102 protein-coding genes and 3 tRNA genes (1 of these 105 cut by a window edge) are annotated in these 105,221 nt (G+C 64.2%); 62 read left to right on the top strand and 43 right to left on the bottom strand.

All coding sequences use genetic code 11. The features are described 5' to 3' along the window. From J1M86_RS01715 to J1M86_RS01750, 8 genes are all read left to right on the top strand, one after another. Positions 1-1,299 carry the 3' portion of a VWA domain-containing protein gene (locus J1M86_RS01715; RefSeq protein ID WP_206508572.1) on the top strand. It extends 117 nt beyond the left edge of the window, so 1,299 of the gene's 1,416 nt are visible here — the last part of the coding sequence; its start codon lies off the left edge, out of view; it ends in the stop codon at positions 1,297-1,299. A gap of 22 nt (positions 1,300-1,321) precedes the next feature. Then, a complete protein-coding gene (nadD, locus tag J1M86_RS01720) occupies positions 1,322-2,101 on the top strand; it encodes a nicotinate-nucleotide adenylyltransferase (RefSeq protein ID WP_307786500.1) in 780 nt (259 codons plus the stop codon). Further along, positions 2,098-2,526: a ribosome silencing factor gene (gene rsfS, locus J1M86_RS01725; RefSeq protein WP_206508573.1), complete on the top strand. Its 429-nt coding sequence runs from the start codon at positions 2,098-2,100 to the stop codon at positions 2,524-2,526. The genes nadD and rsfS overlap by 4 nt, the downstream gene beginning before the upstream one ends. Next, positions 2,523-3,185, top strand: coding sequence for a histidine phosphatase family protein (locus J1M86_RS01730; RefSeq protein WP_206508574.1), 663 nt, complete (start codon positions 2,523-2,525; stop codon positions 3,183-3,185). Before rsfS ends, J1M86_RS01730 begins: the two co-directional genes overlap by 4 nt. Before the next feature lie 85 nt (positions 3,186-3,270). Next, positions 3,271-3,978 (top strand): diglucosylglycerate octanoyltransferase, encoded by a 708-nt coding sequence (octT, locus tag J1M86_RS01735; protein WP_241259497.1) that lies wholly within the window; start codon positions 3,271-3,273, stop codon positions 3,976-3,978. Beyond that, positions 3,975-4,808 (top strand): DegV family protein, encoded by an 834-nt coding sequence (locus J1M86_RS01740; protein WP_206508576.1) that lies wholly within the window; start codon positions 3,975-3,977, stop codon positions 4,806-4,808. The genes octT and J1M86_RS01740 overlap by 4 nt, the downstream gene beginning before the upstream one ends. Before the next feature lie 112 nt (positions 4,809-4,920). After that, the gene (locus J1M86_RS01745; protein ID WP_241259409.1) at positions 4,921-5,811 is read left to right on the top strand and encodes a ComEA family DNA-binding protein; all 891 of its coding nucleotides are present in this window, start codon (positions 4,921-4,923) and stop codon (positions 5,809-5,811) included. After that, positions 5,808-7,349 (top strand): ComEC/Rec2 family competence protein, encoded by a 1,542-nt coding sequence (locus J1M86_RS01750; protein ID WP_206508577.1) that lies wholly within the window; start codon positions 5,808-5,810, stop codon positions 7,347-7,349. Before J1M86_RS01745 ends, J1M86_RS01750 begins: the two co-directional genes overlap by 4 nt. 156 nt (positions 7,350-7,505) lie before the next feature. On the opposite strand, the gene J1M86_RS01755 is transcribed toward J1M86_RS01750, so the two are convergent. Then, on the bottom strand, positions 7,506-8,120 hold the full coding sequence (locus tag J1M86_RS01755; protein WP_206508578.1) for a hypothetical protein: 615 nt from the start codon (positions 8,118-8,120) through the stop codon (positions 7,506-7,508). 549 nt (positions 8,121-8,669) lie between these two features. Here J1M86_RS01755 and J1M86_RS01760 point away from each other — a divergent pair. Continuing rightward, a complete protein-coding gene (locus tag J1M86_RS01760; protein WP_206508579.1) occupies positions 8,670-9,176 on the top strand; it encodes a hypothetical protein in 507 nt (168 codons plus the stop codon). A gap of 196 nt (positions 9,177-9,372) precedes the next feature. Here the strand turns inward: J1M86_RS01760 and J1M86_RS01765 are convergent, their stop codons facing one another. Beyond that, positions 9,373-10,137, bottom strand: a complete 765-nt coding sequence (locus J1M86_RS01765) for a DUF2510 domain-containing protein (protein WP_206508580.1) — start codon at positions 10,135-10,137, stop codon at positions 9,373-9,375. Between the two features lie 26 nt (positions 10,138-10,163). On the opposite strand from J1M86_RS01765, the gene J1M86_RS01770 reads away from it, so the two are divergent. Both J1M86_RS01770 and holA read left to right on the top strand, forming a co-directional pair. Beyond that, the gene (locus J1M86_RS01770) at positions 10,164-10,976 is read left to right on the top strand and encodes a ComEC/Rec2 family competence protein (RefSeq protein WP_241259410.1); all 813 of its coding nucleotides are present in this window, start codon (positions 10,164-10,166) and stop codon (positions 10,974-10,976) included. Between the two features lie 45 nt (positions 10,977-11,021). Further along, entirely contained in the window at positions 11,022-11,996 is a 975-nt protein-coding gene (gene holA / locus J1M86_RS01775; RefSeq protein WP_307786501.1) for a DNA polymerase III subunit delta, read from the top strand. 66 nt (positions 11,997-12,062) lie between these two features. Here holA and rpsT read toward each other — a convergent pair whose 3' ends face one another. Continuing rightward, on the bottom strand, positions 12,063-12,323 hold the full coding sequence (gene rpsT, locus J1M86_RS01780; RefSeq protein ID WP_075840395.1) for a 30S ribosomal protein S20: 261 nt from the start codon (positions 12,321-12,323) through the stop codon (positions 12,063-12,065). A 400-nt stretch (positions 12,324-12,723) separates the two neighbouring features. On the opposite strand from rpsT, the gene J1M86_RS01785 reads away from it, so the two are divergent. From J1M86_RS01785 to J1M86_RS01800, 4 genes are read left to right on the top strand one after another with little or no spacing between them, the layout of a single operon-like run. Further along, positions 12,724-14,253 (top strand): circularly permuted type 2 ATP-grasp protein, encoded by a 1,530-nt coding sequence (locus J1M86_RS01785; protein WP_241259500.1) that lies wholly within the window; start codon positions 12,724-12,726, stop codon positions 14,251-14,253. Further along, on the top strand, positions 14,254-15,228 hold the full coding sequence (locus J1M86_RS01790) for an alpha-E domain-containing protein (RefSeq protein WP_075840396.1): 975 nt from the start codon (positions 14,254-14,256) through the stop codon (positions 15,226-15,228). It begins immediately after the preceding gene. An 8-nt stretch (positions 15,229-15,236) separates the two neighbouring features. Then, on the top strand, positions 15,237-16,067 hold the full coding sequence (locus tag J1M86_RS01795) for a transglutaminase family protein (protein WP_083668002.1): 831 nt from the start codon (positions 15,237-15,239) through the stop codon (positions 16,065-16,067). A 50-nt stretch (positions 16,068-16,117) separates the two neighbouring features. Further along, positions 16,118-16,888: an aquaporin gene (locus J1M86_RS01800; RefSeq protein WP_206508583.1), complete on the top strand. Its 771-nt coding sequence runs from the start codon at positions 16,118-16,120 to the stop codon at positions 16,886-16,888. Here J1M86_RS01800 and J1M86_RS01805 read toward each other — a convergent pair. Then, positions 16,885-17,448, bottom strand: coding sequence for a type II toxin-antitoxin system PemK/MazF family toxin (locus J1M86_RS01805; RefSeq protein WP_075840400.1), 564 nt, complete (start codon positions 17,446-17,448; stop codon positions 16,885-16,887). The two genes, J1M86_RS01800 and J1M86_RS01805, sit on opposite strands and share 4 nt — an antisense overlap. A gap of 160 nt (positions 17,449-17,608) precedes the next feature. Between J1M86_RS01805 and lepA the strand changes: the two genes are divergently transcribed. Continuing rightward, positions 17,609-19,450 (top strand): translation elongation factor 4, encoded by a 1,842-nt coding sequence (lepA, locus tag J1M86_RS01810; RefSeq protein WP_139318257.1) that lies wholly within the window; start codon positions 17,609-17,611, stop codon positions 19,448-19,450. Between the two features lie 17 nt (positions 19,451-19,467). Continuing rightward, entirely contained in the window at positions 19,468-20,475 is a 1,008-nt protein-coding gene (locus tag J1M86_RS01815) for a nitronate monooxygenase family protein (protein WP_206508584.1), read from the top strand. 12 nt (positions 20,476-20,487) lie between these two features. Here the strand turns inward: J1M86_RS01815 and J1M86_RS01820 are convergent, their stop codons facing one another. Further along, complete coding sequence (locus J1M86_RS01820; RefSeq protein WP_241259412.1) at positions 20,488-22,530, bottom strand: glycoside hydrolase family 15 protein; 2,043 nt, start codon at positions 22,528-22,530, stop codon at positions 20,488-20,490. Between the two features lie 92 nt (positions 22,531-22,622). Between J1M86_RS01820 and J1M86_RS01825 the strand changes: the two genes are divergently transcribed. The 9 genes from J1M86_RS01825 to J1M86_RS01860 all read left to right on the top strand — a co-directional run bounded on the left by J1M86_RS01825 (position 22,623) and on the right by J1M86_RS01860 (position 30,744). Then, positions 22,623-22,853 (top strand): hypothetical protein, encoded by a 231-nt coding sequence (locus J1M86_RS01825; protein ID WP_075840404.1) that lies wholly within the window; start codon positions 22,623-22,625, stop codon positions 22,851-22,853. A gap of 139 nt (positions 22,854-22,992) precedes the next feature. Continuing rightward, entirely contained in the window at positions 22,993-23,094 is a 102-nt protein-coding gene (locus J1M86_RS26960) for an Ms4533A family Cys-rich leader peptide (protein WP_331284340.1), read from the top strand. A 200-nt stretch (positions 23,095-23,294) separates the two neighbouring features. Further along, entirely contained in the window at positions 23,295-24,317 is a 1,023-nt protein-coding gene (locus J1M86_RS01830; protein ID WP_206508585.1) for an extracellular solute-binding protein, read from the top strand. Further along, the gene (gene cysT, locus J1M86_RS01835; RefSeq protein WP_206508586.1) at positions 24,317-25,168 is read left to right on the top strand and encodes a sulfate ABC transporter permease subunit CysT; all 852 of its coding nucleotides are present in this window, start codon (positions 24,317-24,319) and stop codon (positions 25,166-25,168) included. The genes J1M86_RS01830 and cysT overlap by 1 nt, the downstream gene beginning before the upstream one ends. Next, entirely contained in the window at positions 25,165-25,968 is an 804-nt protein-coding gene (gene cysW / locus J1M86_RS01840) for a sulfate ABC transporter permease subunit CysW (RefSeq protein ID WP_075840409.1), read from the top strand. Before cysT ends, cysW begins: the two co-directional genes overlap by 4 nt. Then, entirely contained in the window at positions 25,965-27,008 is a 1,044-nt protein-coding gene (locus J1M86_RS01845; protein ID WP_075840410.1) for a sulfate/molybdate ABC transporter ATP-binding protein, read from the top strand. Before cysW ends, J1M86_RS01845 begins: the two co-directional genes overlap by 4 nt. 83 nt (positions 27,009-27,091) lie before the next feature. Further along, the gene (locus J1M86_RS01850; RefSeq protein ID WP_206508587.1) at positions 27,092-28,126 is read left to right on the top strand and encodes an iron ABC transporter substrate-binding protein; all 1,035 of its coding nucleotides are present in this window, start codon (positions 27,092-27,094) and stop codon (positions 28,124-28,126) included. Next, positions 28,127-29,674: an iron ABC transporter permease gene (locus J1M86_RS01855; RefSeq protein ID WP_241259413.1), complete on the top strand. Its 1,548-nt coding sequence runs from the start codon at positions 28,127-28,129 to the stop codon at positions 29,672-29,674. Beyond that, complete coding sequence (locus J1M86_RS01860; protein WP_206508679.1) at positions 29,671-30,744, top strand: ABC transporter ATP-binding protein; 1,074 nt, start codon at positions 29,671-29,673, stop codon at positions 30,742-30,744. The genes J1M86_RS01855 and J1M86_RS01860 overlap by 4 nt, the downstream gene beginning before the upstream one ends. A gap of 24 nt (positions 30,745-30,768) precedes the next feature. Here J1M86_RS01860 and J1M86_RS01865 read toward each other — a convergent pair whose 3' ends face one another. Genes J1M86_RS01865 through J1M86_RS01885 form a run of 5 tightly spaced genes read right to left on the bottom strand, consistent with a single transcriptional unit; the run spans position 30,769 to position 36,341 of the window. Then, a complete protein-coding gene (locus tag J1M86_RS01865; protein WP_206508588.1) occupies positions 30,769-31,533 on the bottom strand; it encodes a sirohydrochlorin chelatase in 765 nt (254 codons plus the stop codon). Next, positions 31,530-32,891, bottom strand: coding sequence for a sulfate adenylyltransferase subunit 1 (locus J1M86_RS01870; protein ID WP_206508589.1), 1,362 nt, complete (start codon positions 32,889-32,891; stop codon positions 31,530-31,532). Before J1M86_RS01870 ends, J1M86_RS01865 begins: the two co-directional genes overlap by 4 nt. After that, positions 32,891-33,901, bottom strand: coding sequence for a sulfate adenylyltransferase subunit CysD (gene cysD, locus J1M86_RS01875; RefSeq protein WP_230555627.1), 1,011 nt, complete (start codon positions 33,899-33,901; stop codon positions 32,891-32,893). The genes J1M86_RS01870 and cysD overlap by 1 nt, the downstream gene beginning before the upstream one ends. Next, positions 33,898-34,620: a phosphoadenylyl-sulfate reductase gene (locus J1M86_RS01880; RefSeq protein WP_206508590.1), complete on the bottom strand. Its 723-nt coding sequence runs from the start codon at positions 34,618-34,620 to the stop codon at positions 33,898-33,900. Before J1M86_RS01880 ends, cysD begins: the two co-directional genes overlap by 4 nt. Then, complete coding sequence (locus J1M86_RS01885) at positions 34,617-36,341, bottom strand: nitrite/sulfite reductase (protein WP_206508591.1); 1,725 nt, start codon at positions 36,339-36,341, stop codon at positions 34,617-34,619. The genes J1M86_RS01880 and J1M86_RS01885 overlap by 4 nt, the downstream gene beginning before the upstream one ends. A 358-nt stretch (positions 36,342-36,699) precedes the next feature. On the opposite strand from J1M86_RS01885, the gene hemW reads away from it, so the two are divergent. Further along, positions 36,700-37,911 carry a radical SAM family heme chaperone HemW gene (gene hemW / locus J1M86_RS01890; protein WP_206508592.1) on the top strand — a complete coding sequence of 404 codons (1,212 nt, stop codon included), beginning with the start codon at positions 36,700-36,702 and terminating at the stop codon, positions 37,909-37,911. A gap of 75 nt (positions 37,912-37,986) precedes the next feature. Here hemW and J1M86_RS01895 read toward each other — a convergent pair whose 3' ends face one another. Then, the gene (locus J1M86_RS01895) at positions 37,987-38,292 is read right to left on the bottom strand and encodes a type II toxin-antitoxin system VapB family antitoxin (protein WP_075840416.1); all 306 of its coding nucleotides are present in this window, start codon (positions 38,290-38,292) and stop codon (positions 37,987-37,989) included. 147 nt (positions 38,293-38,439) lie between these two features. On the opposite strand from J1M86_RS01895, the gene hrcA reads away from it, so the two are divergent. From hrcA to J1M86_RS01940, 9 genes are all read left to right on the top strand, one after another. Then, positions 38,440-39,483, top strand: coding sequence for a heat-inducible transcriptional repressor HrcA (hrcA, locus tag J1M86_RS01900; RefSeq protein ID WP_206508593.1), 1,044 nt, complete (start codon positions 38,440-38,442; stop codon positions 39,481-39,483). Positions 39,484-39,581: 98 nt separating this feature from the next. Continuing rightward, a complete protein-coding gene (gene dnaJ, locus J1M86_RS01905; protein ID WP_075840417.1) occupies positions 39,582-40,736 on the top strand; it encodes a molecular chaperone DnaJ in 1,155 nt (384 codons plus the stop codon). 2 nt (positions 40,737-40,738) lie between these two features. Further along, positions 40,739-41,503, top strand: coding sequence for a 16S rRNA (uracil(1498)-N(3))-methyltransferase (locus J1M86_RS01910; protein ID WP_206508594.1), 765 nt, complete (start codon positions 40,739-40,741; stop codon positions 41,501-41,503). Between the two features lie 128 nt (positions 41,504-41,631). Then, positions 41,632-42,630, top strand: coding sequence for a PhoH family protein (locus J1M86_RS01915; protein ID WP_230555720.1), 999 nt, complete (start codon positions 41,632-41,634; stop codon positions 42,628-42,630). Positions 42,631-42,697: 67 nt separating this feature from the next. After that, on the top strand, positions 42,698-43,240 hold the full coding sequence (gene ybeY / locus J1M86_RS01920; protein ID WP_075840419.1) for an rRNA maturation RNase YbeY: 543 nt from the start codon (positions 42,698-42,700) through the stop codon (positions 43,238-43,240). 72 nt (positions 43,241-43,312) lie between these two features. After that, on the top strand, positions 43,313-44,227 hold the full coding sequence (gene era / locus J1M86_RS01925) for a GTPase Era (RefSeq protein ID WP_075840420.1): 915 nt from the start codon (positions 43,313-43,315) through the stop codon (positions 44,225-44,227). Between the two features lie 57 nt (positions 44,228-44,284). Continuing rightward, complete coding sequence (recO, locus tag J1M86_RS01930) at positions 44,285-45,109, top strand: DNA repair protein RecO (protein ID WP_206508596.1); 825 nt, start codon at positions 44,285-44,287, stop codon at positions 45,107-45,109. Next, positions 45,066-45,884: an isoprenyl transferase gene (locus J1M86_RS01935; protein ID WP_075840422.1), complete on the top strand. Its 819-nt coding sequence runs from the start codon at positions 45,066-45,068 to the stop codon at positions 45,882-45,884. Before recO ends, J1M86_RS01935 begins: the two co-directional genes overlap by 44 nt. Continuing rightward, the gene (locus J1M86_RS01940) at positions 45,877-46,272 is read left to right on the top strand and encodes a hypothetical protein (protein WP_075840423.1); all 396 of its coding nucleotides are present in this window, start codon (positions 45,877-45,879) and stop codon (positions 46,270-46,272) included. Before J1M86_RS01935 ends, J1M86_RS01940 begins: the two co-directional genes overlap by 8 nt. A 16-nt stretch (positions 46,273-46,288) precedes the next feature. Here the strand turns inward: J1M86_RS01940 and J1M86_RS01945 are convergent, their stop codons facing one another. Together J1M86_RS01945 and J1M86_RS01950 are read right to left on the bottom strand one after the other, a co-directional pair. Next, positions 46,289-46,726: a Fur family transcriptional regulator gene (locus tag J1M86_RS01945; protein ID WP_206508597.1), complete on the bottom strand. Its 438-nt coding sequence runs from the start codon at positions 46,724-46,726 to the stop codon at positions 46,289-46,291. 5 nt (positions 46,727-46,731) lie between these two features. Then, entirely contained in the window at positions 46,732-47,076 is a 345-nt protein-coding gene (locus tag J1M86_RS01950) for a metalloregulator ArsR/SmtB family transcription factor (protein WP_075840666.1), read from the bottom strand. A gap of 265 nt (positions 47,077-47,341) precedes the next feature. Between J1M86_RS01950 and J1M86_RS01955 the strand changes: the two genes are divergently transcribed. Continuing rightward, a complete protein-coding gene (locus tag J1M86_RS01955) occupies positions 47,342-48,727 on the top strand; it encodes a glycine--tRNA ligase (RefSeq protein ID WP_075840425.1) in 1,386 nt (461 codons plus the stop codon). A 66-nt stretch (positions 48,728-48,793) separates the two neighbouring features. Here the strand turns inward: J1M86_RS01955 and J1M86_RS26665 are convergent, their stop codons facing one another. Next, positions 48,794-50,830 carry a TPM domain-containing protein gene (locus tag J1M86_RS26665; protein WP_206508598.1) on the bottom strand — a complete coding sequence of 679 codons (2,037 nt, stop codon included), beginning with the start codon at positions 50,828-50,830 and terminating at the stop codon, positions 48,794-48,796. A 188-nt stretch (positions 50,831-51,018) separates the two neighbouring features. On the opposite strand from J1M86_RS26665, the gene J1M86_RS01965 reads away from it, so the two are divergent. Genes J1M86_RS01965 through dnaG form a run of 3 tightly spaced genes read left to right on the top strand, consistent with a single transcriptional unit; the run spans position 51,019 to position 55,004 of the window. Next, on the top strand, positions 51,019-51,738 hold the full coding sequence (locus tag J1M86_RS01965; RefSeq protein ID WP_230555635.1) for a YdcF family protein: 720 nt from the start codon (positions 51,019-51,021) through the stop codon (positions 51,736-51,738). A gap of 2 nt (positions 51,739-51,740) precedes the next feature. Continuing rightward, the gene (locus J1M86_RS01970; protein WP_206508599.1) at positions 51,741-53,027 is read left to right on the top strand and encodes a deoxyguanosinetriphosphate triphosphohydrolase; all 1,287 of its coding nucleotides are present in this window, start codon (positions 51,741-51,743) and stop codon (positions 53,025-53,027) included. Between the two features lie 45 nt (positions 53,028-53,072). Further along, on the top strand, positions 53,073-55,004 hold the full coding sequence (gene dnaG, locus J1M86_RS01975; protein WP_206508600.1) for a DNA primase: 1,932 nt from the start codon (positions 53,073-53,075) through the stop codon (positions 55,002-55,004). On the opposite strand, the gene J1M86_RS01980 is transcribed toward dnaG, so the two are convergent. Continuing rightward, positions 55,001-55,249: a hypothetical protein gene (locus J1M86_RS01980; RefSeq protein ID WP_075840426.1), complete on the bottom strand. Its 249-nt coding sequence runs from the start codon at positions 55,247-55,249 to the stop codon at positions 55,001-55,003. The two genes, dnaG and J1M86_RS01980, sit on opposite strands and share 4 nt — an antisense overlap. Before the next feature lie 137 nt (positions 55,250-55,386). On the opposite strand from J1M86_RS01980, the gene J1M86_RS01985 reads away from it, so the two are divergent. From J1M86_RS01985 to J1M86_RS02000, 5 genes are all read left to right on the top strand, one after another. Continuing rightward, positions 55,387-55,459, top strand: a tRNA-Asn gene (locus J1M86_RS01985). A 401-nt stretch (positions 55,460-55,860) separates the two neighbouring features. Beyond that, positions 55,861-56,163, top strand: coding sequence for a helix-turn-helix transcriptional regulator (locus tag J1M86_RS26965; protein WP_206508672.1), 303 nt, complete (start codon positions 55,861-55,863; stop codon positions 56,161-56,163). After that, on the top strand, positions 56,075-56,365 hold the full coding sequence (locus tag J1M86_RS01995) for a hypothetical protein (RefSeq protein ID WP_158050726.1): 291 nt from the start codon (positions 56,075-56,077) through the stop codon (positions 56,363-56,365). Before J1M86_RS26965 ends, J1M86_RS01995 begins: the two co-directional genes overlap by 89 nt. A gap of 112 nt (positions 56,366-56,477) precedes the next feature. Next, on the top strand, positions 56,478-56,606 hold the full coding sequence (locus J1M86_RS26670; RefSeq protein ID WP_274611647.1) for a hypothetical protein: 129 nt from the start codon (positions 56,478-56,480) through the stop codon (positions 56,604-56,606). A gap of 237 nt (positions 56,607-56,843) precedes the next feature. Beyond that, complete coding sequence (locus J1M86_RS02000) at positions 56,844-57,320, top strand: hypothetical protein (RefSeq protein WP_206508601.1); 477 nt, start codon at positions 56,844-56,846, stop codon at positions 57,318-57,320. 479 nt (positions 57,321-57,799) lie between these two features. On the opposite strand, the gene J1M86_RS02005 is transcribed toward J1M86_RS02000, so the two are convergent. Both J1M86_RS02005 and J1M86_RS02010 read right to left on the bottom strand, forming a co-directional pair. Then, positions 57,800-58,468 (bottom strand): response regulator transcription factor, encoded by a 669-nt coding sequence (locus tag J1M86_RS02005; protein ID WP_206508602.1) that lies wholly within the window; start codon positions 58,466-58,468, stop codon positions 57,800-57,802. Then, positions 58,465-59,685 (bottom strand): sensor histidine kinase, encoded by a 1,221-nt coding sequence (locus tag J1M86_RS02010; protein WP_206508603.1) that lies wholly within the window; start codon positions 59,683-59,685, stop codon positions 58,465-58,467. Before J1M86_RS02010 ends, J1M86_RS02005 begins: the two co-directional genes overlap by 4 nt. 166 nt (positions 59,686-59,851) lie before the next feature. Between J1M86_RS02010 and J1M86_RS02015 the strand changes: the two genes are divergently transcribed. Continuing rightward, entirely contained in the window at positions 59,852-60,403 is a 552-nt protein-coding gene (locus J1M86_RS02015; protein WP_075840428.1) for a hypothetical protein, read from the top strand. Between the two features lie 93 nt (positions 60,404-60,496). On the opposite strand, the gene J1M86_RS02020 is transcribed toward J1M86_RS02015, so the two are convergent. Further along, positions 60,497-61,720 carry a beta-lactamase family protein gene (locus tag J1M86_RS02020; protein WP_241259415.1) on the bottom strand — a complete coding sequence of 408 codons (1,224 nt, stop codon included), beginning with the start codon at positions 61,718-61,720 and terminating at the stop codon, positions 60,497-60,499. Positions 61,721-61,895: 175 nt separating this feature from the next. Between J1M86_RS02020 and J1M86_RS02025 the strand changes: the two genes are divergently transcribed. Both J1M86_RS02025 and J1M86_RS02030 read left to right on the top strand, forming a co-directional pair. Continuing rightward, positions 61,896-63,098: a sensor histidine kinase gene (locus J1M86_RS02025; RefSeq protein ID WP_206508604.1), complete on the top strand. Its 1,203-nt coding sequence runs from the start codon at positions 61,896-61,898 to the stop codon at positions 63,096-63,098. After that, the gene (locus J1M86_RS02030; protein ID WP_206508605.1) at positions 63,095-63,766 is read left to right on the top strand and encodes a response regulator transcription factor; all 672 of its coding nucleotides are present in this window, start codon (positions 63,095-63,097) and stop codon (positions 63,764-63,766) included. Before J1M86_RS02025 ends, J1M86_RS02030 begins: the two co-directional genes overlap by 4 nt. A 120-nt stretch (positions 63,767-63,886) precedes the next feature. Here the strand turns inward: J1M86_RS02030 and J1M86_RS02035 are convergent, their stop codons facing one another. The 3 genes from J1M86_RS02035 to J1M86_RS02045 all read right to left on the bottom strand — a co-directional run bounded on the left by J1M86_RS02035 (position 63,887) and on the right by J1M86_RS02045 (position 66,799). Next, the gene (locus J1M86_RS02035; RefSeq protein ID WP_206508606.1) at positions 63,887-65,191 is read right to left on the bottom strand and encodes a competence/damage-inducible protein A; all 1,305 of its coding nucleotides are present in this window, start codon (positions 65,189-65,191) and stop codon (positions 63,887-63,889) included. 208 nt (positions 65,192-65,399) lie between these two features. Continuing rightward, positions 65,400-66,029 carry a hypothetical protein gene (locus J1M86_RS02040; protein ID WP_206508607.1) on the bottom strand — a complete coding sequence of 210 codons (630 nt, stop codon included), beginning with the start codon at positions 66,027-66,029 and terminating at the stop codon, positions 65,400-65,402. A gap of 161 nt (positions 66,030-66,190) precedes the next feature. Then, the gene (locus J1M86_RS02045; RefSeq protein ID WP_075840432.1) at positions 66,191-66,799 is read right to left on the bottom strand and encodes a hypothetical protein; all 609 of its coding nucleotides are present in this window, start codon (positions 66,797-66,799) and stop codon (positions 66,191-66,193) included. Between the two features lie 234 nt (positions 66,800-67,033). Between J1M86_RS02045 and J1M86_RS02050 the strand changes: the two genes are divergently transcribed. Together J1M86_RS02050 and J1M86_RS02055 are read left to right on the top strand one after the other, a co-directional pair. Further along, positions 67,034-68,050, top strand: coding sequence for a hypothetical protein (locus J1M86_RS02050; RefSeq protein ID WP_206508608.1), 1,017 nt, complete (start codon positions 67,034-67,036; stop codon positions 68,048-68,050). Further along, entirely contained in the window at positions 68,047-68,592 is a 546-nt protein-coding gene (locus tag J1M86_RS02055; RefSeq protein WP_206508609.1) for a hypothetical protein, read from the top strand. The genes J1M86_RS02050 and J1M86_RS02055 overlap by 4 nt, the downstream gene beginning before the upstream one ends. Before the next feature lie 151 nt (positions 68,593-68,743). Here the strand turns inward: J1M86_RS02055 and J1M86_RS02060 are convergent, their stop codons facing one another. The 3 genes from J1M86_RS02060 to J1M86_RS02070 all read right to left on the bottom strand — a co-directional run bounded on the left by J1M86_RS02060 (position 68,744) and on the right by J1M86_RS02070 (position 72,354). Then, positions 68,744-69,937 carry an AI-2E family transporter gene (locus J1M86_RS02060; RefSeq protein ID WP_206508610.1) on the bottom strand — a complete coding sequence of 398 codons (1,194 nt, stop codon included), beginning with the start codon at positions 69,935-69,937 and terminating at the stop codon, positions 68,744-68,746. Positions 69,938-70,155: 218 nt separating this feature from the next. Then, entirely contained in the window at positions 70,156-70,737 is a 582-nt protein-coding gene (locus J1M86_RS02065) for an HdeD family acid-resistance protein (protein ID WP_206508611.1), read from the bottom strand. 498 nt (positions 70,738-71,235) lie between these two features. After that, entirely contained in the window at positions 71,236-72,354 is a 1,119-nt protein-coding gene (locus J1M86_RS02070) for a class I SAM-dependent methyltransferase (RefSeq protein ID WP_206508612.1), read from the bottom strand. Between the two features lie 235 nt (positions 72,355-72,589). Here J1M86_RS02070 and J1M86_RS02075 point away from each other — a divergent pair, with 235 nt between their 5' ends. Continuing rightward, positions 72,590-73,156: a hypothetical protein gene (locus J1M86_RS02075; RefSeq protein ID WP_075840668.1), complete on the top strand. Its 567-nt coding sequence runs from the start codon at positions 72,590-72,592 to the stop codon at positions 73,154-73,156. On the opposite strand, the gene J1M86_RS02080 is transcribed toward J1M86_RS02075, so the two are convergent. The 3 genes from J1M86_RS02080 to J1M86_RS02090 all read right to left on the bottom strand — a co-directional run bounded on the left by J1M86_RS02080 (position 73,130) and on the right by J1M86_RS02090 (position 76,052). Next, entirely contained in the window at positions 73,130-73,942 is an 813-nt protein-coding gene (locus tag J1M86_RS02080; RefSeq protein ID WP_206508613.1) for an ABC transporter ATP-binding protein, read from the bottom strand. The two genes, J1M86_RS02075 and J1M86_RS02080, sit on opposite strands and share 27 nt — an antisense overlap. Further along, complete coding sequence (locus J1M86_RS02085; RefSeq protein ID WP_307786502.1) at positions 73,939-74,925, bottom strand: iron chelate uptake ABC transporter family permease subunit; 987 nt, start codon at positions 74,923-74,925, stop codon at positions 73,939-73,941. The genes J1M86_RS02080 and J1M86_RS02085 overlap by 4 nt, the downstream gene beginning before the upstream one ends. An 80-nt stretch (positions 74,926-75,005) precedes the next feature. Further along, entirely contained in the window at positions 75,006-76,052 is a 1,047-nt protein-coding gene (locus J1M86_RS02090) for an ABC transporter substrate-binding protein (RefSeq protein ID WP_206508614.1), read from the bottom strand. A 152-nt stretch (positions 76,053-76,204) separates the two neighbouring features. Here J1M86_RS02090 and J1M86_RS02095 point away from each other — a divergent pair, with 152 nt between their 5' ends. Continuing rightward, a complete protein-coding gene (locus J1M86_RS02095) occupies positions 76,205-76,513 on the top strand; it encodes a helix-turn-helix transcriptional regulator (protein ID WP_075840669.1) in 309 nt (102 codons plus the stop codon). Then, entirely contained in the window at positions 76,510-76,899 is a 390-nt protein-coding gene (locus J1M86_RS02100; protein WP_075840670.1) for a VOC family protein, read from the top strand. Before J1M86_RS02095 ends, J1M86_RS02100 begins: the two co-directional genes overlap by 4 nt. A 16-nt stretch (positions 76,900-76,915) precedes the next feature. On the opposite strand, the gene ehuA is transcribed toward J1M86_RS02100, so the two are convergent. The 5 genes from ehuA to J1M86_RS02125 form a co-directional block, all read right to left on the bottom strand. After that, positions 76,916-77,677, bottom strand: coding sequence for an ectoine/hydroxyectoine ABC transporter ATP-binding protein EhuA (gene ehuA, locus J1M86_RS02105; protein WP_206508675.1), 762 nt, complete (start codon positions 77,675-77,677; stop codon positions 76,916-76,918). Positions 77,678-77,696: 19 nt separating this feature from the next. Then, a complete protein-coding gene (gene ehuD / locus J1M86_RS02110; protein WP_075840439.1) occupies positions 77,697-78,341 on the bottom strand; it encodes an ectoine/hydroxyectoine ABC transporter permease subunit EhuD in 645 nt (214 codons plus the stop codon). Continuing rightward, on the bottom strand, positions 78,338-79,069 hold the full coding sequence (ehuC, locus tag J1M86_RS02115; protein WP_075840440.1) for an ectoine/hydroxyectoine ABC transporter permease subunit EhuC: 732 nt from the start codon (positions 79,067-79,069) through the stop codon (positions 78,338-78,340). Before ehuC ends, ehuD begins: the two co-directional genes overlap by 4 nt. A 40-nt stretch (positions 79,070-79,109) precedes the next feature. Next, on the bottom strand, positions 79,110-80,009 hold the full coding sequence (locus J1M86_RS02120) for an ectoine/hydroxyectoine ABC transporter substrate-binding protein EhuB (protein WP_075840441.1): 900 nt from the start codon (positions 80,007-80,009) through the stop codon (positions 79,110-79,112). 284 nt (positions 80,010-80,293) lie between these two features. After that, entirely contained in the window at positions 80,294-84,430 is a 4,137-nt protein-coding gene (locus tag J1M86_RS02125; protein WP_307786503.1) for a bifunctional nitrate reductase/sulfite reductase flavoprotein subunit alpha, read from the bottom strand. A 208-nt stretch (positions 84,431-84,638) separates the two neighbouring features. Between J1M86_RS02125 and J1M86_RS02130 the strand changes: the two genes are divergently transcribed. Together J1M86_RS02130 and J1M86_RS02135 are read left to right on the top strand one after the other, a co-directional pair. Then, on the top strand, positions 84,639-85,247 hold the full coding sequence (locus J1M86_RS02130) for a PadR family transcriptional regulator (protein WP_307786504.1): 609 nt from the start codon (positions 84,639-84,641) through the stop codon (positions 85,245-85,247). Continuing rightward, a complete protein-coding gene (locus J1M86_RS02135) occupies positions 85,244-86,740 on the top strand; it encodes an MFS transporter (protein ID WP_206508616.1) in 1,497 nt (498 codons plus the stop codon). Before J1M86_RS02130 ends, J1M86_RS02135 begins: the two co-directional genes overlap by 4 nt. Here the strand turns inward: J1M86_RS02135 and J1M86_RS02140 are convergent. From J1M86_RS02140 to J1M86_RS02155, 4 genes are all read right to left on the bottom strand, one after another. Continuing rightward, positions 86,733-87,455 carry a GAF and ANTAR domain-containing protein gene (locus J1M86_RS02140; protein WP_206508617.1) on the bottom strand — a complete coding sequence of 241 codons (723 nt, stop codon included), beginning with the start codon at positions 87,453-87,455 and terminating at the stop codon, positions 86,733-86,735. The two genes, J1M86_RS02135 and J1M86_RS02140, sit on opposite strands and share 8 nt — an antisense overlap. Positions 87,456-87,563: 108 nt before the next feature. After that, positions 87,564-88,022, bottom strand: a complete 459-nt coding sequence (locus J1M86_RS02145) for a cupin domain-containing protein (RefSeq protein WP_206508618.1) — start codon at positions 88,020-88,022, stop codon at positions 87,564-87,566. 87 nt (positions 88,023-88,109) lie between these two features. Continuing rightward, positions 88,110-88,183 (bottom strand) — tRNA-Ile (locus tag J1M86_RS02150). Positions 88,184-88,211: 28 nt separating this feature from the next. Continuing rightward, positions 88,212-90,392: a molybdopterin-dependent oxidoreductase gene (locus tag J1M86_RS02155; RefSeq protein ID WP_206508619.1), complete on the bottom strand. Its 2,181-nt coding sequence runs from the start codon at positions 90,390-90,392 to the stop codon at positions 88,212-88,214. 205 nt (positions 90,393-90,597) lie between these two features. On the opposite strand from J1M86_RS02155, the gene J1M86_RS02160 reads away from it, so the two are divergent. From J1M86_RS02160 to J1M86_RS02175, 4 genes are all read left to right on the top strand, one after another. Next, positions 90,598-91,725 (top strand): NDMA-dependent alcohol dehydrogenase, encoded by a 1,128-nt coding sequence (locus J1M86_RS02160; RefSeq protein ID WP_075840444.1) that lies wholly within the window; start codon positions 90,598-90,600, stop codon positions 91,723-91,725. A 107-nt stretch (positions 91,726-91,832) separates the two neighbouring features. Further along, on the top strand, positions 91,833-92,645 hold the full coding sequence (locus J1M86_RS02165) for a serine hydrolase (RefSeq protein WP_206508620.1): 813 nt from the start codon (positions 91,833-91,835) through the stop codon (positions 92,643-92,645). Positions 92,646-92,792: 147 nt separating this feature from the next. Continuing rightward, on the top strand, positions 92,793-93,305 hold the full coding sequence (locus J1M86_RS02170; protein ID WP_075840445.1) for a DUF3145 domain-containing protein: 513 nt from the start codon (positions 92,793-92,795) through the stop codon (positions 93,303-93,305). 69 nt (positions 93,306-93,374) lie between these two features. Continuing rightward, a complete protein-coding gene (locus J1M86_RS02175; RefSeq protein ID WP_075840671.1) occupies positions 93,375-93,803 on the top strand; it encodes a cold-shock protein in 429 nt (142 codons plus the stop codon). Between the two features lie 65 nt (positions 93,804-93,868). Here J1M86_RS02175 and J1M86_RS02180 read toward each other — a convergent pair whose 3' ends face one another. The 6 genes from J1M86_RS02180 to aceE all read right to left on the bottom strand — a co-directional run bounded on the left by J1M86_RS02180 (position 93,869) and on the right by aceE (position 102,420). Next, a complete protein-coding gene (locus tag J1M86_RS02180; protein ID WP_206508621.1) occupies positions 93,869-95,302 on the bottom strand; it encodes an acyl-CoA carboxylase subunit beta in 1,434 nt (477 codons plus the stop codon). Positions 95,303-95,414: 112 nt separating this feature from the next. Continuing rightward, positions 95,415-96,665 (bottom strand): KasA/KasB family beta-ketoacyl-ACP synthase, encoded by a 1,251-nt coding sequence (locus J1M86_RS02185; RefSeq protein WP_075840446.1) that lies wholly within the window; start codon positions 96,663-96,665, stop codon positions 95,415-95,417. Positions 96,666-96,673: 8 nt separating this feature from the next. Next, complete coding sequence (gene acpM, locus J1M86_RS02190; protein ID WP_075840447.1) at positions 96,674-96,976, bottom strand: meromycolate extension acyl carrier protein AcpM; 303 nt, start codon at positions 96,974-96,976, stop codon at positions 96,674-96,676. A 174-nt stretch (positions 96,977-97,150) separates the two neighbouring features. Further along, positions 97,151-98,059 (bottom strand): ACP S-malonyltransferase, encoded by a 909-nt coding sequence (locus tag J1M86_RS02195; protein WP_206508622.1) that lies wholly within the window; start codon positions 98,057-98,059, stop codon positions 97,151-97,153. A 128-nt stretch (positions 98,060-98,187) separates the two neighbouring features. Beyond that, positions 98,188-99,522 (bottom strand): CdaR family transcriptional regulator, encoded by a 1,335-nt coding sequence (locus J1M86_RS02200; protein WP_241259417.1) that lies wholly within the window; start codon positions 99,520-99,522, stop codon positions 98,188-98,190. A 75-nt stretch (positions 99,523-99,597) separates the two neighbouring features. Next, on the bottom strand, positions 99,598-102,420 hold the full coding sequence (aceE, locus tag J1M86_RS02205) for a pyruvate dehydrogenase (acetyl-transferring), homodimeric type (protein ID WP_230555722.1): 2,823 nt from the start codon (positions 102,418-102,420) through the stop codon (positions 99,598-99,600). A gap of 267 nt (positions 102,421-102,687) precedes the next feature. On the opposite strand from aceE, the gene J1M86_RS02210 reads away from it, so the two are divergent. The 3 genes from J1M86_RS02210 (at position 102,688) to J1M86_RS02220 (ending at position 103,813) form a co-directional block, all read left to right on the top strand. Continuing rightward, positions 102,688-103,110 (top strand): DUF3052 domain-containing protein, encoded by a 423-nt coding sequence (locus J1M86_RS02210; protein ID WP_075840449.1) that lies wholly within the window; start codon positions 102,688-102,690, stop codon positions 103,108-103,110. 28 nt (positions 103,111-103,138) lie between these two features. Continuing rightward, the gene (locus J1M86_RS02215; protein ID WP_075840450.1) at positions 103,139-103,597 is read left to right on the top strand and encodes a peroxiredoxin; all 459 of its coding nucleotides are present in this window, start codon (positions 103,139-103,141) and stop codon (positions 103,595-103,597) included. Between the two features lie 144 nt (positions 103,598-103,741). Then, positions 103,742-103,813 (top strand) — tRNA-Val (locus tag J1M86_RS02220). Between the two features lie 36 nt (positions 103,814-103,849). Here J1M86_RS02220 and J1M86_RS02225 read toward each other — a convergent pair. Beyond that, positions 103,850-105,221, bottom strand: a 1,372-nt coding sequence (locus J1M86_RS02225) for an FAD-dependent oxidoreductase (protein ID WP_206508624.1), incomplete at its 5' end; no start/stop codon positions are given.

The raw sequence follows: 105,221 nt of genomic DNA on the forward strand, positions 1-105,221 counted from the left end.
CTCGACCTGCTCGACCGAGAGGCTGTCCGCGAGGGACTGGCCTGCTCGCTGCTACGCAGGCCGACTCACCGCGCCACCTTCGACGCGCTGTTCGACCTGTGGTTTCCAGTGGCAACCGGACAACGAGACTCGGGAAAAATCGACACTGCACTGCCCCGAACCGACGAAGGTGAGATCGACTACATCGCATTGCGGGAGCTGATCACCGAACTCCTCATCGACGGCGGCTCCGACGCCATCGAACTGACCGAGATGTTGGCCGCTCAGATGGTCGAGGAGCTGGGACAGTACAAATCCGCGAACGGACCGTCCTTCTCCTCTTACCAGGCACTGCGTGACGTCGCCCCCGACACCCTGCTGAGCAAGATCCTCGATGGTCTCCTCGGCAACGCCGACGCCGGACCGGATCGCGCGTCCGGTAGCTACGAGGACGAGGTCGCCAAGCGCACCGCCGCACAGCGCATCGCAGACCTACGCAAAATGGTCGAAAAAGAGACACGACGACGCGCAGCCGAACAGCTCGGCCACAACCGAGTCGCGAGCTACAGCGTCCCGAAACTTGCTGAGGACGTCGACTTCCTGCGCGCATCGGACACCGAAATGGTGGCCCTGCGTCGGAGTGTGACGCCCCTCGCGCGGCTACTTGCCAGCAGGCTCGCCGCGCGCAGAAAGCGCAGCCGAGCTGGATCGATCGACCTGCGGCGCACACTCCGCAAGTCCATGTCGACTGGTGGTGTACCCATCGACCTGGTGCAACGCAAACCCCGTCGTGCGCGACCGGAGCTCGTGGTGCTGTGCGACGTGTCTGGATCGGTGGCCGGCTTCAGCCACTTCACGTTGCTGCTCGTGCACGCCCTTCGTGAACAGTTCTCCCGCGTCCGTATCTTCGCGTTCATCGATTCCACCGACGAAGTCACGCGATTCTTCGACTCCGGTTCCGATCTCGGGGCCGCGATGGCAGCCATCATGGCCGAGTCGAACCTGATCACTTACGACGGTCACTCCGACTACGGGAACGCCTTCGAAACGTTCGACGACAAGTACGCGCAGTCAGTGACGTCACGGACATCGGTGCTCGTCCTCGGCGACGCTCGCACCAACTACCGCGACCCAAAAGTCGCCGCGTTGGCGCACACCGTTTCGGTGGCCAAACACGCCTACTGGCTCAATCCCGAGCCCAAAGGGCAATGGGGATCGGGCGACTCCGCGACCCGGGCATACGCCGAAGTCATCAGCATGTACGAGTGCCGCACCGCCCAGCAGCTCAGCGACATCGTCTCCCGGCTACTGCCGGTCTGAGCGCGAAGTAAGCTCGTCAACCGTGCAGCAACAACACCGGACGGTCCGCAGGCTGGGAGTGATGGGCGGGACATTCGACCCCATCCACCACGGCCACCTCGTCGCAGCCAGCGAGGTCGCCAACAGCTTCGGGCTCGACGAGGTCATCTTCGTGCCCACCGGAACGCCATGGCAGAAGCAGGGCAAGGTGGTCAGCCCCGCCGAGGACCGCTACCTGATGACCGTGATCGCGACCGCGTCCAACCCTCGATTCTCGGTCAGCCGGGTCGACGTGGACCGAGAGAAGCTGACCTACACCGTCGACACCCTCCGCGACCTCCGTGCACAGCACCCTGCCGCCGAGCTGTACTTCATCACCGGAGCCGACGCGCTCGAGAGTATCCTGACCTGGCAGAACTGGGAGGAGCTGTTCGAGCTGGCAAAATTCGTCGGAGTATCGAGGCCCGGCTTCGAACTCGGGGTCGAACATCTGGCCGACCATCTCCAAGATCTCCCGCAGGACGCACTGACCCTCATCGAGATCCCGGCCCTGGCCATCTCCTCGTCCGAGTGTCGGCTCAGAGCCAGCGAGAATCGGCCCGTCTGGTACCTCGTCCCGGACGGTGTGGTCCAGTACATCTCGAAGAGAAATCTCTACAGGCCGCGTGACGAACAGCGGATGGACGGCTCGGTCACCATGTCCGAGCCGGTCCCACGCAAGACCGAGAACGACCCGCCAGAACCGGCGCAGCCAGAACATGACGGCCCGACGCAGCCCGTTTCGGAGCAACATGGATCAACCTTGGGAGAGAAGAACACGTGACTGCAACAGACCAGGCCACCTCGATCGCGCGCATCGCCGCACTCGCCGCCGATGACAAACTCGCGACCGACGTAGTAGTTCTCGACGTCTCGGAGCAGTTGGTCATCACCGACTGCTTCGTCATCGCGTCGGCCCCCAACGAACGCCAGGTCAACGCCATCGTCGAGAACATCGAAGACAAACTCCGCGAAGAGGGATTCAAGCCGATTCGCAAAGAGGGAACACGCGAGGGACGCTGGGCCCTGCTCGACTACATCGACGTCGTCGTCCACGTGCAACACAACGACGAACGCAACTTCTACGCGCTCGAACGACTGTGGAAGGACTGCCCGACCGTGGCGGTGCCCGGGCTCGGCGAGCGAACGGACACCGAGGACAACGGTGCATCGAATGACGAGGCGTCGAACCCGGAACCGGAGCAATGACCCAAGAGGTGAAGCGTCAGCTCATCCTGTTGCGCCACGGCCAGACCGACTACAACGCGACCGACAGGATGCAGGGCCAACTCGACACCGATCTCACGGAACTGGGACAGACCCAGGCCAAGACCGCCGCCGCTGAACTCGCCACTCGCTCGCCGATGCGCATCGTCGCCTCCGATCTGCGGCGAGCCTTCGACACAGCCGTCGCGCTCGGCGACGCAAGCGATCTGTCGGTCACAGTCGATACCAGACTCCGTGAAACTCATCTGGGGGACTGGCAGGGGTTGACGCACCACGAGGTCGACGAGCGTTCACCAGGCGCTCGCGTCGCCTGGCGCGCCGACGCAACCATGGCCCCGCCGTCCGGCGAGAGCCGCGTCGACGTCGCGCGGCGCAGCGTCCCCGTCGTCACCGAACTGTGTGCTGAACTGCCGGACTGGGGCGGCGCCTCGACCGCTCCCGTGATCCTGGTCGCGCACGGTGGCCTCATCGCGGCCCTGACAGCGGCTCTGCTGGACCTACCGGTCGAAAGGTGGCCGGTGCTGGGCGGACTGTCCAACACGAGCTGGGTGCAACTGAGCAGTCACGGAAACGACGAGTCTCTCCGGTGGCGGCTCGACGTATGGAACGCGTCCGCGAGAGTGGCCAGTGACGTCCTCTGAAAATCCGCCTGACGAGCATTCGGGTCATTCCGCAGGCTCCACTCCTGCTTCTTCGGGTCATTCCGCAGGCTCCACTCCTGTCCTTTTGGTACTTGCTGATTCGTTGAGCTATTACGGCCCCGAGGGCGGGCTGCCGGTCGACGACCCGCGTCTGTGGCCCAACCTGGTCGCTGCAGAACTGGGCTGGAAGGTCGAACTGGTCGCGCGGATCGGATGGACCAGTCGTGACATCTGGTGGGCTCTGACACAGGACCCCCGGGTGTGGGCGGCCATCCCCAGAGCCGGCGCCGTCGTGTTCGGAGTCGGTGGAATGGACTCGCTCCCGTCGCCGCTGCCGACAGCGCTGCGCGAGCAGATTCGGTATGTGCGTCCTCCTCTGCTCAGACGGGCAGTACGCGCGGGGTACGGATGGTTACAACCCCGACTGTCGCATCTCGGCTGGCCGGTGGCATTGCCCCCGAAGCTCAGTGTCAGCTACCTCGAGCAAACGCGGGCCGCTCTGGCATACGTACGACCGGAGCTGCCAGTGATCGGCACACTGCCCTCGGTGCATCGGTGCGATGCGTACGGCAGGGTGCACTCGGGCCGCCCGGCCGCCGAGCGAGCGCTGCGTGCGTGGAGTGCCGACACCGGCGTGCCGCTGGTAGACCTCGCCGCAGCGGTCCGCAGCAACATCTTTTCCGAGGACGCCAACCCGGACGGAATCCACTGGGGTTGGGACGCGCACGTCGCTGTCGCCGAGGCCATGTTGGCTGAACTCGAGCCGGTACGCGTGAAAGGCGGACACCCGTGAGAGTTGCTGTGGTGACCGACTCGTCGGCGTGCCTCGACGGCCGGATCACACGGGATCTCGACATCGCCGTGGCGCCGCTTCATGTGTTGGTGGACGGTGTCGATCTGCGCGAAGGCGTCGACAACATCCCGGACGACTTCACCGCCGGTGGATCGGTGACGACGGCAGGAGCCTCACCGGGTGAGCTGATCGGTGTGTACCGCGAAGCACTCGAACGCAGTGGGGGAGCGGGAGTGGTAGCGGTGCACGTATCGCGCGGGCTTTCCAGCACCTGGGAAGCCGCGCGGAGAGCGGCACACGACATCGGCGACCGCGTCCGGATCGTCGACTCGGCCTCGGTGGGCATGGGCCTCGGGTACGCGGTACTGGCCGCGGCGCGAGCAGCCTCGCATGGAAAGAACGCGGACGAGGTCTACGACGAGGCCGTCGCCGTGGCAGCTCGGTGTCGGACGTTCGTCGTGGTGGACCGGCTCGATCATCTGCGGCGCGGTGGCCGAATCGGAACAGCCGCCGCACTGCTGGGCACGGCGTTGGCCATGAAACCAGTCCTGCATCTCAACGACGGCAAGCTCGTCCTGGCCGAGAAAACTCGCACAATGAGCAAGGCTCTGGGCAAGCTGGTCGATGCGGTCGCGGACGTCGCTGGAAAACGGGGGGTTGCGCTGACCGTGCACCATATGCAGTGCGAGGATCGCGCCGAGACCGTGGCCTCGATGCTGCGCACGCGGATTCCCGAGGTCAGCCAGCTGGACATCGTCCCTCTCGGGGCAGTTCTGGGCGCCCACGTAGGGCCCGGCGCGGTCGGAGTCGCGGTCTGCCCCGAGGGCTGATTCAGCCGCCCTTCACTGGGGTTTTCCACAGGCCGCAGCTTCATCCACAGCCCGATTCGCGTCCTCGCATTCCGCGCCCTCGCTGCCGCCGGCGAACGATACCGTCCCGGGCATGTCACGTGGTGTCGACGCCCGGCCTCTAGGCCGCGACCGGTCCCTTCTCGGCCCCGATCCGAACACTGTCGGCCCCGATCCGAACACTGTCGGCCCCGATCCGAACACTGTCGGCCCCGATCCGGACACCGCCGACGGCAGCACACTGCGCCAGGGGCGAGACATGCACGACGACCGGCACGAGTCGGCCCTGACGCCGTATCTCCCGGAGCGCTGGCGCGCGGCGCGGCTCGATCCCGGACACCGGGGCATGCTCGCGCTGTGCGGTGTAGGAGTAATCGTCCTCGCTGTCGCCGGCTTTGCAGTCATGCGTGACTCGCCGGCCGTTGCCCCCGTGCCGGCGCTGCCGGTGGTTGCACCGCTGGCCGTCGAGCCGTCAGACTCGGCCGAAACCCCCGAAGCGGTTCCAGAGAAGCCCGCGCTCATCGTCGTCAGCGTCGTCGGTCTCGTCTCGTCGTCCGGGCTCGTCCATCTCCCACCCGAATCCCGCATCGCGGACGCCTTGGCTGCAGCCGGTGGTCCGCTTGCGGGCGCAGATGTGTTGGCGCTCAATCTCGCTGCGAAACTCAGCGACGGTGACCAGATCGTCGTCGGCGCCGTCCCGGTCGAGGGACGCCCCACCGTCAGCGCGACGATGAAAGACGACGGAGCGGGCCCAGAGTCGAACGCATCTCAGGGAACGGCCGGCGGATCCGGTGGAGCCGTGAACCTCAACACCGCGACCGTCGCAGAGCTGGACACCCTCAGCGGAGTGGGACCGGTGACCGCCGCGAACATCATCGCCTGGCGCGATTCGAACGGGCCTTTCACCGACGTCGGCCAATTGGCGGAGGTGGACGGCATCGGGCCCGTGCGACTGGACAAGCTCAGACCCCAGGTGACCGTGTGACCGAGCCGCTTGTTCGACCGTACGACATTCGCTTGGTTCCAGCGGCGGTCGCCGGGTGGGGCGTCACCATCGTCGGTGTCCTGTTCGGATCCGGCACGGTCGCGGCTTTCGCCGCTGCCTGCGGTGTCACCGCGATATTGGCAGCACTCGGACACTCCCGGTTGGGTGGGTGGGCAACAGGTGTGGTCGCGTTGGCGCTGATTGCGGGGTGCTACTCGGGCGCGGCAGCACTGCGGTCTTCACAGTTCGAGTCCCATCCTGTCGGCGCCGCAGCGGCAGAGGGCGGGTGGGTGAGCGCCGTCGTCGAGGTCCGCGAGGATCCGCGCCGGGTGCGGTTTCCCGGGCCGGCAACAGTATCCATCCGGGCCGAACTGACGCGAGCGGACATCGCCGGCAGCCCTGTCGAACTCGGTGGCCGCGTCCTGGTGATGGCACCCGCCGAGGGCTGGGAGGATGTCCTGCCCGGGCAATCGGTCACGCTGCGCGGCAAACTGGCACCGCCCATCCGCGCAGATCTCACCGTCGCCGTGGTGCGCGTGAACGGTCCTCCGCTGCAAGTGGATCCACCGGGGGCGATCGCGCGGATGGCGTCGGTGGTGCGGGAGTCCCTGCTGGCCGCTGCCGCCGACGCCTTACCCCCGGATCAAGCCGGACTGCTTCCCGGCCTCGTGGTCGGTGACGTCTCCGCCCTGCCCGAGTCGGTCGAGGACGACTTTCGCGCTGCGGGATTGACTCACCTCACAGCGGTTTCCGGTGCGAACTTCGCGATCGTTCTCGGGGCGGTGTTGTTGGCGGGCCGCGGGATCGGTATCGGGCCCTATTGGACGGTGGCCGTGTGCGCTGTGGTGCTGGTTGCCTTCGTCGTGATCGCTCGACCGTCGCCGAGCGTGCTGCGGGCGGCAGTGATGGGCGGCATCGGACTGCTCGCCCTTGTTACCGGCCGACGTCGTCAGGCAGTGCCCGCGTTGTGTACCGCGGTGTTGGCTTTGCTCGCGTGGTGGCCGCAGTTGGCGGTGGATTTCGGATTCGCCCTGTCGGTGTTGGCCACCGCAGGTCTGGTTGTGGTGGCCCCGGTCTGGGTGGATTGGCTGCGAGGCCATGGGTGGCGACGCGGCCCCGCCGAGATCGTTGCTGTCGCTGCTGCGGCCCACGCGGTGACTGCGCCGATTGTGGCGGCGATGGCGGGAACGTTCTCGGTCGTCGGGGTGCTCGCCAATGTCGCAGTGGCACCGATGGTGGCGCCGATCACCGTCGTCGGTGCCCTCGCTGCCGTGGTTGCTCCGTGGGCCAGTGCACCCGCCTCGTGGATCCTCGAGTTGGCATCCGCACCGCTCTGGTGGCTGATCACCGTGGCGCACTGGAGCGCGTCGGTTCCGTCGGCAGGTCTGCAGACTCCGGACGGTCTAGCAGGGGCCGCGGTGGTCGTTGCTGCGACGATCGTGGTGCTCGTGTCGCTGCGCAGTCGCGTGCTGCGGTGGGCTGTCGGCGCGGCCGCCTCGACTGTGGTGCTGTGGTGGCTCGGTGCTTCGGTTCTGTAGCGAGCGATGTGTGATCGGTCAGGCCGGAATCGGCGCTGATTGCGCGTGCTACTGAGTGTGGCGGGTCGTTGGCCGTTCAACGGGCTAACGGCCAATCGCTTGGTGTCGGGCGGGTGCATACCGCGAGGAGTGTCCACTTTCGCAGCCGACTCTCTCTCATACATCGTTTTCGTCGCCCTGCGGATTGTCTGCCAGGTAAGCCCGCTCTCTTTCCGACTGTGCACGAATTTCCGCATCTCGATTGTGCTCTGCCAAGGTGCGGCCATTCTTGATGTATCGCTCGTGTGCAAATGGATCCGACTCAAGGTCGGCCTGATCTAGCGTCATCGCATTCTGACGCCGAAGACTCGCGGCCGCATCACTCTGATCTTGCCCGCCCAGCGTGGGCCGAAGCACGGTTCGAGAGGCACGCTGGTCGAGGCGCATCCACCGGACGGTGCCGTCAATCGCCCCGACTTGCTCCTGCAACCCTTGGATCATCTCAATTAATGCACTCTGATCCCCGCCAGCGGCGCGACTCGTCCTGTCAACAGTTTTCGCATACTCGGACACCGGGGTATGAAGCTGCTCGGGATGGGCGAGCGCGTACCGCGCCGACTCAAGTAGCCGCTCCTGCGAAAGGTAGATGGAGGCTGGACTACTGAGGTCATACGCGATGTATCGTTGGTCGGTGATGTCGAAAGGGGCTGGCGTCCCTTCCGTCGTGAGAATCACCACAGGCCTGCTGAAGCTGTGTGCAATCAGTATGTAGCAGACGGTGACATCAAGCATCCGGTCGAGCAGATCTTGAATCGGATGTCAGCCACATTCGATGACGATCCGATTGTCATCCTCGGGCCGGACAAGCCGCCGTTCGGCGAGTGGGAGGAGCTCGACGAGTGGACACCGCCTCTGGGGCGTGAGGGATAGTCACCCTCTCATGACGCCTCGGCCGTCGAACGCGCTGTCCTGGCACTGCGGCCCAAGTGGCGGCGTGAACGTCAGAACGTCACACTCACGACACCGATGTGTTCGGTGATGATGGATCTCGCATGAGCAGACATGCGATCCGACGAGGACTCGGCCACCGATGAGTGGGTGACCGTTCGGGCATTCGGCCGGCGCGCCTTCGGCCCATCCTTTGCCGTTCCAGATGAGCGTGTTGTGGTCAATGCCGCCTCCTGAATGCAGAAGCGGGACTCGGCTTCCCTCCGAGTCCTGCTCGTTCGGACTTTAACAAAATGTCGAACGCATGTGCGAAAAGCGTGGGCGTTTTCCATGCCCGGATATCGGGACCGAAACCCCAAGAGTGCTTCTCTACGGGACGTTACGATCCCGACCATGGCGATCTTGGCGTTGTTCGGTTTGGTCCTCGAAGCGGGCGGATTCGGATATGCAGCTTTCATCCTCTGGCGAGAGTGGCAAAAGGCGGCGCGTCCGCACGAGTTCTTCGAACCTCAGTGGCTTCGCCGCATCCTGCGTCGAACGGTAGGAGTAGAAGTGCGGGCTGTGGCAGCGCACGCGACTGCCAGCGCCAGCGCCAGCGCATATGTCGTGCCGCAACTTGGCGATGGCTCCGTCGAACAGCGGCTCGAACAGCTTGAACTCTGGGTTGTACAAATGCTGAAGACCAATGGAGAGGCACGAGCGCAGCTCGACGAAAAAGACCGCGCTTTGGAGCAGCAGATCAAATCCAACGATGAGGCAAGCGGTCAGCGGTTCGATCGCGTCGAGGAACAGCTTCGTGCCGAGTCGGTGATCGACCTCCGTCGAACCGGATGGGGTCTGATCGCCGCAGCGCTCGGACTTCTACTGCAGGTACCCCTCGCCGTCGCCGCACTGTTCTGAGGTCATCGGTCAATCCCTCGCCCATCGAAACTGCCCGACTGGCACCGCGGCCCTAGCGGCGGCGTGACGTCACGGCGTCGCGTCGATGACGAGGCGGTGAGCTGCGACCAGTTCGTAGAAGTCGTAGAAGTCGTCCGCATCGGTGCGTAGTGACGACCGAACCCGGAGACGAGGACGTCGGTCATGGCACAATCGATTACCGCCCGCGGAACAGGGCAGCTACGCAGTCCTGGACCTTCAGTCCAGCATCGTCGCCTGCGTTGCCGAACACGCCTCGGCCAAAGAGGAATTCGGGAGTGACGTCTCGGGAGTTGCCGGAGAGGTTGACGACGCCGAGGCCGGGGGAGAGCCAGACGACGCCGGAGACGGAGCGGGTCTCGCCATCGGCGCGGAACACGTTGGCGGCGAGATAGATGTATTCCTGGCCGTCGACCGTGTCGGTGACTTGGGCGATGTCGCGGAGCACTCGGCCGTCGGTGATTGCACCTTCGATAGTGGAAACCATGGTGGGGTCGGGGTCTTCGCATCCGGCTTCTTGGGGGCTGCTGGCGGCGGGGAGCTGCGCGGGCGCTGGTGGCGAGGTTGTCGCTGCAGGCCTTGGTGGGGTGGATGCGGATCGGGCTGGCGGCGGGGTGTAGGTGTTTCGAGGTGTGGTCGTGGGTGCTGCGGTGGTGGTTTGCGTTGTCTGTTCGGTTGTCGCGGCGCGGGTGTCATCCGACGAGTCGCGGGATTCCTGCCAGGCGTTCACCCCGATGAACCCAACGATCAGGGCGGCCACGACGCCGACGATGATGTAGTTTCGGCGTTTCTGCTCGGGTGTCGGTGGGGTCTTGATTGGCGCGGGCGGCGGCGTCTGCGGCTGGGGCGCTGGCTGCACTGCGGATGTCCATTGGTGTCCGTCCCACCACCGGAGTTGCCCGGTTCCTTCGGGGTCGGGGTGCCATCCTGCGGGTGTTGTCATGGACTGATGTTTATCAGGTGACCAAGATGACACCTGTTTATCTGACGGTTTCCGGTGCGAACTTCGCGATCGTTCTCGGGGCGGTGTTGTTGGCGGGCCGCGGGATCGGCATCGGGCCCTATTGGACGGTGGCGGTGTGCGCTGTGGTGCTGGTTGCCTTCGTCGTGATCGCTCGACCGTCGCCGAGCGTGCTGCGGGCGGCAGTGATGGGCGGCATCGGACTGCTCGCCCTTGTTACCGGCCGACGTCGTCAGGCAGTGCCCGCGCTGTGTACGGCGGTGTTGGCTTTGCTCGCGTGGTGGCCGCAGCTGGCGGTGGACTACGGATTCGCACTCTCGGTGCTGGCCACCGCCGGTCTGGTTGTGGTCGCCCCGGTCTGGGTCGATTGGCTGCGAGGCCACGGATGGGGACGCGGGGCCGCCGAAATCGTTGCAGTTGCCGCTGCGGCCCACGCGGTGACAGCGCCGATCGTGGCGGCGATGGCGGGTACGTTCTCGGTCGTCGGGGTGCTCGCCAATATCGCTGTGGCGCCGATGGTGGCGCCGATCACCGTCGTCGGAGCCCTGGCTGCCGTGATTGCACCGTGGGCCAGTGCACCCGCCTCGTGGATCCTCGAGTTGGCATCCGCACCGCTCTGGTGGCTGATCACCGTGGCGCACTGGAGCGCGTCGGTTCCGTCGGCAGGTCTGCAGACTCCGGACGGTCTCGCAGGGGCCGCGGTGGTCGTTGCTGCGACGATCGTGGTGCTCGTGTCGCTGCGCAGTCGCGTGCTGCGGTGGGCTATCGGCGCGGCCGCCTCGACTGTGCTGCTGTGGTGGCTCGGTGCTTCGGTTCTGTAGCGAGCGATGTGTGATCGGTCGGACCGGCATGGCACGATCGGTGCTGTGAATGCCAACAATCCGGCGGTGGAGTCTCTGCACCTGGTTCTCGGTGACGAAGAACTGCTGATGGATCGCGCGGTGGCACAGATTGTCGCGCGGGTGCGAGCGGCTGCGCCCGGGGCCGAGGACCTGCCGGTGACGAAACTGCGGACCGGTGACGCGAGCGCACCGGAACTCCTAGAGCTGCTCAGCCCGTCGTTGTTCGCCGAGGACCGGGTGGTGGTGCTCGAAGCTGCTGCAGAAGCAGGTAAGGACGCGGTAGCTCTGGTCCTCGACGCGGCCTCGGACCCGCCGGAGGGCGCGGTGCTCGTCATCATGCATTCGGGCGGCGGCCGAGCCAAGGCGATGGTCGGTGCGCTGCAGAAGGCAGGCGCCGTCACCCACGAGTGCGCGAAGTTGACCAAGCCGGCCGAACGTGTGGACTTCGTTCGTCGCGAATTCAGCGCAGCCGGGGTTCGAGTCGGCGGGGACGTGGTGGAGGCCGTCGTCGAGGCCGTTGGTTCGGAGCTACGCGAACTGGCCGCAGCCTGCTCTCAATTGGTGGCCGACACGGGCGGCAAAGTCGACGTCGCGGCGGTGGGGCGCTACTACTCCGGCAAGGCCGAGGTTTCCGGTTTCGACGTGGCCGACCGAGCGGTAGCGGGGGACCGGCCCGGTGCACTCGAAGCGCTGCGCTGGGCCATGCACCGCGGAGTTCCGCACGTACTGCTCGCCGACGCACTTGCGGATGCGGTTCGGACCATCGCGCTGGTCGGATCCGCGGGCCGGGGAGACCCGTTCGCGATGGCGAGCGAACTCGGTATGCCACCGTGGAAAATCAAGAAAGCACAGGCCCAGGCGCGCGGGTGGACCGGCCAGTCGATCGGACGGGCCCTGTGTGTCGTGTCGCAGCTCAATGCGGACGTGAAAGGGCAGGCCGCCGACGCGGACTACGCCGTCGAGAACGCCGTCTCGGTGGTGGCCGGTCTGAGCAACTGATCGACAGCGCGTGAACACGAAAAAACCCGCTCGGTGATCCGAGCGGGTTTTTCGAAGAGGTGAGCCTCAGAGCTTGTTGACTGCCAGAGCCAGAGCCGACTTCTTGTTGGCCGCCTGGTTCTTGTGGATGACACCCTTGCTGGCAGCCTTGTCCAGCTGGCGTCCTGCGGTCAGGAGAATGGCGGATGCCTTTTCCTTGTCGCCTGCAGTTTCGGCAGCACGGAAGGAGCGAATGATCGTCCGCAGCGAGGACTTCACCGACTGGTTACGCAGACGGCTGCGCTCGTTGGTGAGAATCCGCTTCTTCTGGGACTTGATGTTGGCCACGCGTAAAATCCTTCTGTCTTCGTCGGTATTCCGGTCAGGGCGATCCATGCTGGAATGCCCGAAGTCTGCTGCCGAGCTGTACAGCCCAGCGCCGAAGATCGAGAATACCAGTACACAGGGCAGAACCCAATTCCGGCAGTCAGCAGCCGTCCCCCGGCTCGGGCCGCGCCGTCCGCCGGGTGCGAACAGATGCGGTCCGTCTCGAGAAATTAACGTGTCCAGCGCGCCCGACCGGCCCACCTGTAGCAACATGACTCGGATGAGTCCGCGATCCGCAGCTTCCGAACGAGCAAAGACCAATTCTGGCAGATCGAAACCGGTAACTCGCGAGAAACCCCAGGCAGACGGTGTTTTCAGTGGTTACTCGGATGTCGGCAAATACGGTCTGGCCTTCGACGAGATGTTCGACGCAGACGGCAAGACCCGTTCGCCGTACAAGGGCATCCACACTGCACTCGAGCCCGCCAGCCCCGTAGACCTCGACGCGCGGTCCGATGCCCTCGGGCGCGCGTTCATCGATCAGGGCATCACCTTCTCGCTGTCCGGCCAGGAACGACCGTTCCCGCTGGACCAGGTACCTCGCGTCATCGCCGCAGGCGAATGGACCCGTCTCGAGCGGGGCATCAAACAGCGAGTCAAAGCGCTCGAGATGTTCCTCGCGGACATCTACGGCGATCAAGAAATCCTGCGCGACGGTGTGGTGCCGAAGCGCCTGGTGACCTCCTGCCAACACTTTCATCGTGAAGCGATCGGCATCGTGCCGCCCAACGGTGTCCGAATTCACGTCGCCGGCATCGACCTCATCCGTGACGCACAAGGCACCTTCCGGGTACTCGAGGACAATCTCAGGTCACCCTCCGGTGTCTCCTACGTCATGGAAAACCGTCGCACGATGGCCCGGGTCTTTCCGGATCTGTTCGCCTCGCACCGCGTGCGCGCAGTGGGGGATTACGCCTCGCATCTGTTGCGGGCGCTCCGTGCTGCGGCCGCCCTCAACGAGGCCGACCCGACAGTGGTCGTGCTCACCCCCGGCGTGGCCAATTCCGCCTACTTCGAACACTCGCTGCTGGCGCGGCTGATGGGTGTGGAGTTGGTCGAGGGCCGCGACCTGTTCTGTCGCGACAATGTGGTCTACATGCGTACCACCGAAGGCGAACGCCAGGTCGACGTCATCTATCGCCGTATCGACGACGATTATCTCGATCCGATGCAGTTCCGGCCTGACTCGGTGCTGGGTGTGGCAGGCATCGTCAACGCCGCGCGCGCCGGCAATGTGGTCATCTCCAGTGCGGTCGGCAACGGCGTCGGCGACGACAAACTCGTCTACACCTACGTGCCCACCATCATCGACTACTACTTGAACGAGAAGCCGCAGCTCGCCAATGTGGACACCTTCCGGTGCTGGCTCGACGCGGAGTGCGAGGAAGTCCTGGACCGGGTCGACGAACTCGTCATCAAGCCCGTCGAAGGATCGGGCGGGTACGGCATCGTCTTCGGTCCCGATGCCTCGCCGAAAGAGCTCGCGGCCATCACCAAGAAGATCAAGGCAGACCCGCGTGGGTGGATCGCGCAGCCGGTGGTGCAGCTGTCCACCGTGCCGACCAAGATCGGTGACCGGCTGGTTCCGCGGCACGTCGACCTTCGGCCTTTCGCCGTCAACGACGGAGACGACGTGTGGGTTCTCCCAGGCGGACTCACCCGAGTCGCGCTACCCGAGGGCTCGCTCGTGGTGAACTCGAGCCAAGGCGGTGGCAGCAAGGACACGTGGGTGTTGGCCTCACGTACCTCCCAGGAAGAGCAGGAGCTCGCCGGTGAGGAGATCGTCAGCGAGCCACCGGAATCGCCCAGTGTGGAACAGGGGCCCGAGCTGACGATGGATCAACAACAGCAACAGCAACAGCAACAGCTCGCGAACGGTGGTGGACACTAGATGCTCGCTCGGAACGCAGAATCGCTCTACTGGATCGGGCGCTACGTGGAGCGGGCAGACGACACTGCTCGCATCCTGGATGTGACCGTCCATCAACTGCTCGAAGACGCCACCGTGGACCCGGATCAGATTTCCCGAGTTCTGCTCAGGGTGCTGGGCTTCAAGCACGAGCCGGACGTCTCTCTCGATGTGTGGTCGCTGACCGAACTCGTCGCATTCAGTCGCGACGGAAGCGGATCGATCGTCGACTCACTGTCCAGCGCACGCGAAAACGCGCGCGGCGCACGTGAGGTCACCTCCAGTGAGATGTGGGAATGCCTCAACACGACCTACAACGGTCTCAACGAAAGCATCAGAGCGTCCAAACGCACCGGACCCCATCAGTTCTTCAGCTACATCGAGGAACGCGCGGCCATGTTCGCCGGGCTTGCCGACTCGACGCTCAGCCACGACGACGGCTACCGCTTCCTCATTCTCGGTCGCTCAGTGGAGCGGATCGACATGACCGTGCGCCTGCTGCTTTCGCGCGCAGGCGACCGACCCTCCTCGCCGGCGTGGGTGACGGTGCTCCGTTCGGCCGGTGCGCACGATACGTACCTGCGCACATATCGCGGGGCTCTCGACGCTCAGCGTGTGCTCGAGTTCATGTTGTTGGACAGGCTCTTTCCGAGGTCGGTGTTCTACGCGCTCAGTGAAGCGGAGCGATCCCTCGATCGACTGGACCATCAACCGAACAGTCGCGTCGGCGCGCGCGCGGAAGCGCAGCGCCTTCTGGGTCGCGCACGCAGCGAACTCGAATTCCTGCGCCCCGGAGCGTTGTTGGACGATCTGCAGGAACGACTGCTCTCGCTACAGGAGACGTGTCGCGACCTCGGTGAAGCGATTTCGAAGCAGTACTTCCACGCCGCGCCCTGGGTCGCGTGGACAGACGCCGGTTCCGGCGCATTCGAAGACCAACTGGAAGGTGAATTGTGAGCTGGCGTATGCGCGTTGTCCACACCACGGGCTATCAGTACGACGCGCCGGTGACGTCGTCGTACAACGAGGCCCGTCTCACCCCGCGCAGCGACAATCGTCAGAACGTCATTCTCAACCGCGTCGAGACCAATCCCGTGACCCGCAGTTACCGGTACACCGATTACTGGGGCACCGCTGTGACGGCCTTCGACCTGCACGCGCCGCACACGGAGTTGGAGGTGACGGGATCCTCTGTCGTCGAGACCGATCCGTTCTCGCCTCCGGAGGAGTCGGCATCGTGGGAGGAACTGGCGAGCGAACCCGTCATCGACCGCTTCAACGAGGTTCTCGACAACTCGGCGTACGTCCCGAAGAATCGACAGCTCGCCGCGGTGGCGAAAAAGCTGTCCAAGGGGTTGCCGCCACAGGAGTCCGTGGTGGAGATCGCCAACTGGGTGCACCAGGAGATGTCCTACGTGCCCGGCACCACGGGTGTGCACACCTCCGCCGTGGAAGCGTGGAGTGAGAAGAAGGGCGTCTGCCAGGATTACGCCCACCTGACGCTGCTGATGTTGCGGAGCATCGGCATCCCCGCGCGGTACGTGTCGGGATATCTGCACCCGACGCGGGAAGCCGTGGTCGGCAGTTCGGTCGAGGGGCAGTCCCACGCGTGGGTCGAGGCGTGGACCGGCGCCTGGTGGGGGTACGACCCCACCAACGCGATAGCGGTCAACGAGCAGCATGTGTCGGTGGGACTCGGTCGCGACTACGCGGACGTCCCGCCGCTCAAAGGCATCTTCTCCGGCGGTGGGTCGACAGCACTCGATGTTGTAGTAGAGATCACACGCCTGGCGTAACGTACTGCTCGGCAGGTTTCGTTCGAAGACCATCGAGCAGAGGCGGGCACATGTCGACAGCACAGGAGCACGTGGAACCGGAAGTCATCTCCGAAACGAAGAAGTACATTGCAGAAGCGATAGGAACCTTCGTTCTGGTGTTCGTCGCCGTCGGCACGGCGGTGTTCGCCGGAGACAAGGTCGGCAATCTCGGGGTGGCTCTGGCCTTCGGCTTGACGCTTCTGTTTCTGGTGTACGCGATCGGGCCGATTTCCGGATGCCACGTCAACCCGGCGGTGACCGTCGGGCAGGCTCTGCTCGGTAGGTTGTCCGCCGGGAAGGCCGGTCTCTACATCGTCGCCCAGGTGATCGGCGGTCTCGTTGCGGGCGCCGTTCTCTTCGCCGTGGCCAATTCGCTGCCGTCGTACGACCGCGCCGAGAACGGGCTCGGTGGCAATGGTTGGGGCCAGCACAGCCCGTCGGCTATCAAGGGTCCACTCGGCGGCGTGCTCGAGAACGGTTACGGGATCGGTGCCGCCATCGCGATCGAGGTGTTGCTCACCGCGTTGCTCGTGTTCGTGGTGCTCGCCTCCACCGACCAGATTTCCGACGTCCCGCTGGCCGGTGTCTCGATCGGATTCACTCTCGCGGCGATCCACCTCGTGTCGATCCCGATCGACAACACGTCCGTCAACCCGGCACGAAGCCTTGCCGTCGCCCCGTGGCAGCCGGGGGCGCTCGGCCAGGTGTGGTTGTTCATCGTCTTCCCGTTGATCGGTGGGGCGCTCGGTGCGCTGACCTACCGCGGGGTGTTCGGTCGGTACAACCGGATGGACTCCTAGGACCAGCTGTAGTCCGAACGGAGCCGTGACGCGACGGCGTCGAACTTGCCTCTGGCGAGGATGGCGCCTTCGCGACGGATTCCGTTCTCGGGCACGTCGAGAACGCGGTCGAGACGGATCCAGCTCGCGCGTCCTGCGCTGTCCCACGAACCCGAGCCGATCGAGACCCAGTTGGCCTCCCCGTCACGGTCGCTTTGGCTGGAGAGCATCAGACCCAGCAGCGTCTGCCCGTCACGCCCGACGACGAGTACCGGCCGATCCTTGCCCTGGGTTGGATCCTCCTCGTATGCCACCCACGTCCAGACGATTTCGCCCGGGTCGGCCTCACCGTCCAGGTCGGGGGAGTACTCGACGCGTCGCGCCCGCTGGGCAGTGGGCACGGTGTGCGAGGCGACCGGCCGACCGGCCGGAACGTCTGGCCCGGTCGAGGACTTGCCGGTGACTGCGTCCAGGCCCTTTTGCAGGGCACCGGACCTCTGCAGTTGGCGAAACAGTTTCGGTCCCTCACGCAGGGCGACCATGCCGAATTGCTTCCCGTACGTACTCCACTTGCCAGCCATGGACACGGAGTTTAGTCAGTGTTCATCCGCAACGCCGCTACGTCCTGGTGAGCCGGCGGGCGACCCGCGACCGGATGCGCTAAGTACGCCGGGTCGCAGACGTGGGACTATTGACATCGAGTCCGACAGCATTCTGCTATGACGCCAGCAAAGGATACGAGTGCCCAGCTTCGCCGACACGACGTTCACCGATCCCTCTCGGATCAGGAACTTCTGCATCATTGCCCACATCGACCACGGTAAGTCGACGCTGGCAGACCGGATGCTGCAACTCACGGGCGTCGTCGACGACCGGTCGATGCGGGCCCAGTACCTCGACCGCATGGACATCGAGCGCGAGCGCGGCATCACCATCAAGGCCCAGAACGTCCGGCTGCCATGGGTGGTCGACGGCGAAGAATTCGTCCTGCACCTCATCGACACGCCCGGCCACGTCGACTTCACCTACGAGGTCTCGCGTGCCCTCGAAGCGTGTGAGGGTGCGGTTCTGTTGGTCGACGCCGCGCAAGGCATCGAAGCTCAGACACTGGCAAATCTCTATCTGGCGCTCGACAAAGAGCTGACGATCATCCCGGTACTGAACAAGATCGACCTGCCTGCCGCGGACCCGGACCGCTACGCCGCCGAGATCGCGCACATCATCGGCTGCGAACCCGGTGACGTATTGCGTGTATCCGGCAAGACCGGTGTCGGGGTCGAGGAGCTGCTCAACGAAGTGGTCAAGCTCGTGCCGGCACCGGTCGGCAACGCCGACGGCCCGGCTCGCGCGATGATCTTCGACTCCGTCTACGACACCTATCGCGGAGTCGTCACCTATGTTCGTGTGGTCGACGGGGCGCTGAATCCGCGTGAGAAAGTCACCATGATGTCGACCGGGTCGACACACGAACTCCTCGAAGTCGGCATCGTCTCGCCCGACCCGAAAGCGACCAAGGGTCTCGGCGTCGGCGAGGTCGGGTATCTCATCACCGGTGTCAAGGACGTTCGCCAGTCGAAGGTCGGCGATACGGTGACCACCGCGCGCAAGGGTGCAACCGAACCGTTGACGGGTTACCGCGAGCCGCGGCCGATGGTCTACTCCGGCCTGTACCCGCTCGACGGCTCGGACTACCCGGATCTGCGCGACGCGCTGGAGAAGCTGCAGCTCAACGATGCAGCGCTGACGTACGAACCGGAAACCTCGGTCGCGTTGGGGTTCGGCTTTCGCTGCGGGTTCCTCGGGCTGCTGCACATGGAGATCACGCGCGAGCGCCTCGAGCGCGAGTTCGACCTCGATCTGATCTCGACCTCCCCCAACGTGGTGTACCGCGTGGAAATGGAGGACGGTTCCGAGCACGTGGTCACCAATCCGTCCTACTGGCCCGAGGGCAAACCCCGCGATGTGTTCGAGCCGATGGTCAAGTGCACCATCATTTCGCCGAGCGAGTTCATCGGATCGATCATGGAGCTGTGTCAGGCGCGACGCGGCGAACTCGGTGGCATGGACTACCTGTCCGAGACTCGCGTGGAACTGCGTTACACGATCCCCATGGCCGAGATCATCTTCGACTTCTTCGACATCTTGAAGTCGCGTACCCGCGGGTACGCCAGCCTCGACTACGAGGAAATCGGCGAGCAGAGCGCCGCGCTTGTCAAGGTGGACATCCTGCTGCAGGGGGAAGCGGTCGATGCGTTCTCGGCGATCGTGCACAAGGACGCCGCTGCTGCCTACGGCAACAAGATGACGACCAAGCTCAAGGAACTCATACCCCGTCAACAGTTCGAGGTGCCGATCCAGGCTGCCATCGGTTCGCGAATCATTGCCCGCGAGAACATCCGTGCGATCCGCAAGGACGTCCTCGCCAAGTGCTACGGCGGCGACATCAGCCGCAAGCGGAAACTGATCGAGAAGCAGAAGGCCGGTAAGAAGCGGATGAAGACGATCGGCCGCGTGGAGGTGCCGCAGGAAGCCTTCGTCGCGGCGCTCTCGTCCGAATCGTCGACTGACAAACCCAAGAAGTGACGAGGTAAGTTGACCGGGTGACGACGCGAACTCTGAGCCAGTTGTCGGTTCCGATCATCAGTGCGCCGATGGCAGGGGGGCCGTCGACTCCAGAGCTTGCAGCTGCGGTGACGCGGGCCGGGGGCCTCGGGATGCTGGCCGGTGCGCTGCTCGATATGGAGACTTTCGCCGCCCAGATCGATTCGCTTCGGGAGCTCACGTTCGGCGTCAATCTGTTTCTTCCCGACGACCCCACCGAGGCCGATGTGGACGCCTACGCCCACACTCTGGCGCCGTGGTTCCGCAAGTTCGACGTATCCCCAGGTGACATGCCTCGACGCGATGACCGCTACCGGGAAAAGTTCGCCTGGTTGGTCGAGCATCCCGTCCCCCTCGTGTCGAGCACGTTCGGCACCTTCGACGCCGCCGAAACCGAAGCGCTGCATCAGGTCGGCACCGAGGTGTGGTGCACGGTCACCTCCAGCGCCGAGGCAATGGAAGCGGACGCCGCAGGCGTCGACGCGCTGATCGTGCAGGGCCCCGAAGCAGGCGGTCACCGGGGCAGCTTCGACGGCTCCGCGCCGGAGGTATCGCTGATCGACCTGCTCGCCGATGTGCGTTCGGCTTCCGACCTGCCGCGGATCGCGGCGGGGGGACTCATGGACGGCCACGACATCGCGCCTCTCCTCGCCGGAGGCTCCGCGCACGCCGCGCAACTCGGCACTGCATTCCTCGACACCCACGAGGCCGGCACCCGACCAGTGCATCGGGAGCAACTCACGGCGAATCCGGAAACAGCAGTCACACGCGCCTTTTCAGGCCGACCGGCTCGCGGACTGGTGAACGAGTTCATGCAGACATTCGGAGCGGACGCGCCACTGGCATACCCGGATGTGCACTATTTGACGGCCCCGATGCGGGCGAAAGCCGGTGCCGCCGGGGATCCGTCGGCGCTGTCGATGTGGGCCGGGACCGGGCACTCGCGGGCACGCAACGCAGCAGCGTCCGAGCTGATGGCCGAGTGGGCGCAACAGCTCGGACGCTGACAGTCCTGCATGTCAGTTGGTGTGGGCCGGCTGAAAGTGGCCGGTCGCCTGGGCTTCTTCTGCGCGGATGACGTGGACGACCGCATTGATCAGCGCCAGATGGGTGAAGGCCTGCGGGTAGTTGCCGAGGTGCCGCCCGGTGTGCACGTCGATTTCCTCCGCGTAGAGCTTGAGCGGACTCGCATAGCCGAGCAGGCGCTCGCACAGATGCTTCGCACGCGGTAGCTCACCGATCTCGACGAGCGCCGACACCAGCCAGAAGGAACAGATGGTGAACGTGCCCTCCTCGCCTTCCAAGCCGTCGTCCGTGGTTTCGATCTTGTATCGGAGAACGAGACCGTCCACCGTCAACTCGTCGGCGATGGCGAGCACAGTTGCCCGGATGCGCGGATCGTCGGCCGGAAGGAACCGTAGTAGAGGCGCCAGCAGCAGCGAGGCATCCAGCGAATCGTGCCCGTAGCGCTGTGTGAAGACGCCACGGCTGTCGACGCCGTTCGCGAGGATGTCCTCCTTGATCTCGTCTGCGATCCCGCCCCACTTGATGGCGTAGTCGCTCTCACCGTGAATGGCTGCCAGTTTCGCGCCACGATCGAGGGCAACCCAGCACATGACCTTCGACGAGGTGAAATGTTGTGGCTCGCCGCGGACTTCCCAGATCCCGCGGTCCGGTTTCCTCCAGTTCGCGATCGCTTCCTCCACCTGCCTCTTGAGCAGCGGCCACAACGACTCCGGAACGTGCTCGCGTGAGCGGACGTGCAGGTAGACCGAATCGAGCATCGTTCCCCAGATGTCATGCTGCTCTTGGTTGTACGCCCCGTTCCCGATGCGGACCGGCCGCGCCCCGTCATAGCCCGACAGATGTGACAGCTCGGTTTCTTCGAGAGTCTTCTCGCCGCCGATGCCGTACATGACCTGGAGGGGATTGGCCTTGCCGTCCTCGGTCATCGACACATCCGACATGAAGGAAAAGAAGTCGTTGGCCTCACGGTCCAGTCCGAGCGTGTAAAGACCCCACAGGGCGAAGGTCGAATCACGGACCCAGGTGAACCGGTAGTCCCAATTGCGCTCTCCACCAGGAGTTTCCGGCAGAGATGTGGTCGACGCAGCGAGCAGCGCTCCGGTCGGGGCGTAGGTCAAACCCTTCAGCGTCAAAGCGCTGCGCTGCAGGTAGCCGCGCCACGGGTGATCGGGGAAGCGGCCGATGGTGATCCACTGCCGCCAGCACTCGGAGGTACGCCACATCTTCTCCGAGGCCTCCTCGAATGTCTGCGGTGCCGGTAGCTCGGACCACGACAGTGCGACGAAGATGTTGTCGCCCTCGGTCAGGCGCGTTCGGGCGCGAGCTTCGCGACCCTCGATGCCGATACGAAGGTTGGTGGTCAGCTTCAGCGATGGCTGATCACCGATCGAACTGGCCTCGCAGGTCGCGGTGGCCTCCTCGTACACCTTGCCGGTGTATTCCCATTGCGCGGTTGCACGGTGGTAGTCGAAGGCGGGTTCGCAACTCAACTCGAGTTCGACGGTGCCACTGACGCACTTGACCGTTCGAAGAAGAATGTGTTCCGCGTCCCAGTCCGATGGGGCACGCTTGTGCGTGCGTGAGCGCTGATCGGTGTTGTGCCACGGTCCCATGACGAGCGCGTCGCGGACGATGAGCCAGCCCGTCTCGGTCTGCCAGGTTGTCTCGACGATGAGTCCGCCAGGGAGATAGCGGCGGGCCGCTGGAACCGAGTGGCCGTACGGTCCCACTCTGAAGTGGCCGGCGCTGCGGTCCAGTACCGCCCCGAAGACGCTGGGGGAGTCTGCGCGGGGAATGCACATCCACTCGACGGAGCCGTTGCGTGCGATGAGGCACGTCGTCTCGCAATCGGACAGGAACGCGTAATCGTCGATCGGGGGAAAGGAGCTGCGATAGGAGAGTGGGGCGGTGACCGGAGCCTCGAGGCTCGTCAACGCACCCTCCTTCAGCTCTTCCTGGGGTTCGCGCATGTCGGGCGGCGGCAACTCGTCGCTGCGCACGGGTTCAACGTTCACCGGCTCCTCGAAGGCAGTCATCGGTCAATCATCGGTGCCGGACTGCCCGCCGTCCACTGCTGACCCGTCGACCGCTGACTGTTGTCGGTGTGGCGCACCGTTAGGGTGAGAGCGTGAATGCGATCGCGACGTGGTGGGACGGGGTGGAACTGTGGATCATCGGGCTGCCTTTCATCCCGCAGTCGATCGTCGTGCTTCTCGTGGTGGTTCCCATCGCCTTCGGTTTGTCCCGATTGTTCGATCACGTGCTGGCCGAAATTCTCCGCGTTCTCGGACGCGATGCGCGCCCCGAGAGCGATGCGGTCTCGCCCGCATCTGACGTACCGCCTACGGAAGGTCGCTGATGCCCAAGTCGAGAGTCACCCTCGCGCTGATCGCACTGCTCGTGCTCGTCGTGCTCGCCTGGTTCTTCACCCGGTAGCGCGAGCGGTTCGTCGGCAGCGTGATTGGGTCCGGCCGCGCCACTCTGCTAGATTTTGCTCCGTGTCTGCCGCTGCCGCCTACCGGGTCCGCCATGAACTGGCGTTGATCGCAGTCGGCATGCTCGCGGTTGCTGATATCGACTGTTGTCGATCCATCTCCTAGCGCCCGGCTGCCCACCAGGCCACGCTGCCCCGTCTCCGACGTGAAACGCGCACCGTGACCGGTCCGGCATCGATCTGCGCCTCGCATGCAACACGCTTCGCGCGAGGTCGCACCGGTGCGCTCGGAAATCGAATGATGCAGGGTGCCGATGTGCTCTGCTTCGATCGTAGTTCACTTCCGATGACGAAAGGCACTTCTCGATGAGGCGCAACTCTCGATACCTGGTCACCACGATCGCCGTTGTATGCAGCCTCGTTCTCGGCGCGTGTGCGGGAGGTTCGAGTGACGTCGTGGGCGGAGAATCGCCGACAAGCGACGGTGAGGGTCTGATTCTGGTCGCCTATGCGGTGCCGAAGAACGGGTGGGACGCGATCGCCGTGGCGTTCGGTGCCGGTGGGGACAGCGAAGAAAGCTCGATCAACGGCGACTACGGACCGTCCGGAAATCAGTCGCGCAAGGTCGTCGACGGTGCGCCCGCCGACATTGTCAACTTCTCGGTCGAGCCCGATATGACCCGCCTGGTCGACGCCGGGAAGGTGGACGAGGACTGGAACCAGAATGCCTACGGCGGAGTACCTTTCGGATCCGTGGTGACGTTGGTGGTCCGCGAGGGCAACCCCAAGAACATACAGACGTGGGACGATCTGCTCGAGCCGGGCATCGAGGTGATCAGCCCCAGCCCACTGAGCTCCGGATCGGCCAAATGGAATCTGCTCGCCCCGTACGCCGCCAAGAGCAACGGCGGGCAGGACCGAGCAGCGGGTCTGGCGTACGTCGAGGAATTGGTGTACGAGCATTTCCCGGTGCAACCCGAATCCGGCCGCGCCGCAACGGAGGCATTTCTGCAGGGGCAGGGAGATGTGCTGTTGAGCTATGAGAACGAAGCCCTCCTGATCGAGGAGATGGGCCAGAATGTCGAACATGTCGACCTCGCGGACACGTTCAGAATCGACAACCCGGTGGCGGTGGTGAACACGAGTTCCCAACTCGACAAGGCCAACGAACTCAACGACTACCTTTACACCGAGCAGGGTCAGCGAGTTTGGGCCGACTCCGGCTTTCGGCCCGTCGACCCCGCCATCGCAGCGGAGTACTCCGACATCTTCCACACCCCGGAGAACCTGTACACGATCGACGATCTCGGCGGCTGGACGACGATCGACGACGAACTGTTCGGCGAGAACGGGGCCATCACGGTCATTTACGAAGAAAGCACCCGCTGATGGCCACTGAACCGAAAAATCGGCACCCCGCGCCGACGACGGGGCGCAAATTCCGCGGGCCGGGTTCGGTGGGTCCGCTCGGTCTCGGCGTCGCGGTTCTGTGGCTGAGCGTCATCGTTCTGCTGCCGCTCGCGGCGCTGACGGTCACCTCGTTCGACGCCGGTCTCGGTGGATTCTGGGACGCAGTGACATCCCCCCGCGCGCTCGCGACGTTCAAGGTGACACTGGAGGTGTCGGCCGCTGCAGCCGTGATCAACCTCGTGTTCGGCACGCTCATCGCGTGGGTGCTCGTGCGTGACGAGTTTCCCGGTAAGCGGTTCGTCAACGCGATCATCGATCTCCCGTTCGCGCTGCCGACCATCGTGGCGAGTCTGGTCCTGTTGTCTCTGTACGGTCCGGGTAGTCCGATCGGTCTGGTCTTCAACGCCACCAAGCCGGCTGTTGTGGTAGCCCTGCTCTTCGTGACCCTGCCGTTCGTGGTGCGTGCGGTGCAGCCTGTGCTCATCGAACTCGACCGCGAGGTCGAGGAGGCAGCCGCGTCGCTGGGGGCGAACAACTGGACCATCTTCCGGTCGATCGTGCTGCCGGTCCTCTTGCCCGCCATCCTCAGCGGTGCCGGGTTGGCGTTCGCCCGGGCCATCGGTGAGTTCGGATCGGTGGTCCTCATCGGCGGCAATATTCCCGGAGAAACACAGATCGCGTCGCAGTACATCCGGGAACTGATCGAGTACGACCAGGCGACGGAAGCGGCAGCCATCTCAGTGGTGTTGCTTGCGTTGGCTTTCGTCGTGCTCTTCGTCCTTCGCATCGTCGGCAATCGTCTGGCTCGCCGAGAGGAGCAGATTCGATGAAGATCGGATTGCCGGTCAAGCTTTCCCTGCGCGCGGCCGCGCTGCTGTATCTCGCCGTGCTGGTGCTGTTTCCGCTCGGCGCCATCCTCTACCGCACGTTCGAGAACGGTTTCCTGGAGTTCTGGGGTCTGATCACGACCCCGGCGGCGCAATCGGCGCTGCAGCTCTCGCTCCTGATCGTCGCGATCGTCGTGCCCCTCAATGTGGTTTTCGGGGTCATCACCGCGCTGGCGCTCGTGCGAGGTCGGTTCCGGGGCAAAGGCATCGTCGAGGCCATCGTCGACCTGCCGTTCGCGGTGTCGCCCATCGTCATCGGCGTCGCACTGATCTTGCTGTGGGGTGCGAACGGGTGGTTCGGGGGGCTCGAGAGCCTTGGCTTCACGGTCATTTTCGCGCTGCCCGGCATGGTGATCGCCACCATCTTCGTCACCCTTCCGTTCGTCGTTCGTGAAGTCGAACCCGTGTTGTACGAGATCGGCGAGGAGCAAGAAGAGGCGGCCTCGACACTCGGCGCATCCTCGTTGCAGACGTTCTTCCGCATCACCCTCCCCGCTATTCGATGGGGTCTGACCTACGGAATCGTCCTGACGGTGGCTCGTTCGCTCGGCGAGTTCGGCGCCGTCATCATGGTCTCGACCAACCTGCCCGGGATATCGCAGACGCTGACGCTCCTGGTCAGCTCGCGGTACGAGGACTTCAACCAGCAGGGGGCGTATGCCGCGTCCACCCTGCTCATGGCCATCGCCGTCATCGTGTTGCTGCTGATGACTGCCCTCGACAAGAAGAGGACGAATCAATGACCGCACGAACCTCCGGCGAGATCGAGATCTCGGTCGTCGGCGCCAACAAGAACTACGGCGATTTCGCGGCCCTCGACAATGTCAGCATCGACATCCCGAAGGGGTCACTGACTGCGCTGCTCGGGCCCAGCGGCTCCGGTAAGTCCACGCTGCTCCGGTCGATAGCAGGCCTCGAGCAACTCGATTCCGGACAGGTGATCTTGGCGGGACAGGATGTGACCTGGATCAGTCCGCAACGCCGCGAGATCGGGTTCGTCTTCCAGCATTATGCGGCCTTCAAACACCTGAGCGTGCGCGACAACGTGGCATTCGGCCTCAAGATCAGAAAGCGGCCGAAGGCCGAGATCAAGCGCAAGGTCGACGAGCTGTTGGAAATCGTCGGTCTAGCCGGATTTCAGGCCCGCTTTCCGGCGCAGCTGTCCGGTGGCCAGCGCCAACGTATGGCGCTGGCGCGGGCCCTCGCTGTCGACCCACAGGTTCTGCTTCTGGACGAGCCCTTCGGCGCCCTCGATGCCAAGGTCCGCGAGGATCTGCGCAGCTGGTTGCGCCGCCTGCACGACGAAGTGCATGTCACCACGGTTCTCGTCACACATGACCAGGAGGAAGCTCTGGACGTGGCCGACCGCATCGCCGTGCTCAACAAGGGACGAATCGAGCAGGTCGGTACACCGGAGGATCTCTACGACCGTCCGGGAAACGACTTCGTGATGTCGTTTCTCGGGCAGGTCGCCAGGTTGAACGGGTTGCTCGTGCGCCCGCACGATATCCGGGTGGGCCGCGATCCTTCGCTCGCGCTCGCGGAGGAGAACGGCACGGCGGGATCGGCCGGGGTCACCCGCGCCGTCGTCGAACGCGTCGTTCACCTCGGATTCGAGGTGAAGGTGGAGCTCGAGAACTCGGCGACAGGCGAACAGTTCACCGCGCAGATCACTCGCGGAGACAGTGAGGCACTGCAGTTGAATCCAGGTGACACGGTGTACGTGCGAGCGACGCGGATTCCCAGGATCGCTGCGCCCAGTGGCTCGACGGAATCGAACTGAGGGTAGGGCAATGTAGTTGAGGCTGGCCTAAGGGTGTATGTTTTCTCTGTTATGTCGGTTTCTTTTCGACCTTCAGGAGAATCGTGAACCTCACCCGTCGTCTGGCTCTGCTCTCGTGCAGTGCAACCCTCGCCGTAGGCCTGGTCGCCTGCAGTTCTTCGTCCACCGATTCCGAAGCGACCGAGGCATCCGAAGCCGAGTCCACCGTTGTCGTGTACTCCGGCCGCGACGAGGATCTCGTCGACCCGCTCATCGAACGAATCGGTGGCGAGATCGAGGTCGACTACTCCGGAAACACCAACGCCCAGGCCGCCAAAATCCTCGAAGAGGGCGATGCGACGCCGGCCGACGTGTTCTACGGCCAGGACGCGGGCGCACTGGGCGCACTCGACGAGGCCGGCCTACTGGCGCCATTGCCGCAGGACATCCTCGAGCTCGTTCCCGAGCAGTACCGCGGCGCGGACGGCACCTGGGTCGCCACCTCGGCGCGCGCCCGCGTACTCGCCTACAACTCCGACGAGGTAGAGGCCGCGGACCTGCCGACCGGCATCGACGGACTGCTGGACCCACGCTGGCGCGGACAGGTCGGCTATGCACCGACGAACGCCTCGTTCCAGTCCTTCGTCACTGCGCTTCGAGTGCAACGCGGTGAGGACGGCGCCCGCGAGTGGCTCGAGGCATTCGCCGCCAACGAACCGGTGGCATTCGAGGGCAATGGCCCGCTGATGACCGCGGTCAACGACGGCCAGGTCGCCGCCGGGCTCACCAACCACTACTACTGGTACCCGTTCAAGGCAGAGAACGGAGACGACGCACCCATCGAGCTGCACTACTTCGAGCCCGGTGATCCCGGTGCGCTGGTCAACGTCGCCGGCGCCGGCGTGCTCGCGGCCTCGGACAACCAAGAAGCTGCGCAGGATTTCGTACGGTCGCTGCTGACCGAGGAATCGCAGATGTACTTCGCGAACGAGACAGCCGAGTACCCGGTCATCGACGGTGTCACATCCGACTACGACCTGCCGCCGCTCACCGAGCTCGGCGCCTCGGATATCGACCTGGGCCAGCTGGCCTCGCTCGAGGAGACCCAGAAGCTGCTCACCGAGGTCGGAATGATCTAGTTGGGTCCACAGTTTCGCGGCCGTCCGTTGCTGGCGGTTGCCGCGTCCCTCGTAGCGCTGGGTGCGCTGACTCCACTGGTATACCTCGGAATTCGATCCTTGGACGGCGGGGTGGACAAGGCTGCGCGCCTGCTCTTTCGGCAGCGCACAGCGGACCTCGCTCTGCGTACGGTGGCATTGACATCGGTGGTCGCGATCGCCTGTCTCGTGCTGGGGATGCTCGCCGCGTGGGCGGTGACGCGCACCGATCTCCCGGGGCGCTCGTTCTTCGCGATCGCACTGACCGCGCCACTCGCCATACCGTCCTACGTCTCCGGGTACGTGTGGATAGCAGAATTCCCGGCGCTCGCCGGATTCGCGGGAGCTGCGCTGGTGTTGACGATGTCGTGTTTTCCGCTCGTCATGCTCCCGGTCGCGGCGGCGTTCGCCTCGGCCGATCCGGGCCGAGCCGAGGTGTCGAGGACGCTGGGCCGCAGCGCGCTCCGTACGGCTCTGACGGTGGAAGCACGCCACGTCGTACCGTCGGCAGCTGCGGGAGCGCTGTTGGTCTCGCTCTACACGATCAGTGACTTCGGGGCCGTCGCCCTCATGCGCTACGACGCCTTCACGCTGGGCATCTACAGCGCCTATCGCGGCGGTCTGGATCGAACCGCGGCGTCGGTGCTCGGTGCCGTTCTCGTGCTGATGGCCCTCGTTCTGACACTCGCTGAACGACGCGCCCGAAGAGGAGCCACCGCGCGGGTCGGTTCCGGCGCACCGCGGTCCGCGGAGCCGGTCATGCTCGGGCGATGGACGCTGCCCGCGCTTGCGGCGATCGCGGTTCTGTTCGCCATGGCGGTCGCAGTTCCGCTGCTCGGCCTCGTTCGCTGGCTCGTTCGTTCGTTGCGCTTCACCATCGATTGGGGGGACGTGCTGGAGACCACGCTCGCGACACTGCGGTTCTCTACCTTCGCTGCCATTTTCGTGGTGATCATCGCCCTGCCCGTCGCGCTATACGCGGCCCGATCCACCTCACCACTCGCACGCGCCGCGGAGGTGTCCACTTTCGTTGCGCACGGTCTGCCGGGGATCACCGTCGGGTTGGCCGTGGTGTTTCTGGGCATTCGCTTTCTGCCGTCGATCTACCAGACCGCGGCACTGCTCGTTCTGGCCTACGCTGTGCTGTTCCTTCCCTTGGCCGTCGGCTCTGCGCGAGCGGCAATCGCTGCGAGCCCCCTCGTGCTCGAGGATGTCTCGCGCTCGCTCGGAAGCTCCCGTACCAGAACGGATCTGAGAGTGACCCTTCCTATCGCACTGCCCGGAATCGCCGCGGGCGGGGCCCTGGTGTTCCTCACGGTCGCCAAGGAACTGCCGGCGACGTTGCTGTTGCGTCCACGAGGTGTAGATACCTTGGCCACCGAACTATGGTCGACCACACAGGTTTTCAAGTACGGCGAAGCCGCACCCTATGCATTCGCTCTCATTCTCGTCTCCGCCGTTCCGACGTTCGTTCTCGATCGTGCCATTCGTCGGCGTCACGTGGCTGCAGTACCGGCGGGTCAGCTGTGAACGGGCTGTCGGTACGCGGACTGGTCGCGTCCTACGGCGCCCGGGAGGTTCTCTCCGGTGTCGATCTGGATCTCGCTGCGGGGGAAATGCTCGCCATCCTCGGCCCTTCCGGTTGCGGAAAAACCACCCTGCTGCGGTCGATTGCGGGATTGCACCGCATCGATCGAGGCCGAGTGGAACTCGACGAACGTGTGTTGGCGGAGCCGACATCGATCCACATTGCTCCCGAGGATCGCAACATCGGTCTGATGCCTCAGGAAGGTGGGCTGTTTCCGCATCTGAGCGTCGGGGAGAATATCGGCTTCGGCTTGGTGAAAGCGTTCCCGCACAAGAGGATCGGGGATCGAAAACAACGGCGTGCACGGGTCGAGGCCATGCTCGAGCTCGTGGGGTTGCCGGGGGCAACCGATGCCAGGCCCAGCGAGATGTCGGGCGGGCAGCAGCAACGTATCGCGCTGGCCCGCGCCCTCGCACCGAAGCCCGCGGTGATTCTGATGGACGAGCCGTTCGCCTCGCTCGATCCAGGACTCCGTGTGGGAATCCGCCAAGAGGTCCGCGCATTGCTGAAAGAGAGCAAGACACCCGCGCTTCTGGTGACGCACGATCGCGCCGAGGCGATGACCACCGCAGACCGCGTCACTGTGCTGCTCGGTGGCCGCGCTGCACAGACTGCCACTCCGGAGCAGCTGTACCGCCTGCCGAGTTCCATCGAAGTCGGTAGGTTCGTCGGTGAATCGATCCTCCTCGACGCGGACCGCACAGGGGCCGCGGCCGAAACCATACTCGGAACCATCGCCGTCGTCGGGAGCGCTGCAGGGCAAGGTCAGGTGCTGGTGCGGCCGGAGCAGCTCGAGCCGGTCATCGACCCGAACGGGAGCTTCCACGTCGTCGCAACAGAGTTCGCCGGTCCTTACACGCTTGTCACCTCTCGACACGTTGTGACCGGTGACTCGGTGACCTCATGGGTCACCGGAAGCGGCTCCATCGCGATCGGTTCCACCGTGCGTTTGGTGGTCGACGGGCCGGTGCCCTTCTTCGGAGAGGCTGCCTCCGCGGCGGACGAACACTGACTGCGAGCTCGAGATCGGACTCGATCAGGCGGATCGCCGTGTGTGCAATCGACGCGCTGCGGCGTCGTAGCGATTGGATACCACCTCGGCCACGAGGGCATGGTCCCCGAGAACGCCGGCCAGACGCACTTCGGTGAGAGGTGCGTCGCGGGTGTAGGTATCGATGGCACCGGACACGCGGTCGGTCAACAGACCGGGCGCGAGGAACCACGGCGCGACGACGAGCGTGCGAGCCCCCGCCGCTCTCAACCGCGTGAGCGACTCGGCGGGGCCCGGACTCGGCGCCGTGGCGAAACACGTCACGGCAGCTCTCCATGACGTTCCGAACCGGACGCGTTCGGCGAGCGCGCATGCGCGGAGGTTGGCGGCTGCACTCGATGATCCGACGGCGGCGACGGCGACACCGATACCTGGATCGTCCGACTCGACACCCGCTTCCTGTATTCGGTCACGAAGGGCATCCACCAGAAGCCGATCATCGCCGAGAACCTCGCTCTGTACGAAGGTCGACCGCGGGTGCCGTCGACGCGCCGCGTCGACAATCGCCGGCAGATCCACACGCGCATGGAACGCGCTTCCGAGTAGCAGCGGGACGATCACAGCCGCCTCGGCGCCCCCAGCCACGACGTCGTCGACAACGTCCTCGACGCTCGGCTCGGTCAAGTCCAGAAACGCCACCCGCACGTCCAGATCGGGCCTACGTGCACGGATCCGATCGACGACGGTGGCAACGGTCCGCGCCGAACGCGGATCACGACTGCCATGGGCGACGGCGATCAGAGTGCTCATACAGGCTCTGCAGTACCGGATTCTGCAGTGCCGGCTTCTGGGATACCGAGCTCGACGGCCGAGAGGGCGTCGCCGACGAGACCGGCGGCCAAAGTGTTTCCGCCTGCCGGGTCGATGAGCAGGAAGCTGCCGGTGTGACGGTTGACGGCATAGTCGTCGGCGACGATCGGTTCCGCGACACGCACCGATATCCGGCCGATGTCGTTGAGCTCCAACGACTCCGGTGACGGCTCAGCGGTGAGGTTCTGCTCGTCGAACTTTTCTACGAGAGAACCCACGATGGCCTGGGTGGTTCGCGTTCCGTGCTTGAGGAGCAGCCGTGCACCGGGGCGCAGAGGCTTTTCGGCGAGCCAGCAGACCGTGGCCTCGAATTCACCGATTGGTTCCGGGGCATCGGAGGGAGAGACGATGGTGTCGCCGCGCGAGACGTCGACGTCGTCGGCCAGGATGAGGGTGACGCTCCGGCCGGCACTTGCCGTGCCGAGTTCGCCGTCGGCGGTGTCGATGCGTTCGACCGTCGTGCGTGTTCCCGACGGGAGGACGAGAACCTCGTCACCGGGGGAGACGGTTCCCGCGGCCACCTGGCCCGCGTACCCGCGGTAGTCGGGGAAGTCTGCAGTGCGCGGACGGATGACGTACTGCACCGGGAAACGCAGACCCACACGGTGCGGTTCGGCGTCCACCGGCACCGACTCCAGGTGCTCGATGAGGGTGGGCCCGTCGTAGTACGGGGTGTTGGTGGAACGGACCGCGACGTTGTCGCCGTGCAGGGCCGACACAGGGATTTCGATGACGTCTTCGGTGGCCCAGCCGAGGGACGAGGTGAGCGAGTTGAATTCGGCGGAGATGTCGGCGAACACCCGAGCCGGGTCCTCGACGAGGTCGATCTTGTTGACGGCCAAGACCAGCCTGGGTACACCGAGGAGCGCCAGCACGGCGGCGTGTCGTCGAGTCTGAGTGATGACACCCTTCCGGGCGTCGACCAGGAGAATCACCAGCTGGGCCGTAGACGCGCCGGAGACCGTGTTACGGGTGTACTGCACGTGGCCCGGAGTGTCGGCGAGTACGAACGATCTTGCGGGAGTGGCGAAGTACCGGTAGGCCACGTCGATCGTGATGCCCTGTTCGCGTTCGGCGCGCAGACCGTCGACCAACAGCGACAGGTCCGGAGTGCTCAGTCCTCGGTCGACGGATGCACGTGTGACGGCGTCGATCTGGTCGGCGAGAACCGATTTGGTGTCGTACAGCAGGCGGCCGACGAGGGTGGACTTGCCGTCGTCCACACTGCCGGCGGTAGCCAAGCGCAGAAGCTGTGAGCCTGCGGAATGACGCGAGGGGGCAGAAGTTGAAATGCTCATCAGAAGTATCCTTCGCGCTTGCGGTCTTCCATGGCAGCCTCGGAGACGCGGTCGTCGCCTCGGGTGGCTCCACGTTCGGTGAGCCTGGACGCAGCGACCTCGGCGAGGATGGCTTCGTTGTCGGCGGCCTCGGACAGGACAGCTCCGGTGGTGGAGCCGTCGCCGACGGTGCGGTAGCGGACGGACAGTGTCTGCAGGTCTTCCGATTCGGTCGGACCACCCCAGACGCCGGGGGTCATCCACATGCCGTCGCGTTGATACACGGGGCGCTGGTGCGCGTAGTAGATGCTGGCGAGTTCGACGTTGTCGCGAGCGATGTAGCGCCAGATGTCGAGTTCGGTGAAGTTGCTGAGCGGGAAGACACGCACCTGCTCGCCGGGGGAGTGCTTACCGTTGTACAGGTTCCACAGTTCTGGGCGCTGCTTCTTCGGATCCCACTGACCGAAAGCATTGCGCAAGGAAAAGATTCGCTCCTTGGCGCGTGCGCGTTCCTCGTCGCGGCGAGCGCCGCCGAAGACGGCGTCGAAACGGTTCTCCGAGATGGCGTCGAGCAGTGGAACCGTCTGAAGTGGGTTGCGAATGCCGTCGGGACGTTCGGTGAGTCGACCGTCGGCGAGGTAGTCCTCGACCTTGGCCACATGGAGGCGCAGGTTGTACTTCGCCACGACGTGGTCTCGGAAGTCCAGTACTTCTTGCAGGTTGTGGCCGGTGTCGACGTGCAGGAGCGCGAACGGCAGCGGAGCCGGCCAGAACGCCTTGATGGCCAGGTGCAGGAGCACCGTCGAATCCTTGCCGCCCGAGAACAGGATGACAGGGCGCTCGAACTCGCCCGCCACCTCGCGAAAGATGTGGATGGCCTCGGACTCGAGCGCGTCGAGGGTGTCGAAGCGGTCGCTGTCGAGAAGGGTCCGCCCTGCCGTCGTCACAGTCGCCCCGTTCGTTGGTGTCTGGGTTCTCGCTGGGTCGATCGCTGTCGATGTCGTCACGGTGATGTCCGTTTCCACTGTCATGATGCGTGCAATCCGCATTCGGTCTTGGCTTTGCCGGCCCATCGGCCGCTGCGCGGATCGGCGCCGGGGGCTGGCTTGACGGTGCACGGAGCGCACCCGATCGATGGATACCCCTCGTCGACGAGGGGGTTGACGAGAATGGAGTGCTCGTCGATATAGCGCTGCATGTCGTCATCCGACCAGGCTGCGATCGGGTTGATCTTCACGAGCCCGAATGCGTCGTCGAAGGAGATGAGAGGCGCGTTGGCGCGCGTGGGTGCTTCGACGCGGCGGATGCCCGTGACCCAGGCGCTGTAGTTCGCCAGTTCCTTCTTCAAGGGGGCGACCTTGCGTAGCGCGCAGCAGCGGTTGGGCTCGCGTGCGAACAGGTCTTTGCCCTCTGTCACGTCCTGCTGGGCGACGGTCTGTTCGGCGCGTGCGTTGACGATGTTGACGCCGTAGACGGCCTCGACGGCGTCGCGAGTTCCGATGGTCTCGGCGAAGTGGTAGCCGGTGTCGAGGAACAAGACGTCGACGCCCGGATGTACTTGGGCGGCAAGGTGAACCAGCACCGCATCTTGCATGTTGGACGCGACGATGAAGTGCTTACCGAACTCGCGTTCGGTCCACTCCAACAAGTCGATCGCGCCGGCTCCGTCCAGGTCGCGGGCGCCTCGTTCGGCGATCGCCTTCAGTTCCTCCACCGAGAGGTCCATCCGTGTCGAACTCTGTGCGTTCATCGCAAATCCGCCTCGTCTGCTCGTACTGCCCATTGCGCGAACCGCTCGTCCTCGTCCTTGTTCTTGACGAAATTGCGCACCACACGTTCGATGTAGTCACCGAGCTCGGTGCTGTTCACCTTGTGCTGTCGCAGCTTTCGGCCGAACGCACTGTCCAGGCCGAGGCTGCCACCCAAGTGAACCTGGAAGCCCTCGACTTGATTCCCGTCGCCGTCGTCGACCAGTTGGCCCTTGAATCCGATGTCGGCGATCTGCGACCGCGCGCAGGAGTTGGGGCACCCGTTGATGTTGATGGTCACCGGTACGTCGAGTTGGTTGTTGATATCTGCCAGGCGCTGTTCGAGGTCGGGAACGAGGACCTGCGAGCGCTTGCGGGTTTCGGCGAACGAGAGCTTGCAGAACTCGATTCCACTGCACGCCATCAGATTCTTTCGCCAGTGCGACGGGCGAGCGGGCAGGCCCAGCGCATCCAGGTCGGCGATGAGCTCTTCGAGCTTGTCGTCGGCAACGTCGAGCACGATCAACTTCTGATACGGAGTGAAGCGCAGGCGGTCCGAGCCGGCTTTCTCGGCGGCGTCGGCGATCTTGGCCATGATCGTGCCCGATATCCGACCCGCAATCGGGGCGACACCGACGGCATTGAGGCCGTTCTTGAGCTTCTGGACGCCCACGTGATCACGTGGCCGAGCGGGCTTTTCGGGCGCGGGCCCGTCGATCAGCTTGCGGTGCAGGTACTCGTCCTCGAGTACCTGCCGAAACTTCTCGATGCCCCAATCCTTGATCAGGAACTTCAGGCGTGCCTTGGTGCGCAGGCGACGGTAGCCGTAGTCCCGGAAGATCGACACGACGCCTTCCCACACGTCGGGCACGTCCTCGAGTGGCACCCAGACCCCGACGCGCTGCGCGAGCATCGGGTTGGTGGACAAGCCGCCGCCGACCCAAAGGTCCAGCCCGGGGCCGTGTTCGGGATGGTTCACTCCGATGAATGCGACGTCGTTGATCTCGTGTACCACGTCCTGCAAACCGGAGATGGCCGTCTTGAACTTGCGCGGCAGATTCGAGTATTCGGGCTTGCCGATGTAGCGCTCGACGATCTGGTCGATGGCTGGGGTCGGGTCGAGTATCTCGTCGACAGCCTCGCCGGCCAGTGGCGATCCGAGGACGACGCGGGGGCAGTCGCCGCATGCTTCCGTCGTCTTCAGGCCGACGGCTTCGATGCGGCGCCAGATCTCGGGAACGTTCTCCACCTCGATCCAGTGGTACTGCACGTTCTCGCGATCCGACAGGTCCGCGGTGTCACGCGCGAACTCCTGTGAGATACCCGCGAGGGTGCGGAACTGTTCGATGTTCAGCGCTCCGGCGTCGCAGCGGATGCGCATCATGAAGTACTTGGCTTCGAGCAGGTCGATGTTCTCATCGCCCGTGAACGTGCCGTCGTACCCCTGCTCGCGCTGGGTGTAGAGGCCCCACCAGCGGAAGCGGCCGCGCAGGTCGCCCTTGTCGATGCTGTCGAAGCCCTGTTTGGAGTAGATGTTCTCGATCCGGGCGCGCACGTTGAGCGGATTGTCGTCCTTCTTGGACTGCTCGTTGGCGTTCAGGGGCTCTCGGTAGCCGAGCGCCCACTGGCCTTCGGCGCGGCGTTTCGTCGGCCGTGCGGTCCGCTCGCGACGGGCGACGGGCGCCTCTACGGCTTCTTGGGAGGCGTCGGTGGTCGACGACATCTGTAGCTCCTGCATCTTGGGTACTTCCGCGCGGTCGAGCGGGCATGAGACTCATCACTCGCACACGCATCCGGACGGATGTTGGTTCTGAGGGGGTCGGAATCGAGCGGGCCGGGCGCGAAGCTCGGCTACAGGCTCATTCGGCATCGACACGACGAGCTGCAGACACGCTTGAGATCGACGTGGCGTCGCGCCACAAGTCTAATCCCGAAGTCGGTCACGGCGACCATTGTGCCATGGCATCGGCCCTGGTCCGACCCGGGGAGCCTATTTACCCCATTTTTTCGGTAAATAGGCTGGCAGAGCCGAGGACGGCCGCACGGCGCGGGAGAGGCGCGCGCTCTGGGAGACTGATCCGGTGAACCTTCTCGACGCGCAGCCATCGAAGACGCTCGATCTGCCCGACGAGGCGTTCGAGGGGCTCGGACAGCGTCCGTTCGGGATCTACGTGCACGTGCCGTTCTGTGCCACCCGATGTGGGTACTGCGACTTCAACACCTACACCGCCGGTGAGCTGGGCACGTCCGCCTCCCCGCAGTCGTGGCTCGAGGGATTGCGCCGCGAGCTCGACGCCGCGGCGTCGTTGATGGAGCAGCGCGGCGGGCGAGTCCCGACCGCGGACACGGTGTTCGTCGGCGGCGGAACCCCGTCGCTGCTCGGCGGGGATGGCTTGGCCGATGTACTCGACGCCGTTCGCGAGAGCGTCGGACTGAGCGAGAGCGCCGAGGTGACGACGGAATCGAACCCGGAATCGACCTCCCCGGCATTCTTCGAGCGCCTGCGCAGCGCCGGTTTCACAAGGATTTCCCTCGGTATGCAGTCGGCAGCGCCTCATGTGCTTGCCGTCCTCGATCGCACGCACACACCGGGACGCGCCGTCGAGGCAGCGAAGGAGGCGCGTTCTGCAGGCTTCGATCACGTCAACCTCGATTTGATCTACGGAACTCCTGGAGAACGTCCGGAGGATCTCGACCGGTCGCTCGACGCTGTCTTGGATGCGGGCGTCGATCACGTGTCGGCGTACGCGCTCATCGTCGAGGACGGCACCGCAATGGCTCGTAAGGTCCGGCGCGGTGAACTGCCCATGCCCGACGACGACGTGCTGGCAAGCAGGTACGAGCGCATCGACGAGGTGCTCGCACGCGCGGGTCTGCACTGGTACGAGGTGTCGAACTGGGCCACGAACTCAGCTGCCGAGTGCAAGCACAATGTCGGCTACTGGGACGGCGGTGACTGGTGGGGTGCCGGCCCCGGTGCGCACAGTCACATCGGTGGCACGCGGTTCTGGAACGTCAAGCATCCTGCTCGATATGCCGAGAAGTTGGCGGCGGGTGAGTTCCCGGTGGCGGGCAGTGAACTGCTCACCGCGGAGGATCGGCACCTCGAGGAGCTCATGCTCAGGATCCGGCTGCGGACCGGGCTACCGGCGGCGGTTCTCGACGACAGCGAACGTCGTGCCGCCGAGCAGGTGGTGGCCGATGGGCTGATGACAGCTGAGGGGGACCGCTTCGTTCTGACCGATCGCGGACGCCTGCTCGCCGACGCCATCGTGCGCTCTATTGCGACCTAGTTCCGCCGAGATCGAGGTTGTGCACCGAAAACGCGCCGAATTGCTACACAACTTCGATCTCGGCGGGGGAGGGGATCAGGCGCCGAGGAGGTCGTAATCGAACACGCGGGCATGCAGAACAGTCCGACTGCGCAGCGCTGCCCGCACGGCTCGGTGCAGACCGTCCTCGAGATAAACCACTCCGCGGTAGTGCACGGCATGCGGAAACAGGTCGCCGTAGAACGTCGAATCCTCGGAGAGCAGCCGGTCGAGTTCGAGCACCTTGGTCGTCGTCACGATCTCGTCCAGACGCAGTTGACGCGGCGGGATCCTGGCCCAGTCTCGAAGTGAGAGCCCGTGATCCGGATACGGCTTTCCGTCCCTGACACCCTTGAAGATCATGTGTCGTACGTCGTCGAAGTCGAGTTGGCCACCGGACCACAGTAAGGCCTTTCGGCGGTGATCGTGCGGCGGCTACTAGACTCGAGCGATGGATCGATAGTGGCGGCGTCGTAGCTGCCCGCACGGGAGGATCGGAGGGGACGGAAGTTGTCTAGCACCGAAGACAGACGATTCGAGATTTTGCGCGCGATCGTTGCGGACTACGTCTCTACACAGGAACCGGTCGGCTCCCGCGCGCTGGTCGAGCGACACAATCTCGGCGTATCCAGTGCCACGGTTCGAAACGACATGGCAGTACTCGAAGCCGAGGGCTACATCGCCCAACCCCACACCAGTTCGGGTCGGGTCCCCACCGACAAGGGCTATCGGCAGTTCGTCGACCGCATCGCCGACGTCAAGCCGCTGTCGGGTCCAGAACGTCGTGCGATTCTCGAGTTCCTCGAGAACGGCGTCGACCTGGACGATGTGTTGCGACGCGGTGTTCGCCTGTTGGCGCAGCTGACACGTCAGGTGGCCGTGGTCCAGTATCCGACGCTGTCGGTCTCGTCGGTCCGCCACCTCGAGATCGTGGCACTCACACCTGCGCGACTGCTGATGGTCCTGATCACCGATTCCGGCCGCGTCGATCAACGCATCGTCGAACTCGGTGACGTCATCGACGATGAAGACCTGTCGCAGCTGCGCCGACTGCTCGGGGGCGCGCTCGAGGGAAAGCGTCTCGCGGCAGCATCGGCTGCCGTGGCCGAATTGGCCGAGAATGCACCGCCGTCCCTGCGTGACGCGATGATCAGGTCGGCGACGGTGTTGATCGAATCACTCGTCGAGCACCCGGAGGAACGTCTCGTTCTCGGTGGCACGGCCAATCTCACCCGCAATGCCGCGGACTTCGCCGGCGACGCTGGTTTCCCCGGTTCGTTGCGAGCCGTGCTGGAAGCGCTCGAGGAGCAAGTCGTGGTCCTGAAACTGCTTGCTGTGACACAGGACACGCGCACGGTGACCGTGCGAATCGGCGAGGAAACCCAGGTCGAGGAGATGCGCGGAGCCTCGATGATTTCCACCGGATACGGTTCGGCTGGCATGGTGCTGGGAGGAATGGGCGTCCTCGGGCCCACACGAATGGACTACCCAGGAACAATTGCATCGGTCGCAGCCGTTGCGAGATACATCGGTGAGGTTCTCGCCGAACGCTGAGGGCCTCACACACACGCCGCAAGGCACTACGGGAGTAGCTCGCGGCGCGCAGACGATCCACCAGGATGTTGGAACGACATGGACGGAAGAGACGACAAGTGGCACGGGATTACTACGCAACGCTCGGGGTCGGTCAGAAGGCGACCGACCAGGAGATCAAGCGCGCATACCGCAAGCTCGCCCGTGAACTCCACCCCGATGTAAACCCAGACGAGACTGCTCAAGCCCGCTTCAAGGAGATCTCGACCGCATACGAGGTGCTCTCGGATCCGGAGAAGCGGCGCATCGTCGACCTCGGTGGCGATCCACTGCAGCAGGGCGGCGGCGGTGGCGCCGGGTTCGGCAACGCCGGATTCGGTGGCGGTCTCGGAGACGTGTTCGAAGCGTTCTTCGGCGGCGGCGGGGGAGGCGGCACGCGTGGTCCGCGTGGACGCGTGCAACCCGGGGCCGACTCGTTGCTGCGCACGAAACTGACACTCGACGAATGCGCGAGCGGAGTGACCAAGCAGATCACGGTCGACACCGCGATTCTCTGCGATGTGTGCACGGGCGCGGGCACAAATGGTGATTCGGAACCGGTTCGCTGTGACACCTGCGGCGGAGCCGGAGAGGTTCAGTCGGTTCAGCGTTCCTTCCTCGGGCAGGTCATGACATCGCGGCCGTGCCCGACGTGCCGTGGTGCCGGTGAAACGATTCCCGACCCCTGCCGCAAGTGCGGTGGCGACGGCCGTGTGCGGTCTCGTCGCGAGATCGCCGTCAAGGTGCCCGTCGGTGTCAGCAGTGGCATGCGGATCCGTCTGGCCTCGCAGGGCGAGGTCGGACCGGGTGGCGGACCGGCGGGCGATCTGTACGTCGAAATCGTCGAGCAGCCGCACGAGGTCTTCGTCCGCGACGGAGACGACCTGCACTGCACCATCCGGGTCCCGATGGTCGACGCCGCGCTCGGCACTTCGGTCTCCGTGGATGCAATCATCGACGGACCCACCGAGATCTCAGTGGATCAGGGAACCCAGCCGGGTGCCGTGGCAGTTCTGCGCGGACACGGTATGCCGAGGTTGCGCTCGGGTGTTCGGGGCGATCTGCACGCACACCTCGAAGTGGTCGTACCTTCGCGGCTGGACAGCAAGCAGACCCAGCTGCTGGAAGACCTCAAGCGTCTGCGTGATCGCGACGCGGCCGAAGTGGTCACCACGGGCTCGCAGCACAGCGGCGGTCTGTTCTCCAGGTTGCGGGAAGCGTTCAGCGGTCGCTGACGATGGCGGCGACCGTCTTCTATCTCAATCCGCTGCCGGACGTGGGCGGCACTGCCGTGCTCGACGGCAAGGAAGGGCACCACGCTGCCACGGTGCGCCGCATACGCGTCGGTGAGCGATTGGTGCTCTCCGACGGCTCCGGCTCGCTTGCGGACACCGTCGTCACCAGCGTCGAGCGCGACCGGCTGGAGTTGGCGGTGACGTCGAGGTCCGTGGTTGCTCGACCCACCCCGACGGTCACTCTCGTCCAGGCGCTGCCCAAGGCGGATCGCTCCGAGCTGTCGGTCGAGCTCGCCACCGAAGCAGGTGTCGACGCAATCGTCCCGTGGCAATCCGCACGGTGCGTGGCTCGCTGGGAGGGCGCGAAAGCGATCAAGGGTGTGTCCCGGTGGCGCGGAGTCGCTGCTGCTGCCGCCAAGCAATCGCGTCGACCATTCGTGCCCGAGGTGGACGATCTGCACGACACAGCGGCAGTCGTGGCGCTTGCAGGCTCGATCGTTGCTCGGGGCGGCATCGTCGCCGTGCTGCACGAGTCCGCCACCCGAGGGTTTGCGTCCCTCCCGTTCGCGGAGGTGAACGAAGTGATGCTCGTCGTGGGTCCCGAAGGTGGCATCGACGACAGGGAAATCGCACGTCTGACCGAGGTCGGCGCGACTCCGGTGATGTTGGGGCCCACAGTTCTGCGCACGTCCACGGCCGGGGCTGTGGCCCTCGGGGCGATCGGAGTCCTCACCGATCGTTGGGGGCAGTCGCCGGTCGATCTGTAATTGGAATGCGCTCGCCGGCGAGGGCGTTAAACTTTGGAACAAAAGAACTATCGACACCGAGAGCAGGCCATAGCCACCACGTGAGTGAACACAGCGAACTTCCCGCCGAACGTGAGGTTCGGTCCAGCATGGAACTGGCACCCGCGGCGGTTCTTCCGCTGCTGGGAGCCTCGGATGAAAATCTGCGCACGTTGGAGCAGGTACTGAGCGCCGACATTCATGTTCGCGGAAACGCCGTGACGTTGAGTGGCAAGGTGGCCGACGTTGCGCTGGCCGAGCGGGTCGTGTCCGAGCTCGCCGCCGTCGTCAAGCGTGCCCAGCCGCTGACACCCGATGCGGTTCGGCGCACTGTGGCAATGCTCACCGAGGGTGTGTCCGAGTCGCCGGCCGAGGTGCTGAGCCTGGACATTCTCTCGCGTCGCGGCAAGACCATTCGTCCGAAAACTCTGAACCAGAAGCGGTACGTCGACGCTATCGACACCAACACCATCGTGTTCGGGATCGGCCCCGCCGGTACCGGGAAGACCTACCTCGCCATGGCCAAGGCGGTTCAGGCGCTCCAGGCCAAACAGGTAAGCCGGATCATCCTGACGCGGCCCGCGGTGGAGGCGGGGGAGCGGCTGGGCTTCCTGCCCGGCACTCTGCACGAGAAGATCGATCCGTATCTCCGGCCGCTGCACGATGCGCTCCACGACATGATGGACGTCGAGGCCATTCCGAAGCTGATGCAGGCCGGTGTCATCGAGGTGGCACCGCTGGCGTACATGCGCGGCCGCACCCTCAACGATGCCTTCATCATCCTCGACGAAGCCCAGAACACCACTGCCGAACAGATGAAGATGTTCCTCACCAGGCTCGGATTCGGTTCGAAGATCGTGGTGACCGGTGACGTCACTCAGGTCGATCTTCCGGGCGGCTCGAGGTCCGGGCTGCGCGCTGCAAGCGAGATCCTCGACGATGTGGATGATATCCATTTCGCGCACTTGACCAGCAGTGACGTGGTGCGCCACCGGTTGGTATCGGAGATCGTCGATGCCTACGAGCGGTTCGAGTCCTCCCGAGAGACCGACGTGTCCGTCGGCAATCGCGCGCAGCGACGCTCCGGCCCGCGCTCGGCCCGTCGATAGAATTTCCGCCGAACAGTCAAGGGCGATCTGCCAAGCCGCGCAAGAACCGAGAGAGAACGAGCAACAGATGAGTATCGAGGTGTCCAACGAATCAGGGATGGACGTCTCCGAGTCGGAATTGGTGAGCGTAGCCAGATTCGCGATTGCGAGCATGGACGTGCACCCCGCGGCGGAGCTGTCGATGGTGCTGGTCGACTCCTCCACCATGGCCGATCTGCACATGCGATGGATGGATCTGCCGGGCCCGACAGACGTGATGTCGTTCCCGATGGACGAGCTCGAACCCGGAGGTCGACCGGACGCGCCGGAGCCTGGGCCAGCGATGCTCGGTGACATCGTGCTGTGTCCGTCGTTCGCGGCGGATCAAGCCGCCGCCGCCGGTCATCCGCTCGAACAGGAACTGGCGCTGCTGACCGTGCACGGTGTGCTGCACCTGCTCGGCTACGACCACGCCGAGCCGGACGAAGAGAAGGAAATGTTCGCCCTGCAGAATCGCATCCTCGAGGAGTGGTACGAGGAACTGCGCCGCGCCGAGGAAGCGGAGCTTCAGGCTGCGCGCGACAACCGTTTGCTCGGCAAGACAGGATTCGCCCGAGGCACCGACCTGTGACGCGTGAGCGCGCGGGCACATCGAAGACAACGATCCCGGCGCGGCGCGGCGGGAAGAGCTGGGAGGTACTCGGTGCCTGAATCGAGTGACGAGAACTTCAGATCCGGATTCATCTGCTTCGTGGGTCGACCGAACACCGGAAAGTCGACGCTGACCAATGCGCTGGTCGGAGCCAAGATCGCGATCACGTCCTCGCGGCCGCAGACGACACGGCACACCATCCGCGGCATCGTCCACCGCGAGAACGCGCAACTGATTCTCGTGGACACCCCGGGACTGCACCGCCCGAGGACGCTGCTCGGTCAGCGGCTCAACGACCTCGTCCAGGACACCTATTCCGAGGTCGACATCATCGGGTTGTGCATCCCAGCGGACGAGAAGATCGGCCCCGGGGATCGGTGGATTCTCGAGCAGGTGCGCCACATTGCCCCCAAGACCACGTTGATCGGCATCGTCACCAAGATCGACAAGGTCAAGAAGGAACGCGTGGTGCAGCAGCTCATGGCACTGTCGAAGCTTCTCGGGGACGACTGCCACGTCATTCCCGTATCCGCAGAATCCGGGGAGCAGGTGGAAAAGCTCGTCGATCTGTTTGCCTCCGAACTGCCACCCGGGCCTGCGTTCTACCCGGACGGCGAGCTCACCGACGAACCCGAAGAGATCCTGATGGCCGAGCTCATTCGCGAGGCCGCACTCGAAGGGGTGCGAGACGAACTCCCGCACTCGCTCGCCGTCGTCATCGAGGAAATCACCCCCCGCGAGGGCCACGACAACATGCTCGATGTGCACGCCATTCTGTACGTCGAACGGTCCAGCCAGAAGGCGATCATCATCGGCAAGGGAGGGTCCCGGCTCAAGGAAGTGGGTACCGCCTCACGACTGCAGATCGAGAAGCTGCTGGGCACCAGGATCTACCTCGACCTGCACGTCAAGATCGCCAAGGACTGGCAGACCGATCCCAAGCAGATGGGCAAGCTCGGTTTCTGACGTGCACGCCCGTGTGGTGGGCCGGTGCCGGGGCCACGACGTGGAAGACTGGACCGGGTGAGGCTCTACCGGGACAACGCAGTGGTGCTGCGCCAGCACAAGCTGGGCGAGGCCGATCGCATCGTCACGCTGTTGACCCGGGACAACGGCATCGTCCGCGCCGTCGCAAAAGGGGTACGCCGCACCAAATCGAAGTTCGGTGCTCGGCTCGAACCCTTCGCGCACATCGATGTTCTGCTCTATCCGGGGCGCAACCTCGACATCATCACTCAGGTGCACACGATCGATGCCTTCGGCGGCGACATCGTGACCGACTACGGCTGCTACACCACCGGGTGCGCCGTTCTCGAGACATCGGAACGGCTCGCGGGCGAGGAGCACGCGCCGGCCCGTCGCCTGCATCAACTGACGGTCGGTGCTCTGCGTGCACTGGGCGAGCGAACTCGACCTCCCGAACTGGTTCTCGACGCCTTCCTGCTGCGTGCGATGGGCTTTTCCGGCTGGGCGCCGGCACTGACCGAGTGCGCACGCTGCGCGGCACCCGGACCACACCGAGCGTTCCATGTCGCGGCGGGCGGATCGGTCTGTGTGCATTGCCGGCCGCCGGGTTCGGCCACGCCGATGGCAGGTGTTCTCGATCTGATGATCGCGCTCGAGCGTGGTGAGTGGGCGTTCACGGAGACGACATCGACGCTGGTGCGAAATCAGACGAGCGGCCTCGTCGCCGCTCATCTGCAGTGGCACCTCGAGCGACAACTCCGCACACTCCCGCTGATCGAGCGCGCCAAGCCGCACGAGGGCAAGCCTGCTTCCGTCCTCGAAGGCGTCGTCGGGCAGGATGAAGAACGTGATTCGACGACGCGAACCGCGCACCCAGCCTGAAGAAGGGGCGACCGTACGTCCTCCCGATCCACATCCGTCGGGTGCTCGTCCGCCGATCCTGCAACCGGAACTGATCCCGCGTCACGTCGCGTTGGTGATGGATGGCAACGGGCGCTGGGCTCAGGACCGTGGCCTGCCGCGCACGGCCGGGCACGAACGCGGCGAGGCGGTCCTCATGGACACCGTTTGCGGGTGCATCGACATCGGCGTGAAGTGGTTGTCCGCGTATGCCTTCTCTACCGAGAATTGGAAGCGCAGTCCCGATGAGGTCAAGTTCCTGATGGGCTTCAACAGGGATGTCATCCGTCGTCGTCGAGACGAAATGAACGAGATGGGCGTGCGTGTTCGGTGGGCGGGGCGTCGGCCGCGGTTGTGGCGCAGTGTCATCAAGGAGCTCGAGGTCGCCGAGGAGTTGACGAAGAAGAACACCGTCATGACCCTGACGATGTGTGTCAACTACGGTGGCCGCGCGGAAATCGCCGACGCGACCAAGGAAATCGCTCGTCTGGCAGCTGCCGGCAAGCTCGATCCGGAGAAGATCACCGAGGCGACCGTCGCGAAATATCTCGACGAGGCGGACATGCCCGATGTCGACCTGTTCCTGCGTCCGTCGGGGGAGCAGCGGACGTCGAACTTCCTACTGTGGCAATCGGCGTACGCGGAGTTCGTATTTCAGAAGAAGCTTTTTCCGGACTTCGACCGCCGGGACCTGTGGGAAGCATGCGTCGAATACGCCTCGCGAGACCGCAGATTCGGTGGAGTCAAGTATGAGTGAGCAGATGTCGTTGCAGTCTCGAGCAGAGGTCGCGCTGTCACAGTTCGCGACCGTCGCAGTGGGAGAAGAAGGTTCGCTCGGCTTCGACTACGCCGGCGCGCTGTGCTCGCTGCGATCGTTGGAACTTTCACCCGGTTTGGAAGTGCTGTCCCTGACGGCAGTGCTTGCCTGGGATCGCCCGCTCAAGGCGTCGTTGCACAAGAAGGTCGCCGACCGAAACGCAGAGTCCCAGTTCGGGTCCATCTCGATCAACGTGCACGAGAAGATGGCCGACGTGTTGCTGCGCTACATATTTCCTGCCAGCGGCTTGGACGACGAAGCTCTGATGACGATGCTGGTACTCGTCCTCGGCGGCGTGGAGAAAGCCCGCGAGAATCTGCTGCCCTGATCCGAGCGCGGCGGGCTCAGTCTGTCTTGCACTCGCTGCAGGTGCCGAAGATTTCGATGGTGTGGCTGACGTCGGTGAACTTGTTTTCCTCGGCGACGCTCTGTGACCACTGCTCGACCGTCGGGCCCTCGACCTCGACGGTGTAGCCGCAGTCTCGACACACCAGGTGATGGTGGTGGCCGGTCGAGCAACGCCGGTAGACGGACTCGCCGGTATCGATGCGTAGGACGTCGACGGTGCCTGCGTCGGCGAGGGTCTGCAGGGTGCGGTAGACGGTGGTCAGGCCGATGCCCTCACCACGTTTGCGCAACTCGTCGTGCAGATCCTGTGCGGAGCGGAACTCCTCGATGTCGTCGAGCAGATCGGAGATCGCGCTGCGCTGCTTGGTCGCACGAACGCCGACGGCGACGGGCTTGCGAGATCTGGTGGTTTCGGTCGACGACTTCTCGGGCACTGACTTCAGCCTTCCTCTGCGTGGGCGACCGCGTCGATGACGATGTGAGCGAGATGATCGTCGACGAGGCGGTACAGAACTTCCCGGCCGTTGCGCTCGCCCTGGACGACCCCCGCTGACTTGAGCACCCGAAGATGCTGGCTGATCAGCGGCTGGGTGACGCCGAGCGCGCCCACCAGCTCGTGCACGCAGCGTTCGGATTCGCGAAGCTGAAGCACTATCGCGATGCGAACCGGGGCAGCGAGCGCGCGCAGGATGTCACCGGCGGCGGTGAGAGTTTCCTTGGGCGGAACGGGAGCGGGCGGTGCCGACACGAACGGATCACGTGCGTGTTCGGAGTCGCTGGACAGGGTGTGACTGTCGTGAGTGTCCTCGCCGACAGGGGAAGGGTCTGTCTCCAAAATTGCCACAGAGTTCTCCTTCGATTCGGCGCTCGGTGCCTGCCCCACAGTAGTCCAGCGACTGTTAATGCAAACCACTTCCATTTTGATATGCATGGCTGTGCATGTCAACCGAGCGGAGGGTGTTCGGAGAAACGGGCCGCGCCCGATAGGCTACCGGTGGCATCTGCCCGCACCTGTCCTCGAACAAAACACCAGATGGAGAGCTCCGCCAGTGGCACCCAAGTCCAAAGTCGAAACCGTCGCCAACCTCGCCAAGCGTCGAGGGCTCGTGTACCCCTGCGGCGAGATCTACGGCGGTACCAAGTCGGCCTGGGACTACGGCCCGCTGGGCGTCGAACTCAAGGAGAACATCAAGAAGCAGTGGTGGCGCAACATGGTCACCACCCGCGAGGACACCGTCGGACTCGACTCCTCGGTCATCCTCCCGCGCCAGGTGTGGGAGGCCTCGGGCCACGTCGAAACCTTCAGTGACCCGCTCGTCGAATCGCTCATCACGCACAAGCGCTACCGCGCCGATCACCTCATCGAGGCGTACGAGGAAAAGCACGGTCGCCCGCCCGAGAACGGCCTGGCCGATATCCGCGATCCCGAAACCGGTGATCCGGGCCAGTGGACCGAGCCCCGCGCTTTCTCCGGGCTGCTCAAGACCTTCCTCGGACCGGTGGACAACGAGGAGGGCCTGCATTACCTGCGGCCCGAGACAGCGCAGGGCATCTTCGTCAACTTCGCCAACGTCCTGACCACCTCGCGCAAGAAGCCGCCGTTCGGCATCGGTCAGATCGGCAAGAGCTTCCGCAACGAGATCACCCCCGGAAACTTCATCTTCCGCACCCGTGAGTTCGAGCAGATGGAGATGGAATTCTTCGTCAAGCCCGGCGAGGACGACGAGTGGCACCAGTACTGGATCGACTACCGGATGAAGTGGTACACCGATCTCGGTATCGATCCCGAGAACCTGCGGCTCTACGAGCACGCGCCGGAGAAGCTCTCGCACTACTCCAAGCGGACCGTCGACATCGAATACCGCTTCCGGTTCCAGGGCAGCGAGTGGGGCGAGCTCGAAGGCGTCGCCAACCGCACCGATTACGACCTCACGGTGCACTCCAAGGCGTCGGGCCAGGACCTGAGCTACTACGAGCAGGCCACCGACACCCGCTACACCCCGTATGTCATCGAGCCCGCTGCCGGTCTCACGCGCTCGCTCATGGCGTTCCTCGTCGACGCGTACACCGAGGACGAGGCACCGAATGCCAAGGGTGGCGTGGACAAGCGCGTCGTACTCAAGCTGGACCGTCGACTTGCGCCGGTGAAGGTGGCCGTGCTGCCACTCTCGCGCAACGCCGATCTGACACCGAAGGCCAAGGATCTCGCGCAGCAGCTGCGGCAGTACTGGAACGTCGAATTCGACGACGCCGGAGCCATCGGCCGCCGATACCGTCGCCAGGACGAGATCGGCACCCCGTTCTGCATCACGGTCGACTTCGACACCCTCGACGACCAGGCCGTCACGATCCGTGAGCGCGACAGCATGGCGCAGGAGCGCGTCGCGCTCGATCAGGTCGAGGGTTACCTCGCGACCAGGCTGCTCGGCGCCTGACCTTCACACCTGCCCGTGTGTGCATGGTTACCGCCGAACGTAACCATGCACACACGGGGCAGTGGGTCAGAACCGGCCCCCTCCGCCTCCGAAACCTCCGCCTCCGCCGAATCCTCCGCCGCCGCCACCGAAGCCGCCGCTGAATCCTCCGCCACCGAAGCCGCCACCGCTGCTGCCGCCGCCGCGGAGGACGCTGTTGATGAGGATTCCACCGAGCACGGCCCCCGCGATGTTCCCGCCGCCACTGCCGCCGCGCGGGCGGTGACGGTCCTCCCAATCTCGGACGTCGGCCTGGGCGAGCTGCGTTGCACGCGTGGCCAGCTGCGCCGCCGCGTGGGCATGCTTGAGCGCCTCGTCGGAGTTCTCGTCCTCGAGCTGCAGCGCAGCCGCGAGATGACGCTCGGCCTCGGCGAGACGCGTTCGAGCCTGCGCCCCCACTCCGCCGCGTCGCGTCGAAATGTAGTCCGCGGCTGCGGTGATCTGAGCCTGAGCCGCAGCGATGTCACGGGCCAGGCGTGCAAGCAACCGGTCCTCCGCGACTTTGTCTGCGGAGGCGTCGGCCATGACCCGCTCGAGTTCCGCATCCGCGGCGGCGAGCTCGTTGTAGCTGCCGAGAGGGTCGGATTTCTGTGCCGCTTCGGCGTTCTTCATTGCTGCTATGGCGGCGTTCTTGGCGGCTTCGAGTTCGGCGCCGCCGTGCTCGGCGAGGGAACGCGCCTCCTCGATGTCGCGGCGCACGTCCGCGATCGCCTCGGGGAGGGTGGCGATCGCGTGCCGGATGTCGTCGCGTGCATGATCGACTCCATCCAGCAGCGCCTTCGCCTGCTCGACGGCTCGTTCCGCGGTGCGGATCGTCGCGACGGCCGGGCCCTGCTTACCTGGAGGGAGGGCGGCGGCCTTGCGTCCGGCCGCGATGTTCTCCTCGGCAAGTTCCAGGCTTTCACGTGCCATGGAAACGTTCTCCGCGATCGAATGAAGCACAGCTGCCGCGAACTCGGACTCCAGCTCGGTGAGCGTGTCCGCGGACTGAGGAATACGCACGTTGAGTTCCACGACGGCCCTGGTCAGCTCGTCGAGGTGTGCATCGGCGTTGACGACCAGATCTCGCAGGCTCTCGAATTCTTCGACGCGCGAATCGAGTTCGCGGTCTGCCTGTCCACACGAGGTGATGATCTCGATGAGCATTGCGCGCTGCTGATCAGGAGTCTCCGGGATCGCGTCGTCGAGACGCTGCCGAATCTCGAAGGCCGATGCCAGCGCCTTCTTGGCGTTGTCGTACGCCGTGATGAACGGTGCAGCCGCGGAATCGCCGAACTCGTCTCGCGCGAGCGTGAGCTCCTCGGCGCTGGCACGCACCGCATTGTCGGTCTCGACGAGTATCTCCTTGGCGCGGGTATCGAGTACGTCGTTGGGGAAGCTGGCCAGTGCCACCGGATCGCTCGGGTCGATCTTGGCCACCGCGTCGACCTCTGCGGCGATACGTGCTTTCTTTCGCCTGGAGGAGTAGAGAACGGCACCGCCGCCGGCCACTGCGAGCGCACCGACTCCGATCAACAGAGGAGCCGAGGAACCGCCACCGCTGGAGGAGTAGGCCTCTTCGAGGGCGACGGCAGCGGCGATGGCTGCGCCGGACCAATCCTCCTCGCGCAGAGCGGGTTCGACGTCGTTGACTCGAATGTTCTCCTGCTCGCTCGCGGAGACCTGGGACAGTGAGGTGTTGACGCCGAGGTAGTACGCCCGATCCACCGTCGCCACCGCGAGGAGCACGTCGCGAGGCCCGAAGTCACTCGCCCCGGCAGTGCTCTCTGCCCACTGCTCGGAGGACATCCCGTCGAAGTCGGCAACATAGGTCACCCACAACCGAAGCTGGCTGCTGTCGTACAGGTCGTCGATCGACGCTTCGACGTCCGCGCGGCCACCCGCGTCGAGGGCCTGCACGGTGTCGGTGATCTCCGTTGCCAAGCGAGACGGTGGCTCGGCCGACGCCGTTCCCGCAGCACCCAGGAGCACTGCGAACCCGAGTAGCGAGCCGAGAGCGATCGATGCCAGAAGGCGCCGAAACGGGGGGTGAATGGATCCGGGCTGTGCGTGTTCGACTGCCATGAATACTGAATCTACCGGCAGGCAGGGTGCGGCGATGTGTCCTGACTGCACACAAGTCGCGTCCTGGGGTCACAAGCAGCCCTGTCGAGGCAACTTGTGTGCAACCACGCACAGCTCTCGGACGGCGCAGATCCGCGCTCGAGCGCGCCCCAATGCCCGCCGTCGCGCGCGGCTGGCAAACTTGGGGGGTGAACTCGACTCTCGACCGCGATCCCTACGGCGACCCATACGGGGAGGCCCATGGGGACACCGAGCACGAGCCGGAGCGGCTCGGCTTCTTCGGCACGCTCGGTCGATGGACCGTCCGTCTCGTCGCGGGGGTCGTGCTGATGGCGCTGATCGTCGTGGGCGGCACAGCAGTTCGGGTGTGGCAGGTGGCGCGCATCGACGACTATTCCCCGGCCGATGCCATCGTCGTCCTCGGCGCGGCGCAGTACTCGGGGACACCCTCGACGGTCTTCGAGGCAAGGCTGTCGCAGGCTGCCTCGCTGTACGAGCAGGGGGTTGCCCCCGAGGTGGTCACGGTGGGCGGCAAGCAGGAAGGTGACCTGTACACCGAGGCGGCATCCGGGCGGAACTATCTGATCGAGCAGGGCGTGCCGGCCGAGGACATCGTCGCTGTCGAGCAAGGTTCGGACACCTTGGAGAGCATCGAGGCGGTGAGCGAGTTGCTTCTCGCACGCGGGCTGTCCTCGGTGGTTCTGGTGAGCGACCCATGGCATTCGCTGCGCACGCGAACGATGGCGCGAGATGCCGGGCTCGATGCGTGGACGGCGCCGACTCGAACCGGGCCCGCGGTCTACACCCGTGAATCTCAGGCGCACGGAATAGCCCGTGAGACCGGTGCACTGCTCTGGTACCAGCTGACACACTTCACCGCGGACTTCGCGTACACGGCAGGTCAGTGACCATGAGCGACTACACCGAACACGATGTCGAGCGATTCGTTCTCGAACCGTCCAAGACAGCCGGAATCAACAGCGTGCGAGAGAACGGTGGCCGGGAGAACGCCTCGCACCGCAGCGCCTTCGCCCGCGATCGCGCGCGCGTTCTGCACAGCGCCGCGCTGCGCAGACTTGCCGACAAGACCCAGGTCACCGGGCCGCGCGACGGGGACACTCCACGGACGCGGTTGACGCATTCGCTCGAGGTGGCGCAGATCGGCCGAAGTATCGGTGAGGGCATCGGCTCCGATCCAGACCTCGTCGATCTCGCCGGGCTCGCCCACGACATCGGGCATCCCCCGTACGGGCACAACGGCGAACGGGCGCTCGACGAGGTTGCCGCCGACTGCGGTGGTTTCGAGGGAAACGCGCAGAACCTGCGCATCCTGACCGGCCTGGAACCGAAGATTCTCGACGGGGACGGCCGCAGTGTGGGGCTCAACCTGACCCGGGCTTCCCTCGACGCCGCGACGAAGTATCCGTGGCTGCGGCCGGCGCCCGGGGCTAAGTTCGGCGCGTACGACGACGATGCGCCCTTCCTCGAGTGGGTTCGCGACGGCGCCCCCGACCGTCGTAGATGCTTGGAAGCGCAATCGATGGACTGGGCCGACGACGTGGCCTATTCCGTTCACGACGTGGAAGACGGTGTCATCGACGCACGGATCGATCTTCGGGCGTTGGGCGATCCGGCCGATCAGCGCGAACTCGCCGAGCTGGGTGTCCGGGAATTTCGGGACCTCGATGCCAACGAACTCATCGAGGCAGCAACCCGCCTGTCCCTCATGCCCGTGGTCAAGGCCGTAGGACAATTCGACGGCACGTTGGAAGCCTCGGTGGCGCTCAAACACCTGACGAGTGAGCTGGTCGGAAGATTCGCGACCGCTGCCATCGACGCCACCCGGGGCAAGTGGGGAACGGATCCGCTGGCCAGGTACGACGCTGATCTGGTGATTCCGCCGATCGTGGGCTCGGAGGTGGCGTTGCTCAAGACGATGGCGCTGCGGTACGTGATGTCCGATGCCGGACACAAGATTCGTCAGGAACGGCAACGGGACCGCATTCACCGGGTTGCGCAGTGGCTGCAGCGCTCGGCACCGGGGGAGCTGGACCCCGTGTTCGTGCCCGCTTTCACTCGCGCCGGCAGCGACTCCGAACGCACCCGGGTGGTGGTCGATCAGATCGCCTCGTACACCGAGAGCAGGCTCGAACTGATCGACAAGCGCAGCCTGGGAGCTCAAGCCAGCTGGGGCTGATCGACACTTCCGGTTCCACTCCTGAGAAGGACTAGACTCCCCCGTGTGGCCGGCCGGATTCCTGAACGTGACATAGCCGCCATTCGTGAACGCACACGGATCGAAGACGTGGTGGGCGATTACGTCTCGCTCAAGCGCGCGGGCGGCGACTCGATGAAGGGCCTGTGCCCGTTTCACGACGAGAAGTCGCCGTCGTTCCATGTGCGTCCCAACCATGGGCATTTCCACTGCTTCGGCTGCGGCGAGGGCGGTGATGCCTACTCGTTCCTGCAGAAGATCGAACACATCTCCTTCGTCGAGGCCGTCGAGCAACTCGCGGACAGGCTGAACTACTCGATCACCTACGAGGGCGGAGGGCCATCGGTCCAACGTGATCGAGGGACGCGAGCGAGGTTGATCGCCGCGAACGCGGCAGCGCAGGAGTTCTACGCGGGCAGGCTCAGCGGTCCCGACGCCCAAGCCGCGCGGGACTATCTCACCGAACGTAACTTCGACGGCCAAGCCGCGCTCGCCTATGGCTGCGGATACGCGCCCGACGGCTGGGACACCCTGACCAAGCACCTGCTGGGGCGCGGGTTCGAATCGAAGGAGATCGTCGACGCCGGGCTCGCCAGTCCCGGCAAGCGCGGCACCCCCATCGATCGGTTCCGTCGCAGGCTCGTGTGGCCGATCCGAAGCCAGAGCGGCGACGTCATCGGCTTCGGCGCGCGCAAACTGTTCGACGACGACACCATGCCCGGCAAGTACATCAACACGCCGGAAACCATGCTGTACAAGAAGTCTCAGGTGCTGTTCGGTCTCGACATGGCGCGCAAGGACATCGCGAAATCGCATCAGGCCGTCATCGTCGAGGGGTACACCGACGTGATGGCGATGCACCTGTCCGGTGTCAAGACGGCTGTGGCTTCGTGTGGTACTGCCTTCGGCGAGGACCACCTGGCCATGCTGAGACGATTGATGATGGACGACAGTTACTTTCGCGGTGAAGTGATCTACACCTTCGACGGCGATGCCGCCGGTCAGGCCGCGGCGATGAAGGCGTTCGAGGGCGATCAGAAGATCGCCGGGCAAACCTTCGTGGCCATTGCGCCCGAGGGTATGGACCCGTGCGAGCTGCGTCAGAAATCCGGTGATGCTTCCGTGCGCGATCTGGTGGCGCGGCGCACCCCGATGTTTGCCTTCGTCGTCAAATCGCTGCTGAGCGAACATGATCTGGACACACCCGAGGGGCGCGTCGAGGCGCTCCGTCGAACGGTCCCGGTGGTCGCACGCATCAAGGACACCTCCCTGCGCGACGAGTACGCTCGCCAACTTGCCGGTTGGACCGGTTGGGACGACACCGCGATGGTATTGGCCCGGGTGCGCGACGAGGCCAAGAAGAATGCCCGCGGGGGCGGCGAGACGAAGGGTAAGCGGGTGCCCTTCGAGAAGCGTCAGGCACCGAGCACCGAGGTGCCCGCTGGTCCGCCCCGGCCGCACCCGAAGGACCCGGCGCTCTGGCCGCAGCGGGAGGCGCTCAAGTCCGCGCTGCAGAATCCGGCGATCGCGGGGTCGGTGTTCGATTCGTTGCCACCGGAGACGTTCACTCATGCCGCGTACGCGGCGGTCAGTGCAGCTGTCATCGCTGCCGGCGGTACCGCTGCCGGTCTCGGCGGAGGTGAGTGGGTCGATGCCGTCGCTAGGAAGGCTCAGACGCCGGTGGTGAAGTCTCTGGTGATGGAACTGGCCGTCGAGCACATTCCGGTGTCGGAGATCGCTCTCACGCGCTACATCGGCGGCGTTCTCGCGCGTCTGCAGGAGGTGTGGGTGGGGGAGCAGGTGGCCGAGCTCAAGTCGAAGATGCAGCGCATGTCGCCGCAGGAGAACCCGGACGAGTACTACGCGCTGCTCGGCGATGTCATCGCCCTCGAACAGTATCGACGCAGCCTGCTCGAGCAGGCCATCGGCAACGTCGAGGACGACTCCGCCGCAGGCTAACGCCTCCGGAGTTGATCCTGAGGGATGTACAACTGGGTCTCGTCGTCGATGGGCTTCATCGGTTCGAGTCGCGGCTGCGTGTTCAAAGAATCAGAGAGCTTCTGCCTGCTCACCTCGATAATTTTCTTCGTCGCAGGGCTACTTGCGACCACCGCAGCAGTCTTGCGGATCTGCTCGTAGCGCCCACGGCCTGCTTTGGCTCCGAGAACGTACGCGGCCCCGGCCGCCAGAACCAAACGAATCATCAAAGTCCTCCTGAATACACATCACGGCGTACCTCCATCCTGCCTGACTCGTCCCGACCAGGGCGATTTGGTACTCCCATGGGTGTGTGCGCTATTGTTTCTCACGGCCCGCACGAGAGTGCGGAGCCGCTAGGTAATCCCCTGTAGCTCAATTGGCAGAGCTTCCGACTGTTAATCGGACGGTTGCTGGTTCGAGTCCAGCCGGGGGAGCGCTGATAGGCCCTCTGACCTGCGATCATATCGCGCGGTTGGAGGGTCTTTCTGCGTTTCGAGGCCGGGTTGTTGCGGGTTGTCACAAGTTGTCACGACGTCTTGATGCTTTCTGTCACGCCGGTGGGTTTGCATGGGACCACCGACGTTCGGACCGTAGTTCCTGCTAGTCGGACGGTCGAAGTTCACGAACGTATTCGGGACAGACGTCCGGCGGTGTCGTTGGTACATCTCTCTAGGCGCAGACTGGTTGTTCGACTGTGGTCTCGGGATCGATGCCGGACATCTGCTGGTGCGCCACCTCCGGAACCCCTCTTCAGGCGGGACACCGCTCGCGTGGGGAGTATCCAATTGGATACATGGCACGGGAGGTGTGAGCTTGTGGCTGGGCATGTGCACTTATCGAGTGGGCGCGTCGTGCTGTTGGTCTGACGCAAGGTGAGCTTGCGCGGCGGGCACATATGTCGCGTCCATCGTCGTCTGCGTACGAGAACGGCCGGAAGGCACCATCATTGGAGACTCTCGAGCAATTGCTGGGGGAGGCGGGCTTCGACGTCGAGGCTGTTCCTCGTGTCGCGTTCGTGGATGTGCCGGGCTCGTGGTCGGGTGCACCGCGTGCCGACGTCGATGCAGCGGTTGCCGCTTGCAGAGGAACTGGCGTCGGTGGTGTTGGCGTTGGTCTTGAACTGGTCCGCGCCGGGTAAGGAGTTCCGGTTGTCGGACCGGGTAGAGCGGGCCAGGTTGCCCGCGTGGAGCGAGATCTCGAAGTCGCTGGCGTCCCTTGGTTGCGCCGTAGACCTCCGCGCAGCGGTCGCGGAGCCACTGCAGAAGCTTGGTCTCGTCGACGTTCACACCTCCGACCGCGGCGGCGCGTACGTACGCGGCGATGTCGGTGTCGGAACTTGATTTGATGGCAGTGTGCATGGCGACGCTGCCCGACCCGCGCATCTTCACGAGATCGTAGTCGGGGTGGTCTGCAATGAAGTTCTCGAGACGATTGTGCAGGTGCGTGACTTGAGTGCGCCGTAACTTCGCCGTCTCGGAGGGGACGTTGACCTTGTTGACCGCGAACGTGGCCAGGTCGGCATGGTGCAATACCGGCGGTAGCGGCTACCTCGGGGCGATCAATCTTCGCGTCACCGCCTAGATTCCGCGACAAGGCTGTGACACCCTGCTGATCAGCTGTCGGCCGATCTGCGGAGTGCGCTGGTGCCGGGGAATGCTTTGTGTGACTGCGTATTCCGGTCACCCAGCACTTGATCTCGGAAAGTGGAGATGAATGATAACGAGTGTGCTACGTTTGCCCAGCCAAGCGGTGCGAGACCGAATTCCGACGCGGAATGGTCGCGACTTCGGCTGTTCTGATAATCGTGGGGAGCCCGACATGAATCGACGGACGCGGACACTGGTTTCCGCCCTGGCGGCGATCGCGATCGGCGTCGTCGCCGCGGGGTGTGGCAGCGACAGTTCGTCGTCGGACACGTCCACGGCGACGACCGGAGCGGTGAGCGCTGAGACCGCCTCTCCGACCTCCGACGATGACACCGCGTCGCCCAGTGGTTCCGCGGATGACGACAACTCGGGTGCCGACACCTTCGGCGGCCTTCCGGTCTACGAGCCGTCCAACCAGGTCAGCAAGGCGCCGGGTTCGCTCGTTCTCACCTCGCCGGACTCGGTGGAGAAGGTGGGGCAGTTCTACACGGATGCGGTCGAGGACGGTGGTTGGGACATCGTGTCGGAGACGGTGTCTCGGTTCGCGGCCAGCATCACCGTCACGAAGGACGGCAGCGGAGCATCCATCAGCGTGGCACCCGGGCCCGAGGGGTCAGTGATCTCGATCAGTAGCTACCCCTCGCCATGACGCCGTGGGGCCTAGGAGGACCCTCGCGCTGATGGCCGCGATCAGTGCGGACCCGCGACCCTAAGAGACCAGCGGGCTGACAGAGCACTTGACGCGACGTCGAAACCTGCTCTCAGGAAACGGTATTCGCAGTTCGTCCGGAAGTGTGGGTGTCACTTCTGAATAGGTGGTACGCGCGCAGCATTTCTGCCGGACCCGGGTATCACAACCTCAAAGCCCACCCGGCAGTGCCGATGCAGTGGTGAGGTTGAGGAGTATCCATGGCGTGTCCTACGTCGATGAGCGGTCCAGATGGGCGTCTGATGCTGGAGATCGATAGTGCCCCTTGGATGCACCGAGATAGTTCTCATGTGACTGTTGAGCGGACGGTTGCCGGTTCGAGTCCAGCCGGGGGAGCACTGGTGTCCAGGTCGCGGTGCCCGCTGGTCGAACCGCTCGCACGGCCGCACTGCTTCGACGTCGTCTGGCCCGGGACCCGGTCAGTGGCGCAACTCTCGGGTGACGATGGCAGCTTGCACCCGGGACTGCACGTCGAGTTTCGTCAGGATGTGCGACACGTGTGTCTTGACCGTGGTCTGGCTGATGAACAGCGTCCGCGCGATATCTGCGTTCGACTGTCCGTCACCGATGCACTCGAGCACCTCGCGTTCTCGGTCGGTGAGCAGGTGCAGGGCGGCATGCCCCGCCACCGCGCACTCTGACACGCCGACCTCGGAGCCGCCGACCCCTGATGCAGTAGAGCGCGCGATCACCCGTCGGGTGACCTCTGGTGCGAGCACCGCGTCCCCGCGCGCCACAGCACGGATAGCGTCGACGATCGCGTCGCTCTCGGCCGTCTTCAGCAGGTAGCCATCCGCGCCGGCGCGCAGCGCGTCGAAGATGTTGTCGTCGAGGTCGAACGCGGTCAGGACGAGTACTCGGGCAGCACCCGCGCGGGTGATCGTTGCCGTCGCCGCGATACCGTCGGTGCCGGGCATGCGGATGTCCATGAGCACGACGTCGGGCTGCAGTTTTCGGACCGCCGCGACAGCCTCGTCACCGTCGACGGCCTCACCGATTACCTCGATGTCGTCCACCTGACCGATCAGGAGACCCAGCCCGGCGCGGATCGCGGCGTGGTCGTCGGCAATGACCACTCGTATCGTCATCGCTTCGGCCCCGGTTGCGCCACACCTGCAACACGTGCCATCGGGAGCACCGCGGTGACCAGCCATTCGTCGCCATCGGCTGCAGCCGTGCAGTGCCCACCCACCGATTCCGCCCGGATGGCCATGTTGACCAGACCGTGAGGAGTGTGCTGCCGGGACGGCGATTCGCGGCGTGCGCTGCCGAGCGGATTGCGCACGGTCAGCACCACCGCTGAGTCGTTGACATCGACACCGATCAGAACAGGTTGCGCCGGTGCGTGATTGGTTGCGTTGGTCAGCGCTTCAGCGAGAATGCGGTAGGTGCAGACATCCACCGCCCGTGGCAGATCGGAAATCTCGGCCGGGGTCACCGTGACCGGCGATCCGGCGGTGCGGGCGGTGGTCAGCAAACGGTCGATTCGCCGCATGGATGCGGTTCGGTGGGTGTCGGCATCGCGCTCCTCGGACGTCGCACCGCCCAGGACCTCGATCATCGTTCGCATCTCGCCGAGCGCGGCAACACTGTTGGCCCGCACCGAGGCGAGCACGTCTGCGGTGACAGAGGAGTCGGGGCCGGCGCGCAAGGCCGCTGCAGACTGCAGTGCGATGCCGGAGAGGTGGCCCGCGACTATGTCGTGGAGATCGCGTGCGAACCGCCTCCGCTCGGCCCCGATCGCATCGATGCGTTCACGGGCGGCGAGTTCGGCGACCGCCCGGGACCGTGCGCGCTCACTCTCGGCGGCGAGTCGGTGTTCGGCGATAGCCCGGCCATACCCGATCGGCGCCGCCACGATCGCGAGCAGCCACAGTGCTACGAGCAGAACCAGACGCCAACCGCCGTCGAGCGCGAGTACCGCCGCCACCACGAGCACCGAGGCCGCGGCAACCGTCACGTACATTGCATGGACCACCCGCCGCTGCGCGTAGAGGGCGACCGCGTAGACGACGTCGGACAGCACCAGCCACACCGACAACGATTGCGCCACCACCATATCGACGCCGACCACGACCAGGCAGAGCGCGAACGCCGTACCCGGTCTGGCCGACCGCCACGACTGGATCACGCACGCGGCGGTCAGGGTCACCAGGGCCGTCCACTGTGGGAGGTCGACGATGTCGTGCACGTCGGACCCGATCAGCGGCAGGTCGGCGACATACAGCACGATCCCCAGCACGAAGAAGGCGACGGCGATCAGTACGTCACGCAGGCGCGGCCTGTCTCGCACGTTCGCCCACATGGGTACGGCCTCCTTCCGGTCGTGTCCGTTCCCGGCCATCCCATCACGCTCCGCGCTCACTTCGCACGACCCTGATAGGGAAGTCGTCCGAAATGATGAGGCCTGACCGCTATCTCGATCGAGCGGCCGACGCGCGCCGGGTCGGTGCGCGAGCAGTCTGGTGCGTATGGATTCCCCCGTGCTCCTCGTCATCGTCGGTTGTGAGGTCGGCTTCTGGCTCATCGTGGCCGCCGGCCTCGCCGTCCGCTACGCGCTGCGTGCTCGGCGCGCGTCGACGTTCATTCTGCGTCTGGTGCCGGTCGTCGATCTGATCCTGCTCGGCGCGGTGGCCCTCGATCTGCACTCCGGCGCCTCGGTCGAGCAGATCCATCGCATCGCTGGCGTCTATCTCGGCGTGACGGTTGCATTCGGGCACGCGATGATCCGGTGGGCCGATATCCGCTGCGCGCATTGGTTCGCGGGCGGGCCACCGCCTCCCGAGCGGCCGAAGAAGGGTCCGGAGGCCTTCCGGATCGAGATCGTTTCGTTCGGCCGGTGGGTGCTCGCCGCTGCTGTCACCACGGCGTGCACCCTGCTGCTGGCGGTCACGGTCGCCGACGCGACGCAAACCAATGACCTGTTCGGCGTCTTCCCGATGATCGGCATCATCACCGTCATCTGGCTGCTGACCGGCCCGGCGTGGGCGGCACTCGACCCGGGTGCGACGAAACGGTCCTGAAGAATCCTCTCGCACAACAACTCACCTCGCCCAGGGCGCGATGCCACTGCTACTGGCCCATTCCCACCTTGCCGTGAAAGGCTTCGTGGTGCGTCAGCGATCGCACAGTGTTGCATCGAGTGCGTCCAGCACGATGCGGTAGTAGTCGATCAACGTGTTTTCGTCATCGGAGTCGACGATCGCGAAGGGGAGTGCGGTCACCGCGATGGTGACGGCGGTGCCGTCCGGTCCCACGGCGTTTCGGGTCTGGGTTCCGGGGATGTCGCCGCCATGTCCCCATGCGATGCCTCCGCAACTGAGTGGGTAACTCTGAAGTCCGAGCCCGTACTTTGCCTCCGGATAAAGTTCGTCTCCGGATGCGACGCCGTTCTGCATCTGGGCAAGACTGTTGTCGTCGACCAGTTCACCCTCGAAGAGGAGCGCCTTCATGAAGGCGCCGAGTTCGCTCGGCGTGGAGACCATCGCGCCTGCAGCCCATGCGAACGACGGGTCGAGGTCTGAAATTTCGCGTAGGTCGTCTGGATAGTCGGCGTGGTATCCATCGGCATGCGGGCCGCGTAGTTCGCGTTCACCGGGGTTCGGTAGGTAGGTGTGCTGCAGCCCGAGTGGCCGTACGATTCGCTGGTCGATCTGTTCGGCCAACACCCGTTCGGTGACCCGTTCGATGAGTAGCCCCAGCACTAGATAGTTCGTGTTGCTGTACTCCCAGGACGATCCGGGAGCGAAGACGGCGGGTTCGGCGAGGGCTGTGTCGAGAAGGTCGCGCGGAGCAATGTAGGTGTTCTGTGCGCCGAAGGCGTCTTCGGCAACTTTGTCCGCGTACTCGGGGAGTCCTGCGGTGTGCTGAAGCAGGTGGCGGACTGTGATCGCCGTGCCGTCGATGCCCTGACCTTCGACGAGCCCAGGCAGATAGGTATCGATAGGGGCGTCCAGCGCGATGAGTCCCTCTTCGACGAGTTGCATCACGACCGTTGCGACGAACATTTTCGTGTTGCTCGCGATCCGCACCTCACCGTCTGTCGGTGGCGCAGCCCCAGTGTTTGTATTCCCCACACCGGCGGCAACGTGAATGGGGTCGCTGCCAGGGACGGTGACCGATGCGATGGCGGCGGGGTAACCCGCGTCGACGATGGCATCGAGTCGTTCTCGAACATGTTCTGACGTCCGACCGATCGGCTCGGTGGCGGCCATGTCCACCGGCCCGGGATCATGCGAACACGCACCGAGAGTTCCGGCTACGAGTATCGCGGTCAGACCGGTGAGTACCTTGCTGTGACGCTGAGTGGCCTTGGTTTTGGACGTGGTGTCGGTCGGCATCGGAGAGCGTCCTGTCGTGTCGGGGGGTGGTGCGTCGTCGTCCGGATCGGACGTTGATGACGATGCCCGCCGCGCGCTGCGGATGCCCCGTTCGCCGGAGTGGTCTATTTCCTGGTCTCGAGAATGGGGTTTCTGCGACAACGATGCTGCACTCTTTACAGCTATGGTGCGAAACGTGCTCAACCGAGTTCTGCGATGGACGCACCTGCCGGCAGTTGTCGTCATGGTCGTCGGATGCATCACGGTCGTCACGATGCTGACGATTCCGTCCGTATCGGCGATCGCAGTATTGCCAGGCATGGCGATGATCGCTCAGGGAACAGTGCTGTTGGCCCGTTCGTCGTTTCCGGTATGGACACTCGGCGGTTGTGTTGGCCTCGATGCGGTTGTCATCGTGGCAACGTCAGGTGAGACCGGTTCTGGCGCACTTGCCGTCATCGTCGCCAGCTATTCGCTGATCCGGATGCGTCCGACACTGCGATCCGCACAGTATCTGGTCTCGGCCGCAGTGTTCACCGCAACGATCAGCTCGATCGCTTTGTTGAGCAATCCCGAATTCTCCGCAGTGGTGGCGGTCGGGGCATCGCTGGTTCGCGTTTTCGTACAGAACGCCCTGCCCGCGGTGGTAGCGGATGTCGCGGCCACCCGAACTCGGCTGGTCCAGGCCTATCGCGAACGAGCCGAGCACGCCGAACGAGATCGACAAGCTGAAGTGGATCGGGCTCTGCAGGACGAACGGACCGCGTTGGCCCGCGAACTGCACGATATCGCCGCTCATCATCTCACCGGAATCATCGTCAGCATTCAGGCTGCGGCAGTGTTGTTGCGCAACAACCAGACCGTCGATGTCGACATGTATCTGAAGACAGCGATCGGGGAGGCCAATCGCACCCTCGATCAGCTCCGTGCCACGGTGGGCTTGCTGCGAGACGGCAACGGTGACGACCTGGTACTTTCTCCTACCCTCGATGACATTGCCGACCTCGTGGCAGCGGTCCGCGGCAGAGGCTCACCGATCGACTTTCACCGCGACCCGCGGACACCCTCGGTCATCATGGAAATGAGTCCGACCGAACGAGTTACGGTCTTCCGCATGGTGCAAGAATCCCTGGCGAATGTGGTACAGCACGCCCCCGGTGCTGCATGCACCGTCGAGATCGTCAGTGGGGCCGACCTCGTGACCGTCACAGTCACCAACGACGCCCCACAGTCGAGCACGACGCGGATCGATGATGCACATTTACCCACTTCGGGTTTGGGTCTGATCGGTATGCGTGAACGCGCCCATCTCATCGGCGCAGACCTCAGGGTTGAACCCATCCCCGGCGGTGGCTGGCAGAACCGCTTGGTCGTCGCTGCACCGAAACGCACGCGATGATCACACTGGTGACAGCCGACGATCAGGACATCGTTCAAGCCGGCCTGGCAGTGATCCTCGGCCACGCATCGGGAATCGACCTGGTGGGTCAGGCACGTGACGGACACGAAGCAGTCGATCTGGCCAAGCAGTTGCATCCGGACGTGGTGATGATGGATATCCGTATGCCCGGCATGAACGGCATCGACGCGACCAAGATCATCGTGTCCGATCCAGATTTGGACACCAGGGTTCTCGTGGTGACCACCTTCGACATCGACGACTACGTGTACGGCGCGCTCGAAGCTGGTGCTGCGGGCTTCCTGCTGAAAGGCGCGGACGAGGACACCCTGGTTGCGGCGGTGCGATCCGTGGCTGCGGGGGAGGGCACTCTCGACCAGCGGATCACCCGACGAGTCCTCAGCGAGTTTTCGCGTAGGCGACGACCCCAGTCACCGTCCCCGCGAGCTTCGAACAAATACACCACCCTGACCCCGCGCGAATTCGAAATACTGGAACTTCTCGCCAAGGGAATGTCGAACCGAGAGATCGGTGCTGAACTGTTCATCGAACTCACGACGGTGAAGTACCACCTTGCGCAGATCTTGACCAAACTCGAGGTCCGCGATCGACTTCAGGCTGTTGTGCAGGCATTCGAGACAGGCATCCTGACACCCCGACAGGGTTGACCCAGTCGGGCACGTGCGGGTCAGCGGGCTCGTCGTCCGCGGTGATCTCGTCCTCCTCTGGGTGCAGCCGCCAGGTCTGTGCATCGATGAGTTGCAGAAGGAATGGGTAGCACCCTCCGTTTAGAGTCGTTTGGAGTCTTTGGGCTCCGTTAGAGCTGCGTCGGCGATCATGTGCATTGCCGCGGTGGTGGAAAGCGCACGCACGCTTGCGCGGTCGCCGGGGAGTCGGAGTGTACGGGTGACGGTCGGTCGGTCGGCGGCGGCGATTGCGAAGCAGACAGTGCCGACCGGTTTGAGGTCGGTGCCACCCCCGGGCCCTGCGATGCCACTGGTGGATACCGCGATATCGACGCCCAGTCTGTTCAGTGCGCCTTCTGCCATCAGCGCTGCCACCGGCTCGCTGACGGCGCCGTGTTCTTCGATGATCTCGGCCGAGACGTCGAGAAGGCCAGTCTTCGCCTCGTTCGCATAGGACACCACCGCGCCGATGACGTAGGCCGACGAGCCTGCGCGATCGGTGAGCCGTGCGGCGATCATGCCACCTGTGCACGATTCTGCGGTGGCAATTCGGTGGCCGGCCAACCGGTTCGCTACGATGTCGTCGATGGTGGACCCGTCAGTCGAAAAGACCTGCGAGCCATGATGTTTGTCGATGAGACCAGCGAGATCCGTGTATGCGGTTGCCGCAGACTCTGCATAGCGGGTCACCATTTCGAGTTCTCCGAGCCGCTGACAGGTGGTGATCTCGAGATCGCCGAATCCCGTGATCTGGCGCTCTGCCGTCCGCAGTGTTGCGGCGAGGTCGGCTTCGGACAGCCCGTACGCGCGGATGGTGTTCTGACGGATCTGTGCGCGTCGGGTCAAGACTTCGGCGACCGGCGCGCTGTCGAGTGCCTGCGGCCACATCGCCTGCAGTTCGCGTGGCGGGCCGGGCAATATCAGGACGGCGGGCAGCTCTCCGGAGTCGCTGGCAGGTATCGCGACACCGGGGGCGGTTCCGGTCGGCGGAATGGAATGAGCCCCTTGCGGAACCATTGCCTGCTTGCGAAGACCTGCCCGCAGCGGTTCGGCGTCGGGTGCAGAACTCAGCCGGCTTCGCCATCGCTGCACGATTGCGTGGATGTCTCGCTCGAGTTTTTCGTCGAGGTACAGTTCGCGGCCGTACAGAGCGGCCACGGTCTCGACAGTGAGATCGTCAGCAGTCGGGCCCAAGCCTCCGGTCGTGACGATCAAGTCGACGCGCTGATCGGCGAGAAATTGTAGTTGTGCGGTCAGGTCATCGGGCCGGTCAGCGCAGATCGTGATGTGCGCAATGTCCACTCCCATCTCCAGTAGTCGCTCGGCCACCCACGGGCCGTTCCTGTCGGTGACCCGACCGGCCAGAACTTCTGTTCCCGTGACCACCACACCCGCTCGTACAGTCATTCGTCGACCATACTGGCGACCGACAATTCGCTGTGGACAGGCGCACCGGTGTCCTCGCCCATGCACCACCGTCACTGTCGGGAAGTCCTGGCGTGAGCCGAAAAACTCTGCCCGACGGCACAATTGTCACCGGTCGGTCCGACGAGCAGCGGGTCGTTGAGCGGTATCGGCGGATCCTTGTCACACGGTTGTCACAAGTGCTGGCCTTTCAGGCCATTTCAGGTACGTGCAGATGAGCGATCGCCAACTCGAACTCTTCCACCTCGAGCAGCCGCGCACCAGACGCGCGTAATTCCGAAGTTGTGATGGTCTCGGACTTGTCCCTGCTGCCGCTCATCGCCAGGGCGGTGTCGAAGGTCATCGACGCCACGGCGCGACCGGCGGCAGGATCGACTAGCAGGCTGGCACTGCAGAACCCGTCGAGCTCCGCCATCGCGGGCAGGGACGCCGTCTTGTACACGTCGATGGCGCGGTCCAGGTGGCCGGGCTCGACCTCGAGCCACGTGACCCGCACACTGGCGCCACGGTGCGAGTGGTGGTCGCGGTGCAGAATGGCGATGTCCCACCGCGCAACGGTGATGGTGCCGTGGAAGACGTCGGCCGTGCTGTCGCGGAGCTGCAGGACGTGGCTTTCGCTCGCGCGAAGAGAATCCTCGTCCAGCCAGGAGCTGGTGGCAATGCACCGGCCGGAGCCGCGGTCGACCAGCAGGGACAATCCGGCGCAGCCGTCGATGCCGGCGAGCGCGGGCATTACGGTATCGCGGATGTGCGTAATCCCGACGTCGATGAACGACGGATGCGCATCAATGGTTGTAGAGCGTGCATACACGGTCGACACCCTTCAGCTCGGGCGGCGCCCGGCGGCGCCGACGGGTCAAACCCTTCCTCACTCACACTCCTCCACCGGGCAGCGGCGAGTCAACGGTCGCCAGGACTCGGTGACCACCGTTCCGCGCAGCGGCGAAGCTTTCACCGCTGCGCGGGATGTAGGTGTCGTCGCTACCGCTGCGCGGAGACCAGCATCGGCTCGTGCAGGTCGAAGTAGTCAATCTCGCCCATCAGCCGACCTTCTTCCTCGAACAGGGAGCGCAGATCGTCTGGCACCGTGACTTTCTCGTGCTCGCGGGCCTCGGACTCGTTGGTGAAGTACACGGCCTCGACGTAGTCACCGTCGCCGTTGGAGGCGAACATGCCACCGATGATCTCCGGTCGCACGCTGTGCAGGCGGTCGCCGGACTGAGTCAGCAGCTCACGCAGCCGGTCGGAGTCAGTGGTGTGCCCCTCCATGATCTGCACGAACCCCGCGTCGTCGGAGCCTCCGCCGAGCCACTCCATGGGATCCGGGCAGTCCATGAAGGACACCGGGCCGTCGAAGCATTGCTCCGTCTCGGCCCACCACGCCCCTTGCTCGGGACGCTCGCTGTTGCGCACGGCGGCCTCGTGCGACTCGAACCGCACCAAAAGGATGAACGTCCCGTCCTCGCGAATACCGGAGGTCGATCCCAGATAGCCGGTGGCCCCCGGCTGCAATTCCTCGGCCCAACGGTCCATACATCGGCGTAGCTGTCGCTCGTCGGAAACCTTCCCTTGAATGACTTGAACAAACATGGCCTTTCCTCCTCCCGCAGGGACGTCGTCCCCGCAGCGAACTCGCCAGTGGACGACCCGTCGCGGTCCACCGCCAGACCCGCCGACGGCCCGCGGCCGCAACCACTGCAGGACCGATCTTTCGCCGCCCCTGCGCGCGGCGCAAGGGGCACATACATACGAATCGCCGGCCCGGACAGCCGCGCGCGGAAAGGGGCCGGAAGTATCGATTCGCCGTCGGATAGCGTCAACCGCATGGAACTGGTGACACTTGCGCTCGGGTCACCCCGCGGGCGATTCTTCTGCGCGAACGTCGCCTACAAGTGCAGCGCCGACGCACGTGCGGCGGGCTTCAACCGTCCACAGACGACCGCTGATGCTCGTGAAGTGATCGAGGGCGTCGACATCAGCGCGATCTTGGAGCTGTCCGAGATGGACCTGCTCGAAGCGCTCGGGTACGCCGCCGACCTCGCGCGGTACTGGCAGCCACCGAACGACGACGACGTGAAGTTCGCTGACCCGCACGTCGTTGCAGCTCTACGTCCCATCGCTGCCGCCGTTCTGTCGTCGGAGCACACCACATGGTGGGGCGAGTCCGTGGACGTCGACAATCAACGCCTAGTGGTACATCCGATGTCACCCGTCGAGTGGCCCGAATTGACCGCGCCCTATCGCCCGGCATCATCCAGCCTCGACGAGTGGCGAAAGAGCATTCTGGCGAACGAAACGCGGTTCAGGGAGCGCCGAACTGCTGAGCCTGACAGCGAGGTGGCCGGCGAATGGTGGTCCACACCGATCTTCGCCACACTCACCAGCAGCCGAGCTCGGAACGGTATCGGTTCTCTGGAACTTCTGATGGAAGAGGATTCGTCCGGCGGCGGCGAAGCGCAGATCTGGCCCGTGCACGTCCGCAACTCCCCTCGGGTGTACGAGATTTGGTCACCGTCGGACTGGGCCCACCTGGTCGAGAAGTACCCACTGGCCGTGCCGGAGTCGAGGCGTTCCGTCTGGTTCGATACCACCGGCGAGCACCGCAACTGGTTCATCCCCGATTGGGCGGCGGTCGCCGAGGACTACGACGCGGCACACCTGAGCCTGCACGGGTACTTGACGACGCCGGGCATCGCAATTTTGTTGTCCGACAACGAACGATCGACGTTGCTGGGTGGGTGGGATCCCGATGCTACGTTCTGGCTGAATCCTGATGTCGTCGACATCGATGACGAACCGGCGCTGTGGCGTCGGGCCGATGAGCGTTGGGAGCGAGCATGACAGTCGACTTTTCGTGGTCGCAGTTTCTCTGGATCGTCTTCATTTTCGTCGGCGTGCCCACGATATTCTGTGCACTCCTTCTCTGGGGTAAGTCCTCGAAGCGGGAACACGGCACGGGCACCGGTCGTCTCGGTTTGTGGGCCACTGGCACACTCGCATTCGTGTTCGGATTCGCCTCGTGCGCCGGGTGGTTGAGCTGGTCGGCCAACCAGAGCGGCGAGTTCCGCGGACCCGGGCTGCCCGCGCCGAATCAGTTCCCGACGTGGCAGGTGGTCGCGTGTGGTGCGACGGTGGTGCTGCTGTGCTTCCTCGCCGCCTATTTGTCGCGCTGGGCCAAGACCGGAGGGTACGCGGCAGCATTGGGCACTACGGCCGGGTTCTCGACGGCGTTCTGTGTCGAGGCGAGTACGGACGTCACCGGCCAGTCAGGGGTCGGCGTGTTGCTGTGTGTGATCGGATGGGGGTTCAGCCTGAGCGTGCTGATGCTGATCCGCGGAATGGCGATGAAGCATGGGTGGAGGTGGCTCGCAGGCAAGCTGTGAGAGTAGGTCAGTCGCGCCACACCGACTTGTACTCGTACTCCTCAACGTAGATTCGTCGGATGAGATGGGCCCGTCATCTACTGACGTTCGGATGCTGGCCGAAAAGTCGGATTTGCACGCCGGACTCATCGTCGGGACTACCGCAGTGCGGTCACTGCGATGCGTGCGACTCGGCCGGAAAGGCCAACTGATGGACCACCTCATATCTCTTTCCGCTGTTCTTCACCATCGCGGTGATCAGAGCCGCGAAGGGCAGCGCCATGAAGGCACCCATAGGCCCCGCAACGGCGCCACCTGCTAGGGCGGCGCCAAAGGCCACCGCACCGTTGAGCTTCATGGTCTTGGCCGACAACCGCGGGCTGAGCAACATGTTCTCGACCCATTGGTACAGCAGCACCCAAACGAGCAGGATGATCGCTTCTGCAAGACCCTGGACCGCCAGGACGGTGAGTATCGGGATGGCAGCGCCTATGTACGTCCCGATCGCGGGGATGAACTCGGAAACGAAGCCCATGAAGACCGCAAGCGGGAGGGCGAACGCCAGCGGCAGGCCCAGGATCAGCATGACGCAGAACCCGAACGAGGCGTTGATGACGGTCAGCAACAGTCGTGAATAGAAGTAGGCGCCCGTCTGCTGGATCGACACTTGCGACACCCAGGCGTAGATGTGCTGGCGATCGGGACGCATGCGAGAGAGCAGTGCCCGCTCGATCCGGGGGTAGTCCGCTGTGAAGTAGAAAGCGAACATCGCGACAACGGTCACGTCGAAAAATACACCGACACTCGAGGAAACGAGGCCGAGAAGGTTGTCGGACCAGCCACGCAGGGACGCCTGCGTCACCACCGCGGCCTGGTTGCCTGTTTCTTCGCCGACGAGATCCTTCCCCAGCCATTGGCGGCTCAAGTCGTTCAGCTGATCGATCCAGCCGCTCCCGTTGGCTCGCACTTGATCGGCGAACTCCTCGATCGCTGGGATCAGAACCCACACCATCAAGATGAAGAACGCGACGGCGGAGACGTAGATGACGCCTACCGCAGCCCCACGCCTCCATCCCCAACGCGCATGTATCTGCTCGACTCCGGGAATCATCGCCGTCGCGAAGAACGAGCTCACCACGAGTAACCACAACAGATCCCGCAGCTCCCGGGCGAGCAGCAACAGCAACACGGTGGCGAGGGAAACTGCCACGAGCTTCAAGAGCACGCTCCACACGAACTGATCCAGCCAGGCGGGCTTGGCTTTCGTCACCGAACGCGCGGTCTCCCGTGGCGGCATCTCCCCTTCATTTCCGTCCTGCGAAACACCGCCTGAACCAGCCGGTAGCCGTTGTTTCTCATCGCTCATGACGTTGGCTTCCTTGGATGGCGTGTCGCGCAGCGCTGCATGCCGGCGCCTCGTTGAGGTGCCGGCACGCTCAGCGGCCAACGTCGTCGCCCCTCACCAACGAGACCGGTCCGGTCCGGAACTCGAGCGACCCGATGGGCCGACCTCCTATGGAGTTCAGGGTCGACATGCCTCACTGCGGCAAGTAGTCGGCGGGAGGCCTTCGCTGCTCTGGCATTTCAATGTTCGCTCGAATGGCCGAGGTGGCCTCGCTGCCCTGATTCCGACTCCGGTGACTGCACGACCCGCCAGCGGCCGATGACCATCATCGTGATCCCGTCGACTATCGAGTAGACACCAAGCAGTGTCCCGAGCAGCACGTACGTGGCATCGAACAGGTTGAGCAGCACAACCAGGCCAAGGACCGTGGAGATCACCCCGGAGAGCACCAGGGGCACTCGGAGGAGTGGATCGTCGAAGGCGGCCATCAGGCGCATGATCCCGGCGGTAAGGAAGATGACACCGGCGAGGAGCGTGAGGGTCAGTGCGGCCGCCCCGGTGTTCCGTAGGAACAGCAACCCCAGGACGAGCACGAGGGCGCCACTCAAGGCGGCCGACCAGAATCCTCCCTTGCCAATGAGGAACAAGGCTGCGGCCAAGGCGATGAGGCCGTAGAACACCAGCATCCAGCCGAGGAACAGTACGGACACTTCCGTGGCGACCACAGCGTTGCCGAGGATCACCACGCCGACGATGAGGAGGAGCGCACCCAGGGCGAGATCCCACCCGGTTCGGCGCAATGCGAGTTGGGGCATGGACATTGTCAAACCCTTTCCAGTAAAGGGGCCGATCCCCTTGCACTCCGGGCGCTTGGCATGCCTTCTGCTCTTCGGCAGGGACAGAGTCAGTTCAGGCGGCCTGCTCGCCACGCGGCGCCGGTCTCAACGGCAAGGGACCCGGCCCGATGGTCAACACTCAGCTTTTGGCGGCGAGGTCATTGGCCTTGCCGCCAGCGAGAACCGCTTCGAGTGAACTCCTTAGTGGTCCTGTGACGGACCGTAGCCGGGAATCTCTTTTCCTCTTCGACGCTACGAAGTGCAGTGACGTACAAATAGGGGCAAAAGTCCCACCGAGAGCTCGGTAGGTCCCACGGTTGGTGGACTTTCGGTGCGCGGCAACGGCGAAACCCGCGCGCTACAACATCATCCGCAACCAATCAGACTGTTAATCGTCCGATTGCCGGTTCGAGTCCAGTCGAGGGAGCACAACGAGACCCTCTGATCTGCGATTACTGCAGTTCAGGGTCTCTTGTGTACGTCTCAGCGTGGAGCCAGCCGCCACAACGAGGTCGTCTCGCGTGATCGCGCGGCGTGGAAGAGGTCGTCGGAGTCGCGGGCACGGGCATGCGTCGGCGATGTGTCCGTTCGGCCGAGAACCTCGAGGCCCGCGCGGTCGATCGAGTCGAGTAGATCCTCTCGCGTGGCGAGCCCGAGGAGTTCAGCCAGATCGGAGATCACCAACCAGGCCTCGCCGCCGGGTTCGAGGTGTTTGCTGAGCCGATCGAGGAAGGCTCGCAGCATGCGGCTTCCTGGGTCGTAGATGGCGTGTTCGATACCCGAGGTCGGCTTGGTGGGAATCCACGGCGGATTGCACACCACCAGCGAAGCGCGTCCGGCAGGAAAGATGTCCGTGAGCTGCACGTCGACCCGGTCGGCGAAACCCAAGCGCTCGAGATTTGCGGTGGCGCACGCAACCGCCCGAGGGTCACGGTCCGTCGCGACGACGTGGGAGACACCGCGCTGCGCGAGGATGGCAGCCAGAACCCCTGTGCCGGTACCGATGTCGAACGCGGTGGTGATTCCCGTGGGAAGAGGAGCGTCGGCGACGAGTTGCACGTACTCGCCACGCAGCGGCGAGAAGACACCGAAATGCGGTTCGATGCTGGCGCCCAGGGCGGGAATGTGAACACCTTTGCGTCGCCATTCGTGAGCGCCGATGAGACTGAGCAGCTCTCGAAGCGACAGCAGTGACGGCATGGAGGTCTCGCCGTAGACCTCGGTGGCCGCGAGTCGGACGTCGGGTGCTCGGCCGTAATCCAGAACGTGGTTCGCATCGAGTTCGACGAGCAGCATCCCGAGGGTGCGCGCTCGCCGGGCCTGATCCTGGCGGTGCAGGTGAAAGTCCTCTGCAGGAGAGTCCGACGGCCGGCGCACCTTCGGCTGAGCTCGCCGGGTCAGCGCGGTCAACAGTTGGCGTGCATTGTTGAAATCACCCCGCCACAGCAAGTACTCACCGGTCGACGCGCGCTTGTAGGCGACGTCGGCGGTGATGTCGTCACCGACGATATGAATGGTTTTCGGAGCCGGAGCGTTGTTCTCCGAACGCCACAGCGCCGAGCGTTCCTGGCCGTTCTCGGCCCACTTGACAGTCGTGCCCATCAGCTCTTCCCAGGTTCTCTTTCGGTTTGCTCCAGCACGACGTGTCTTCGGAAGAAGGGCCCTTGCAGGCGTCCCTTCGCTTCGAATCAGTCAACCACAATCAACGAGTTCGGCCTGCGTTTGTGCAGTTCAGGCCCGTGATCGCCATCGAATGTGCTTGCGAAGGGTGTCAACCAGCGACATTCGGGGCACACTGGAACTTCGTTCCCGATCCGCTCTACGAACAGGACACTGCATGCGTTTGATCACCCGGGCCGCTTTCGTCACCGCGGCGTCGATTCCGCTCGTTCTCGCAACCGCGGGCCCCGCGTCCGCCGCCGAGGCAACCGACGTCTCGTACGCATTCGATCTCGAGGGCCGGGCGCTCACCAACACCATCACCAACAACTCCGGCGGCGCATTGACGTGCACGACGACCGTTGCCCTCGCACCCGGTGGGGAGTTGCCACCTATCGAAGAGCTCAGTGACCAGACCCTTGCCGACCGCGGCGAGATACAGCCAGGCGTGAGCACGCAGACGCTGACGGACTTGCCCGACGGCACCTACGTCGCGTTGGCGACCTGCGTCGGGGTGGATCCGGGTTCGGCGCTGTGGGTCTCGAACTACCCCAACGTAGGCGAGGTGCTGGAACTCTTCCCGAACGAGTCCTTCGCCGTCGAGCAGGCATCGCCGGTCATCGTCGTGCCAGGTCAGGACGAGGCCGCGGTCGACGAGACCGCCACCGGCTTCGCTGCCCTGCCGACTGTGGACGAGCTCCTGTCGGATCTGCTGCGGCTACTGAACACCGGAAGCGCAAACTGAGTCGACCCGCAGATCGGTGACCGGCCCGGGCTCGAATCGTACGAACAGACGCCCACTTGTTTCGTCGGTGGAGACCCGGGCCCTCACGTCGTAGACGTTTGCGATCAGTTCCTCGGTCAACACGTCCGTCGGCCGCCCAGCTGCGACCACTCGGCCCTGCTTCATCACCAGCAGTTGATCGCAGAACATCGCCGCGAGATTGAGATCGTGCAGCGCGACGACGCTCGTGATGGGTAGTCGCGCCACCAGCGCGAGAATTTCGAGCTGGTGGTGAATATCGAGGTGGTTGGTCGGCTCGTCGAGGAGTAACTCGCGTGGCTCCTGAGCCAGCGCTCGGGCTATCTGCACACGCTGGCGTTCACCGCCGGAGAGCATGTGCCACTTGCGCTCCGCCTTCGTCGACAACCCCGTGTGCGCAAGAGCCGCATCGACGGCCGAGGCATCGCGCGTCGGGTCGCCGCCGAAGGTGCCGCGGTGAGGAATGCGGCCGAGTCGTACGATGTCGTGCACGCTGATGTCGATATCGGTATCGGCGTGCTGGCTGACCACAGCGACGGCGCGGGCGATGTCTCGTCTTCGCAGGGAGGTCAGGTCCTCCCCGTCCAGGGACACCATCCCGGACGTGGGTTTCACAGCGCCGCACATCAGATGTAGCAGCGAGGATTTGCCGGAGCCGTTGGGTCCGAGTAGGCCGACCATGTCGCCAGGACGAGGGTCGAGGGTGACACCGTCGACCACGAGTGAACCGCCGCGGTTCCACCGAACAGTGTTCGCGCTCAACGTCATCGGACGTTCCTCCTGCGTGCCATGATCACGATGAACGCCGGAACACCGACCAGTGCCGTTCCGACACCGACCGGTAGCGGCGTCGGTGCGAACGCGACGCGGGACACCGCATCGACCCACACCATGAAGATCGCTCCGATGATCGCTGTCGTCGGAATGAGTCGACTGTGCCTCGATCCGACCAGGAAGCGTGCGGCGTGGGGGAGTACCAGCCCGACGAAACCGATTGCGCCCGCGACACTGACCAGCGTCGCTGTGATCAGTGCCGTGATCATCAGTAGCGCTATGCGCACCTTGCGGACATCGATTCCGAGCGAGGAGGCGACATCGCTCCCGAACGAAAAGGAGTCGAGCACGAAGGCGTAGTGGAAGCAGACAAGAGCACCGATTCCGACGACGGTTGCACACAGCATCACGTCGTCCCATCGAACGCCTTCGAGCGAGCCGAGAAGCCAGAACATCACGCCTCGGGTCTCGTCGGAATCTGCGAAGGCGAAGATGACGAACGAGGTCAGCGCCGAAAACAACTGTGTGCTGGCGACACCGGCCAGAATGACCCGGTCGTTGGTGCCGCCGGACAGGTGCGCCAGCAGTAGCACAAGCCCGAAGGCGACGAGAGCTCCGATGAATGCGCCGCCGGACAGACCCAGCGCTGCGCCGCCGACGCCCAGAACGCCGACCACGACGGCGCCCGTCGATGCGCCGGACGAGATTCCGAGCACGAACGGGTCGGCCAACGGGTTTCGCAGTAGTGATTGCATGATCGCTCCGCAAATTCCGAGCCCCACGCCGCAGGTCGCGGCCACCAGCGCCCGAGGGAGTCGTTCCTGCCACACGATGGCGTCCTTGGACACCCGAACCGGGATGTCTGCCAACCCAAGGTGGTTGAGCACGATGTCGCGCACGTTGACGAGTGAGATGTCGGCCGGCCCGAGTGTCATCGCCACGAGCACCGAGACGACGAGAGCCGCGCATCCGGCCACCGTCAGTACGGTTCCCCGTACCCAGCGCGCTCTCTCGTTCGTGGCGTGAAGTGGGCGCTCCTCGCCGACGATGGTGCCCGTCAGGAGATCGGACCCATCTCGCGGAGAGCGTCGGACAGCTTTTCGACGCCATCGACCGACCGGATCGACGGGTTCATCTCGGCGCCGTGCAGTGCGATGTATCGCTTTTCCCGAACTGCGGCCATCGTGCTGGTGACGGGGTCGGATTCGAGGAACGCGATCTTGTCCGCCAGAAGGTCGCCGGGGAACCTGTTGCGGGCCAGATCGCCCAGCACGAGGACGTCCGGGTCACGATCGACGAGGGTTTCCCAGCCGACTGCCGGCCAGTCTTCGACGGTGTCGGAGAAGACGTTGGTGGCGCCGACGGTGGTCGCGAGCAGGTTGGCGGATCCGAGTCCGCCTGCCACATAAGGGCTCTTGGTATCGGCGAACCAGAATGCCATCGATACATCCGAGTTTTCGAGATCGGCAGTGGCCGAATCCATTCGAGCCTTCAGTTCTTCGACGAACTCCGCGCCCCGGTCGTTGACGTCGAAGATCGCGGCGAGCTCGATGATCTCCCGGTACAGCTCGTCCATGGTCAGCGCGGTGGTGCGCTTGTTTCCACCGTTGACACTGACCCCGTTGTCGCAGTCGGTGGGGGAGAGGTAGCTACCGGTTCCGGTCTCGGCGAACCGGGCACGCTCTGCTACACCACCCTGCTTGAAATGCCGACCGAACGATGCCGTGACGAAGTCCGGGTCGCTGCCCAGCACGACCTCGTAGGTGGGTGCGTTGTCGGCCAGGCGCGGCACCGTCTGGTTGGCGTCGGCGAGATTCTCGCGTACCGGATCCGTCCATGACGCGCTACCGATAAGCCTGTCCTCGAGTCCCAGTGACAGCAGAATCTCGGTGGAGTTCTGATCGAGGGACACCACGCGCTGAGGTGGGGCATCGACTGTGACCGACTCGCCACAGTTGTCGATCGTGAGCGGGTAGGTTGTGCCGCCGTCGGTGGTGGCCACCACCTCGTCGGTGACGGTCTCGGATGCACCGCAGGCCACGAGTGAGGCGGTTGTGACGGCAGTGAGAGCAATCAGTGCTGCTCGATTGCGAGTACGACGCACGGAGGTGTCCTTCTTCGAAAGCGGATGGAGAGCAAGCCTGCGCACGGAGGCGCAAAGACGTGAATCGTAACTCAGTGCAGGCTTACCTACTAAATCACGTGCTGCATCAGAGTCTTGACATGCAAGCGTGTGCTTGCCTATGGTTGAAAACCATGGCAGAGCAACCTGGGGCTGCCGAACTGTTCAAGGCGTTGTCGGATCCGACCCGTCGGGTGATTCTGGACGAGTTGGTCGAGCGAGACGAGCAGACATTGTTCGAACTCTGCTCCCGGCTCGCTACCAAACACGGCTTGTCATCCTCGCGGCAAGCGGTGTCGCAGCATCTGGACGTGCTCGAGGCCGCAGGGCTCGTCCGCGCAGAACGCAGGGGGCGCTACAAGTTTCACTTCATCGACACCGGACCACTGGCTCGCATCGTCGAGCGGTGGCCGACACCGGACTCGGGCAAGGAGCACCCATGAAGATCTACATCACCAGCCTGTTCGTCGACGACCAGGACAAAGCCCTCGACTTCTACACGAGTGTCCTAGGGTTCGTGAAGAAGCACGAAATTCCGCTGGGCGAACACAAGTGGCTCACCCTCGTGAGTCCGGGAAACGAGGACGGGCCCGAGCTCGGACTCGAGCCCGCCGAGCATCCTGCCGTCAAGCCGTTCCGTGACGCCCTGATGGCCGACGGCATACCGGCCACATCCTTTGCAGTCGACGATGTGAAGACCGAATACGAACGCCTGGTGGGCCGCGGCGTCGTATTCACTCAGAAGCCGACGGACATGGGCCCGGTATCGGTCGCGACCTTCGACGACACCTGCGGAAACCTGATTCAAATCTCCAGCTACTCGGGCTGAGCGAGCTCGAGCAGAGTCAGTTCGTCAGGACTGCTTTCAGGAACGCCTGGGTACGTTCCTTCTGCGGACGGGTGAAGATGTCCTCCGGAGTGCCCTCCTCGAGGATGCGGCCGTTGTCGAACACGAGAACCCTGTCCGCGACGTCGCGGGCGAACCCCATCTCGTGGGTGACGATCAGCATCGTGATGTCGGTGGTCTCGGCGATCTTGCGGAGAACATCGAGCACGTCGGCAACGAGTTCGGGGTCCAGCGCCGACGTCACCTCGTCGAGCAGCAGGATGTCCGGGTCCATTGCCAGTGCGCGCGCGATGGCCACACGTTGTTGCTGGCCACCCGACAACTTGGTGGGGTGAGCGTTCTCCTTGTCCGCGAGCCCGACCGTCTGCAGTAGCTCGCGGGCACGCGCGGTGGCCTCGGCCTTGCTCTTGCCGAGCACGTGGACCGGTGCCTCGGTGATGTTCTCGATGACAGTCATGTTGGGAAAGAGGTTGAACTGCTGAAAGACCATCCCGATCTTCGTGCGAACCGCCCGAAGATGCTTCTCCGACGCGACGACGAGCTTGTCGCCCTTGTACTGATGGCTCAGAGGCTCGTCCTCGACCCAGATGACGCCGCCGTTCACCTTCTCGATGGTCATCAGCAGGCGCAGAATGGTGGTCTTACCGGAACCACTCGGGCCGATGAGCGCAACGCGTTCACCGCGATCGACTCGAAAGTCGAGATGGTCCAGCACGACGTGATCGCCGAACTGCTTGACCACCTTGTCGAACACGATCATCGGCTTGTTCGCCGAACCGTCAGTAGGCAAGGTTCTTCTCCAGTCTTCTGATGAGAATCGACGTCGGGTAGCTCGCAAGCAGGAAGATGACGCCCGCCATGGTGATGGGCTCCAAGTACTGGAACGTGCGAGCCCCGTACTGCTGCGCCGCGGTCACCATCTCGACGACGGTGATGGCGAACAGGAACGGCGTGTCCTTGAACATCGAGATCGCGTAATTTCCCAGCGCTGGCACGGTATTGCGGATCGCCTGAGGCAGCACGACCCCGCGCCACGTTCGTGTGGTGGGAAGCGACAGTGCCCGCGCTGCTTCCCACTGACCCGGTGGGACAGCGTCGATACCTGCGCGGTAGACCTCGGCCATGTAGGTCGAATAGTGGATACCGAGGACCGCGATACCGATCTGCAAGGCGGAGAACTGCGGCAACAGGTAGTACGCGAAGAGTAGCTGCACCACCAACGGCGTGAGCCGGATGAACTCGCTCGCCATCCTGAGCGGGATGGTGACGAACTTCGGGCCCGCATGGCGCAGGACCGCGATGACCAGACCCAATGTCGCGGCCAGAATGAAGCCGAGAACCGTGGCGAGCAGGGTGATCTTGAATCCCTCGAGGAGGAACGGGATGGAATCGAATGCGCGCTCCCAGCTCCAGTCGACGCTCATCGGCCCACCCCCACATTCTGGTCGACGCGTTCGGGCCGCAGACTCAGTACCTGCCGAAGTGACGGTCCGCTACCGAGCTTGCTCTTGGCGCGTACCTCGACGACATTCATGAACAGGGTCAGCACATAGGCGATGATGAAGTACAGAACGAGTCCGATTCCGAACGCGAACAGCGTGTCACCCGTGCCGCGTCGCAGTTGTTCGATCTGGTATGTGAGGTCTTGGAGGAGAACGAAACTCGCGAGCGCGCTACCCTTGAGCAGCTGGATCAGCAGGTTCGTCAACGGCGGGATCATCTGCACCCAGGCCTGGGGAAACACCACCCGATGCAGCCGTTGCCAGGGCGAGAAGTTCAGTGCCAGTGCGGCTTCCCACTGCGGGGCCGGTACCGCGCTGATCGATCCGCGCACGACCTCGGCCCCGTAGGCGCCGTAATTCAGTCCGAGTGCGAGGATCGCGCAGAACGTCGGGTCCAGCTGATAGCCGAACAGCGGAAGAACGTAGAACAGCCAGAACAGCTGCACCAACAGTGATGTGCCGCGGAAGAACTCGACCACAACGCGGGCGGGTGCCCGCACGTACATGTGTCGATTGCCCGCTGCCAGCCCGAGGGTGAGCGCAAGCACCAACGCAAGTAGCGCGCCGCCAAGAGTCAGATAGACAGTGGTGAGAATGCCTTCCTGGATCCGCGGCCACGAATCCAGGAAGGCCTCGATATTGTCGTTCACAGTGTCGGTTCAGTCGCTCTCGGTTCAGTCGCCCAGATGATCAAGCGTCGCCTTCACAGAGCTGAGCGGTGGTGAGCGAGGGGTCGGGAAGCTCCTCGGCGGTGAAGCCGAACTCGCCCACGATCGAGAGGTAGGTGTCGGTATCTGCGGTAATCTTCGCCAGTTCCTCGTTGTAGGCCTCGAGCAGCTCTACATCGTCGGTGCGGAACACCGTTGCGCCTGCCCCGACCTGTGGCTTCCCGTCGATCACTGCGACGAAGGACTCGGTGACATCGACGGGCGCCTCAGGATTGTTGGCTTTCATCCAGTTGAGCGAGATCGCCGTCAGTGCGAAGACGTCGGCGCGGCCCGAGGTGACAGCGTCCATTCCGTCCTGCGGGGTCGACACCTGCGTCGAGTCGATACCGAGCGAAGTGGCGTAGTCCGATTCGATTGCGCCGGTCATCGTTGCCAGCCGCAGACCGCTGTCGGCGACGGACTGCATGTCGGTCAGGTTGGCGGGATTGCCCGTCGGCACCATCAGGGCGGTCGTGTAGTTGAACTCTGGGTCGCCGAACGCGGCCTGCTCGCAGCGCTGCGGAAGAATCGACATGCCCGCACTGACCACGTCGAATCTGTTGGCTTGCAGGCCGGGAATCAGTGCGCCGAAGTCCGCATTGACGCCCTCGATTGTGTCGATGCCGAGGTTGCCGAAAATCTCGCGGTGCAAAGCGACTGTTGCGCCGGTCAATTCACCGTTCTCTTCGAAGCTGTAGGGCGCCTCGCCTGCGAATCCCACGGTGATGGTTCCGGCGTCCTGCAATGCCTGCAGCTGGGTTTGTCCGCTGTCTGTGTCGTCCGTGGACGTGCATCCGGCGAGGGAGGCGGCAACGAGGGACGCACCTGCAAGCGAAGCGGCGATCTTCTTGTTCGAAACGTTGAGCAGCACTGAGAGTGCCATGGGCGATGCCTTCCGGTCACTGTTCGATGGAGGCGCAGAACGAAAGTTCCGCATACCGCGTAAGCCCCGGCCGGCAAGCGCCGTGGCTACTTTCGGATGCCTTTTCTCGACACTTTGTACGATTGTTCGGATCCAAATGAACCTAACACGGCATACCGTAGCCAGAGAGTCGGATTGCGCTCTTCGCGTGTGCCTATCGCGTTTCGATCGGTCGCAACGCCTGCCCATCAGTGTCGTCGACAAGGACGGACACAAAACGGTAACGATCGATGTTGTGCAACAAGTCAGTAGACGTCGCGCACATATCGCTTCTCCGCAGAAAGGGCCCGAACGTATGCCTCGGCGCTCGACGGCGCTAATTTCCCGTGCTGGGCAACAACGCCTTTCAAAGCGTTGTCCACATCCTTTGCCATGCGGGTTGCGTCGCCGCACACGTAGAAGTGCGCACCCTCCTGTAGCCACTTCCACAACTGAGCGCCATGCTCGGTCATCCGGTCCTGGACGTACACCTTGGACGACTGATCGCGGGAGAACGCCAGATCCAGTCGCGTGAGAGTGCCGTCGTCCATCATCGTCGTCAACTCGTCGCGATAGTAGAACTCCGTCGCTGCGTGCTGCTCGCCGAAGAAAAGCCAGTTCGGACCGGTGTGTCCCAATGCTCTGCGCTCGTGCAGGAAAGCGCGGAACGGGGCAACGCCCGTCCCCGGGCCGACCATGATCATCGGCGCTTTCGGGTCCTCCGGGGGTTTGAAATGGGCAGACTTCTGCACGAAGATGGGCACGTCCTCGCCGTCCGCATGATCTGCCAAGTACGTCGAACACACACCGCGGCGGGGGATGCCGTGCACGTTGTAGCGCACCGTGGACACCGTCAGCTGAACTTCATTGGGATTCTCTTTCGGGCTCGACGAGATCGAATACAGCCGTGGCTGAAGTGGTTTCAGTACGCTCAGCCACTCGTCGACGCTTGCCCGAACCGGTGCGTGGGTCAACACGTCGATCGACTGACGGCCCCACATCCAGTCGGCCAATGCGCTTCTGTTCTCCGGCATCAGCAACCGCTCCAGGTCCGCGTCGCGTGTACGAGTTCCCACGAACGCCAACAGGTCCGGAGACGCCTTCGCGATTTCGAGTCGTTCGCGCAGCGCTGTTCGCAGTGGCATCGCATCGTGGCCCGCGATGTCGACGACCGTGTCGCCGTCGAGTCTCGTTGCCGTCAACCATTCTTCGACGAGTGCGTCACTGTTTCGGGGCCACACGCCGAGAGCGTCGCCGGCCTCGTAGCTCAACGTCCCCTCGGGGAGGTGAAAGCCGAATTGACGTACGTCCTTGGCCGAGCCCGCAGCACAGAGCGGTGTGTTACGGACCAGCGGGGTAGGCAAGGGCGATTTCTTGCCGTACGCCGTCGGTGACGCTCCGCGCGATCCGGACGTCGTGCTAGGAATCGTGCTCGGCTTGGTGCTCGTCGGGGTGCTGGTTTGGGCGGTGAGTTTGGCGAGCACGCGTTCCAGCCAGACCGAGGACGCCTCCTCGTGATCGGGTTCGCAGTCGACACGACCCACCAACCGCTCGGCTCCCAGATCGGCCAGCCGGCTGTCGAGGCGGCGGCCGTTTCCGCAGAAGTCGTCGTAATTCGAGTCCCCGAAAGCGAGAACGGAAAAGCGAACCCCCCGAAGATCGGGCGCCGATTCGCCGGAGAGTCCGTCGAGGAAGGTCAGGCCGTTGTCCGGTGCATCCCCGTCTCCGGTGGTGCTGCTGATCACCAGAACACTGTTGTAGTCGGTCAGATTCGCCGGAAGAAAGTCGTCCATGACGTGTTCCCGGACGTCGAGGCCGGATGACCTGAGCGTGTCGACACACGCGAACGCGAACTCCTCGGCGGTGCCTGTTTGCGAGGCCCACAGCACGAGCACGGTATCGCCTGACTCTTCCTCAGACGCCGCCGCGCCGTCGGCGAACGGTGTTGCATCGGTCCGTGAGAACAGGCCGGCGAGCAGCCCTTCGAACCATGCTCGGGTATCGGGCGAGAGCGGTGTCACCGGCGGGAGTGTGGGGATGCCCGACGCCTCACGCGCGGCGTCGGTGCGAAGCGCGGCCAGATATCCGGCGACGAAGTGTTGTTCGACAGGTGGGAGGGGGAGAGTGGGCCCCGCGCACGGCCCCACCAGCTCGGCGAGCGTATCGACGGGGGATCGCGTCGATACCGAGTCCGGTAGATCGGGTGTGCTTTCCGAGCTGATCTTGGTCAAAGTTACTGCGCAGACCTTGAATTCCGGTTGCTGCGAGTAAGGATCGATGGCGTCGTTGGTTACTGCATTGATCGAGAGGTATTCCCCGAAAGAGTCGTTCCAGTGGAACGGTGCGAAGCAATCTCCGGGGCGCACCCGGTCGCTGACCACGGCCGGGAGTACCGCACGGCCGCGCCGCGATGCGACCTCCACGCGGTCACCCGCTTTGCATCCGAGCCGCTCGGCGTCCAGAGGGTGGATTTCGACGAACGGGCCGGGGTTGAGCTTGTTGAGTTTCGCGACTTTGCCGGTCTTGGTCATGGTGTGCCACTGGTGCTGCAGGCGGCCGGTGTTGAGCAGGAACGGGTAGTCGTCATCGGGCATTTCCGCGGGCGCCATCGAAGGCCTGGCGAAGAACTGTGCGCGGCCGGTCGGGGTTGGGAAGGACAACGCCGGGACGCTGCCGTCCTCGCGAACCTGTTGCGTCTGGCTCACGCCGTCGTTGATGTACCGGATGGGGTGTCGGTCGTCCGGATCATCCGGCGGGCACGGCCACTGCAATGGACTCTCGCGCAGCCTCGCGTAGGTCACTCCACGCAGGTCGTAGCCGGTTCGAGGGTTGGAGAACTGCTTGATCTCCTCGAAGATCTCTTCGGCGCAGGAATAGGTGAACGCGTCCGCGTAACCCAACGCACAAGCCATGGATGCGATGATCTGCCAGTCCGGCATTGCTTCGCCCGGGGCGTCGACGGCCTTGCGGAACAGCGTGAGGTTTCGCTCCGAGTTGACCATCACGCCCTCGGACTCCGTCCACAGCGCTGCTGGAAGCACCACGTCGGCATAGCCGTTCGTTTCGGTATCGGCGAACGCGTCCTGCGTGATCACCAGTTCCGCGCGTTCGAGTCCAGCGATGACGGTCTTGCGATTGGCAACGGAGGCAACGGGATTGGTGCAGATGATCCAACATGCCTTGATGTCGCCGTCGGCCATCCGGGAGAACATGTCGATCGTGCCGCCGCCGGTGTCGGTGCGCAGTGTGCCCGTGGGCAGTTTCCACTGCTGCTCGACGAACGTCCTGTCTTCCTCGGAGAGAACCGCGCGTTGACCGGGCAAACCGGGGCCCATGTATCCCATCTCGCGGCCGCCCATGGCGTTCGGTTGTCCGGTGAGCGAGAACGGTCCACTGCCGGTGCGGCATATCGCACCCGTCGCGAGATGGAGGTTGACGAGCGCGTTGGTGTTCCACGTGCCGTGCGTGGATTGGTTGAGACCCATTGTCCAGCAACTCATCCAATTGCCGGACTCGCCGATCCACCTGGCTGCGGTCCGCAGGTCGCTCTCCGTGATACCGGTTTTCTCGCTGACGCGGGCGGGAGTGTAGTCAGCGAGGAACTCCTCCATGGCATCCCAGCCGTCGGTGAACTCCGCGATGAACTCGCGGTCGATGTGTTCGCCGGCGACCAGTAGATGGAGGAGGCCGTTCAACAGGTCCAAGTCGGTGCCAGGTGAGATCTGGAGATGCAGGTTCGCCTTGTCGGCCGTCGCATTGCGTCGCGGATCGACGACGATGAGCTTCGCGCCCTGCTTCACCCGATCCATCATCCGCAAGAAGAGAATCGGATGGCAGTCCGCCATGTTGGCGCCGGTGACGAGGAAGACGTCCGCGTGGTCGAAATCCTCGTACGAACCGGGGGGACCGTCGGCGCCGAGGGACTGCTTGTAACCCGTGCCGGCGCTGGCCATGCACAGTCGTGAGTTCGATTCGATCTGGTTGGTCCCGATGAACCCTTTGGCGAGTTTGTTGGAGAGGTACTGCGCCTCTATCGACATCTGTCCCGAGACGTAGATGCCCAGAGCGTCCGGGCCGTGCTCGTCGAGGATGGCCCGAAGTGTGCGCGCAGTGTGTTCGATGGCCTCGGAGGTCGGCGTGGGTACGGGATCGTCGCCCCGCGCGGTACGTGTCAGAGCGGTGGCGAGTCGACCGGGGGCGGCCAGCATGTCCGCGGTGGTCGTACCCTTGGTGCAGAGACGGCCACGACTGGCGGGGTGTGACGGGTCGCCCACCGACTTCTCGATTGTTGCCGTGCCGTCCGGGCGACGTCCGATCTGCAGCGTGATTCCGCACCCGACGCCGCAATACGCGCAGACCGTCTTGACGGTGTCCGCAGCACGGTCGACTGTTTCTGTTGCCACGAGATCACCCTGCTCGGTCGAGGATTCCGGACTATGACACATCAGTTAGCCCGACGTGACGTTGTCCTCACCGTTGCTCACCCGCGATGGTGAATTCGGTTCGGTGATGCACTCGGAAGGCGCGGTGGCTGGACATTTCGGTCATTCTCGCAGGTCAGTGAGCTGAGTTACTTTGACGAGCATCGAGTACTCGTGCAAGAGTAGTTTCGTGTCTTCGATACGGTTGTTCATCCTCGGCTCGCTGGCTCAGCGGGGAGAGATGCACGGTCATCAATTGAAGTTACTCGCGGAACAAGAGCACGTACACATGTGGACCGACATTTCCGTGGGCGGTCTGTACGGCGCTCTCAAGCGTATGCACGCCGAAGGGTTGATCGCCGATGTCCGCACCGAGCAGGCCGGGAATTTCCCTGCCCGGCAGGTCTACGCCATCACCGACCTCGGCCGCGGGGCGCTGACCACCCTGCGTAGGGATGGGCTGTCGGAATTCACACTACGGCCCGACCCATTCGATCTGGCTCTCACGCGACTCGACCCCGACCGTCTCGACTCCTTGCCCGAGGTCATCAACGCCCGGGTGGCGATGCTGCGCGAGTTGCTGGAGACAACGGTGACATCGACACGTAGAGCCAGGCCGTATCTCTCCCTCGCGGAGGTGTTCGCGCTCGAACACCGCGAGCAACGCCTCCTCGCCGAGATCGACTGGCACGAGAAGCTGCGCGAAGCACTACCGGACATCGTCGCCGACGAGACGGCACGGACCCATCTACCACCGCATCAACCGCCCCCGCATTCGAAGGACTGTTCACAACAATGACCGAGACCAACTCACGCGCGTCCGCCCCGACGGTGGATGTGCCTCGCCGGGCTTGGCAGGCACTGGTGGTGCTGCTGCTCGGCATGTTCATGGCGCTGCTCGACACGACGATCGTCAACGTGGCACTTCCCACGATCGAAACCAGTCTCGGTGCGTCGGAGGCAACCCTGTCGTGGATCATCTCCGGCTACGCGCTGGCCTTCGGTCTGGCACTGATCCCGGCCGGCAAGGTGGGCGATCGGATCGGCCACAAATGGGTCTTCTTCACCGGTCTAGCGCTGTTCACGGTCGCCAGCTTCGCCTGTGGATTCGCGCAGAACGACCTGCAGTTGGTGCTCGCGCGCATCGTTCAGGGTTTGGCGGGCGGCATCTTCGTGCCCGCGGTCACCGCGTTCATTCAACTTCTCTTTCCTGGGCCGGTCCGCGGCAAAGCGTTCGCGATCATGGGTGCAGTCATCGGTGTCTCGACCGCGCTCGGACCTATCGCCGGCGGACTCATCATCGAGGCCTTCGGTGACGAGAACGGCTGGCGGGGCGTCTTCTGGGTCAATCTGCCCATCGGAATTCTCGCGCTCGTCGCTGCGGCCGTCCTACTGCCGAACAAGACCGAGGAGCGGACGGGATCGGAATCGGGCATCGATTGGATCGGACTCGTGCTGATCTCCGCAGGTCTCGTCGCGCTGCTCGTTCCGCTCATCGAGGGTCAGGAACAGGGCTGGCCCCTGTGGACCTACTTCACGCTGGCTGCCGGTGTTGCGCTGGTAGCCGCGTTCGGTGCGTGGGAGGTTCGCTACAGCCGGCGTGGACACAACCCGCTGGTACCTCCGAAGCTGTTTGCGCATCCCGCTTTCACCGGAGGCACGATCCTGGCGCTCGTGTACTTCGCGTCCTTCACCAGCATCTTCTTCACACTGTCGCTGCTGTGGCAGTCCGGTCTCGGAAACTCTGCGCTCTCGACGGGCGCAGTGATGCTGCCGTTCGCGATCGGCAGCATCATCGGGGCCTCGCAGAGCAACAGACTCACCCAGCGACTGGGACGTACCGTCCTACTGCTGGGCACATCCTTCGTCGCTGTCGGTTTGATCTGGGTGTGGATCGTGCTCGCGACGACCGAAGCCGCAGACCTGACCAATTGGAAACTGCTGGTGCCGCTGCTCATCGGCGGCCTCGGCAACGGAGCGTTCATCGCCCCCAACGCCCAGTTCATCGTCGCGACCGTCGACCGAGCGGACGCGGGTGCGGCCAGCGGCGTGATCTCGACGATGCAGCGAATCGGCAGCGCGGTCGGCATCGCGGTGATCGGCAGCGTCCTGTTCGGATCACTCGAGATCACCGGCCCGGACACCGTGGCGACCGGCTTCACGCATGCCGCGTCGATGGCGATGTCGGTCAGCGCTTGCTTCGCGGTGCTCGCGTTGCTGCTCGTGTTCGCGCTCCCGAAGCGCGTCGAGGCACCCGGTGCGCCGACCCCGAAGCAGCCGTCCGCTAGTTGATGCTCTGCTTGTGCGCTTCCACCACGGACTGCGCCAGCGCCGCGATCTTGACGTTCATGTCCTGAGAGGTCTTGCGCAGCATGTCGAAGGCCTGGTCGTCGGTGACCTCGTGGGACACCATCAGCAAACCGACGGCCTTGCCGATTTCCCTGTTGCTGCGCAGCCCCATCCGGAGCGTCTGAGCTTCCTCGCCGTGCAGGATCGAGGAGACCGTCACCGACGCGAACGCCGTCAGAATGATGGCCCGATCTGCCGTTTCACTGGTGAACGCACCTGGAGTGTCACTGAACAGGTTCAGCGCCCCGACCTTCTGATGGTCGAGCAACAAGCGAAAGCCCATCGCTCCGCGAACAGGGGTGCGCGCCAAGACACCCTTGGCCAGCGCCGGCCATGCGGTGGGCGTCAGGAAGTCCGTTTCGATCTGGGCGGCCTCGTTGTCGATGGCGTCGAGGCACGGACCCTCGCCCGTTGCCCGCTCGATGTCGTCGACGGTGCGGGCTATCCCGTCGGAGGCCGCCACGGTGACGTTTCGGCCGCGGTCGACGAGCATGAGGCTGGCATGGTCGCAACCCGGAACGAGGAGCGTGGCGGCGATGCAGATCGCCGAGTAGATCTCATCGGCGCTGGTGCCGCGGTAGACGATGTCGGCGAGTGCAGCAAAGACCGTCGCTGGGTCGGTCGACGCAACTTCGGTCGCAATCTTGTCGTCGTCCATGGAGTCTCCGATCGGGTCGTGACGAATCCGGTGGTCGCTGGCACTATCCACCGAACACGCGTATCTGCATACGACCTACCAGGCTACCCAGTGCACGGAAGCGGGGGCTCACCCGGCGCACGGGGGAGCGGGTGCATCCTCGGCGAACGGTTTGCCAGGAGGTTCGATGTATGCCGCGTACAGAACGACGGGAACGTCCCCGGCATTGATGCCCTCGTGCACGTGATTTGCACCGACGTCCTCGACGACGAAGGCGCCGGCGGGCGAGGACACGTGTGCACACTCGTTCACGACGCGGGTAAGAACACCCGACTCGACGTACGCGTACACCGGGCCGTCGTGATAGTGCCAACCGGTGGTTCCGCCCGGAGCGATGACGATCTTCCGGACCGTGAAATCGGTGCCCGCGATCTCGGCGCTGCCGGGTAGCAGTGGAAACGACGCGTGCGCGAGAGTCTCCGCCGTTACCCCGGACGGCGGGGTGGCTCCAGCGAATGCGGGCGCAGCACCCGCCAGGGCGATGCAGGACAAGCATGCGGTTGCAGAGCGAACGATTGTCTTGATCATGCATCCTCCTGGGAGCGCTCCCGACCAGTTCAGAATAGGGTCAGGCGGCTTCCGGTGGAGTGGATATCGGCTCGAGAAGGAGCTGTGTGGGGCGGGCGGGGCTCGAACCCGCGACCAATGGATTATGAGTCCACGGCTCTAACCGACTGAGCTACCGCCCCATCTCGCGCTGGGCGAGCGGTCAGAATGCTACAGAACGCGCCCGCTGCCGGAGCCCACAGGGTCGGCGGTTCGATCTTCGAGCGCGGCAATGGTCACCGGCACGCCGTTGAGGATCGCGTTGGCCGATACCGCATCCACCTGCTGGGGATCGGTGACGTCGTTTGCGCTGACGCCGGCGACGGAGGTGGCGACCGACAGTTCGACGCCGTCGCGCTGATGTCCGAATCCGTGGGGCATGCTCACCACACCCGGCATCATCCGGTCGGAAGCGTGGACTTCGATGTGCACCGATCCCGCTGCCGAGGTCACCGAGACGGTGGCGCCGTCGTCGATCCCGCGGGCGAGGAGGTCGTCGGGATGCGCGAGGAGCTGGTGCCGCGGCTTGCCTTTGGTGAGCCGAGTCGCGTTGTGCATCCAGGAGTTGTTGCTGCGTAGATGACGTCGTCCGATCATCAGGAGCTCCCCGTCGCGAAGTGGCTCGGCGCCGAGCATCGCATCGTGCAACGCGGGCAGATCGGCAACGATGATGTCGTGCACGAGCTGAATCCGCTTGTCGCGAGTCTGCAATTTCCCGGGCAGACCGGGCTCGAGCGGACCGAGGTCGATGCCGTGCGGAGACTTCGCCAGCCGCGACACCGACAGCCCATTGCGTTGCCTGCGCAGCAGTAGGTCGACGGTGCGCCGTGGAGAGAGTCGAAGACGCGCCTCCCGGACTATCGACGCGGGCTGGAGCCTCGACTTCCACTGGTCGAGGCGGGAGCCGGCGCGGCGCGCCTGGTAGCGCAGCGCGAGATCGCGGAAGATCTCCCAATCGGCTTTGGTCCCCGGCTTCGGCTTCAAGATCGCCGGCATGAACTTCGCGGTGTTCCGCACCGCGAAAGCCTGAAAGATCAGGTCGTAGTGATCGCGCTCGAGCGCCATGGTCGGCGGCAGAATGACGTCGGCATGACGTGAGGTCTCGTTGACATAGAAGTCGAACGACACCATGAAGTCCAGATCCGCGAACGCCTCGTCCAGTTTCTTACCACCAGGCATGGACAGGACGGGATTGCCCGAGAACACCGCCATGGCACGGATCCGACCCTTGCCTGGTGTGGTTATCTCGTCGACCAGCGTCGAGCTCGGGAACTCTCCGGAGAACTCCGGAAGATCTCGAACGCGGGATCGCCAGGCGTCGAAATGACCCCTTCCGACCACCTTCTTCCCGATGAGATCGATCGCGGGACTGGTCAGCATCGCCCCGCCCACACGGTCGAGATTGCCGGTCACGATGTTCAGTACCTGGATCGCCCACTGGCACACGCTGCCGAAGCGTTGCGTGGACACACCCATGCGTCCGTAGGCGACGGCGGAGTTTGCCCCGGCAAATCGCTCGGCGAGCGAGGTGATGTCGGCGGCGGAGATGCCGACCGCAGGGGCGACGGCCTCGGGGGTGAAATCGGCCACGAGCGCGGCGACGTCATCCGCGCCGTCGACGTAGTCGGCGATTCGGGTGGGTAGGCCGAGGACGACGTTGATCATCGCCAGCAGCAGCAGTGCGTCGGTCCCCGGACGGACGAAGTGATGCTCGTTGGCGACATCGGCGGTTTCGGTCTTGCGCGGGTCGACCACGATCATGGTGCCGCCGCGCGCTTGGAGGTCACGAACACGGTGCGCGAAATCGGGGACCGTCATCATCGATCCGTTGGAGACCATCGGGTTTCCGCCCAGGACGAGAAAGAGGTCGGTGTGGTCGATGTCGGGGATCGGCAGCGCCAGCTGGTGGCCGTAGAGGAGGTAGTTGACCAACTGATGTGGCAGTTGGTCCAGCGAGGTGGCCGAGTATCTGTTCTTGGTCCGCAACATGGAGGTGAAGGGGACCCCGTGCGTCAGTGCTCCCACGCTGTGCACGTTGGGGTTGCCCTGGTAGATGCCGACGGAGTTGGCCCCGTGCTTTTCGCGGGTGGAGACCAGGCCGTCGACGACGAGATCGTAGGCCTCGTCCCATCCGATCTCTTTCCAGCCGGTCGGCGTTCGGCGCACGGGTGCAGTCAGCCGATCCGGGTCTGCATGCAGATCGATCAGCGACAGCGCCTTGGGGCAGATGTGCCCCCGTGAAAGTGGGTCCTTCTTGTCCCCGCGAATGGCTGTGACGGTGTTGTTCTCGACCGTGTATTCCAGTCCACACATCGCCTCGCACAGGTTGCACGATCCGTATTCCACCGTCATTGGAAGATCTCCCCTCGATTTGCTCCGAGCGTAGCGCGGGGTCGGTGCGTTGCCGGCTGATCCGCACGAGTCTCATCGCGTCGAGTTGCATTCACACCAATCAATTACTAGAACGTGTTCCAATTTTGGACTTGTGTGACTATCGTCGGTTGCACTGCGATCGGCTCGAACAGCGAGCCGAGCTGCGTGCGAAAGGCGAGTCGCGATGAAAACCAAGGGCGCTGTGCTGTGGGGTCTCAACGAGCCGTGGTCGGTCGAGGAAATCGAAGTCGGGGATCCGGTGGCCGGTGAGGTCCAGATCCGCATGGAGGCGGCAGGAATGTGCCACTCCGACCACCACATCGTCACCGGTGCCACACCGATGCCGTCGTATCCGGTCATGGGTGGCCACGAAGGTTCCGGAGTCATCACCAAGGTGGGACCGGAAGTGAAGACCCTGAAAGAGGGCGACCACGTCGTCCTGTCCTTCATTCCGTCGTGCGGTCACTGCCCGGCCTGCGCCAACGGACATCAGAACCTGTGCGATCTCGGTATGGGACTGCTCAGCGGAATGGCTATCAGCGACGGCACCTTTCGGATTCAGGCGCGAGGCCAGAACGTCATTCCGATGTGCCTGCTGGGAACCTTCTCTCCGTACATGACGGTGCACGAGACCTCCGCCATCAAGATCGACGACGACATCCCCTTCGACGTGGCCTCACTCGTCGGCTGCGGCGTGCCCACCGGGTGGGGGTCCGCCACCAATGTCGCCAAGGTGACCCCGGGTGAAACCGTCGTGATCATCGGCGTCGGGGGAGTGGGCCTGAGTGCACTGCAGGGCGCTGTGCAGTCGGGTGCCACCAAGGTCATTGCCATCGATCCTGTTCCGTTCAAACGAGATCAGGCGTTGAAGTTCGGCGCGACCCACGTATTCTCCAGCGCAACTGAGGCATTGATGCCGATCATGGAACTCACCGAGGGGAGAATGGCGGAGAAGACCATCATCACGGTCGGCGAGATCAAGGGTGAAAACATCGAGGAGGCGCTGCTCCTCACGGCCAAAGCCGGACGATGCGTCGTCACCGGAATGGGCCGGATGGAGGACATGGACGTCAAGCTGAACTTGTTCCTGTTCACCATGCTGCAGAAGGATCTGCAGGGCGCGATCTTCGGCGGCGGCAACCCGCGTCATGACATCCCGCTGCTGCTGTCGATGTACAAGAGCGGCCAGCTCAATCTCGACGACATGATCACCAACACCTACACCCTCGACGACATCAACTCCGGCTATCAGGACATGCTCGACGGCAAGAACATCCGCGGCGTCATCAAGTACACCGACTCCGACCGGTAGTTCACGCAATCCAGGCAGCCCACGATCGCTTGAATGGCACATCCATGCGATCAGATGGCGTGGGAGGACCATTCAAGCGCAGGGGGCACACGACTAGGGTTGACGACGTGCACAGTCTTGATTTGATCGCTGGTTGGCCCGTGGACAACGCGTCGGCGACGGTGGTGTCCGATTCCGGTGTGGTCGATCGGTACGGCGACCTCGATCGCGTCTACGAGCTGGCGTCCGTGACCAAACTTCTCGTCGCGTATGCGGCGCTGGTTGCCATCGAGGAAGAGGCCATCGCGCTCGATCAACCCGCTGGCCCCGAAGGGTCGACGGTGCGGCATCTGCTCGCACACAGCTCCGGGCTCGCGTTCGCCGATCAGCAGGTGCAGGCAAAGCCCGGCACCAGACGGATCTACTCGAGTGCCGGGTTCGAGGTGTTGGCGGACACGATCGCCGCGGAGACCGGAATCCCGTTCGAGGACTACCTCGCCGAGGCGGTGTTCCACCCGCTGGGGATGACGAACTCGGTGTTGGACGGCCCGGCCGGGCACGGCGCCCGCTCGTCGGCGAACGATCTGTCGGCGTTTGCCGCCGAACTGCTCGACCCACAGCTGCTGGCTGCCGATACGGTCAGCTGTGCCGTCACCGTGCAGTTCGAAGGGTTGGCCGGGATTCTTCCCGGCTACGGCTCGCAGAAGCCGAACGACTGGGGGCTCGGTTTCGAGCTGCGGGACTCGAAATCGCCGCATTGGACCGGTCTCCGCAATTCGACGCGCACCTTCGGTCATTTCGGGCAGTCGGGGACGTTTCTGTGGGTCGATCCCGACGCTCGTCTTGCCACCGTGGTGCTGACGGATATGGCGTTCGGTGAGTGGGCTAAGCCCCTGTGGCCCGAGTTGTCGGACGAGATCATCGGCAACAACACCAGGTGAGCCGATAGATTCAGGAGTGCACTGGCGTAACAGGGGTAACTCGGGGCACACTAGTACAGGTACGCGTGTGAAGGCAGCATCTGAAAATCAGCGCATGTCGAGGTCGTTGGGGAAGACGTCCCTCGTCGAAGCTGGAGGTGTTATCGAATGCGCGCATCGAATCAATTCGCGGATGCGACGGCGGGTGTTGTGTACATCCACTCGTCGCCCACTGCGTTGTGCCCGCACGTGGAATGGGCGCTGTCCGACGTGCTCGATAGTCGTGCGAAGCTCGCCTGGTCGGCGCAGCCGTCGTCCGACGGCCATGTGCGTGCAACCACCAACTGGGTGGGGCCGGTGGGCACGGGTGCCAAACTCGCCGAAGCGCTACGTCCGTGGCGAATGCTGCGTTTCGAGGTCACCGAGGATCCCAGCGAGGGTGTGGACGGTGAACGTTTCGCACACGTGCCCGGACTCGGCCTGTGGCGCGGCTGCACCAGCGCCAACGGCGATGTCATCCTCGGTGAAATGCGCCTCAAAGCGATGATGGCGGGTAATTCGTCCTCGCTCGCGGCCGAGATCGACTACGCCCTCGGCACCCCCTGGGACGAAGCGCTCGAGCCGTATCGCAGTTGCAGCGCGGAATTCGACGCCTCCTGGCTCAGCCGCAACGCAGGTTGAGCGACGTCCAGTATCGTCGGTGCCGTGCCAGGGAAGGCATGTGGGCTGGTGTGTGGAATGGGTGGTGTCATGTTGTCGACCGGTAAGGTCATTCGATTCGACGAGTTCAAGGGATATGGTTTCGTCGCTCCGGACGAGGGCGGCGAGGACGTGTTCATCCACGTCAACGATCTGGATTTCGACAAGCGTCTTCTCGCTCCCGGTGTTCGCGTCGAGTACGTAGCCGAGGAGGGCGACCGCGGACTCAAAGCGGGCCAGGTGCAGATCATCGATTCGCCGAAGCCGGTTACCCGCGCTGCGGTGCCGGCTGTCGTTCCCGACGCCGAGACGGCCGACTACGACGATGTCGGCAGCGATGTTCTTTCACCGCACGAGTTCTCCAACGAGCTGACCGAGGCATTGCTGCGCGCGAATCGTGGCCTCACCGCCGAGCAGATTCTCGACGTGCGCCAAGTGGTCATTCGGCTCGCGCACTCACACAGGTGGCTCGAGAACTGACCGCGTAGCCCCGCGAACAACTGTGCCCCGGTGACCAGTCACCGGGGCACAGTTGTCTCAGTTGCTCAGAGGGGAATGTTCTTGTGGTTGCCGCGGAGCGCAGGCGCCCCGGCAAGAGCCTTTGCGATGGTCGAGCGTGTGCTCGCCGGCTCGATGACCTGATCGACGACGCCGATGGCCACGGCCCGGTCCACCCCGCCGGCGATGGTCTCGTGTTCGACGGTGAGGCGATCGTGCAGGGCCTCGCGCTCACCCTCGGGCGCCGCGGCCAGAGCCTTCTTGTGCAGGATCCCCACAGCAGCCTTGGCGCCCATCACGGCGACCTCTGAACCCGGCCACGCGTACACCGCGGTGGCTCCGAGGGCGCGGGCATTCATGGCAATGTAAGCACCGCCGTAGATCTTGCGAGTGACCAGGGTGACCCGGGGGACCTTGGCTTCGGCGAAGGCGTGCAGCAGTTTCGCCCCGCGGCGAACGACGCCTTCCCATTCCATGCTGACTCCCGGCAAGTATCCGGGGACGTCGACCACAACGACGAGCGGGATACCGAAGGCGTCGCACAGCCGAACGAAGCGGGCCGCCTTCTCTGCACTCTCGGAGTTGAGGCAACCACCGAGACGGATCGGGTTGTTGGCGATGACGCCGACGGTCCGCCCGCTCAACCGCCCGAGCCCGACGACGATGCTGCGCGCCCAGCCGCCCTGAAATTCCTCGAAGGTCGATTCGCCCTCGACGTTGTCGAGCAGTTCGTCGATGATCGGATGGACGTCGTAGGCCCGGCGATTTGACTCCGGCAGCAGAGCACGGAGATCGGTGTCACCATGCTCGGCGGCCGCGATATCGAATGTGCCCTGCTCACTGAACATCGACACCAGCCGGCGAGCACGGGTGAGTGCGTCGAGTTCGGTGTCCGCGACGATGTGGCAGACGCCCGACTTCTTGTGGTGCGTATCGGGTCCACCGAGAGATGCCATGTCGACCTGCTCGCCGGTGACGCTGCGGACGACGTCGGGACCTGTTACGAAGACACGTCCCTCGGGAGCCATGATGACGACATCGGTCAAAGCAGGACCGTATGCGGCGCCACCGGCTGCGAAACCGAGAACGACAGAAATTTGTGGGACGACACCCGAAGCGCGAACCATCGCCTCGAACACCAGGCCGACGGCGTGGAGTGCTTCGACACCCTCGGCGAGCCGAGCTCCGCCGGAATGCCAGATTCCGACAATGGGCGCGCCGCGGTCGAGCGCGGTGTCGATGGCCGAGACGATGTGTTTGCACCCGTCGACTCCCATGGCGCCGCCCATGACGGTGGCGTCGGAGCAGTAGGCGACGGTGTGCACGCCGTCGATATCACCGGCGGCGGCGAGCAGACCGGACTTGTCACGGTCGTGCAGCGGAACCATGGTTCCGGCATCGAAGAGCTTTTCCAGTCGCGCGACCGGATCGCGAGGATCGGTGGAACTACCCGAACGGGTGAGGGGGGACAGAATGGTCATCGCCTTCTCCTTCTGCGTGCCCCGGATGCGGGGCGATCCCCGGGCGGAGGTCGATGAAGACCCCCACCCGGGTTCGAGTGCTCAGGGCTGAAAAGTCACCTGACGGTGGCTATCAGGCCCGACCGAAGGCGAGCGCCACATTGTGCCCACCGAATCCGAACGAGTTGTTGATCGCGTAGTCGATCTGTCCGGCGCGGGCTTCACCCTTGACGACGTCGAGATCGATCTCCGGATCCTGGTTCTCCAAATTCAGCGTGGGAGGGATGATTCCCTCTCGCACTGCAAGCACCGTCAACACCGACTCGAGAGCGCCGACAGCGCCGATCGAGTGGCCAAGTGCAGACTTCGGTGCATATACAGCCGCGTGGTTGCCGACCGCCTTGTTGATCGCGAGCGCCTCGGCTGTGTCACCGATCGGTGTGGCCGTGGCGTGTGCGTTCACATGCGTGATGTCGGACTTCTGCAACCCTGCGGTCTCGATGGCCCGCGACATCGCGCGGGCAGCTCCGGTGCCTTCCGGATCGGGTGCCACCAGGTGGAAACCGTCGGAGGTGATACCGGCGCCGAGCAGACGTGCGTGAATCGTTGCTCCGCGAGCCTTCGCGTGCTCCTCGGTCTCGATGACCATGAGCGCGCCTGCCTCGCCGAAGACGAATCCGTCGCGATCCTTGTCGAAAGGACGCGATGCACCCTTCGGGTCGTCGTTGTTGGTGCTCATCGCGCGCATCATGGAGAAGCTCGCGATCGGCACCGCGTCGATGTATCCCTCGACGCCACCGGTGACGACCATATCGGCGTCACCCATGACGATCATCCGCCACGCATGCGCGATGGCTTCCGATCCCGAGGAGCAGGCCGACACCGGCGTGATGACGCCGGCCTGTGCCTTCAGTTCCAGCCCGACGACCGCTGCGGGGCCGTTGGGCATGACCATCTGAACGGCGAGCGGGGACACCTTGCGGTAGCCGCCGGCCTTCATCTTGTCGTTGGCGTCGATAAGTGCATCGCCGCCACCGAGACCGGTGCCGATGGACACTCCGAGACGGAGCGGGTCCACCTCGGGGCTACCGGCGTTCTTCCACACCTCGCGGCCGAGCACAGTGGACAACTGCTCCACATAGCTCAGGCGACGAATCTCCACTCGGCTGAGCAGAGTCGTCGGGCTCACGGCAAGGTGACCGCCGATTCGAACGGGCAGGCCGTACTCGGAGACGAAGTCGTCCTCGAGCACACCGATGCCGCTCTCGCCGTTCAGCAGACCCTTCCACGTGGCGTCCACGTCACCGGCGATGGACGTGGTCGCAGCAAGGCTGGTGACGACGACACTCGGGAAGCGTCCGTTGTTGGTGGATGGGTTGGTCACGGTTGGACTCACTCGCTCGCGGAGTCGTCGAGCTTGGCCTTGATTGCCTCGGCAGCTTCGGGGTTCTCGGCTTCGAGCTTCTGGATGTACGAGACAGCGTCACCGACCGTGCGCAGGCTTGCGAGGTCCTCGTCGGGGATCTTGACGCCGTACTTGTCCTCGGTCTGAACAGCAATCTCCACCATCGACAGGGAGTCGATGTCGAGGTCGTCCACGAAGGACTTCTCGATGGTCACCTCGGAGGGCTCGATACCCGTGACCTCCTCGATGATCTCTGCAAGTCCGGCGATGAGGTCTTCCTGGCTGGCCACTTGAGTGGCTCCCTTCTTTTCGGTCGATCTTTTGCGGGTCGGTGCGTCGTGAATCGACGCACCGAAGTCTTTGCCACTGCGCTATCCCACGAACGGTCCTTCGTGTGCGCCACCGATTCCTCGAGGTGGGCACGTCGAGCCCGTGACGCAGGTGGTCACGGGAGTTTCGTAAAGCTAGGTCAGCTCGGCCAATGCTGCAATATCTTCGGGCTTCTTGAGCCCGAGGTTCGGGGTGCCACGCATTTCGCGCTTGGCGATTCCGATCAGTGTTCCCGCCGGAGGCAGCTCTGCCACAGCGGAGACCGCGCGCTCGCGCAGCGAGGCGGTGCACAGATCCCAGCGGACAGGCTTGGTCACCTGAGCTGCCAACTTGGCAAGCGCGTCTGCGCCGGATGTCACAGCGTTGCCGTCGGAGTTGGAGAGCAGAGTCCGGACGGGTTCGTTCGGCGTGATCGATGCCGCGGCAGCAGTGACTGCTTCCTGGGCGGGTGCCATGAAGCGGGTGTGAAATGCGCCCGCAACGGGAAGTGCACGCACGCGAGCCTTCTCCGGCGGGTTCGCGGCCAGCTCGGCCAGTGCGGTGAGCAGACCAGCGGCGACGATCTGGCCGGCAGCGTTGATGTTGGCAGGTTCGAGGCCGAGTTCTTCGAGACGGGCGAGCACGACAGCCTCGTCGCCGCCGAGAACCGCGGACATGCCGGTCGGTTCGAGCGCGCATGCCTTGGCCATCTCGGATCCGCGGACGGCGGCCAGAGTGACGGCCTCGTCGGCGGTGATCACCCCTGCCACCGCGGCGGCTGCAAGCTCGCCCACCGAATGCCCTGCGACGACGATGTCCTGCGGCAGGATACCGCGGCTGGCGATTTCCTCGAACGCCAGCAATGCCGCTGCCACGACGAGCGGCTGAGTCACCGACGTATCGGTGATCTCCTCGGCTGTCGCGGTGGTGCCGAGACGCACGAGGTCGAGACCGGACGCCTTGGACCACAGGGCGACGCGATCTGTAGCTCCGGGTAGTTCGAGCCATGGCACGAGCATTCCGGGTGTCTGGGAGCCCTGGCCGGGCGCAAGCAACGCAATCACATCGTTAAGAGAACACCGTTGAGGCCGGTTTCAGAGATGTTGCTCTCGATGAACTCTTGCTGTGCAATTTGTGGAGACCCCACAAAACGGCTCACGGAGCGCTCGCATCGCCGCACCCCTGCATGGCGTTACGTCACAACTTCGCCGAATGTTACCTGTGGGATGTGTGGTGCTGGATAGTGTGGTTCGTGATGCGTTCGAGTCAGTCGTCCTACTGTTGCCGCGACCCGAAGCACGTACGCATCACGAGATTGTGTCGGGTCGCGGCCCGTAACCTCGGCAATTCTCTTCAAGCGATAGCGCACCGTATTTGGATGAACAAACAGCTGCCGGGCGCACATCTCGACCGCACCGCCACAGTCGAGGTACGCGTCCAGGGTGTCCGCGAGCCCGGAACCCGCGGAGAACAACGGCTGAACCAGTAGGTCGTTGAGAGCCTCGATGGCAGCGGAATCACCCAGCAACGCACGTTCCGGCAGCAACTCGCCGGCATGCACCGGCCGCGGAGCGCCTCGCCAACCAGCCACCGCCTGCATTCCGGCGAACGCCTCGACGGCGCTCGAATGCGCAGCGCCCAGAGTGCGCGTGGTCGGTCCGATGACCACAGCCCCATCCGAAAAATTGCGCAGCATGTCCTCGAGAAACGAACTGCTCGTCGGATCGTCTGACAACCGTCCGCTCACAACCATGACCAACCTGGTCCCCTGAACCACGGCGAGAGCGGCGCGATTGTGCTTCTGCGCGACCGCATGCACAGTGCCCACCACAGACACGCCCTGATCGTCGGGGGGAGTGCCCACCAGCACCGTTGCAGGCGCGGTGGCGTCCCAGTTCAGCGTCGCAGCCCGCGAAAGCATGTCCGATCCGGTGTCGCCGCGCACAACGGCGTCGACGACAAGAGCCTCGAGCCTCGTGTCCCACGCACCACGCGACTCCGCAGCACTGGCATATACCGACGCGGCCGCGAAACCAAGTTCGCGGCCGTACCGCAACACCGCCTCCGTCAACGCAACCAGCTGCTGATCGTTGCGAGCCAACGCCGGCAACCACTGCTCGAAGAACTCCATCGCAACGCGAACCATGTCCACCGTCTGACGCAGCGTCAGACGCCGCGCCAGATCCTGCGGAATGACCTGAAACGCATCCAGGCTGAACCTGATATCGCTCTGCGGGTTCTTCAACCATTCCAAGAAGTTGTCCACCGCCGTCTGAATCAACAACTGCACACTCGACCGCTGTGCCGCGTCCAGACCAGCGAAGAACGGCAACTGATCCTGCATCGCCGTCACGGCCTCCGTCGACAAGCGCCCGGAGAACTGCTTCACCCGGCGCAACAACGCGTCGGGAAGCGGATCGCGCTTCTGCCGTGACGGCGACAACGCCTTCACCGGAAGATGCACCTCGTTGTCGGTGATGTAGCTATCGGGGTACTCGCCACCACCGGCTCCGTTCTTGTCGACCATGAGAAAAACCTACGCCCGCCCACCGGGGTCCCGCGACGACGGGACTTCGGTGGACGGGCGAGGGTGGGTTACGGATTATGCGGAACCGGTATCGGCGTACGAGGTCGGCGCAGCATGCACGTCGTCGATGCGGTACTTCTCCGCGGCCTCGACTGCCTTCGACTTGTCGATCTCACCCGAAGCCGCGAGAGCCGACAACACGGCGACGACGATGGATTCGGCGTCGACGTTGAACACGCGTCGAGCAGCCGGGCGGGTGTCGGAGAAGCCGAAACCGTCGGTACCGAGCGTGACATAGTCGCCCGGCACCCACTGGCGGATCTGGTCCGGGACTGCGCGCATCCAATCCGAGGCCGCCACGACCGGGCCGGCCGAGTTCGACAGGGCCTGCGTCACGAACGGCACACGCTTCTCGGCGCCCGGATTGCGAAGCGCTTCCTTCTCCGCCTCGACACCGTCACGGCGAAGCTCGCCCCACGAGGTGACCGACCAGACACCGGAGCGGACGCCCCACTCGGACTCGAGCAGCTCACGGGCCTTGCGTGCCGAGACGATACCGACTCCCGACGCCAGAATCTGCGCCTCGGGGCCATCGCCGTCCTGCGGCTTCTCGAACAGGTAGATGCCCTTGAGAAGTGCGTCCACGTCGAGGTCCTCCGGCTGGGCCGGCTGCTGGTAGGGCTCGTTGTACAGGGTGATGTAGTAGAAAATGTTCTCACCGCCGAAGCCTTCGACTCCTTCGGTGCCGCCGTACATTCGGCGCAGACCGTCCTTGACGATGTGGGCGATCTCGTAGGAGAAGGCCGGGTCGTACGCGACGGCGGCCGGGTTGGTCGAGGCCAGTAGCAACGAGTGACCGTCCGCGTGCTGCAGGCCCTCGCCGGTGAGCGTGGTGCGACCCGCGGTGGCGCCCAGGACGAATCCGCGTGCCATCTGATCGGCAGCTGCCCACAGGCCGTCACCGGTGCGCTGGAAGCCGAACATCGAGTAGAAGATGTACAGCGGGATCATCACCTCGCCGTGCGTCGAGTACGAGGTGCCGACTGCGGTGAACGACGCCGTCGAACCGGCCTCGTTGATGCCCTCGTGCAGGATCTGACCCGACGAGTTCTCCTTGTAGGCGAGCATCAACTCGGAGTCGACCGATGTGTACAGCTGGCCGTTGCGGTTGTAGATCTTGAGCGACGGGAACCACGAGTCCATACCGAACGTGCGGGCCTCGTCGGGGATGATCGGCACGATGCGGTGGCCGATCTCCTTGTCGCGAAGAAGCTCCTTCATCACGCGCACCAGCGCCATCGTCGTCGCGACGTCCTGCTTGCCGGAACCCTTGAGCAGCGTCTTGTAGGTGTCGTCGCTCGGCTGCGGCAGCGGCTTCGGGGTGACCCGACGCTCGGGGACGAACCCGCCGAGCTTGCGTCGACGATCGAGCATGTACGCAATCTCCGGGGCATCGGCGCCGGGGTGGTAGTACGGCGGCAGATACGGATCCTTCTCCAACTCCTCGTCGGAGATGGGGATGTGCTGCAGGTCGCGGAAGGTCTTCAGGTCGTCGAGAGTGAGCTTCTTCATCTGGTGCGTCGCATTGCGCCCTTCGAAGTGCTTACCGAGGGTGTAGCCCTTGATGGTGTGCGCCAGGATGACCGTCGGCTGGCCCTTGTGCGCCATCGCAGCGGCGTACGCGGCATGGACCTTGCGGTAGTCGTGTCCGCCGCGCTTGAGATTCCAGATGTCACCGTCGGAGAGATCCTTGACCAGTTCCTTGGTGCGGGGATCGCGGCCGAAGAAGTGATCACGAACGTAGCCGCCGTCGTTGGCCTTGTACGTCTGGAAATCCCCATCGGGGGTGGTGTTCATCAGGTTGACGAGCGCACCATCGCGGTCGGCGTGGAGCAGTGCATCCCACTCGCGTCCCCAGACCACCTTGATGACGTTCCAGCCGGCGCCGCGGAAGAACGACTCCAACTCCTGGATGATCTTGCCGTTGCCGCGGACCGGTCCATCGAGGCGCTGCAGGTTGCAGTTGACGACGAAAGTCAGGTTGTCGAGACCCTCGGTGGCGGCGACGTGCGCCAGGCCGCGCGATTCGGGCTCGTCCATCTCGCCGTCGCCCAGGAACGCCCAGACGTGCTGGTCGGAGGTGTCCTTGATGTCGCGGTCGTGCAGGTAGTGATTGAAGCGTGCCTGATAGATGGCGTTCATCGGACCCAGGCCCATGGAGACCGTCGGGAACTCCCAGAAGTCCTGCATCAAGCGAGGGTGCGGGTACGACGGCAGGCCGCCGCCGGAGTCGGAGTGCGAGTACTCCTGGCGGAACCCGTCCATGCGCTCGGCGGGGATGCGTCCTTCGAGGAATGCGCGTGCGTAGATGCCGGGGGACGCGTGACCCTGGATGAAGACCTGGTCGCCGCCACCCGGGTGATCCTTGCCGCGGAAGAAGTGGTTGAAACCGACCTCGTAGAGCGCGGCGGAGGAAGCGTAGGTGGAGATGTGTCCACCGACTCCCACTCCGGGACGCTGGGCGCGGTGGACCATGATGGCGGCGTTCCATCGAATCCAAGCGCGGTAGCGACGCTCCATCGATTCGTCACCGGGGAACCACGGTTCGTTCTCGGTGGGAATCGTGTTCACGTAATCCGTGGACGTCAAAGACGGCAGCGCGACCCGACGTTCACCGGCGCGTTCGAGCAACCGCAGCATCAGATAGCGCGCACGGGCCGGACCCGACCGTTCGAGGAGACCGTCGAAGGATTCGATCCATTCGTTGGTCTCGTCATTGTCGATGTCGGGCAGGTAGCTGGCGACACCCTCGCGGATGACGCGTACTCGACCGTCCGAGCCGGTGGGCCCGCTCGTCTTTGCGGCAGATTTTGTGTTCTGCCGATCGTCCTGGTTCATCTCGGACAACGTGTGTACTCCTCAATGTGGCGGGCGCTCGGTGTGGCGGCCGCTGCCATGTATCTCGCACTCTGTGACGGCGATCTACGTTCCTCGTTTCAGTGATCCTGATCAATTCTCCTACACATCTCCGGTGGAGGTAGTACGGAGTCCCAATACCCGCCAGTAGAAATTTATGTACGCAATTTCGGCGCGGTCAGCTTGCGGTTACGGCTAAAACACTGTTCGCTTGCACTACTTCACCCACTATGCAAGGAGGTCACCACCGTGGTCGCCGCGGCGGACGCTCAGAACTACGCTCAGAAACTTGGAATCACCCGCGACTTGGTTGTCCAGGAGCTGGGCTGGGACGAGGACACAGACGACGACCTCCGGGCAGACGTCGAGGACGCTATCGGCGGGGAGACCCTCGATGAGGACTCCGACGAGGTGATCGACGTCGTACTGCTGTGGTGGCGCGACGGAGACGGTGATCTCGTCGACGCGCTCATGGACGCCATCGGTCCGTTGTCGGACGACGGATTCGTCTGGGTCCTCAGCCCCAAAACCGGACTTCCAGGCCACGTCGAGCCCAGTGAGATCGCCGAGTCGGCTCCCACGGCAGGGTTGACGCAGACATCGGCTCAAAATCTGGGCGACTGGATCGGCAGTCGGCTGGTTCAGCCCAAGACGCAGGCAACCAAACGGTAGAGACAGCCGAACAGGAAGACGGAATTCGATGCCACTCGAGGTGGGCGCGTCGGCGCCCGACTTCACTCTGAAGGACCAGAACAACCAGGAAGTCACCCTGTCCTCGTACCGCGGGGCCAAGAACGTTCTGTTGGTCTTTTATCCGTTGGCATTCACCGGGACGTGCCAGGGTGAGCTGTGCAAAGTACGTGACGAGCTACCCAAGTTCGAAAACGACGACTCGGCGATCCTGGCCATCTCGGTGGGGCCACCACCCACTCACAAGATCTGGGCCGCGGAGCAGGGATATACCTTTCCGCTGCTGTCGGACTTCTGGCCGCACGGCGCGGTGGCGCAGGCCTATGGCGTGTTCAACGACAAGGCTGGATTCGCCAACCGCGGTACCTTCGTCATCGACAAGGACGGGATCGTTCGCTTCGCCGAGATGAACCAGCCCGGCGAGGCCCGCGATCAGTCAGCGTGGGAGAAGGCACTGGCTTCGGTCTAGGCGCTTCGCACATGTGCGCGGAAATACATAGCCAGCTATGTATTTCCGCGCACATAGGAGGGCGTCTGACGTGCGGAATTGGAGATCCGGCGTCTACACGATAAATTTCTCCAAGCGTTCCGTTGGCTCAGGCCAGCGGCACTCGGGCGTATAGCTCAGCGGTAGAGCTCTGGTTTTACACACCAGCGGTCGGGGGTTCGAACCCCTCTGCGCCCACAACAGAAGTGACGTTCGAACCCTTGACCGTCGAGGTCATCCCCGATCGGCAGTGCGTTCGTGGGCGATGGTGAGCATCTCGTCGGTGGAGGTGAGTTTCACCTGTGGGCGACCCGTGGCGCGGCCGGCGGCGCGTTCGAACTCGTCGATCCGCTGCCACTGAGCGCGGTCGATGCGGTGTGGCTGGCGGGTGTCGAGAAGTTCGGTCAGCTCGCGCGGAGATCGTGCCGGGTCGGTGAGCCTGCCCGAATCGAAGTCCTCGAGCAGTCGATCGACGGTTTCGGCGGCGCAGCTGCGGTTGGTGCCGATCACACCCGAGGGGCCGCGTTTGATCCATCCTGCTGTGTACACCCCGGGTAGCGGCTGGCCGGTGCTCGGGTCGAGCACCCGTCCGTGCTCGTTGGGTATGGTCCCCGAGCGGGTGTCGAAGGGGATCTCGGGGATCGGTTGGCCGCGAAATCCGACTGCGCGCAAGACGAGCCCGGTCTCGATGTCCTCGATGCGGCCGGTTGGTTCGGCGGAGGGCGTGCCCTCGCGTTCGATCATGCGGTTGTGCGCGATGCGCAGGCGTTCGACACGGTCGGTACCGAGTATCTCGGTGGGAGCGCTCAGGAAGCGCAGCGTCAGTTGTTTGGTCCCGCCGCGGTTGGCGGCCAGAACCTCGGACAATGCCCTGGACTTGCGTGCGGGGGTGTCGTTCAGGTCGTCGCCGGTGCGGGTCACCGGATCGGTGAGAACGTCGATGTCGTCGAGGTGGGCGAAGGCCAGCAGTTCTGGCGTGGTGTAAGCGGCCTGCGCGGGACCGCGCCGCCCGAGCAGCACCACTTCCTCGATCTTGCTGTGTGCCAGTTGCTCGAGCGCGTGATCGGCAATGTCGGTGTGGCGCAGTCGTTCGACGCCCATAAGCAGTATCCGGGCGATGTCCAGGCCGACGTTGCCGTTGCCGATGACCACGGCGCGACGGTGTCCGAAATCGAAGCGTCGCTCCCGGTAGTCGGGGTGTCCGTTGTACCAGGCGACGAACTCCGCGGCCGCATGGCTGCCCGGAAGGTCTTCCCCGGGGATGCCGAGTCGTCGATCGCTCAACGCGCCCACGGTATAGATCACCGCGTGGTGGTGTCGTGCCAGTTCGGCGTGGGAAAGGTGTCGTCCGATCTCGACGTTGTAGAAGGTGTGGAAGTTCGACCGCGCAGCGGTCCAGGAGAATACGTCGGTGATCTTTTTGGTATGAGTGTGGTCGGGCGCGACGCCCGCGCGGACGAGCCCGAACGGTGTCGGTAGTCGATCGAACATCGAGACCTGCACCGCGGAGTCCGTCTCGGAGAGCAGGCGTTCCGCGGCGTAGAACCCGCTGGGACCCGCGCCGACGATCGCTACACGCAACGGTGTGCGGTGCGTTGTCCGTTGC

Origin of the sequence: Rhodococcus sp. KRD197 (genome assembly GCF_017168235.1) — a bacterium.
Taxonomy (GTDB): domain Bacteria; phylum Actinomycetota; class Actinomycetes; order Mycobacteriales; family Mycobacteriaceae; genus Rhodococcoides.

What these genes read in the sequence shown, in the direction of transcription:
- cysW (WP_075840409.1), top strand. Translation starts at nt 25,165, where the DNA reads ATGAAGATCGGATTGCCGGTCAAGCTTTCCCTGCGCGCGGCCGCGCTG.
- J1M86_RS02070 (WP_206508612.1), bottom strand. Translation starts at nt 72,354, where the DNA reads ATGGGCACGACTGTCAAGTGGGCCGAGAACGGCCAGGAACGCTCGGCG.
- J1M86_RS02160 (WP_075840444.1), top strand. Translation starts at nt 90,598, where the DNA reads ATGAAAACCAAGGGCGCTGTGCTGTGGGGTCTCAACGAGCCGTGGTCG.
- J1M86_RS01745 (WP_241259409.1), top strand. Translation starts at nt 4,921, where the DNA reads ATGTCACGTGGTGTCGACGCCCGGCCTCTAGGCCGCGACCGGTCCCTT.
- J1M86_RS01865 (WP_206508588.1), bottom strand. Translation starts at nt 31,533, where the DNA reads ATGAGCACTCTGATCGCCGTCGCCCATGGCAGTCGTGATCCGCGTTCG.
- J1M86_RS02170 (WP_075840445.1), top strand. Translation starts at nt 92,793, where the DNA reads ATGCGCGCATCGAATCAATTCGCGGATGCGACGGCGGGTGTTGTGTAC.
- J1M86_RS01785 (WP_241259500.1), top strand. Translation starts at nt 12,724, where the DNA reads ATGTTCGACGCAGACGGCAAGACCCGTTCGCCGTACAAGGGCATCCAC.
- J1M86_RS02075 (WP_075840668.1), top strand. Translation starts at nt 72,590, where the DNA reads ATGCGTTTGATCACCCGGGCCGCTTTCGTCACCGCGGCGTCGATTCCG.
- J1M86_RS01895 (WP_075840416.1), bottom strand. Translation starts at nt 38,292, where the DNA reads ATGATCTTCAAGGGTGTCAGGGACGGAAAGCCGTATCCGGATCACGGG.
- J1M86_RS01980 (WP_075840426.1), bottom strand. Translation starts at nt 55,249, where the DNA reads ATGATTCGTTTGGTTCTGGCGGCCGGGGCCGCGTACGTTCTCGGAGCC.
- J1M86_RS02060 (WP_206508610.1), bottom strand. Translation starts at nt 69,937, where the DNA reads ATGAGCGATGAGAAACAACGGCTACCGGCTGGTTCAGGCGGTGTTTCG.
- J1M86_RS02145 (WP_206508618.1), bottom strand. Translation starts at nt 88,022, where the DNA reads ATGATCAAGACAATCGTTCGCTCTGCAACCGCATGCTTGTCCTGCATC.
- J1M86_RS02080 (WP_206508613.1), bottom strand. Translation starts at nt 73,942, where the DNA reads ATGACGTTGAGCGCGAACACTGTTCGGTGGAACCGCGGCGGTTCACTC.
- J1M86_RS01805 (WP_075840400.1), bottom strand. Translation starts at nt 17,448, where the DNA reads ATGGCTGGCAAGTGGAGTACGTACGGGAAGCAATTCGGCATGGTCGCC.
- J1M86_RS02175 (WP_075840671.1), top strand. Translation starts at nt 93,375, where the DNA reads ATGTTGTCGACCGGTAAGGTCATTCGATTCGACGAGTTCAAGGGATAT.
- ehuD (WP_075840439.1), bottom strand. Translation starts at nt 78,341, where the DNA reads ATGAGCGTCGACTGGAGCTGGGAGCGCGCATTCGATTCCATCCCGTTC.
- J1M86_RS02095 (WP_075840669.1), top strand. Translation starts at nt 76,205, where the DNA reads ATGGCAGAGCAACCTGGGGCTGCCGAACTGTTCAAGGCGTTGTCGGAT.
- J1M86_RS02000 (WP_206508601.1), top strand. Translation starts at nt 56,844, where the DNA reads ATGAATCGACGGACGCGGACACTGGTTTCCGCCCTGGCGGCGATCGCG.
- J1M86_RS02135 (WP_206508616.1), top strand. Translation starts at nt 85,244, where the DNA reads ATGACCGAGACCAACTCACGCGCGTCCGCCCCGACGGTGGATGTGCCT.
- J1M86_RS02200 (WP_241259417.1), bottom strand. Translation starts at nt 99,522, where the DNA reads ATGGTCGACAAGAACGGAGCCGGTGGTGGCGAGTACCCCGATAGCTAC.
- J1M86_RS01940 (WP_075840423.1), top strand. Translation starts at nt 45,877, where the DNA reads ATGAGTGAGCAGATGTCGTTGCAGTCTCGAGCAGAGGTCGCGCTGTCA.
- J1M86_RS01880 (WP_206508590.1), bottom strand. Translation starts at nt 34,620, where the DNA reads ATGAACGCACAGAGTTCGACACGGATGGACCTCTCGGTGGAGGAACTG.
- J1M86_RS02140 (WP_206508617.1), bottom strand. Translation starts at nt 87,455, where the DNA reads ATGGACGACGACAAGATTGCGACCGAAGTTGCGTCGACCGACCCAGCG.
- J1M86_RS01885 (WP_206508591.1), bottom strand. Translation starts at nt 36,341, where the DNA reads ATGTCGTCGACCACCGACGCCTCCCAAGAAGCCGTAGAGGCGCCCGTC.
- J1M86_RS02030 (WP_206508605.1), top strand. Translation starts at nt 63,095, where the DNA reads ATGATCACACTGGTGACAGCCGACGATCAGGACATCGTTCAAGCCGGC.
- ybeY (WP_075840419.1), top strand. Translation starts at nt 42,698, where the DNA reads ATGAGTATCGAGGTGTCCAACGAATCAGGGATGGACGTCTCCGAGTCG.
- J1M86_RS02155 (WP_206508619.1), bottom strand. Translation starts at nt 90,392, where the DNA reads ATGACGGTGGAATACGGATCGTGCAACCTGTGCGAGGCGATGTGTGGA.
- J1M86_RS02005 (WP_206508602.1), bottom strand. Translation starts at nt 58,468, where the DNA reads ATGACGATACGAGTGGTCATTGCCGACGACCACGCCGCGATCCGCGCC.
- J1M86_RS26665 (WP_206508598.1), bottom strand. Translation starts at nt 50,830, where the DNA reads ATGGCAGTCGAACACGCACAGCCCGGATCCATTCACCCCCCGTTTCGG.
- aceE (WP_230555722.1), bottom strand. Translation starts at nt 102,420, where the DNA reads ATGAACCAGGACGATCGGCAGAACACAAAATCTGCCGCAAAGACGAGC.
- J1M86_RS02055 (WP_206508609.1), top strand. Translation starts at nt 68,047, where the DNA reads ATGACAGTCGACTTTTCGTGGTCGCAGTTTCTCTGGATCGTCTTCATT.
- J1M86_RS01760 (WP_206508579.1), top strand. Translation starts at nt 8,670, where the DNA reads ATGGCGATCTTGGCGTTGTTCGGTTTGGTCCTCGAAGCGGGCGGATTC.
- J1M86_RS01795 (WP_083668002.1), top strand. Translation starts at nt 15,237, where the DNA reads ATGCGCGTTGTCCACACCACGGGCTATCAGTACGACGCGCCGGTGACG.
- J1M86_RS02035 (WP_206508606.1), bottom strand. Translation starts at nt 65,191, where the DNA reads ATGACTGTACGAGCGGGTGTGGTGGTCACGGGAACAGAAGTTCTGGCC.
- J1M86_RS01970 (WP_206508599.1), top strand. Translation starts at nt 51,741, where the DNA reads ATGAGCGACTACACCGAACACGATGTCGAGCGATTCGTTCTCGAACCG.
- J1M86_RS01790 (WP_075840396.1), top strand. Translation starts at nt 14,254, where the DNA reads ATGCTCGCTCGGAACGCAGAATCGCTCTACTGGATCGGGCGCTACGTG.
- J1M86_RS02015 (WP_075840428.1), top strand. Translation starts at nt 59,852, where the DNA reads ATGGATTCCCCCGTGCTCCTCGTCATCGTCGGTTGTGAGGTCGGCTTC.
- J1M86_RS01755 (WP_206508578.1), bottom strand. Translation starts at nt 8,120, where the DNA reads ATGCTTGATGTCACCGTCTGCTACATACTGATTGCACACAGCTTCAGC.
- J1M86_RS02065 (WP_206508611.1), bottom strand. Translation starts at nt 70,737, where the DNA reads ATGTCCATGCCCCAACTCGCATTGCGCCGAACCGGGTGGGATCTCGCC.
- J1M86_RS02020 (WP_241259415.1), bottom strand. Translation starts at nt 61,720, where the DNA reads ATGCCGACCGACACCACGTCCAAAACCAAGGCCACTCAGCGTCACAGC.
- J1M86_RS01765 (WP_206508580.1), bottom strand. Translation starts at nt 10,137, where the DNA reads ATGACAACACCCGCAGGATGGCACCCCGACCCCGAAGGAACCGGGCAA.
- J1M86_RS02120 (WP_075840441.1), bottom strand. Translation starts at nt 80,009, where the DNA reads ATGGCACTCTCAGTGCTGCTCAACGTTTCGAACAAGAAGATCGCCGCT.
- J1M86_RS02050 (WP_206508608.1), top strand. Translation starts at nt 67,034, where the DNA reads ATGGAACTGGTGACACTTGCGCTCGGGTCACCCCGCGGGCGATTCTTC.
- J1M86_RS02215 (WP_075840450.1), top strand. Translation starts at nt 103,139, where the DNA reads ATGCCACTCGAGGTGGGCGCGTCGGCGCCCGACTTCACTCTGAAGGAC.
- ehuA (WP_206508675.1), bottom strand. Translation starts at nt 77,677, where the DNA reads ATGATCGTGTTCGACAAGGTGGTCAAGCAGTTCGGCGATCACGTCGTG.
- J1M86_RS01935 (WP_075840422.1), top strand. Translation starts at nt 45,066, where the DNA reads ATGAAGAACGTGATTCGACGACGCGAACCGCGCACCCAGCCTGAAGAA.
- J1M86_RS01770 (WP_241259410.1), top strand. Translation starts at nt 10,164, where the DNA reads ATGACACCTGTTTATCTGACGGTTTCCGGTGCGAACTTCGCGATCGTT.
- J1M86_RS02180 (WP_206508621.1), bottom strand. Translation starts at nt 95,302, where the DNA reads ATGACCATTCTGTCCCCCCTCACCCGTTCGGGTAGTTCCACCGATCCT.
- J1M86_RS02010 (WP_206508603.1), bottom strand. Translation starts at nt 59,685, where the DNA reads ATGTGGGCGAACGTGCGAGACAGGCCGCGCCTGCGTGACGTACTGATC.
- J1M86_RS02100 (WP_075840670.1), top strand. Translation starts at nt 76,510, where the DNA reads ATGAAGATCTACATCACCAGCCTGTTCGTCGACGACCAGGACAAAGCC.
- J1M86_RS01800 (WP_206508583.1), top strand. Translation starts at nt 16,118, where the DNA reads ATGTCGACAGCACAGGAGCACGTGGAACCGGAAGTCATCTCCGAAACG.
- cysT (WP_206508586.1), top strand. Translation starts at nt 24,317, where the DNA reads ATGGCCACTGAACCGAAAAATCGGCACCCCGCGCCGACGACGGGGCGC.
- J1M86_RS01910 (WP_206508594.1), top strand. Translation starts at nt 40,739, where the DNA reads ATGGCGGCGACCGTCTTCTATCTCAATCCGCTGCCGGACGTGGGCGGC.
- J1M86_RS01830 (WP_206508585.1), top strand. Translation starts at nt 23,295, where the DNA reads ATGAGGCGCAACTCTCGATACCTGGTCACCACGATCGCCGTTGTATGC.
- J1M86_RS02045 (WP_075840432.1), bottom strand. Translation starts at nt 66,799, where the DNA reads ATGTTTGTTCAAGTCATTCAAGGGAAGGTTTCCGACGAGCGACAGCTA.
- J1M86_RS01870 (WP_206508589.1), bottom strand. Translation starts at nt 32,891, where the DNA reads ATGAGCATTTCAACTTCTGCCCCCTCGCGTCATTCCGCAGGCTCACAG.
- J1M86_RS01915 (WP_230555720.1), top strand. Translation starts at nt 41,632, where the DNA reads ATGGAACTGGCACCCGCGGCGGTTCTTCCGCTGCTGGGAGCCTCGGAT.
- cysD (WP_230555627.1), bottom strand. Translation starts at nt 33,901, where the DNA reads ATGACAGTGGAAACGGACATCACCGTGACGACATCGACAGCGATCGAC.
- J1M86_RS01845 (WP_075840410.1), top strand. Translation starts at nt 25,965, where the DNA reads ATGACCGCACGAACCTCCGGCGAGATCGAGATCTCGGTCGTCGGCGCC.
- J1M86_RS01730 (WP_206508574.1), top strand. Translation starts at nt 2,523, where the DNA reads ATGACCCAAGAGGTGAAGCGTCAGCTCATCCTGTTGCGCCACGGCCAG.
- J1M86_RS01820 (WP_241259412.1), bottom strand. Translation starts at nt 22,530, where the DNA reads ATGACTGCCTTCGAGGAGCCGGTGAACGTTGAACCCGTGCGCAGCGAC.